Genomic DNA, 115,343 nt, shown 5'->3' on the forward strand with positions numbered 1-115,343 from the left:
TATGGTAAAAAGTGGTGGAGTTTTCCCAACTTTCTCAAAAATGGTTTCAGACCACCCATTGAAAAGCTCTACAAGGACTACCTGCCTCTTACCTTCGAAGCCTGGAAAACAGCCCACCCCCAGCGTTCGGCGTATGTACCCGAGGCGCTCAAGCAAACCGTCAAAGCCAACTGGGACAGGCTCGAAAAAGACATTCTTGCTGAAGCAAATGCCCTGAGGCAGCCCTGTATCGATTGCCTGCGTAACGGCGAGCGGCCGCCAGAGTACACTCTGTTGTCGCCGTTGAATCACCGTGCCAGCGTAAGCCTGCAGGTGGCGAAGGATTATGTTTTACGTTTGAAGAGACTTGCGGTGAATGGTTGGTTTCCGGGGCAGTCGCCCAGACCGGCGCTGGGGTATGCGGGGTTTGAGGACGTAGTGGACAGTGAATCACGCGACTTTGATCAATTTATCAACAGTCTTATCGAAAAAGATAAGGTTGAACAGGTTGACCAATCAACATGGCTTTTTAGTCATTCCGGGATGCGGATTCCCACCCAAGAATTGTTCGAAGAAATCTACCAGCGAGAAATCATGCAGAGCCAGTTACTAGTAAATTCAATGTTTGGACGTTACTGATGAGCAAATTCAATCTACGGGCACTTTTTCTGTTTGGTGTTGCTTTAGCTGCAGGATTCAGCTTGTGGGCATTTTATAACTCACCCGGGCCGGTCATGAGTGCTTCTGTTTCCTCAAACGGGGCGTTTGCCATCACCGCCCACAGGGATCAGAAGTTGATTCTGTGGGATTTGAAAGCACATAGCCGGAAAATCATTAGCCGCGACGCTAACATCTATAGTGCCTATTTCGTTAAAAATCGGGATATTTTTCTCTGGCAGGATCTCGATAATGTCGTCACCGCTCAATCGACAAACGGGGTGACCCAGACGGTTTTTGAACTAGACAAGCCGACCTATGGTCACCTTATAACACCGGATCTCAGCACCTATTATTATTCCGACATTGGTTGGGGCATATTTCAAAGGACAGAGGACGGATCTACAGAGGTTATAAAAGCAACCGATGGCAGGGCTTTTCTTGGCTATCACAAGCTCTTCAACCTCTCGATGGACGATTCTGAGCGCTGGATAGTCTCTGCAGGGAGCGGAGAGCCTAAAGGATTTGAACCGCCCTATTACCGGTCGATACAAGAAGTCCTTGACCAGGGGGAAGACTTCCAACACATGTATGGTGTTGCTTTATGGAATCTCGAGACCCGACAACCAGCCGCCAAACTGGACGGTAATTCATCCAAAACCCACGCCGTCATTAGCCCAGATGGGCAATGGGTGGTCAGCGCGGACGAAAACGGCAAAAGCTTTGCTTGGAACACATCTAACCCCGAAAAACGAATGCGTAACGCAGGGTACTCGGGCCTATTCATCGAAGGCCTCTCGGACGATCTTCCAACTTCTGAATATTATGATAACAGTGAGCTTATAGATCTTCCCAAAGGCACAAATATTTTCACCATCGCCGTTGCCTTCATCCACAACAGCGAATACTACCTCCGCTTTGGCAACAACAGTCATATGGCGGCCCTATTCAAAACCGGCAGTCCCTGGCCCGTGAAGTACTTTGACCTTGGTGAATCACCCAGGTTGGTTACCTACGGCAGCAACTACGACCGCAACACCGCCATCGCCACCTCTCCCGAAGCGGGTATTCTGGCGATGGGGCATCAGTCTAGCGGTGGAATCAGCGTGTACCATTTTGACGCGGACCAGCTAACTCTCGAGCGGATCTGGGTGGTGGAGTAACGCTTGAATTAACCCTCTATGGGTCGCGTTTCGTCTTCCAGGGCATCAATCATGAACTGGGGCATGGCCAGCGCGCCGTGGTGGATGCCGCTGTTGTAATAGCGGGTTACAAAAGGCCGGTTGTTTGCGTCATCCTCGCGGAAATATCTCACTGGATTGTCTTTGCTGGCCATGGTGCAGCTCCACCAGCCGGTGGGGTAAACAGGCTGAGGGAACGGCAGCGTTTGCACATGGTCGAAGCCGGCTTTACGCATGTCGTCGTGCATGTCTTTTATGATGGTGTTGGTGTGCAGCAGTGGTGATTCACTTTGCTGCACAATAATGCCACCCTCACCCAGTGCCAGCATGGCATCCCGGTAGAAATCCAGAGCAAACAGGCCTTCGGCAGGGCCCACCGGGTCGGTGCTGTCGATAATGAGAACGTCAATGCTGCCGGGATCTACTTCCCGCATCCACTGTACGCCATCGCCGAAGAAAAAATTGGCCCGTGGATCGTCGTTGGATTCGCACAATTCCGGGAAGTATTCTTCAGACAAGCGGGTTACACGCTCGTCGATTTCAACCTGCCAGGCTTCTTCCACAACGGGGTGTTTCAGCACTTCTTTCAGGGTCCCGCAATCTCCACCACCCACAATCACCACTTTTTTCGGATTTTTATGGGTGAAGAGCGCCGGGTGGGTCATCATCTCGTGGTAGAGAAAATTGTCCCGGGTGGTCAGCATAACGCAGCCATCCAGCACCATCAGGTTGCCAAAAGTTTCGGTTTCGTAGATTTCCAGCTTCTGAAACGGTGTCTGCTCTTCGTGCAGCTTCTGTTTTACCTGCAAAGAGAAGGCGGTTCCCTGATCCTGGAATACTTCGGTGAACCAATCGTTATTCAGCGTTGTCATGGTGCTCTCCTGCAAAACCCTGGTGCAATGGTCAAAACGTGTATTGTAGGGGCGCGCGCCGGCCAGCCATAGTGTTTGTTGCCGATTATTACCGGTTGGCCGTGTCACGATATGACCAACAGCAACGGGTACTTTCAGCTGCAAGGGCTAATCCCTACAATACCAGCCATTGCGCCGGCCTGCCCGGCCCCGGTTTTTTTCCAGAAGGACAGCAGCCATGAGCAACACCAGCGCCTCCCCGGCTCACAAGGTTTACAACATAGCCCAATGGAGCGAGGGCTATATCGGTGTTAACCCGGAAGGAGAGGTTGTGATCCGGCCCAATCGTGGCAAAAGCGAGGCGGAGATCAACCTGCCGGAACTCACTCGCTCGTTGCTGGACTCAGGGCTCCAGCTGCCGGTGCTGATCCGCTTTACCGACATCCTTCACGACCGGGTGAACAAGCTGTGCAACGCGTTCAACAACGTGGCCATGGAGCAAAACTATAAAGGGCAGTACACAGCGGTCTACCCCATCAAGGTAAACCAGCAGCGCCGGGTGGTTGAAGAACTGATTGCCGCAGAGCCGGCGGCCAGCAACGGGCAAATCGGTCTGGAGGCAGGCAGCAAGCCGGAACTGATGGCAGTGCTTGCGCTGGCCAGACACTCCGGTTCGGTTATCGTATGCAACGGCTACAAGGACAGGGAGTACATCCGGCTGGCGCTGATCGGCCAGAAGCTGGGCCACCGCGTGTTTATCGTGGTAGAGAAACAATCGGAGTTGCCACTGATTCTGGAGGAAGCCAAAAAACTGGAGGTCTCCCCGCTTATCGGCGTCCGTGTTCGCCTCGCCACCATTGGCAAAGGCAACTGGCAGAACACGGGCGGAGAGAAATCCAAGTTCGGTTTGTCCGCCAGCCAGGTTCTGGATGTGGTGACTACCCTGCGCCAGGCCGGCGCTTTGGACACCCTTCAGCTGTTGCACTTTCATCTGGGGTCCCAGATTGCCAATATCCGCGATATCCAGACCGGGTTGCGGGAGTGCGCACGCTTCTACAGTGAGCTGAGGCACATGGGCGCGCCGGTGAACACCGTGGACATCGGCGGCGGCCTGGGTGTCGACTACGAGGGCACGCGTTCCCGCAGCGCCTGCTCGATGAACTACAGTATGCATGAATACGCCTACAACGTGGTGCACGTGCTGCAGGCAGAATGTGATCGCCATGACCTTCCCCATCCGGACCTGATCAGCGAATCGGGCCGGGCGCTGACCGCACACCATTCGGTGCTGGTGACCAATGTCATTGACCGTGAGGAGCCGGAGGACCGCCAGGCCAGAAACCCCGGGCCGGATGCACCTTCCCCCCTGCAGGATCTCTGGCGCGATCTGGAAAGCCTGCAGGACCCGGCCTCCCCACGCTCACTGGCGGAAATCTATCACGATGTATTGCACGCCATGGCGGATGTTCACGGCCAGTTTGCACACGGCACGCTGTCCCTGCAGGAACGTGCAGATTCAGAAACCCTCTATATCCGCTGCTGCCGGCTGCTGCAGGGCCAGTTGGACAAAAACAGCCGGGCCCATCGCGAAATCATTGACGAACTGAACGAAAAGCTTGCTGCGAAGCTGTTCGTCAACTTCTCGTTATTTCAGTCCCTGCCCGATGTGTGGGGCATAGACCAGATATTTCCGGTCATGCCGGTGAGCGGCCTGAACCGCCCGCTCACCCGGCGCGCGGTGATTCAGGATATCACCTGCGATTCGGATGGTCGCATTGACCGCTATGTGGACGGCCAGGGCACAGAAACCACGCTGCCCCTGCCGGAGGACAAACCCGGCGAGGCGCTGCTGATGGGTTTTTTCATGACCGGTGCCTATCAGGAAATACTGGGGGATATGCACAACCTGTTCGGTGACACGCACTCGGTGGATGTTCGCCTGAACGATTCCGGAGGCTTCGATACCAGCGAACCCATTATCGGCGATACGGTTGCCCATGTGCTCAGGTATGTGAACTTTGAACCCGAAAAACTATTGCAAACCTACCGCGACAAATTTGCCGCAAGCGATTTGCCGGAAGAGACCCAGGCCAGGCTACTGGAAGAGCTGAGCGCCGGCCTTGAGGGTTACACCTACCTCGAAGACTGATAGTTTCTTTGGCACAAGACAGATCCGCACTGAGACATTGCCCGTAGATAACAAGACTGACAAACCCGGGACGAGTGCATAGAATGAGCAAGGTAACGAACATAAATCATGCGACTGTCAAGGAGCGTCCGGTGACCACACTGGATCAGCAGCCAACACGTGCCGAGGGCCGGAAAGACCCCTGGAGTCAATTGTTGGTGAAGGTGGGGAAAAGCCAGGACCGCCAAGCCTATCATTCTCTGTTTGAGCACTTCGCCCCGCAACTGAAGTACTACGCCATGGCAAACGGCATGGCCAGCCACGCGGAAGAACTGGTGCAGGAAGTGTTCGTGTCTATCTGGCGCCGCGCCAGCCTGTATGACTGGCAAAAGGCAGCAGCCTCTACCTGGATTTTCACCATTGCCCGTAACCAGCGGATTGACATGTTACGCAAGCTGCGGCGCACCAGTGCAGAAATGCCGGTCGAAACAGAAGATCTCTGGCAAATTCCCGGCGAGAATGAAGATGAGCCGGTAACCTCCCTGCACCGCCTGATGTCTGAGCGCCGGGTGCGTGAGTCCCTGAGTCATTTGCCGGAAGACCAGATTACGGTAATCGCAAAGGTGTATATGGAGCAAAAATCCCACCAGATGGTAGCGGATGAACTGAACATTCCTCTTGGTACCGTAAAAAGCCGGGTGCGCCTGGCACTGAGCAAGCTGAAAGTGATTTTGCAGGACCAGAACGTATGACACGGCACCATCCCGACGGCCTGAGTTTAATGGAGTACAGCGCGGGCAACCTGAGTGAGCCGCATGCGCTGTGCATCAGGCTGCACCTCGACAAGTGCTCCCATTGCCGCAGCCGGGTAGATACGCTCGACAGCCTGGGCGCCGTGATGATGGAACAACAACCGAAGGTCAGTGTTTCCGAGACTGTTTTTGACGATATTCTCGCCCGAATCGACGATTTGCCCTCAGTTCAACAACCTGCAGAGAAAGCTGCACCTAAAGTCAGTATTCTTCAGAAGCTGTTGGGGGAGGACATCAATAAACTGCCCTGGAAGCGGCAACTGGGCGATGTCAGCGTACTGGATATCACGGAGAAATTTCCTGGCCAGAAGGAGCAGGTTGTATTGCAGAAGCTGGTAGCAGGAGGCAAAGCGCCAGCCCACACCCATCGTGGCACCGAAACCACTATTGTGTTGCAAGGGGCCTTTGCCGATCAGAAAGGCGTATTCAACCAGTGGGATTTCGTTGTTCTTACCGAAGAAGACGAGCACAAGCCAGTCGCCGTTGGATGTGAGGATTGCATTACACTTTCTGTGCTAAGCGCCCCGGTTAAGCTGACCGGCACCTTTACCCGGCTGCTCAACCCGTTTATCCGCTGATATTCTTTCGGACGGTGGCGGCTTTGAGAGTGTTCATGCAATAACAGGCTCCAGCAAGTGATCTTCGCTTTCTGCTGTTTGACGTACTGGGTGTCAACCGGCTTCACGAGTTCGAGAAGTACACGGATGCCACGCCGGACCTGATTTCCGCAGTTATTGACGAGGCCGGCAAACTGTCGGCTGAAGTTATTCAGCCAACCAACCAGAACGGTGACCGTGAAGGTTGCCATTACGACCCGGAAACCCACGATGTAAAAACCCCGGAGGGGTTCAAGGAAGCCTACAGAAAGTTTGTGGAAGGGGGTTGGACGGCCCTGGATGCGCCCCTGGAATTTGGCGGACAAGGCCTGCCCCATACCCTGAAATTTGTAGTGGATGAAATGGTATGCTCCACCAACCTCTCGCTGGGCATGTATCCGGGGCTCACCCACGGTGCCATCAGTGCGCTGCATGCTGATGCGTCAGAAAGTGCTTAACGAAGGTATGCGGGCGCTGGCGCTGTTTACCGGCCACCAGTTGAATCTTTCCGTTGCCCACCCTGACAAATCCACACGTGCATCGGCGGATGATCTGGTACAACTGCTCACGCCTGTGGTCAAAGCCTTCCTCACCGACGAAGGCTACAACAACGCCAACTGGGGCCAGCAGGTGCTGGGCGGCTCCGGCTTCACCCAGGACTGGCCACTGGAGCAACTTGTCTTTAATAGCCTGTAATCTCCTGGATACCAGGGACACGGTTGTACAAAAGCGAACTCTGTGCAGAGTTCGCTTTCCCGTTTCCCCATAGCTCCTTTATCACCCCTGCGTTACAATTTGCGATTTCCCGCACTTTGCCATCACACTACCAGCATGAGCCATTAATGAACGCAGCTCCTCCCGCTTCAGACTACACCTTCCGCTTTGGCGGTATTGAACGGCTATACGGCCGGAAGGCCCTGCACGCCTTCCGCGATGCCCACATTGCGGTTGTCGGCCTGGGCGGCGTTGGTTCATGGGCGGCGGAGGCTCTGGCACGCAGCGGCATTGGTACCATCACCCTGATCGACATGGATGATATCTGCGTGTCCAACACCAACCGCCAGATTCATGCTCTGGAAGGCCAGTACGGACGCACCAAGACCGACGCCATGGCCGAGCGGTTGAAAGCCATTAACCCCCATGCCGAAATCCGTGTGCACTTTGGCTTTCTCACGCTGAAAAATGTTAGCGAGCTGATCACACCGGATATAACGGCAGTGGTGGATGCCATAGACAGCGTAAAACCAAAAGCTGCGCTGATTGCCCATTGCCAGCGCGGGAAGATCCCCGTCGTCTGTGCCGGGGGCGCGGGAGGCCAGATGGACCCCACGAAAATTCTGGTGGCCGACCTCAGCAAAACAACCCAGGACCCCTTGCTGGCCAAGGTTCGCAATCTTCTGCGCCGGGAATACGGCTTCTCCAGAAATTCCAGGCGACGCTTCGGCATTGAGGCCGTATACTCAACGGAACAGCTCACGTATCCTGCCGCAGATGGCGAAGTTTGCCTGCAAAAGCCGGCAACCTCTGGCCCTTCGCGGCTGGATTGTGCCTCAGGCTTCGGCGCCGCCTGCCCGGTGACCGCCAGTTTTGGTCTGTTCGCAGCCTCCCGGCTTTTAAATCGCATTGCAAAACGCACTAACCAATAACCACACGGATTCCAGACCTCTATGCCAGCCAGCACAGTCCTGATTCTTGCCAGCATTGGCGTTCTCTCACTGACTTTTCAGTGGCTGGCCTGGCGCGTGCGCGTGCCCGCCATTCTTTTCCTGCTCGCAGGCGGCATTCTGGTAGGCCCGGTGCTGGGTTTTCTCAAACCGGATGAGGTGTTCGGCGACCTGCTGTTTCCCATGGTTTCCCTTGCCGTTGCCATTATCCTGTTTGAAGGCAGCCTGACCCTGCGCTTCAACGAAATCCGCGGGCACGGCAAAATGGCCCGCAATCTCATCCCCGTTGGCTCCATTGTCACCGGAATTATCGGCACCCTGGCCGCCCGCTGGGTTCTGGACATTTCCTGGGCCGTCGCCCTGCTCTTTGGCGCCATTTCCATTGTCACCGGCCCAACGGTTATTGCACCGCTACTGCGCTCGGTGCGCCCCAGCGCCAAACTTGCCAACATTCTGCGCTGGGAAGGCATCATCATCGACCCCGTGGGCGCCCTGCTGGCAGTGCTGGTGTTCGAGGGCATTGTTTCCTGGGGCCAGGGCAATGTGTTTGGCCACTCCCTGTATATATTCGGCAAAACACTGCTGATCGGGTTTGTCATCGGGGCTCTTGCCGGCTACCTGAACGGCCTGGTGCTGCGCAAACATCTGATGCCGCAATACCTCCACAACGCCGCCACTCTTACCTTCATGTTGGGCGTTTATGCATTCTCCAATGAAATGGCCCACGAGTCCGGTCTGCTCACGGTAACGGTTATGGGCATCTGGATGGCCAACATGAAACAGGTCTCTGTCGACAGCATTCTTGAGTTCAAGGAATCCCTGAGTGTTCTGCTGATTTCTGCGCTGTTTATCATCCTCGCGGCGCGGGTGGAGTTCGCGGCAATTACCGATCTGGGATGGGGTCTGGCGATTGTTCTGGCGTTGCTGATGCTGGTTGCCAGGCCGCTGAGCGTGTTCTTATCGGCCATAGGAACCGATCTGAACTGGCGGGAAAAACTGTTTCTGAGCTGGATTGCCCCCAGGGGCATCGTAGCCGCAGCTGTGTCAGCGCTGTTCGCTTTCCAGCTACAGAATCTCGGTTACGAAAGCGCCGCCGCCCTGGTGCCTATGGTGTTTGTATTGATTATTGCCACCGTTACCCTGCAAAGCCTGACCGCGCGGCCCATAGCCCGGTTGCTGAAAGTCACTGAACCTGCCGAATACGGTTTCCTGATTCTCGGTGCCAACCCGGTGGCCCGCATGATCGCACAGGCGCTCAAGAAGCATGAGGTACCGGTTGCCCTGGCCGACACCAACTGGGAGAACGTGCGCCAGGCAAGAATGGACAACCTGAAGGTTTACTTCGGCAACCCGATTTCCGAGCATGCCTCAACCCATCTGGACCTCACAGGGATCGGTAACCTGCTGGTTATCTCCCCCTACAAGCACATGAACTCGCTGGCCACTTACCATTTTCTGGACTGGTTCGGTGACCACAGCGTTTTCAGCCTTTCGGAAGGCGACCAGGACCAGAAGGCACGGCACCAGACAGCTGAGAAAATCCAGATGACCCGCGGTCTGTTCGACGGCGTAAGCTATGCCAAACTGGCCAGCCTGGCCAGCCAGGGTTACTCGATCAAAACCACCCAACTCAGCGAAGAGTATGGCTACAACGATTTTCTGGCGAAATACAAGGGCAAGGCCATTGTGCTGTTTGTATTCGACAGCAAGGACCGCATTAGCCCGGTACGCAGCATGGACGACCTGCAGCCCGATGATGACTGGATACTGATCAGCCTTGTCCCCCCCCGGAAACCCAAAGAACGGAAGCCCAGGGAAAGCGACGGGGAGGGTGCAGAGCCTTCAGCTATGGGTGGGGAGCCGTCAGCGAAGGATGAAGAGCCGTCACCGAAGGATGAAAAGCCTTCAACCATGGAAAAAGAGCCTTCTGTCCCCGGAGGCAAGCCCCCGGCAGAAAGCTCGTCTCCGAAAAACTAGTCTGTCAGCTGGCTGCAGTCCAGAACCAGCTTGCCCCGCACATGCCCACCTTCAAGAAGCTGGTGGGCTTGTGCCACCTGATCCAGCGCAAAAGCCTGTTCAATGTGAACCTTCACGTCGCCGTCCTCAATCAGTTCGGCAATTTCATCCAGGTGAAAAACATCCGGGCGCACAGTCATGCCGTGGGCTCTCAACCCCTGGGCTTCCGCAGCACTGACAACCTCATCAGCGGTAACTGTGGGAATGGTTACCAGCGTGCCGTTATCACCCAATGTGCGCAGGGATCGTTTACCCGTATCACCGCCAACCAGATCCAGCACAACATCCAGCCCGAAGCATTCATCAGCGAAATCGGTGGAGTGGTAATCGATGACTTCGTGCACTCCGAGCTCCGCTAGAAAATCACGGTTACCGGAAGAGGCGGTTGCAATCACATGGGCGCCCCGGGCCAGCGCGAACTGCACAGCCAAATGCCCTACACCGCCAGCACCCGCGTGCACCAGAATCTTCTGGCCAGGCTCAAGCTCGGCCACTTCAAACAGCGCCTGCCAGGCCGTGAGCGCAGCCAGTGGCAGGGCCCCGGCGGTGACCAGGTCAAGTTCCTCGGGCACCATGGCCAGTTCGTCTGCCCGCGCCAGGGCATACTCAGAGTAGGCCCCGCCACCCAGCGGGAAGCCAACCATCCCCATAACCCGGTCTCCGGGTGCCAGAGTGGTTACACCGCTCCCGATGGCAACCACCTCGCCGGCCACATCGTACCCGGGTGTCCAGGGCAACGAGCTTTCAATCTGCTGTGCCACAAACCCGAACCCCTTGCGGGTTTTCCAGTCAATAGGGTTAAGCCCGGCGCCGTGAACACGAATCAGTACCTCACCATCCTGTGGTGACGGAATATCCGAGCTGACAACCTGCAGAACATCAGACTCTCCAAACTGGTGGTAGACCACCGTTTTCATGGACGTTTCAGGCTGCTGATCAATGGGGGTATCCATGGGTATCTCCGGAAAAGGCGATGATAGTGGCTTTTGAAAATGGCTATCGATATTGGTTACTGATAGTGGCTGGTCGGGACGGGATGTCAGATTTCCTGTTTCAGGTTACCAGAAGTTGCCGGCAATAGTGACTCCGGCAGTCTAAAGGCCTTTCCCCCCCGCGACACACGCTGCTTGCATGATATCCGCAAACTCCTTCGGCGCCCGCGAAGGCCGCTGGGTTTTCAGGTCCACACAGGCATGGGTCGATACAGCCCGCACCAGGGTCTTGCCATCCGCCGGCCGCACCAGCTGGAACTGTCGGGCGGAACGGAAGCGACCATCAAAGCCGGTCAGCCAGGTGCCCATAACCAGCCGGTCACCGGGATTGGCAGCGGCAAGATAGTCAATTTCCGTGCGGGTAATCGCCATGGCTTTGCCGGTAGCTTCATGCAGCTCCCAGGTCATCCCCAGGCTCTTGACGTGGGCCCAGCTGATGTCTTCCAGCCAGCGCACGTAAACCACATTGTTGGCGTGCCCGAGCTCATCGGTATCCTCTTCAACCACCAGGATTTCAAGGGTGAAGGGATCAGGAAGATCCCATTGGATTGGCTTCTGTTCTGTCATTACGGCCCTCCAGAGTCCAGAGCGGACTGCAGCGACATGCGTCCTATACGGTCGTTGTGAAGCGAACCAAAATACAGGTAACCACCGTGGGGATTCACCGATGTGATTTCCTGAAGATGCTTACCTTCAGTGTCGTGCAGGCTGGTGATCACCTTACCATCGCCATCAAAGGCCGCAACCAGACCGTACTCCTGGGGGGCCGGCTGCAGGCTTTCGGGTAGTTTGGCGACCAGTTCCTTGAGCCAGGGCCTGGGATGCAAGGCATCAATGGAGGCGTTTCGAAGTGTGGGGAAAGCGACCCAGAACCGTCCTTGCTCATCCACCGCCAGGTTATCGGGAAAGCCTGGCAGGTTGTCCGCAAAAATCTCCGCCTGACCGGCTTTCGGGCCCTGCAGCCAGTAGCGGTGAATGCGGTATTTCCAGGTTTCATTGACCAGCACATACGCGCCGCCCGGAGCCACCGCAACGCCGTTGGCAAAATGCAGATCACCCAGCAACACCTCGGTTTTGCCGGTTTCGGGGGAGTAACGCATAAGCCGGCCATGGGGGCGCATTTCCAGAAGATCGAGCTGGTAATCCGGCTGCTGGAAACGGGAGCTGGCATCGGTGAAATAAATCCGGCCGTCTTCTGCAATATCAACATCGTCAGTAAACCGGAACGGAGTGCCTTCTGCCTCACGGCTGAGCACGGTGATATCGCCGCCCAGTGTAATGGAGATCAGGCCTTTCCAGGCATCGGCTACAATCAGGTTTCCCTGCCTGTCAAACACCATCCCCAACGGGCGTCCGCCGGTGGACAGCCAGTTATCAACCTGGCCGTCAGGGTATACGCGCACAATGTAGCCGTCCTGGGTGCCTGTAAAAATGACACCCTCGGAGTTGATCGCAGTATCTTCGGGCCCGTAAACCTTTCCTTTTGCCAGCAGTTCTGCCTGGCGCAGGCGCTCGTTGGGGGCCAGTAAGCCGCTCATGGCTTCCGGCGCCGGCGGTTGCCAGGCTTTGGCATCAACAGGAGACGGCATCAGCTGAAAGCCTGCCAGCAAAAGCAATACAACAAACAACACCGCCATCAGCCACTTCATACCTTCAACCCTTATCCCTTCATCCCTGCCTGTTTATTGTTTTTTAGCAGCCTGGTCGCCCGTCTGGGCACTCAAAAACTGCTTGCACAACCCCACGACTACGTCGGTTTTTTCAGCATGCAACCAATGGCCGGTGCCTTCAATAACCTGTAGCTGGCTTTCAGGAAACAGCCGGCGTATCTCATCCTGGTGCTTGTCCTGAATGTAAGCCGAATCAGCGCCCTTCAGGAACAGAACCGGGCCATGATAGGGGGCATCACCTTCGGGTGCGGCTGCAAGGTTGGCGTAACAGGCATCAATGGCTTCCAGATTCAGACGCCAACGGTACACTGGCCCCCCTCTGGTCTGTTCCTGTTGTGGAATCCGTTCAAGGTTCATCAACAGAAACTGTCGGACCCAGGGTATCTCGACAAACTCCGCCAGTTGCCTGTCGGCATCCCGGCGCGAGCGCACGCTGGCAAGATCAATCTGCTTCAGGCCTTCAAGCACTGCATCATGCCGTGCTTTGTAGGTAACCGGCGCTATGTCGGCAACAATCAGCTTCTCAACCCGCTCCGGTGCCTGCAAGGCAAGCTGCATTGCAACCTTGCCTCCCATTGAGTGTCCCAGAAGGCTGGCCTTTCCGATACCCTGTTCGTCCATGTAGGCCAGTACATCCCCGGCCATGGTGGGATAATCCATGATATCGCTATGAAAGGAGCTGCCATGATTGCGCTGATCCAGGGCATGAACCTGGTAGTCGGCCTGGAGTTGCCGGGCAACCGCACCCAGATTTTCCGATGCGCCGAAAAGGCCGTGTAGCAGAATCAGGGGCTCCCCGTCTCCGGTAATTCTGTGGTTCAGTATGGCAGTCATAGGCAAGGTGTCTCCGTCAGGCATGACAATGTTCAAATGCCGTTACATTAACACTGCCAGCCTGCTGAACAAGAGGGGGATTCGGATAGCGTACTTCCTGAAACAAAAAAACCGGGCAAAGCCCGGCTTGAAAGTCATAAACGTGAACTTTTCAATTCAGCAGTAATACATATCGCTCAGATACTCTGCAAGTGCCGCGACATTTTTGCGCTCTTGCTCGGTACGGGGTACAAAAATCTCATGTTCCATAAACACCTCCTGTTTGGCCTTTCCATTTCTTCAACCTGATGGGTAAATGCTATCGTTAATAGAGGAGAGGGCCGTTGACAGACTGTCCCAATCGTTTGACATTTTGTACCAGCATCCATGACAACCCGTTAATGAGCCGGCTAATGTGACTTCTGAACCTGCAAGTACCGAAATGACACCCCTTGTTGCGGCTTCCAGCACGCTGGCGCTGGTGCATTACCTGCACCGTCGTGGTGTTCTGGACAACCAGCGGGTTCAGCAGCTTACGGGCCTGGATATGGCAGCACTTGAAGACCCGGACCGGCGCGTGCCTGCCAAAGCACATTACCGGCTGTGGGATTACGCCGAACGGGTCACCGGCGACCCGGCAGTGGGTCTCAAGGCGGGGCAGGTTATTGATCCGGAACGCATGGGGCTGGTGGGGCATGTGTTCTTTAACTGCGATACCCTGGGCGAGGCGGTCATCCAGTATGTGCGTCTGCACAGGCTGATCAACGAATCGGTCATTCTGAGCTTCGAGCAAACCGGCGATCTGGCTATTCTGTGCTGGCAGGCAGACTCGCCGGAACACTACTGTCGCCAGGACATGGATCGAACTCTCGCGGCTGCGTTGAGCAGAACCCGGCACTTTATTCACCCCGGATTACAGGCCGAGTGGGCGGAAATTGCGCATCCACGCCCGCAATACGCCGATCAGTACGAAAAACTGGTGGGTGGCCCCGTGACCTTTGGTGCCTCGACAACACGGCTCGCGTTCAACAGCCGCCACCTTGACCACCCGATTCCAAACCGTAACCCCTATGTCTATTCAGCAGTCCTGCGGCAGGTCAACGGGCTGTTGGCACGCCTGCAGACGCGGCGATCGTTCAGCCGCAAAATCCGCAGGTTGATATCGCGTCAGATGTCGACCGACAGGATAGACGCCGATACTCTGGCAAAGCAGTGCCACATGAGCCGCCAGACGCTGTACCGGAGACTGAAAAAAGAAGGCCTGGGTTTCCATGAACTTGTGGAACAGGTACGCAAGGATAAAGCCTTGCGTTATGTGGCTTCGGATCACTATGCCCTGGGGGAAATAGCCTTTCTGCTGGGCTTCTCTGAACTGAGTGCCTTCAGCCGGGCTTTCAAGCGCTGGACCGGCATGGCTCCGGCCCAATACCGTGCACAGCACCTAACCCGGGAAACGGATAAATAATGCCTGACACCTCACTACTGGCCATCGCCCTCGGCCTGCTGTACCTGGGCTCGGCTGCCTGCATTTACCGCATATTGCTGACTTACCGCACGACGCAAGGGGCCATCGCCTGGATTATCAGCCTGCTCGGCCTGCCCTACCTTGCTGTACCCCTGTTCCTTGTGTTCGGCCGTTCCCGCTTCGGGGGTTATGTCAAAGCCCGGCGCATGGGAGACAAGACTCTCACCGCCCTGCTTAACCGTTTTGAGCGCAAGTCCACATCCCTCTCCTTGCCGGATCAGCAACAGCTGGATAATCAGCTCCAGGTTCTTTGCAAGCTCGGGCGTCAACCCTTCACTGAAGGCAACCGGTGTACATTGCTGCGCGACGGGGAGGCAACCTTTGAAGCCCTGATCAAGGCCATGGAGCAGGCAACGTCCTATATCCTTCTTGAATTCTACATTGTACGTTCAGACAAAATTGGCCAACGCATCAAAAGCATTCTTGAGCACAAGCTGTCCGAAGGCGTGCAGGTATGGTTTCTGTACGATGATATCGGCAGTTTCGGGCTGTCCCGCATTTACCTCAGGGAGCTGGAAAAAGCCGGCGCCCGGGTTGCCTCTTTTGGGGATGGCGACATCCGCCGCCTCCGGTTCCAGATAAATTTCCGCAACCACCGGAAACTGCTGGTCTGCGATGGCAAAATCGGATTCGTTGGAGGCATCAACCTGGGCGATGAGTACCTGGGCACCGCAATGGACCAGGAGCCCTGGCGGGATACCCATTGCCGGATAGAGGGTCCGGCCGTGACCGGGCTGCAACTGGCCTGGCTGGAAAACTGGAACTGGGCCAGCAACGAATTCCCCGTTCTGGACTGGTCCCCGGAACACCGGCTACCGGGTGATGAGCGGGTTCTGGTGCTCCCCACCGGCCCCGCCGACACCTGGGAAACCTGCACGCTGTTTTTCCTGAACTGTATCAATAACGCGCGAACCCGGCTCTGGATTGCTTCGCCGTATTTTGTTCCGGACGTGCAGATTGTGAATGCGCTGCAGTTGGCTTCGCTCCGCGGGGTGGATGTGCGAATCATCATCCCGGAAAAATCCGACAGCCGGCTTGTGCGGCTTGCGGCGTACTCCTACCTCATTCAAGCCAGCCATGCGGGGATCGGCATTTATCGTTACCAGCCCGGGTTTATGCACCAGAAGGTTGTCCTGGTAGACAATCATTACGCCGCAGTGGGTACTGCGAATCTGGATAACCGCTCCATGCGCCTGAACTTCGAGATTACCGCGATCAACACGTCAGAACGTTTTGTTTCCGAAGTGGACGCCATGCTCCGGGAAGACCTCGCCCATTGCCGCAGAATGACGGAGCAGGACTACCAGGGTCGCTCCATTGTGTTCCGGCTGACCTGCCGGGCAGTGCGCCTGCTGGCACCCTTATTGTAGACAGCCCGCGGCGCTGGCTCTGCAGCCGGTGAATATGCGACTATTCCTCTCTCATTTAACTAACCCTGCGAGCCCGACAAAACCATCCATGAAGGCCTTCAAACCCAAAGCGACACTGACCGAGCAGGTCGCCCGCCATCTCGAGAACATGATTGTATTCGGCCAGCTTGAGTCCGGGGAGCGCATTTACGAAGCCGCCATGGCCAAGCAGATGGAGGTCAGTCACGGCTCCATGCGGGAGGGCCTTTTACTCCTTGAAAAGCGTCACCTGGTCACCAATGTTCCCCGTAAAGGCGCCTTTGTCACGGCCCTCGACGATTATTTTGTGCGCAGCCTGTACGAAATACTGCAACTGTACCTGACACACACGGGCCGCAAACTCGCGCTGCAGTGGCAGCCGGCAGATCTGCAACGGCTGGAACAGCTTTATCAGCAGATGGAAGATCATTTCCACAACAACAACCTGATGGCGTTCCTGGATCTTGGCGTGGAATACACCAAGGCTTCCCTTGCCTACGCAGATAATTATTTTATTGTCGCAGCCATTGATGATCTGTGGCCTTCGGCCAGGCGCTGCGCCTTTGTTGCCTTCAAGCGTGGCGGCAACCGCGTACTGGAAGATAACCTCGTTCACATGCGCGAATCCATCAGTGCAATACGGGACAGGGATGACGAGAGGCTGGCGACCATTCTTCACCGCTACGCCCTGCAGCAGTGCCAGCAGGTGTGTGAGGCGATAGCTACAGGAAGCCCTAATAAAACAGCTGGGTGAACGAGAACCCAATATTCAGGTAGGCGGCCCAGTTATCCTGGTTGTTGTAGGCGGTGGCTATCTGTACCGGCCCCAGGAATGTATCCACGCCGGCAAAAATACTCCAGGATTTGAGCGCGCTGTTCCATCCGGCGTCGCTGAGGGAGGGCCAGGCATTTCCGGTTTCCAGACCCAACCCCGCAAACCAGGGCGTAATGGGTCCGCCAAAGGCCTGGCTGGCGTATACCGATACCATCGCGGCACTGTCGCCCGTAATCTGGCCCGGTGCATAGGCCGACAGACGCCGGAAACCTCCGAGCCGTACAGCATTTTCAATGCCCGGGTTTCCCCGGGTCACCGTATGTGCATAAAGCAGGCCGGTGAGATTGAAACCTTTCCAGGTATCTGTTCCCAGGGCCATACCGGTTACTGAGTCGAAATGCCGTTCGGAACCGAGACCTTCACGCTCCACCCGGCCCCGGATTCCCGCAAAAGCGCCCTCTCGCGGAAAAAAGGCATCGTCCAGGGAATCGTGCACCAGTTGCAGGCTGACGTTACCCTGGTGGACAGCCCCTTCTGGCGCCACCGGCGCCCCTACCTGTTTGTCGACCGTAGCGTAACCGCGGGCGTAGGTTAATCGAACCTCGGCATTGCCGCCAAGCTCCATACCCAGGCCCAGATCTGCCTGCCGGAAGGTTACATCCAGCTCGGCAATGCGCTGGCCGCTGGCGTCATATACACTGACCGCATCCCGGGAATACTCGGCCCCGGCTACCAGAAATCGCTCATAGCCATAATCCAGGGGTTGGTACCATTGGGTTCGAATGCTCGGCTCTGTACCCAGCTGCATGCCTGTCTGCCATTCGCCTCCAAGCCTGTTCAACTCGGTCACACGCAGAGACGACGCAAGATTGAAGCGGGTATCGCCGTCAAAATTATCCTCATAATTCAGGCCAAACGACAGATAATTGGGGCCCCAGCTTTTTTCCTGCACCTTGATTATGAGGCGTATTCCATCCGGTGATGACGACTGTGAGTAAGATACGATTTCGTAATAGCCCAGTCCGTATATCCGCTTCAGGTCGGCTTCCAGCATTTCAACATTCAACGGCTCACCGATTTTTTGCCGTATCCGCTCACGCAGGAAATCCCTGTCCAGACGGCGATCCTGCTCAATTTCAATTGCTGTGATCACACCCGCACTTTGGCTGGCGGAGGCCAGGCGTGACCTGTAGGCCTGCCAGGCTTCATTGGGCACGGCAAGCTGGTTCAGTTCTACTGCATGTTTCCGGGCTGCGCTGGCCCCGAGTTCAAACAGCACGGGTGCATTGTAGAAGTCTGCGGCGCCATGGCCTTCCAGGTCCGGCCGGATAAGCACATCCTGGTTACCCAGCAGGTCCAGCTGCTGGTCGGTATTGCGACGGGTCATGATGGTAGTCAGCTGGCCGAAAACGGAAAACGCTTCCCGCAGATCATCAGGCCCCATCAGCGTGTCCGTGATATCCACCGCAATAATGATGTCGGCGCCCATCTCCCGGGCGACACTGACCGGCAGATTATTCGCAATACCACCATCAACCAGCAAGCGGCCATCAAGCCTTGTCGGAGCGTAAACGCCCGGGATACTCATACTGGCGCGCACGGCCGTGGCAAGGTTGCCGTGACCAATCACCACCTGATCACCGGTTTCCAGGTCTGTGGCAACGGCGCGGAAGGGAATGGGCAGACGGTCAAAATCTTCAACCAGAGCCACACTGTGAGTCAGTTCGTTGAGGATAAACCCGAGATTCTGGCCGGCAATAATACCCGCACCAAGATGCAGGCCTTCAAGGCTGACGCCAAGGCCCGGCGTAACGGGAAATCGCCATTCTGTCTCCTTACGGCGGACGGGCTTGTATACACGGCCCGGGTCATCCCGGAAGCTGGACAACCAGTCCATATCGATAAAGCGCTGTTCAATTTCGGCCACCGACATGCCGGAAGCATAGAGCGCGCCCACTGCGGAACCGGCGCTGGTACCAACCACCACGTCCACCGGGATCCTCATTTCTTCCAGTACCCGAAGTACACCCACGTGGGCCATGCCTTTTGCCCCGCCGCCACTGAGCACAAGGCCAACCAGGGGCCGTTCGGTCGCAGCATCACTGGCTAGCGCCGGAAGCGATATGAACAGAGCGAAAACGAGAAAATTAAGGGACAACGCTGGCGATCGCATTAAAATCCGGCGGGCCCCGTTAACCCTGTTTTCACTTATTGTCCTGCTTGTCGTCAACCAGCGACAGGTGTGAGACATCCGGCACCACCGGTGGCGGCAAATCCCTCTCTGTGCCTATATCACTGCCGACCGGGGCAAGGGTCCAGTCCTCCAGGTGCTGAAACATGGGAGGCTCGGCCTCTTTCGGCTGCACCAGAGTGACACCAACCGGGTCGAGCCCGAGTGCTGAACCTGCGAGGATATCGTCCACCTTGTCGCCTGCTACCGGCAAACGATCACCCGGTTCAACCTCCGGCGCACGCTTGCCGGGTTGCGGGCTGGCCGGGCGGGGCGCCGGCCTCGCGGCTTCAGGCGTAGCGGGAGCTGGCGCCGGTTTTTCCTGGCTACCAGGCATTGGCTGAACGTAGGCCACCATGCCATGTTTGTTCAGCACGGCACGATACTTTTCCGCCTGTTCCTCATCCAGCTTGTTGCGGATAACAACCGGGCTGCCACTGAACATGCGCTCTATCTGCTCAACGCTGGCCTTGAACAACGCCCGGGCATTGCGCCGGGCCGTTGCCGTATCGGTGCCGGGGGTACACTCACCCTTGAATACGAGTTGGAACATGGGGCAACCCTCCTGCCTTCGGTTTTTCATTTCATGATAGTTGATACATCGGCCACGGGGGAGGCCCTCAAGCCCGTAACTCCCCGGGCAATACCTGCAAACTGCAAACAATTGAAAAAAACACGCCAGACCCCGCGCAATAAACGACAGTCTTTGCAATAATCAACCGTAACCAACCATTACATTCTGTTACACTCTGATCCGGAAACCGCACAGGAAGCCGAAACCATGAACATCCAGAATCTGATTCACGCTGCAGCCCTGGCAACACTGCTGGGAACACCAGTCGCCCAGGCGGAGAATCTGGATGTTGTAATGAGCCAGGTGTTTCCCCGGGATCACGCAACCTACATCGGCTATGAAAGCGTTGAGCGGGAAGATATCCCGGCTTCTTCAGCCATTGACCGCAAGTACCTCATTGTCGATTTCCGTCTTGCAGCCAGTCACCCCGCATCGGAGCAACTCCAGGCCAGCGTGCACAAGGTCTGTATGGCCTTACTCAAAGACCGCGAACTGATCCGGACGCTTTCCGACTCCGGCTACGACATGGTTTCTGTGGCCTTTGATCGCCGCACACAGTTCGACTGCCTGTAAAGGCCCCCGCCCGGTTCAGACCCCGCGCCCCAAAAGCCTCGGAAATGCTTCCAGTGAAGCGTTAACCGCATCCAGATTGAATGCGTCCACGTCCGTCAGCAGTTTTTCGCCATAGCGGGTCACCGACCGGGAACGATAACGCTGACCCCACTCCAATACCCGCTGGGCAAAGTCTTTCATTTCTTCCGGATCACCGCTTTCACGAACGGCCCGCCATTCATCACCAAAGTCTGCCGTCAACTGCTCCCTGAGCCAGCCCCGCTCCTGTATGCTCAGTGTCTGTGCCAGCAGCCGCTCAGACTCTTTGGTCTCACCTTCGTCTTCCGCCTGCTCACCGGTGACTTCAACCCGCGGCAAAGTGAGCGTGAACACAGATCCTTTGCCGGGTTCACTCTCCACCTCCAGATCCCCCCCCATCATCCGCGCCAGCTTGCGGCTGATGGCAAGCCCAAGGCCGGTTCCACCATAGCGACGGGCATTCTGGCCTTCCTGCTGTTCGAAGGCGTCAAAGATGTGCTCAAGCTGGTCAGGCTGTATTCCAATACCGGAATCCTGAACCCTGACCGTGAGCTTATACACCGGATGCTCGGAGCCCTTCCCGGTTTCGTCCCTGACCGGTTCAACCTCTGCCCGCACCGTAACCCCACCTTCATGGGTGAATTTTATGGCGTTGCCTACAAGGTTGAACAGCACCTGCCGAAAACGGGTCTCGTCCAGCACCATGGCCACCGGCATATCCGAGCCAACACTCACTTCGAGCGTAATGCCCTGCTCCCGCGCCCGCAGATCAAAAATGTGGCGCACGTCATCCAGTAGCCGGCGCACGGACACAGGCGAATAATCCAGCCGCATTTTTCCTGCTTCGATACGGGACAGATCAAGTATGTCGTTGATCAGCATGAGCAGGCTGCGACTGCCGGCCCGGATGGCATCCAGGTAATTGCGCTGCTGGGGGTCGGTAACACTGTTGCTGAGCAGATCGCTGTATCCGATCACGGCGTTCATGGGTGTCCGGATCTCATGGGACATGTTGGCCAGAAACTCACTCTTGGCACGGTTGGCCGCCTCTGCTTCACGGGCCAGGCGTTCCGCTTCCAGTTTCGCCGCACGCAGTTCATCTTCACTCCGGCGCAGCGCATTTTCTGAACGGATGCGCTCATCCACCTCCCGCGACAGTTTCCGGTTCCAGTACAGGAAGATGAGTACAACCACAATGGCGATCAGCACAACCCGTCGAACCACCGTGTAATCCGCTTCCTGCTCGATATCCAGGTGGATCCAGCGGTTGTAAATGGCTTCGGTTTCTGCCGGCTCCAGGCTCCCAAGCGCCTTGTTCAATATGCGGTGCAGCTCAGGGCTGTCTTTGCGAACCGCAAGCCGGAGATCGTATTGATAGGGTGTGATACTGGTGATCCTCAGGTTGGAAAGACCCAGCCGGGCAACGGTATAACTCACCGCCGGAATATGGGTCACCATTACGTCAAGATCGCCATTGGACAGCGCCAGCAGCCCCTCCTCTACCGTTGCCATGGGGTAGAGATCCAGGTTCGGATGGTTAATAAGCAGATAGTCGTGCGCAGCATGGCGGTTGACCACACCAACGCGCTCGCTCCGCAGCTCCCGCAAATCCCCGATAAACCGGCCGTCATCCCGGATAGCCAGGGCAATGGGTACGTTTATGTAGGCCCGGGTAAACAGAAACGACTCCTCGGTTCGCGGTGTACGCGACAAACCGGGCAGGATGTCCACCTCCCCGGAGATGAGCGCCTGTTCCGCAAGTACACGATTTTCAACAATCTTTCGCTCAAAGCGTGCACCCAGCTGCTTTTCCAGCCGCGCAACCAGATCCGGTACCAGACCGGTAGCCCGGCCGTCCTGGGCATACTCAAACGGCGGCCAGTCAGAGCGATAGGCAACCTTGAGCGAAGGATGACGCTTGAGCCAGTCAACATCCGACGCCGAGAGTTCAACGCCGTTCTGCTCCAACGCAGAGAGATCTGCCTGCAACCAGGATTGCCGGATAACCCGGTGCTCGTTGTGGCTGATAGCATCTACCGTCTGATCAAGAACCCGCAACAGAGTTGCATCCTGTTCGTCCACCTGGAAGACAACATCCACAGATTTCCGGTCAAGTAACGTTGACAGCCCAATGCCGTTGATCATGGCTGACTGCAGATAGTCCGAGACCACAGGAACCGGCCCGAGAAACGCATCGGCCTGGCCCGATAGCACGTGGCTGACCGCCTCTCCCAGGCCCTGTACTGGCACAGGCGTGAAGCTTTCAACAGACTCAAGCATGGCGTATTGATCGGGATCGCTTTCTACAACCGCTATGCGGCCATTCTCGAGGTCAGCCAGCGAACGGATAGCGGCGTCGCCTGCGCTGATAAACAGGCCGTAGGTGAGTGTCATCAACGGGCGGGTGAAGCGCTTGCCATCCGGCACAGGTGTGCCCGGAACCCTGGTTGTCAGCAGCGCGTCGATTTCCAGGCGTTCAGACACTGGCCCGGAATCCGCGCCCGCATTGACAACAACCGGTTCGATCAGAAGATCGAGTTTTTCGGACAACCTGGCCAGGTAGTCAATGTAGGTGCCGGCAAGCTCCCCGTTACCGGTATCAAAAACCAGAGGCACCTGGTCGGCACGCACACCGATCCGGAGGATTTGCTGCTCACTGACCCACTGCAAATCCTTGATGCCCAGCACCGGTGCCGGTGATGCCTGGGGCGGATCTGCCAGCACCGGAGATAGAAAAGCCGGCAACAGCCAGCATGACAGAAGCAAAAGGATGACCTTCACCGGATATCCTCAGGGGTTGCACTGGCTTGCAGAATGAGTAACCCGGACACAGTTCCGGCCTGCATCCTTGGCCACATAAAGCGCGCGGTCTGATCGTTCAAAAGCGGACTCTTCTGTATCGCCCGGGGCAAAAGCAGCCAGGCCCGCCGAGAAGGTAATGGTTACAGGTTCGCCCCCGAAATGAAATGGCAAAGCACTGATGTGAACCCGGAGTTTGTCCATCACAGCCTGTGCATCTTCTGGCGCAGTCTCCGGGAACAGCAACACAAACTCCTCGCCACCGAAGCGGGCCACAAAGTCTGTGTTGCGCAACCGGTTTTTGATTTCCCTGGCCACAAGCTGGAGTACCCTGTCGCCAGCCTTGTGCCCGTACGAATCGTTCACCCGCTTGAAAAGGTCGATATCCAGAACGCCAATGGTCAGGGGGTACTGGTAACGCTTCCAGCGATTGAATTCAAAGGATAAACGCTCCTGCCAGGCTTCCCGGTTGGGCAACTGTGTAAGCAGGTCTGTCATGGCTCGCTCACGCTCCTTGCGCACCTGTCCCTGCATCTGTTCAGAATGCGCCTCCATGACCGCGACCTTTTCCTGCATGGCCATCAGTTGCCCGGACAGTAGTTTTTCCCGCTCGGTTTCTTCAACCCGGAAACGACCAACCATTTGGCCAATAGACTCCAGATGACTGGTGACTGACTGCTTCAGCTCCTGGAGATCAGTGCTGGCTTCAATATGCCGGCCAACCTGCTGGATCTCTTCCTGAATATTGCGATCAAGCTTTTCGGCCGCAGCCTGGCGGCCAGACTGTGCAGAGGACTGCAGGGAAACATGCTCTTGCAGCATCTCAAGGCGTTCATCAAGACGCTTCAGAAAAGCTTCGAATTCCCTCTGGCTTCGGGTTACCGCAGCGATAACGAGATCTGCTACCTGGTCAAGCCCTTCACGCAGCTCATCCCAGTTATCACTGGTCAGGAGCGCTCTTTGAAGATTCCTGGCCGCCGTCTCAGCATCCGGTTCCAGCGAAACCTGCCCCAGTAACTGCCCCAGCAGATGCCCGACACGCCGGGCAATCCGAAGGCGCTGGCCTTCGCTTTCCACTGCCCGCTGGCGAATTGTAAAATCAACGTTATCCGCAGTTTCAGAATCAGATGTCTGTTCACAGGCGCTCGCCGCCGGGGGCCCGGGGCGTTTTTCTGTACTCCGGGCCGGCATGTCGTCCAACAATGCGACTTGCCGGTCGATCTGCTCCTGCAGCTTACGCCAACTGTCTACATCAACCCTGTTCTTGCGCAGATCTGACCGCACCCGTTCAAGCAGCCGGTCCAGTTCAGGTGCCAGTCCTGCGGACGCCAGGCTGGTTCGCACCAGCATGCGCTCCAGAGTGTTACGCTCAGCTTTCCAACGCTCTTCCCGCTGCTCTGCAGACTCAAGTTCCCGGAAATACTTGTCTTTCCAGGATTGATCTGATGACATCAACTGTTTCCTTCCTGATTGTCATGAGTGGCTGTATTGCGCCGGCGTGCCCTGGGGTGACTCTGGTCGTATACCCGGGCCAGATGCTGAAAATCAAGGTGAGTATAGACCTGTGTGGTGGCTATGTCCGCATGGCCCAGCAATTCCTGGACTGCGCGCAAATCACCACTGGATTCAAGCAGATGGCTGGCAAAGGAATGCCGAAGCATATGCGGGTGGAGCTTCTGATCCGCCCCTTTCACGATCCCCCAGCGACTCAGGCGAGCCTGGATGCTGCGGTGGCTCAAGCGGTCGCCCCGGCGGCTAACAAACAACGCCCGCTCAGACTCAGGTGCCAACTGCGACCGGACAGGCAACCACTGGGCGATGGCCTGTAACGCCTTGCGCCCAACCGGAAGCAATCGTGCCTTGCCGCCTTTACCCACAACCCGGGCCTCGCCAGCCTGGCGATCAACGGCGTCAATATCCAGGCTGGCCAGTTCCGCCAGGCGCAGGCCTGAGGAATACATCAGCTCGAACATGCAGCGGTCGCGTATTTCCAGCGGATCATCCGGCGCGGCGTCAAGAAGATAATTAAGCTGATCCACATCGGCCACGCCCGGAAGGCGCCGACGGCTTTTGGGGGCGCGAATATCCAGTGCCGGGTTATCCGAGGCCAACCGCTCCCGCAGCAAATACTGGTAAAAACGCCGGATTGCAGACAAGTGGCGTGCAATGCTGCGACCACTCAGCCCCTGGCGACTGAGGTGTGCCACGTAGCGGCGCAGATCGTGGCCGGAGACCCTGCCCCACCCGGGGCTGTCCTGCTCCATGAGCCAGGCTGCCAGGCGCTGCAGATCTCGCTGGTAGTTGGTGCAGGTCAGGGGTGAGAGGCGTTTTTCCGATGCCAGGTGCTGAATAAAATCCGCCAGCGGCCCGCCAAGCTCGCAGGATTGCCGGGCTGGCACCGGTGCCGACATCACCCTAGCGGGACTCCGTCGCAAGGTCAGCCACCGGCACTGCCGTGGTGTGGCGACGGAGCATCGGCGGCAGCAGCCTGCTGAGCGTGTCGCTTATGTAGCTGAGGAACAGCGACCCCATACCCTGATCAAAGTAGCCAGGCTGGCAACTGCCAACGGCGAACACTCCAACCAGTTCCTCGTGGCGCAGCGGCACCAGGGCAACCGAGGCAATAGGCTCATCCCGGTCGGGGAACAGGAACTCCCTTTCGCTCTCGCGAAACTGACCACAAACCGCTTTGCTGCCTTCCAGAAGACTGCCCAGGCGTTCCCTGGCTTCTGCCGGGCGCACAACATGCAGCGCTCCCTGGGAGCTGCCCGGCACTTCGGCGTCGGTAAACAGGATCACCGATGCAGCATCAAGACCGAAATCGCCACGAATACTGTCATCAATGGTGGACGCCATGTCCATGAGGTTCCGGGCTTCAATCACCTGCATGAGCAGGCGCTTGCTCTTTTCAAACAGGCGGTCATTATGGCGGGCGATGGAAACCAGCTCCATCAGTTCGTGGCGCAGGGTATCCCGTTGTTCGCGGAACAGGTGCACCTGGCGCTCTACCAGCGAGATCGCGCGGCCACTGTCATGGGGCAGTGTCAGGCTGCGCAAAAGCTCATTCTGATCGACAAAAAAATCAGGATTGTTTCGCAGGTAGTCTGCCACTTGTTCCCGGGTGAGCTCTCCGGCCTTCTGGCGGGCCGTTTGGTCTGTCATCGTGCGCTCCTGGCTGTCAGTGTCGTTGTTTGTTGTGTGGGCGACCGGGCTTCCTGCGCCGGCTGCCGGCTGCATCACCAGGCAGTCTCAACTGCCCTTCAAACACGCTTGTGGCGGGCCCTTCCATCATAACAGGCGACCCTTCCCCCTGCCATTCAATGGTCAGCCGCCCCCCGCGCAGTTCCACCTCTACGCGGTTATCCAGCAGGCCCCGCAGGCATCCGGCAACCACCGCAGCGCAGGCACCGCTGCCACAGGCCAGGGTTTCGCCCGAACCACGTTCGTACACTCTCAGGCGCACACGACTCCTGCTCAGTATCTGTAAAAAGCCGATGTTGGCACGTGACGGAAATCGCGGGTGGTTTTCAAGGCGAGGCCCCAGCTCTGAAACCGGTGCGGTATCCACATTGTCCACCAGGATAACCGCATGAGGATTACCCATGGAGACGGCACTAAGCTCTATGGTTTGCGAACCCACTTCCACCGAGTAAACCGTCTTCCTGCGTTCAGCAGCAAAGGGTATGGCAGGCGGATTCAGCTCAGGCACGCCCATATTCACCATGACCACGCCATCCCGGATCACCCGCAGTTCAATCACCCCACGGGCGGTCTGGACGCGAATAACCTTTTTGTTGGTAAGGCGCTGATCACGGACAAACTTCGCAAAGCAGCGGGCACCATTGCCACATTGCTCAACTTCGGAACCATCGGCATTGAATATCCGGTAACGAAAGTCCACGTCGGGCAGCCCGGGGGGCTCCACAACCAGCAACTGGTCAAACCCGACACCAAAATTCCGGTCCGCCAGTTCCCGGATCATTTCCGGGCGCAGACGGAAGGGCTGGCTGATGGCATCAACTACCATAAAGTCATTGCCCAGCCCATGCATTTTGGTGAACCGGAGCAGGGGGCCCTGATTACGACGTTGTGGGCTCATCGTCTCTGCGCCATTCATTCCGGCAAGCAGCTTTCGGGGGCGAGCTGATCCTCTATGGTTTCCCGACGCCGCACAACATGTACCTGATCGCCATCAACCATCAACTCTGGCGGGCGGTTGCGCGTGTTGTAGTTGGAGCTCATGACAAAGCCATAGGCTCCCGCCGAGCGCACGGCCAGCAGATCCCCGGCCTTGAGCCGGAGTGCCCGGTCCTTGCCAAGAAAATCACCGGTTTCACACACCGGCCCCACCAGGTCCCACACCTTTTCTTCCGCATCCTGATGCGGCTGCACCGGCACAATGGCCTGCCAGGCACTGTAGAGCGCGGGGCGAATAAGATCGTTCATACCGGCATCAATGATGGCAAAGTTGCGGTGCTCCGTGCATTTCAGCAGTTCAACACGGGTAAGCAGTAGCCCGGCATTGGCCGCAATGGAACGGCCCGGCTCGAGAATCAGCTCCAGCTTGCGGTCGCCGATACGCTCATCCAGGGCCCTGACATATTCGGCTGGCTGCGGCGGGGTTTCATCGTTATAGGTGACGCCCAGGCCCCCGCCCATATCCAGATGCCGGATGTGAATACCCTGTCCTGCAAGCGTGTCGATCAGCTCAAGTACCCGATCGAGAGCGTCCAGAAACGGAGCAACCGAAGTGAGTTGCGAACCAATATGGCAATCCACACCCTGGATATCCAGATTCGGCAAGGTGGCAGCCCGAGCATAAATCGCGGGAGCCTCCAGGATATCGATACCGAACTTGTTTTCTTTCAGCCCCGTGGAGATGTAGGGGTGGGTACCGGCATCAACGTCCGGGTTTACCCGCAGGGAAACCGGGGCTTTGACGCCCAGTTCACCGGCCACGGCATTGAGGCGATCCAGCTCGGTATCAGATTCCACGTTGAAGCAACGAACACCGGCTTCAAGAGCCCGGCGCATTTCCCACTCCTGTTTGCCAACACCCGAGAACACCACTTTGCCCGCATCCCCACCGGCACGCAGGACCCGTTCCAGTTCTCCGGCAGAAACAATGTCAAAACCGGCACCAAGACGCGCAAGCACATTCAGCACGGCAAGGTTACTGTTGGCTTTGACGGCGTAGCACACCAGAAGTCTGCGCTCGCTCAAGGCCCCGGTGTAAGCCTTGTAATGGCGCTCAAGGGTGGCCCGGGAATACACATAAGCAGGCGTACCAAAGCGTTCGGCAATACTGGCGACAGGCACATCTTCGGCGTACAGCTCGCCGTCTCGGTAGTTGAAATGGTCCATTTGTTTCCTGATTCGTTTAGCGGTGCGAGTAAGCGCGGGACTACTCTGTGTCTGTGCGCGGGTTACGCTCGTCGGGATGCTCGTTTTGTACCCGAAGGCTGTCCGATTCCCCGGCAGATCCGGATACTGCTTCCGGAGTGTCCCGGTACAAGGGGCCTTTCTGGCCGCAGCCAGCAAGTGCAGCCACCGCAACCAGAATCGCGACCGGCAATGTTATTGTGCGCATACTTGCCACCCTGAGTTGATATTGACTGAAGTATACCTGACCCGCGCCCTGCCCGGCGAGGCCCGCAGGCTATGGAAACGCCTCCAGTTCGCGGTTAAGGGCATCCTCCAGTACGGAGCGATAATAAAGGTACTGGGTGGTCTGTATATCCTGCTGATACACCCTCGGATCCAGATCGTGGGGCAGATGTACGTCGGTGAGGTAAACCGGGTAGCGATCGCGGCTCTGGCGCAGGGAATGAATGTAATGGGCAACCGCCGGGATCAACTGGTCCCCGTATTGCATCACTGTGAACTCCTGCTCACCACAGTAAAGGTCAAAACGTACCCGGCTCTCGCCTTCCTGAACGCCAATGGCCTGCACCTCGAGCCCTGGCAAAGATAAACCGGCATCCGCTTGCGGCCGGTATTCCGGACGCCAGAACCCGTTGCTGGCAACCAGTTCATAGCACTTCACACCGGCCATGGCCAAAGGCACGTCACTGTTGCGCAGGCTGCGCCGCTCCACCAGATTTTCCAGAAAACGCAGCAAAGGTGTCAGAACATGGCGGCGGCTGGTGACCGGCTGCTCCCAACCGAAGACCGAGCCTCGCTCATCAATCACCCAGATGCGTGCCCGCTCGCCCCTGTGTGCATAGAAAACCTGAATGCTGTCCGACTCACTGGCCTGGCAGGCGGCACGCAACCCCGGGTCTTCCAGCAACGCATGACGGTCGAAAACAACGGGCAGGTAGCAGTCCCTGGGTTGCGCCAGACACTCCATCAGGGCAGCCCGGCTCTCCAGCACAATGAATCCCGGCTCTTTGCCAATGAACTCCAGCAGGAAATACCGGCGATCCATTTCGATAACGTAGCGCAGGGGGTGAGGCCCGGCGCCTCCGGCAAAAAACTGGCGCAATACATCTGCAAACAGCTCCTGTACCCGGCGGGCAATCGCACTGCCGTGGCCCCGGTTGTGACTGTGTACCGTAATGCCGGGAATAACACGGGGGTCGAGAGCAACCGAAGCAAGCACATTCTTCAGGCACTGGATCAGGGTGTCTCCGGAGGCGTAGTGCTGAAGGCTGACCTCATGCCAGCTGTTCAGCGTGATCTGGTCAATAGTCACCACCAGATTCTCGCGCCCGCCGCTGAAACCCAGGGAGTCATGCCGTGCGCTGAGTTTGTGCAGGCCGCGCTCGGTCAGATGGGCCTGGGGGTCCACACCCACGTTAATCAGAAGAAGGTTACGCAGGGGGCGAACGCCACGGGCCAGGGCTTCCCGGCCTGCCGGCTCTACCGGAAAGGGCACAAAAGCCGCAAGGGCATCCAGCATTTCGCGCAACTCGTTGACGGAAGCAATGCCCTGCCCCGAGCGCAGGTTAAGACGGGTCGAGCGGGTGAGAAGACCGTTGCAATAACACCAGAGCACCAGTTCAGTGAGATTTCCGGAGCGTCGGATAACCGGCTGCCAGGACGCATCCGAGGGATCTTCCAGGTCGCGGTACAGCAACCAGCCATTGCCCGTTTCGCCCTGTTCTGACTGGTGATGGAATGACAGGTTTTCCTCCGCCAGCGAAGGTGCCAGCCCCGGATTGATCTGCTCGATCTTGCCCGCCTTGCGTTGAAAGGCCGCATAAAGCTTACGCCCGAGCAGATTGATATCATTGGCACTAATGGCTGCCTGCCTGCCGTGTTCGCGGGCCATCTTCGAGAGCAAACGGTAACTGTGGGTCAGTTCCGACACGACTGTGCGCCGCACGGAAGAGACCTCCTCCGCACGCCAGCGCTGGCGATTGTCCAGAACCTCAATCTGTTTCTTCTGCCAGCCCCATCCGGCAACCAGATTTCGCAGCAGCTTTGCCCGCCAGGGTTCTGCACCCTGGCCCTCGACCGTTCCGGTACGAGACAGCGGCAGCCCCGCCTTGATGTACAGGCTGCGCCTGACCAGATCCAGCCTTGAACCGGACTCTGCCGCACTCAGCCAATGCTCAAGGCGCTGGTACAGCATGACATAGGGATCCAGGATATCGGCATCGGTAACGCCACTGTATACGGCCTGTTTGAACACCCGGGACAGTACCGGCTGACCCTGCGTCTGGGCATAACATTCGATAAGCAAAAGCTTCAGGAGCGACTTCCATGGCGCACCGATGCCTTTGTAAAGCTGCCAAACGCCGGCCCCGAGAAACTCACTGGCGGGTATGGCCGGCACAGCACCAAAATCGATGTATTCATCACTGCGGATAAAACGGTAATCCACCAACCGGTTTACACATTCGCGATAGCACTCTTCCTGTTCCGATGGAATGAGCCACCACAGTGGATAACAGCCTCCCAGATGGATTCCTGTGCGGTAGAACTCATCCAGCAGCAAATAGTGCTGGGCGCTGCCGCAGTTTTCGCCGCTTACTTCGGCGCGCTGCCGCCCTTTACGCCAGTCGGCGGCGGAAAACACAAACACGTGCAACTCAATACCAAACGAGCGGGCCCAGGCCGACAGTTTCTCTGCCTTGCGCTCAAGGCACCGGATGCCCGGTTCCTCAAGATCCTCCCGGTGGCACAGCCAGACATCCAGATCGCTGGCGACGGAATGCCCCAGGGTACCGGGGCTGCCCATCAGAAACAGCGCTTCCAGATCGGCCCGGCGCTTGCCTTCGTCCCGCAGGCTGAAGGTACGAGCCAGGCGCCGCGCCGCGTTCACCGCACCCGGGCCTGGCTGATAATGGCTGAGGCCATAAGGACAATCAGCATCCAGGTAGCCGGGCAAGGCCGGGTGATTGGTGTGGAACACCAGTGGCAGGATTTCCAGCACAACCTGCTGCCGGTAGGTAAGTGAGGAGAGCGCTCGCTGCCAGCGCTGGCGATTAACCATGAGAAACCTGTCCCGCAGGCGGCGCAGGGTTTTGCGGTCAATGCCCTCATCAAAATCCAGGGCAATCGGCAGGGCGTGAGCAGTCAAGGCAGCTCCGGGGGAGAGGTTCTTTCCGGGTTGATTATCAGTATGATAAGTCCATCGTGGCAAAACCATCAGAAAAATAAAAGCAGAATAGATTTCCGTAAACCCGAGGTCCAGCCAGTGAAAGAGTTTGTCATACAGCGTTATCGTGCTGATGCACCCGCCAGCAACGGTCGCCAGACCCTGCTGCGTATTGACGACGAGGGCAAGGTGCTGTTTGCCGACCACAATGCCGAGGCTGTGCTGGGATACGATGCCAGCGAGCTGGAAGGTGTAATGGTGCAGAGGGTTCTGGCGTCAAGAGAGGACGACCCTTTCGCACCGGTGAACCGGCACCGTATTGAGAGCGGCCAGAACGTGCTGGTGACCTTCCGCCACAAGGAAGGTTTTTTCTACACCGCAAGCCTTTCGCTGCGCATCAGCATGCGCGATTCAGACGAAGCTGCCAGGGCCAGCATTACCCAGCAGGAGATCACTGCCATGGACCCCCGCTTGCTGCGCTTCGGGGAGAGCGCTGCAGGCTTTGGTATTTGGGAGCTGGATATCGCCAGCAACCGGATTACCTGGACGGAAGGACTGTACCGGCTGCTGGAACTGCAGCCCGGCACCAACATAACACCGGAACAGGCACTGTTTTACTGTCAGAGCAACCAGGGGCGCATTCGGGCGTTGTTCCGCAAATGCGCGCGAACCGGCGCCTCCTTCACAATCGACCTGGACCTTCTGACAGCCCGGCAAAAACCGGTTCGTGCAACCCTGAATGGCCGCGCACTCAAAGCCGGCGGCAGAGTGCGCAAGCTCGGTGGCACCCTGGTCGACCGAACCGGAGAAATGCAGCGTGATGTTTCCCGCGCACGGGTGGAACGGATTCTGAGCGCCACGACTGCTGCGAGCCCCGGGCTGATAGCAGCCGTCGACACGCATCTCAACCTGCTGCATGTTAATGCGCCCTATGCCAACCTGTTTGCCAGCATTTTCGGCAGGACACCGCGTGTCGGGGACAACCTCAGCCAGTTACTGGACAAATACCCGAACGAACGCCACCTGACTGAGCAGCTGTGGCAGCGTGCCTTCGAGCAGGACAGTTTTGTTCTGGACATGCCCATTACCCAGCAAAGTGGTGAGTGGCCAGTCTACGAGTTCCATTACCGGCGCCTGACCGACAACCGGAATAACACCACAGGGGCCGTCGTTGTAGCCAGTGATACCAGCAGTCGCGCCAGCACTGACGGTGACAGTGAATACAGGTACCGGCACGACCCGGTAACCGGCCTGACCAACCGACGGGAATTCACAACCCGCCTGCGCGCGAGTGTGGAAAACAGAAACAGCAGCCCAGACCATTGCAGCCTGCTGTACCTGAACCTCGATGCATTCGGGCACTTCAATCATCTTGCCGGTAACGGCGCGTGCGACCGTTACCTGAGAGAACTGGCCAGCTGCCTCGATGTTCGCAGCCGGCCTCAGGACACCCTGTCGCGGCATTCCGGGGATACCTTCGCCCTGCTCATTGAAAACAGCACCGAGCCGGCTGCCAGGAAAATTGCCGACGACACCCTGAATCTCATTCGCAACTTTGTGTTCGAATGGAATGGGCATCAGCTGCAGACCACGGCCAGTGGCGGCCTGCTGATCATGGGAAAAGACACGCCCGCAGACCCGGAGCAACTGCTGGGCCAGGCTGCAGACCTCTGCCACGATGCGAAGACTTCCGGGCGCAATCGGGTACATACCGCTCATGCTTACCGCCCGAAAGCTGACAACAACGACAGCAACCAGTACGTTGACCAGATTCGCAAGGCCCTGGACCAGCAGGCCCTGATCCTCGAATTCCAGCGGCTGAAGCCGTTAGCCAGCATCACCTGGGGCGACCACGTAGAAATCCTGTGCCGGGTTCCCGGGCACGACAGGCAGGAACAGCCGTTGCAGCCGGATCAGTTTCTGCCGGCGGCGGAGAGATTTGACCTTGCCAAGCGGCTCGACCGACAGGTGATCATGCAGACTCTCGCCTGGCTGGATGATCACCGACTGCTGGAACCAAGGCTCAAGTACTGTGGCTTCAACCTGTCCCTGGCCAGCGTTCTGGACGATACCTTCGCGGATTTCATGGAGTCTGTGCTCCGGGTTTCAGACTACCCTGCGCAGTGCTTCTGCCTCGAAATACGCGAAGCCCATGCCAGTCAGCACCCGGACGAGGTTGCGGTACTGTGCGATGCCCTGCACCGGATTGGTTGTCGCATCGCCCTGGAAGGCGCGGGGGCGTCCGTAGAGAGCTACAACCTGGCTGCAAGGCTGCCGGTGGACATGATCAAGCTGGATCGCAGCCTCATGCTCCGGCTGGGGGAGGATCCGGTCCAGCAGATCATGGCAGAAGCACTGCACCGCATTGCGCAGGACGCGGGAAAAACCACGGTCGCCACGTTTATCGAGAATGACGACATTCTGCGCAAGGTCAGAACCCTTGGCATTCACTATGGTCAGGGGCACAGGCTGTCACCCCCCAGACCCCTGGCGGAACTCACGCCGGTGGCGGTCGACCTGGCCACCGGGCGTCTCGGCGGCTGAGCCCCTCACCGGAGCGGGGTCTCAGCCCAGCAATTTGCGCGCCCGCGCTACGGCCGCACGCACCTGAGCAGGTGCGGTGCCGCCGAGGTGATCACGGGCCTGAACCGAGCCTTCCAGCGTAAGCACATCAAATACATCTTCATCGATGGTGTCAGAGAAGCGCTTCAGCTCTTCCAGCGTCATGTCCGACAGATCCCGCTCTTCGGCAACACCAAAAGCTACCGCCTTGCCGACCACTTCGTGGGCATCGCGGAAGGGCATGCCTTTTTTGACCAGATAATCCGCCAGATCCGTCGCCGTAGAGAAACCGCGCTTGGCCGCCACACGCATGTTGCCGGCCTTGGCACGGATTGCCGGAACCATATCGGCGTAGGCTTTCAGGCACCCTTTAACAGTATCCACGGTATCGAACAGGGGTTCCTTGTCTTCCTGATTATCCTTGTTATACGCCAGCGGCTGGCTTTTCATCAGCATGAGCAAGGACATCAGATGGCCGGTCACCCGCCCGGATTTGCCGCGAACCAGCTCCGGCACATCGGGGTTCTTTTTCTGCGGCATGATGGAGGAGCCGGTGCAGAAGCGGTCCGGCAGATCAATAAAATCAAACTGCGCTGAGGTCCACAGCACCAGCTCTTCACTGAAGCGCGAGAGATGCGTCATCAGCAGGGCTGCAAAGCTGCAGAACTCAATGGCAAAATCGCGATCACTGACAGAATCCAGCGAGTTTTCAGAGGGCCGGTCAAAGCCCAGCAGGCGAGCCGTTATGGAGCGGTCAATCGGGTAAGTGGTGCCGGCCAGCGCCGCTGCACCCAGTGGCATCACGTTCACCCGCTTGCGGCAATCCTGCAGGCGCTCGGCATCCCGTACCAGCATTTCATACCAGGCCAGCAGGTGATGACCGAAAGTCACCGGCTGCGCGGTCTGCAGATGGGTGAAGCCGGGCATGATGGTATCGGCTTCGCGCTCGGCCAGATCCAGCAGGCCGGCTTGCAGGCGCCGGAGCTCCTCGGCAATCACGTCAATTTCATCACGCAGGTACAGGCGAATATCGGTCGCCACCTGATCGTTCCGGCTGCGGCCTGTATGCAGCTTTTTGCCTGTAATACCTATACGATCCGTTAACCGGGCTTCGATGTTCATGTGAACATCTTCGAGGCTTACGGACCATTCAAAGCGCCCTGCCTCAATGTCTTCTTTGACGCCGTTAAGGCCGGCAATAATGCGGTCGCATTCTTCGGTTGTCAGCACACCAACTTCTGCGAGCATGGTCGCATGTGCAATGGAGCCGGTGATATCGTGATGGTACAGCCGCTGATCAAACCCGACGGATGCGGTAAAACGCTCCACGAAGGCATCAGTGGGTTCGCTGAAGCGTCCGCCCCAGGGTTTTTCGGAGGTTGTGGCCTGGTCAGGTTTTTTCTGATCCGTCATGGTCTATCTTTCCTGCTGGCAGCCCGGCATTATCTGGCGGGAACTGGGTACATTGAACGTGGCGGGAGTATAGCATTCTGACCCGTAGAAAAGAGACTCCTCTGGGCAGAGACAAGGCAGCCGTGCTGCCGGATTTTTTCGTACCGGACCTGTGCCGGGTGCGGTCTGTATTCATGCTGCTGATTACCAGCGAACTGCTGGTACTGGTGCTGGCCATTGTTCAGGCCAGCGACGGCTGGATTGACTGGAATTATTTTGCGCTGCTGTCGCTGTTCGTACAATGGACCACACTCACCAGCGCCGCCCTGATCTGCCTGTTGCGGGCGCGCCTGGCCAGAATGTCCACACCCAGGGCCACACTGGCCATATCAGCCATCGTACTGCTGGACGTGCTGGCTTTCAGCCTGTTTGCCGACAGCGTTCTGCATCCGCAGCCGGGCATTCTGGACTGGCAGGCCATTGCCAAAAAATTACTGCTGGCCCTGCTGATTGTGCTTATGGTGTTGCGCTATTTCTATCTGCAGCACCAGTGGCAGCAGCAGCGGGAAGCGGAGATGCTGGCGCATCTGGCAGCACTGCAGGCGCGTATACAGCCGCACTTCCTGTTTAACAGCATGAACACCATTGCCAGCCTGATAGCCACTGACCCGGAGCAGGCCGAGGAAGCCGTTCTGGATCTTTCCGAGCTTTTCCGTGCCAGCCTGCGCACCGGTGACCAGCTTATTCCCCTGGCCAGGGAGCTGGATCTGTGCAAGCGCTATCTTGCCATTGAGTCCCTGCGTCTCGGCCCGCGCCTGCAGCTGGAGTGGCACATCGCCGAAGGGCTCGAGGGCCAGGCCATTCCGCCGCTGACACTGCAACCGCTGGTAGAGAACGCGGTTTATCATGGTATACAGCCCCGTCAGCAAGGCGGCACTGTGCGTATCGAGGCCGAGGTGCGCGGCAACTTTGTGTATCTGCTGGTGCAGAATCCAAAGCCTGAAGGCACTGAGAACCTGCACAAGGGCAACCGCATGGCACTGAGTAATATACAGGCCCGGCTGCAGGCATTATTCGGCGAGGCGGCCGTTCTCAAACACAGCCACCAGGGAAATGTTTACACTGTGACCATGAGACTACCCAGAATCACTCATTGACCATGACAAAACAGAAAATCCTGATTGCGGATGATGAGCCCCTGGCTCGCGAACGATTGAAGCGGCTGGCAGAGAGCCTGCCAGAATACCGGGTATGCGGTGAAGCTGGTGATGGCGATACGGCTCTTGCCCGGGTTGCAGAGCTGCACCCGGACATTCTTCTGCTGGACATTCGCATGCCGGGCCTGGACGGCATGGAGGTTGCCGCACGCCTGAGCCAGATCAACAATCCTCCGGCCATCATTTTCTGCACCGCCTATGACAGCTATGCGATCCGGGCTTTCGATGTGCAGGCCATTGCCTACCTGCTCAAGCCTGTGCGCAAAGACGCCCTGGCCGAGGCACTGGCCCGGGCCGGGCGGGTAAACCGGGTCCAATTACAGGCACTATCCAGCCAGGCGTTCGCCACCGGGGAATTCCCCGGCAGCCCCGCTGGCAACCCCGCAAACATGAATCCCGGCGACGACGAACAGCTGCCTGTGCGCACCCACCGGGGTACCGAGCTGATTGATATAGCCGGCATCCGCTATTGTCAGGCGGATCAGAAATACGTGACCATCCACCACACCCGTGGCGAAACCGTTTCCGACTACACCTTGAAAGAGCTGGAAAATGCCTATCCGCGCCAGCTACTCCGGATTCACCGCAATACACTGGTCGGTGTGCGCTTTATCCAGGCTTTGAAGCGCACCCCGGAGGGCCACAATCTGGTTGTGCTCAGGGATGATCTGGGCGAGCTTCAGGCCAGCCGCCGGCACACCAGCAACGTGCGCCATTGGCTGCAGGGGCAACAGCCCGGGGGCTGAATGCAGCCTGAAAGCAGAACCGGAACTGCGCGCGCTGCGAGGCCACCGGCATCCACGGGACTTTTTCGGCGCCAGAGGGTAACCTTGGCAAACACTTTCACAACCGACAGTGAGTATCATGTCCAAACGAACTCTTCGTGTTGCAACCCGCAGCAGCGCCCTGGCGTTATGGCAGGCAGAATTTATCAAGGCCGAACTGGAACGCCTCCACGACAACGTGGTTGTGGAGCTGGTCAAGATCAAAACCCAGGGAGACAAGATTCTCGATGTTCCCCTGGCCAAGATTGGCGGTAAGGGCCTGTTCGTAAAAGAGCTGGAAGAAGCCATGCTCGACGGCCGCGCGGACCTTGCCGTGCACTCCATGAAGGATGTCCCCATGGCTTTTCCTGAGGGCCTTGGGCTGGTGGCGATCTGTGAACGGGATGATCCAACCGACGCCTTTGTGAGCAATGACTACGAAAACGTTGACGCCCTGCCCCACGGTGCCGTGGTAGGCACGGCCAGCCTGCGCCGGGAATCCCAGCTGCGCGCCTACCGCCCGGACCTGGAAATCCGGGTTCTGCGCGGCAACGTGAATACCCGCCTGGCCAAGCTTGACGCCGGCGAATACAAAGCCATTGTTCTGGCCAGCTCGGGCCTGAAGCGCCTGGGCTTCCATGACCGTATTCGCTACTCCATGCCTGACACTGTTTCTCTGCCGGCTGTTGGCCAGGGCGCTCTGGGAATCGAGTGCCGCCTCAATGACCACGAATTGCGGGCGATGCTGGAGCCATTGAACCATCCGGACACAGCTGACCGGGTGAAAGCCGAACGCGCGCTCAATCGCCGCCTGGAAGGTGGCTGCCAGGTGCCCATTGCCGCTTACGCCCTGCTGGAAGACAAAGACACGCTATGGTTACGCGGGCTGGTAGGCGCGGTGGATGGAACACAGATCCTCCGGGTTGAAGGCCGGGCTCCGCGAGCCGAAGGCGAACGTCTTGGCCGTGAACTGGCAGAGGACCTTCTGGCACTTGGGGCAGACAAGATTCTGGCTGAAATTTATGGCCACACTCCGCACTGATTCTTCCAGCCTGGCCGGTCGGCGTGTTCTCATCTGCCGGCCTGAACCGGAAGCTTCCCGCCTGGCCCGGCAGTTTCAGGCTGCCGGCGCTCAGACCCGTGTTTTTCCGCTGGTTCAGAGAGAGCCACTGGCAGAGACTCCGGAGCGGCGCGCAACCCTGCTCAGCCTTGACGAGTTTTCTCACGTTATTGCGGTCAGCCCCTATGCCGCCAGGTTGTTGCTGGAAGAACTCGACACCTGGTGGCCGCAACTTCCCGTTGGCATCAACTGGTACGGCGTGGGGGCCGGCACCGCCAGGGTCCTGGCTGAATACGGGCTCAAGCCCCACATACCCGATGAAGGCTGGACCAGTGAAGCCCTGCTGAAGCTACCCTCACTGGCGCATTTCGATGGCGAGCGGGTGCTGGTTGCCCGCGGCGAAGAGGGGCGGGAACTTACCCGGCAAACGCTGGAAGCCCGTGGCGCCCGGGTTACAATCATGCCTCTGTATCGAAGATTTTGCCCGGACTACAGCAAAAAACAGATCAGCACAGCATTGCATGATTTCTCAGCCGATGCAGTCATTGCACTGTCGGGGGAAACCCTGAACAATCTGATCGCACTATGTGCCAATTGCAGCCATAATCTATACGATAAACTCGTTATTGTTCCCGCCCGGCGTATAGCTGACCAGGCTGTAGCCGCGGGTTTCAATGCTCCGTGTATACCAGGAAGCCTTGCCGATAATGACATCGTGGCCGCCGTCGCAGAACACCTGACAGGCCGGGACGGTGGCTCCGGAAAAGCCAAGTAAGGACGCCCGTGACTGAAACAACAAAACAACTGCCCGCCCCGATCGCCAAGGAACAGCCCGCCCGCCAGAAAGTCTGGCCGGCCTGGACTATCGCCATACTCGCCCTGATCAGCGTTGCCGCACTGGCACTCTGGAACTGGCAGCAATGGAACGGCCATCAGGCCACGATGCAGACCCTGAAAAACCTGCAGCAGGATACCGCTCAACTGGAAAGCCTGTACGGCGACAGGGGTAGCGAGCAGAATCAGCGACTGCAGTCTCTGGAAGACAAGATCTCCTCCCAGCGTGAGTTGATTGCCACTCAGCAGCGGCAGATTGATCATAATGCCCGGGAACTGCTGGAAGCCGGGAACCGGACCCGCACGGACTGGTTACTGGCAGAGGCTGAATACCTGCTGCGCATTGCCAACCAGCGGCTGTTGATCGAGAAGGATATTGGCGGCGCCATGTCTGCCCTACAGGCCGCTGACGAGGTACTGGCAGAATCCGACGATATCGGTGTATATCCGGTACGTCAGCAACTTGCCCGGGAAATCCTCGCCCTCAAGGGCATTGCCGGTGTTGACAGGACGGGCCTCTATCTGACCCTGGAAGCTGCCATTGACAGTGTTCACCAGCTCACGGACCAGGCCCTTATCAGTGAGCAGGCACCCGGATTTATCAGCGATGCACGCGGCGACCCGGGCCAGGAAGAAGGCGGCGAGCCAGGCATGCTGGCCCGGGCCTGGGAAAAGTTCAAATCCACACTGATGCAGGTGGTTGTGGTTCGGCGCCTGGATGAATCCGTCAAACCCCTGTTGTCACCGGATCAAAGCGCCTACGCCCGGCTCAATCTGCAGTTGATGCTCGAAGAGGCCGAAATGGCCGTACTCAGGGGCAACCAGCCACTGTATGAGCGGGCCCTTGCCAAAGCACAGGCCACAGTGAACGACTGGTACGACAACAGCAATCCCCGGGTAAGCGCACTTGCTACGACCCTTGCCGAGCTGGCCACCCGTAACGTTGCGCCGGATCTGCCGGATATCAGCAAGTCACTGGACCTGCTCAAGCAGCGTCTCGCGGGCAGGCTCAACAACGGTAACGGAGAAACCGCAACCCGGGGAGGCGATGATTCATGATTCGCCTGCTTCTGATCATTCTGTTCGCCCTGCTCATCGGCACTGCACTTTCCCTTGGGCTACAGTACGACCTGGGCTACATTCGCATCAGTCTTGGCAACTATCTGGTCGAAACCAACTTCTGGGTTGGTCTGGCACTGCTGGTTGCTGTGGTTGCGCTGATCGTACTGGCCATCGGCCTGTTACGCCGCATGCGGCAGAGCACCGGGCTGATGGCGGGCTGGATTTCCAGAGGCAAGGAGCGCCGGGCACGGCGGCGTACAACCAAAGGCCTGCTGGCACTGGCGGAAGGTAACTGGCCCAGGGCCCGCAAAATGCTGACATCGGCCGCCAGCCACGCCGATACCCCACTGATCAACTATCTGGCAGCAGCACAGGCCGCTTTTGAGTGTGGCGACCATGAGGCTGTGGATGAATTACTGCGCAAGGCTTTTGAAAGCACACCTGGCTCGGATATGGCGGTGGGTATAACCCAGGCCCAGTTGCAGCTTGCCGGTGGCCGCCTGGAACAGGCACTGGCAACGCTGGTGCGCCTGCGCAAGGAATCTCCGCACCATCCTTTTGTTCTCAAACTGCTGAAAAATACCTACCTTCGACTTGAGGACTGGCGCGAGCTTTCAAAGCTGCTGCCAGAGCTGCGCAAGCGCAGTGTTCTGCCGGAATCCGACCTGGGGGAACTGGAGCGCCTGGTATGGCATAACCTTCTTGAACGGGCAGCGGAAGATTGCCGGCGCCGGCAAAAAGAAGACCCTGACGCCTCACTGGAACCGCTTACCCGCCTATGGGACGAGCTGCCGGGATTCCTGCGCCGGGATGAGAAAACCATCGGGGACTATGCGCGCCTGCTGGCTGATCTGGGTGACGAAGCCCAGACAGAAACCCTGCTTCGCAAGGTTCTGCAAAACCACTGGAGCGATAGTCTGGCCAATCTCTATGGCCGGGTAGAAGGGCGCAAGCCGGACGAACAACTGCTTACAGCGGAACAGTGGCTGAAAGACCGGCCTAATAACGCTGAGCTGCTACTGGCGCTGGGGCGCCTGAGCCTGCGCAATGAACTGTGGGGCAAAGCCCGGGAATATTTCGAAACCAGCCTGAGGTTACAGCGCAGCCGGGAAGCGCTGGCAGAGCTGAGCCGCCTGAACGCCCACATGGGCGAAGAAGAAATGAGCATCAAGCTCATGATGCAGGGGCTTGCCAAGGATAACGGATTGCCCGAGCTTCCCATGCCCAAGGCCTGACACGCCGAAAACCGTCACGGCCCGAACCGAACCGGCGGCAGCGCCATCAGCTCCGGGGCGCATACTCCAGCACATCGGAAAAAAATGCGTCCTGGGGCAGCCCGGCGTCCATCAGGGCATCCATCAGCGTATAAACCATGGCTGGCGAGCCGCTGGCGTGCACTTCCACGTTGCTCCAGTCCATGCCTGAGGCCAGCACTGCGCGCACCAGCTGGTCGTGGTGCCCGCTCCAGTCGTTGTCTTCATCGTCGCCAATGACCGGCTGAAATGTAAACTCCGGCCAGTCCTGCTGCCATTGCCGGGCCAGGGACCTCAGGTACATATCTTCATGGCGGCGCACTCCCCAGAACAGCTTTACCGGCTGCGAGTAGTCTGTTCCGCGCAAATAATCCACCAGGCTTTTCATCTGTGCGAAACCGGTGCCGGCCGCCACCAGCAACAAGGGCTTTTCCGGGGCGCTGGCAAGGCAGGCTTTACCATGGGGCAGCTCAAGATTGACGGCCTCCCCGGAGGTTAAGGCACTGATCACCTTTTGCGCAGATACCCACTGTGGCGATGCCTGAATGTGCAGTTCAATGTTCTGCTCGGACGGGCTGCTGGCGATGGAAAAATAACAGGGCTCAGCATCCGGCAGATTCACCGACAGATACTGGCCAGCGTGAAAGGACAGCTCCCGCCGCCGTGGCAACTGGAGCTCCACCCGATACACATCGTGGCTGATCCGGCGCACGTCCACGACGTTCGCCTGAAACTTTCGGGGCTGGTTGTTTCCTGCTGCCATAACGGCGCCATTCTCCAGTTCAAGATGATCGAGCGCTGCAGTCCTGCACATCATCAACCGCGCACCGACCGGTATCGTTTGTTGGTTTCGGGTGTTCAAAGCGGAACCCCTGAGAAGCCGGGCTTCACAAAGTTCGCACACGCCATTTCTGCACGCGGACGGAACCGCAACCCCGGCACGGGCAGCAGCACTCAGCAAATCCGAGTCCGCTGCTGCGGTGTAGCAGATTCCTGATGGTTTCAGGCGCACACGCCACTGCTTGATGTCCATATCACTCGGGGCGGGCGGGCAGGGTTTCAATGCCCAGGCTGTCCCAGAGCTCGTCCACTCGCTGCTTTACTGCATCGGTCATGGCGATGGGCTCGCCCCACTCCCGATCTGTTTCGCCGGGCCATTTATTGGTGGCGTCCATCCCCATCTTGGAGCCCAGACCGGAAACCGGTGAGGCAAAGTCCAGATAGTCTATGGGGGTGTTCTCCACCAGCATGGTGTCACGGGCGGGATCCATCCGGGTGGTAATGGCCCAGATTACATCCTCCCAGTTGCGGGCGTTCACGTCGTCGTCGGTCACGATGACAAACTTGGTATACATGAACTGTCGTAGAAACGACCATACGCCCATCATTACCCGTTTGGCATGGCCGGGATACTGCTTTTTCATGGTCACCACTGCAAGGCGATAGGAACAGCCTTCGGGAGGCAGGTAGAAATCCACAATTTCCGGGAACTGTTTCTGCAGAATGGGAATGAACACTTCGTTCAGCGCAACACCCAGTATGGCCGGTTCATCCGGCGGCCTGCCGGTATAGGTGCTGTGATAAATCGGATTTTTACGGTGGGTAATGCGCTCAACGGTGAACACAGGGAACTCGTCCACTTCGTTGTAGTAACCGGTGTGATCGCCAAAGGGGCCTTCCGGCGCTTTGTCGTCGGGGTAAATAAAACCCTCCAGAACAATCTCGGCGCTGGCCGGCACCTGCAGATCACTGAGGGCACACTGCACCAGTTCGGTACGGCTGCCCCGCAGCAAGCCGGCAAAGGCGTACTCGGAAAGCGAATCAGGCACGGGGGTTACGGCACCCAGAATCGTAGCCGGGTCCGCGCCCAGAGCCACGGCTACCGGGTAGGGTTTACCGGGGTTCTGTTTCTGGAACTCCTGAAAATCCAGCGCCCCACCGCGATGGCTTAACCAGCGCATGATCAGCCGGTTCCGGCCAATCACCTGCTGCCGGTATATCCCGAGATTCTGCCTTTCTTTATGGGGCCCGCGGGTAATCACCAGCGGCCAGGTCACCAAAGGCCCGGCATCCCCTGGCCAGCAGTGCTGCACGGGTATCTGGTACAGATCGACCTGGTCTTTTTCGATGGTCACTTCCTGGCACGGCGCCGACCGGAGCACTTTCGGGCTCATGCGCATCACTTGCCGGAACAGCGGCAGTTTTTCGATGGCGTCCCTGAAACCCTTGGGAGGATCCGGTTCCTTGAGAAACGCCAGCAGCTTGCCAATGTCCCGGAGTGCGGTTACGTCCTCATGCCCCATGCCCAGCGCAACTCTTCGGGTTGTGCCAAAGAGGTTGGCAAGCACGGGCATGTCGTAGCCTTTGGGGTTTTCAAACAACAACGCAGGGCCGCCTGCCCGCAGTGTGCGGTCGCAGATTTCGGTCATTTCCAGATGGGGGTCTACTTCCACTGAGATGCGTTTCAGCTCGCCCAGCTTTTCCAACTGGTCAATGAAGTCCCGCAGATCGTTGTATTTCATCGTTGGCTCCGGTCAGTTCCGGCAATGTACGTGGGTTCGAATAGATTGGTTCTGAATTGAGTGCAAGAACAGGATGGGGGACGCCTTGCCCAGACACGCCGTAAACCCATCCCTGGGGGCTCGGCATTGCCATCCCTGGCAATGCACGGTCTGGGCAAGGCGTCCCCCACCCTGTTCATCTGATCACCAGTTAACTCAAAGCCAAAACCAACAAAGCTAAACTGAAATCAGTATAAGTGCGCGCACCAAATTTGATCGGCAGTACCGGGGGCACCCTCCCCGGACTGTGTCTTGCCAGGGATGGCAAGACCAAGCCTACATGGACGTATTCACGGCGTGTCCGGGGAGGGTGTCCCCGGTACTGCCAGCCCCACAACCCCCGAGGCGCAAAACCAGAGCGCCGGCAATTACCGGCGCTTCATCGACTGGAAGAACTCGTCGTTGGTCTTGGTGTCTTTGAGCTTGTCCAGCAGGAACTCGATGGCGGCGGTGTCGTCGTCCATGGAGTGCAGCAGCTTGCGCAGAATCCATATACGCTGGATATCCGCCTCGCTCATCAGCAGATCTTCACGGCGTGTGCCGGAGCTGCGGATGTTGATGGCCGGATAAACACGCTTCTCGGCAATCTTGCGGTCCAGGTGAATTTCCATGTTACCTGTGCCCTTGAACTCCTCGTAGATCACTTCATCCATTTTGGAACCCGTGTTCACCAGGGCCGTTGCAAGGATTGTCAGGCTGCCGCCCTCTTCCACATTACGGGCCGCGCCGAAGAAACGCTTGGGTTTTTCCAGTGCGTGGGCGTCCACACCACCGGTCAGTACCTTGCCGGATGACGGAATCACCGTGTTATAGGCCCGGGCCAGGCGGGTGATGGAATCCAGCAGTATAACCACATCTTTTTTGTGCTCAACCAGGCGCTTGGCTTTTTCGATGACCATTTCCGCAACCTGCACGTGGCGCGCAGGTGGCTCATCAAAGGTGGAGGCAATCACTTCGCCGCGCACGGTGCGCTGCATTTCCGTGACTTCTTCCGGGCGCTCGTCGATCAGCAACACCATTACGTAGCATTCAGGGTTGTTGCGGGTGATCGACTGGGCAATGCTCTGCATCAACAGGGTTTTACCAGCCTTGGGTGGCGATACAATCAGGCCGCGCTGGCCCTTGCCGATAGGTGCAACCAGGTCCAGCACCCGGGAAGACAGGTCTTCGGTACTGCCATTGCCGGCTTCCAGCTGCAGGCGCTCATCCGGGAACAGTGGTGTCAGGTTTTCAAACAGGATTTTGTTACGGGCGTTGTCCGGCTTGTCGAAGTTGATCTCGGAAACTTTCAGCAAGGCAAAATAGCGCTCCCCGTCTTTGGGTGGGCGGATTTTGCCGGCAACGGTATCGCCGGTGCGCAGGTTGAAGCGGCGGATCTGGCTGGGGGAGACGTAAATATCGTCCGGGCCGGCCAGGTAGGAAGCGTCGGCAGAGCGGAGGAAGCCGAAACCATCCTGCAGAATCTCCAATACACCATCGCCGTAGATGTCTTCGCCACTTTTTGCATGCTTCTTCAGAATGGTGAAGATGACATCCTGTTTGCGCGAGCGTGCAAGGTTATCGAGGCCCATCTCTTGCGCGATTTCGAGCAATTCGGGCATGGAATTCTGCTTGAGTTCAGTAAGATTCATAAGTTATTAGATTTTCAGGAATGGAAGTAAACGGATATTGGAGTGACAGGGTAGTCCCTGAACCTTTTTTCAAATCGTTGTCAAAACAGATGCTGGCCAGATGGAGCAACCGGTGCGGATAAAATCCGGAATAAATAACTGAAGCCAGTAGAGTGGGCACACCCGTTTGCAGGGCAGGACTGATAATCTGCTACCTTGCCGGCCTATGTCAAGCCCGGAGACCAAATTAACGTCAAATTTTGAACTCAACAGCGTTCACACGGGTGTTCAGGCTCCCCCTGATGGGTTACTCCCTTCCATTCCCTGCCACTGAAAGGGATACTGGTAGCCAAAATTTTTCCTGTGATTTTCGGAGCGGATTCCCATGAGCAGTGAACTCACCAGCAAACTCAAACCCCTCAACGTCGCGATTCTTACGGTCTCCGATACCCGCGGGTTTGATGAAGATTCTTCCGGTCAGTTTCTTGAAGACAGTGTTGTTGAAGCCGGGCACAAACTGATTTCAAGGCGCATACTGCCAGATGACATTTATCTGGTGCGGGCGGCCATGTCGTACTGGATCGCGGATCCGGACGTTCATGTGGTGCTCATTACCGGCGGCACCGGCTTTTACGAGCGCGACAGTACCCCGGAAGCGGTTGCCCCGCTGCTGGATAAACGTATCGAAGGATTTGGCGAGGAATTCCGGCGTCTTTCGGCATCTGAAATCGGCTCCTCCACGATTCAGTCCAGAGCTTTTGGCGGCCTTGCCAATCATACGGCTATTTTCTGCCTGCCGGGTTCCACCGGGGCCTGCCGCACCGGCTGGAATGGTATTCTGAGCAGCCAGCTAGACAGTCGTCACGGCCCCTGCAACTTTTCAGGCCTGGTCGGCCGCAAGCCGGAGCGGGCTATGGAGCGCCTTCAGCAGGTTATTGGCAAACGCGCCACACGCTAATTCTGAATAGGGAGAGTAAACCATGGCAGCCAATCTGACGCCGGTTGATGAGGCTATCGCTCACCTTTTGAGCAAAGCGCCGGTGATTACAGAAACCGAGCCTTTACCCCTTACAGAAAGCCTGGGCCGGATACTGGCACGGGATTATCAGGTGCCGGCGGATGTACCGCCGGCGGATAACAGTGCGGTAGATGGCTACGCCCTGCGGGCTGAAGATTATGTGCAAGGCCAAGCGCTTTCGATATCTGACCGAATCCCGGCTGGCTCTGCGCCGAGCCCGCTGCAATCGGGCACAGCTGTGCGCATCTTCACCGGTTCCGAGATTCCGGCCGGTGCTGACACGGTTATCATGCAGGAGCGCGTGGAGGTTACAGATAACGGCATCCTCATCAACGGCGAAGTAAAGGCTGGCCAGAACATACGCAGGCGCGGCCAGGATCTTGCTGAAGGCAGCCTGGCCCTGCCAAAGGGCACAAAAATACGGCCCCAGGAAATGGGCCTTCTGGCGTCTATTGGTGTATCCGAAGTTGCTGTGGTGAAAAAACTGAGGGTGGCCATTCTGTCAACGGGTGACGAGCTGGTGGAGCCTGGCGTTCCGCTGGGGCCAGGCCAGATCTACAACTCCAACCGGTTCACCCTGCTGGGTCTGCTGGCAGAGGCAGGCTGCGAGGCAGTGCTGTGTGAGACTCTGAAGGATACGCGATCTGCCACCCGGGAAACCTTTGAACGCGCAGCTGAGGTGGCAGATCTTGTTATCACCAGCGGCGGTGTTTCTGTGGGTGAAGAAGACCACGTACGAGCCGTGCTGGAAGAGTCCGGCCAGCTGTCGCTGTGGCGCATGGCAATCAAACCCGGCAAACCGCTGGCTTTTGGCGCAATCAAGGGTACACCGGTATTCGGCCTGCCAGGCAATCCGGCTTCCGTATTGGTGACCTTTATGGTTGTGGTGATGCCTTACATCCGTACTCGCCAGGGGCGACTGCGTATTCATCCTGTGGGCCAGCAAGTGCCTGCCGCTCTTAATGTTACGTCACCTTCGACACGCAGGGAATTCCTGCGTGCACGCACGGAATCGGTTGACGGCAAAATTCAGGTGACCGCTTATACAAACCAGAGCTCTGGCGTATTGAGTTCTGCCTGCTGGTCCGACGGACTTGCTGTGGTTCCGGAAAACGCGATGATTGCAGAGGGAGATCTGCTGACTTATTACCCATTCACTGAACTGTTGAGCTGACATGACTGACCAGACCCTGACTGTTCGTTTTTTTGCCCGCCTCCGGGAAGAGCTGGGCACGGAAGAACTCACACTGCCGGCAGACAAGGATCAGACCGCTGGCGACCTGCTTGCAGCGCTGGCCAGCCGCGGCGGCCCCTGGGCACAACTGCAAGGCAACCAGCCGGTGATGATTGCGATCAATCAGGCTATGGCAAAGCCCGGGGCACCAGTGAAGGCAGGGGATGAAGTGGCATTTTTCCCCCCGGTAACAGGAGGCTAGGATGATCAGCATTCAGACTGAAGATTTTGATTGCGCTGCCGAGTATGCCGCTCTGCGGGACAGCGGTGCCGGTACCGGCGCTATTGCCACATTCACAGGCCTGGTTCGCGATAGCGGCGATAAGCAGGATGTGTCGGGCCTGTTTCTCGAGCATTATCCGGGCATGACAGAGCAGGTGATTGCCGGGTTGATCGAGGAGGCGTCGCAGCGCTGGGATGTGCGTAAAGCGCGGGTGATTCATCGGATTGGCCGATTACAATTGCAGGAGCAAATCGTATTCGTGGGTGTGTGCAGCGCCCATCGTGGAGATGCATTTGCAGCTTGCGAATTTATTATGGACGCTTTGAAGACGTCCGCGCCCTTCTGGAAGAAAGAGCTCTCTGAGGCCGGGGAGCATTGGGTAGAGCAGAAGGCTTCAGATGTTGCCCGGGGCGAGGCCTGGGGCAAGTAGCCCCAAACGCCACGTTTAGGCCAGGCGGATACCGTAGCGCATAACGCCCTCGCCTTCTTCCCGGACCCATTCAATCCTGTGCCCGGCTATTTCACACAGCGCCTGCAAATCCTTACGGGCCGTGGGATCATCCGCCAGGAATTCAACCTGTGCCCCGCCGGGCAGACCCTGAATGCGCTTTTTAAACCGCAAAACCGGGAGGGGGCACACCAAACCGATCGCATCGATTTGATGTGCTTCTGAGTGCTCAGTCAAGGCGCACGCTCGTTGCGCTGCTGCCTTGTTCGGCTGATGACCATCCGAACTGACCCAGAATCACCGGGGCGGCGGTGGCAATCAGCAGGGCAGCGACAAATGCAGAAATCATAACTTTCACGAAACGTCTCCTTTGCCTTGCCTGGCCTCCACCTCGGCAACCCACAGATCGTGGTGCTGGCGCGCCCATTCCACATCAACCTGGCCGCTACCCATGGCATCAAACGCGCCTTCCATACCAACGGTACCAATATAAATGTGGGCAATAATGGCAAGCATCATGACAAACGCCACAATCGAGTGCCAGATGTTGGCATACTGCATCTCTTCATGGGGTGTCAGAGCCGTAGCCAGTTCGGTTCCAAAAACACTGTTTATGACGCTGAATGTCTCGGCAAACATGGGCATTTGAAACGGGAACAGCAGCGACAAACCGGACAGAGAGACCGAGAAACCCAACACCATAACGGTCCAGAAAACGATCTTCTGGCCGGCATTGAATTTCTTTGCGGAAGGATGGGAATTGGTAAAAATACCGCCCCCTGCCTTGAGCCACTGCCAATCCAGTTTGTCAGGAATGTTGTGTGCTACCCACATAAAAAACGTCATCACCAGGCCGAGCATAAAAGACCAGGAAATGTTGTTGTGAACCCACTTGGAGCCGGCTGCCAGAGTTGCAAAGGCATCGGGCCCCATCACGGGGATCAGGAAACTTCGCCCCATCAGGGTAATAAGTCCGGTTATACCCAGCGCAATAAACGAGCCGGCCAACAGCCAGTGGCCAAATCGTTCGATGGCTTTGAATCGCTGAATCGTGGTGCCTGAAGGGCCGCCATCGATCATGATTTTGCCGCGAATAAGGTAAAACACCACCAGCAGGGCGATGAAACCCAAAAGCGCACCACCGCCATAGGTGATGATCGGCCCCTCGCGCAGCTTATACCAGCTCATGCCTCCATCCTGGATCAGAACGTCGGCCGCAGGCCCGCGAGCCTGGGTGTTGGCATCAAACTCGTTATAGCGAATGGAGCGGTAGGTGTCGGAGAGAGAGACTCCGCCGCGCGTACCCAGGTGATCGGTGATCGGCGCCGCATTGGCCGGATCACCCAGATTTTCAGACCGGAACGCGTCGTCAACCTTCAGCTTCTGCTGACGAGCCATAATGTCTTCCAGGGTTTGAGCGCCCCCGGTAGCCGAGCGGTCAACCCCCGGGCTCTCTTGTGCCCAGGCATGATTGAGCGAGAGCGTCACCAGTACCAGAAAGGCGGCGCCCAATAATTTTTTATTCATCAGAGCACTCCAGCGGAATCCACAAGAAGAAGTTCGTTGCCTCAAGGCGGTACAGGGCCCCGAGGGGCCCTGAACACTCAGGTCAGTTTATGCACCCTTTTTAAGCACCCTTCTTCTCATAAGCTGTGCCCCACCCCCAGGCGCCGGAACCGAAACCACGGCTCACCACACGCTGGCGATAGATGTCCGCCACCTCGTTGCCGTCACCAGCCAGCAAGGCTTTGGTCGAGCACATTTCCGCGCAGAGGGGAAGTTTACCCTCGGCAATACGGTTGCTTCCGTACTTGGCGAACTCGGCTGCCGAGTTATCTTCTTCAGGGCCACCTGCACAGAAGGTGCATTTGTCCATCTTGCCCCGGCTGCCAAAATTGCCCGCTTGCGGGAATTGCGGCGCACCGAACGGGCAAGCGTAGAAGCAGTACCCACAACCGATACACAGGTCCTTGGAGTGCAGAACGATTCCGTCTTTGGTCTGGTAGAAGCAGTCGACCGGGCAGACGGCCATACAAGGCGCGTCTGAGCAGTGCATGCAGGCTACCGAGATCGACCGCTCGCCCGGTTTACCATCTTCGATGGTCACCACACGGCGACGGTTAATACCCCAGGGGACTTCGTTCTCATTCTTACAGGCCGTCACGCAAGCATTGCATTCGATGCAGCGTTCGGCATCGCAAAGGAATTTTGCGCGTGCTTGTCCTTCAAGTGCCATGGTCTACACCTCTTGTTATGCCGGCATGATCGAACACAGGGTGGCTTTGGTCTCTTGCATCTGCGTGACCGAGTCATACCCGTATGTTTGAACAACGTTTGTAGATTCACCCAGAACGTAAGGATCAGAGCCTTTGGGATACTTATCCCTCAGGGATTTACCCTCCAGGTGTCCGCCGAAGTGAAACGGCATGAAAGCTACGCCTTCGCCGACACGTTCGGTCACCATTGCCTTGACCTTGATACGACCGCCTTCCGGTCCGGTTACCCAGACGTCCTTGCCGTCCCGAATGTTCAGGTTATTCGCATCACGCGGATTCACCTCAATGAACATGTCCTGCTGCAATTCGGCCAGCCAGGGATTAGAGCGCGTCTCGTCGCCGCCACCCTCGTACTCCACCAGACGACCGGAGGTCAGAATAATGGGGAAGTCCTTGCTGAAATCCTTCTTCTGAATGGACTCGTACAAGGTCGGAACGCGCCAAAACGTCTTGTCTTCATAGGTCGGATAATCAGCCACCAGGTCACGGCGGTTGGTGTAGAGCGGCTCGCGGTGAACCGGCACCGGATCAGGGAAGTTCCAGACCACGGTACGGGCTTTGGCATTTCCGAAAGGTGCGCATTCGTGCTTGATTGCGACACGCTGGATACCCCCTGAAAGATCCGTCTTCCAGTTGGTCTCGGGACCGGCCACGGCTTCAATGCTGGCGCGTTCCTCGGCGGTCAGGTCACCGTCCCAGCCCAGATCCATCAACATCTGCATGGTGAACTCGGGATAGCCGTCCTTGATATCCGAGTTTTTCGAGTAAACGCCTTCTGCCAGCAGGTTTTCACCGTTGCGCTCGACACCAAACCGGGCACGGAAAGTGAGACCGCCCTTGGACACCGGCAGGGACATATCGTAAAGATTCGGTGTGCCCGGGTGGTTCATTTCTGCCGTGCCCCAACAAGGCCAGGGCAAACCATAGATGTCCCCATCGCAGGGCCCGCCATTTGCACGAAGGGTGGTCCTGTCGAAGTGATGCTGATACTTCATGTGCTTCTTGAGACGCTCAGGCGATTGCCCCGTGTAGCCGATGGTCCACATGCCACGGTTGAATTCACGGGTGATGTCCTCGATTACCGGCTCGTCACCTTCAATGGCAATGTTACGGAACATGCGATCGGTGAACCCGAACTTGTCCGCAAACAGTTTCATGATTTCGTGATCAACCTTCGAATCAAACAGTGGTTCAACCACCTTTTCACGCCACTGGAGCGACCGGTTGGATGCGGTTACCGAGCCACGGGTCTCGAACTGGGTGGTCGTTGGCAGCAGGTAGGCGCCGTCTTTGCGATCGTGCAGCACGGCTGAAACGGTCGGGAACGGATCCACTACAACCAACAGATCCAGTTTTTCCATAGCCTCCTTCATTTCAAGCATACGGGTCTGGGAGTTTGGCGCGTGGCCCCAGAGCACCATGGCCCGGGTGTTGTCCGGCTGCTCGAGGTTTTCCTTGGCTTCCAGAACACCGTCGATCCAGCGCGACACCGGGATGCCCTTCTCGTTCATCATGGCTCTGGATTTGCCGTTTTTGTCCCACACGGCAAACCGGCCCTTCATCCATTCCGGATCTTCCTCCCAGACTCGCATCCAGTGGGCCCAGGCACCAGCGCTCAGGCCGTAATAGCCAGGCAGGGTGTCGGCCAGTACACCAACATCGGTGGCGCCCTGAACGTTATCGTGACCACGGAAAATGTTGGTGCCGCCGCCAGAAACGCCCATGTTGCCCAGTGCCAGTTGCAGAATGCAGTAGGCGCGCGTGTTGTTGTTGCCGTTGCTGTGCTGGGTACCACCCATACACCAGATCACCGTACCAGGGCGGTTATTCGCCAGGGTGCGGGCAACACGCTCAAGCTGAGCGCCCGGCGTACCGGTTACGCGCTCGACCTCTTCCGGATTCCAGCGTTTTACTTCTTTACGGATTTCATCCATACCCCACACACGGGTGCGGATAAATTCCCTGTCTTCCCATTTGTTCTCGAAGATGTGCCAGAGAAGGCCCCACACCAGCGCAACGTCTGTGCCCGGGCGGAAACGAACGAACTCATCGGCGTGGGCTGCGGTGCGCGTGAAACGCGGATCACAGACGATCAGTGGTGCGTTGTTTTCTTCTTTGGCTTTCAGAATATGCAGGAGCGACACCGGGTGCGCTTCGGCGGGGTTGCCTCCGATCAGGAAGATCGCCCTGGACTTGTGGATGTCGTTGTAGGAGTTGGTCATCGCACCGTAGCCCCAGGTGTTGGCTACGCCGGCGACTGTTGTCGAGTGGCAGATCCGGGCCTGGTGATCGACGTTATTGGTACCCCAGTACGCCGCGAACTTGCGGAAAAGATAAGCCTGCTCATTGTTGAACTTGGCACTGCCCAGCCAATAGACTGAATCAGGTCCGCTTTCCTCGCGGATCTGGAGCATCTTGTCGCCAATTTCGTTGATGGCCTGATCCCAGGGAATCTTCTGCCACTGGCCGTTGACCATTTTCATGGGCGACTTGAGACGACGTTCGCCGTGGGCATGCTCGCGCACTGAAGCACCCTTGGCGCAGTGAGCACCCAAATTGAAAGGGCTGTCCCAGCCCGGCTCCTGGCCAATCCATACGCCATTCTGAACTTCGGCTTCGACGGTACAGCCTACCGAGCAATGCGTACATACCGATTTTTTGCGGACGACTTCGCCGCCACCAGTTGACGGGACCGCAGCTTCGACCCGCCCCGATGTCAGCGATAAAGCCGCCATGCCACCCACTGCAACACCGGAAGCCGTCAAAAATTGACGGCGATCCATGGTTTTCGCAGCGAGAGATGAAAGCAAAGAGCCTGCACGGGGGCCTTTCGCTACCCCGTTGGTCTTCTTCCTTAACATGTCTCTTACCTCTCTCGTTATTATTCTCGTTTTTTCCGGAGGTGTGGTCACCCAAGAGCATCACGCAACCTTGAATGATTCACGCTTCCCTCAAAAGCGAGCCGACTCGAAATACTTACGTGTGTGTTCAGTGTCACGCAGGCCGCGGCTTTTCGGTACGTTTTGTGTGACGACCTCGGCTGCGGCGTTCGGTGCAACCGCCATTGCAACAGCAGCCGGAGCTGCCGCTACTGCCATTTGCAAGAAACGGCGACGGCTGTTTTCACGCTTCGGGTTGTCCATAGGACACCTCCCCATGGGTTAAGGAATCATTCAGATCCCGGTTACTGAATTGCAAAGGCATCTGCCTCTACAGCCATGAAAGCCCGCCCCAGCGAGCCCACCGGGCCATAGAAGATGGCGCTTTGCGCTTCTTCCAAATCGGTAAAAAACAATGCCGCCCACTTTGCCAGATGCGCATCAAAAAAGGCTTTTTGCGACGACAGGTCATTGCTACAGGGAAATTCCCCGGTAATGATGCCAGCCATGATTTCACACAGGGTGCCGATGTGGTCCTCCGGTTCTTTGACATCGCTGCGGGCCTTTATGCCCCTGGCCATAAGATCGTTGCGCAGCTCCGCAAGTGGCTTCTCGTTCAAAAAACCGGTGAGGTAATAGCTGGTGTACGGCAGCAGCTCGCCACGACCGAGGCCAACAAACAAGTTGTTGTACTCGCGCTCGGCCTCATGGGGATTGGTGCGTTCCGCTAGCACTGCCAGGTTTTTGGAGGCCGCGCCCAGAGGGGTGTCGTCACCCTGCAAAGATGCCAGGCCTTTCAACAGTTCGCTCGACGGCGGGCCGGAAAGCAGGACGCCCAGAAGCTGATAGATCTGGGCCCGGGCGCGATCTTCTTCGGTGACCGAACGCGGGCACTGAATTTCCGCAGTGGTATTCAAATCGTATTCCTTTAATTATTATTTACAGTCTTGCCTACCATTCTAGTACACACACAGAAATAGTGGAGAAACTTTGCTATCCGCCGATAATAGCCAAAACGCATTCGGCTAATCGTCAAAACGCATCCGGGGTCGGAAGCGGGGTGTTTGGTCCTCATCCGATTGATTCAGTTCGCTTTCCACATGGCGTGTTACCTGTCGTGTTACAGAAAGCTCCGATTGATCCGATGCATCACCCGCTGCAAGGGAAGCGCCTGATCGGGGGGGTTCGGCGACCTCCGGAGGCCTGACATGCTCCACAATGTTGCCAGGTTCTTCGGTCTGGCCCTCAATCTGCCCTTCGGCCTTTTTGGCTCTGTCAAGGAAACCCTGCCCGACCTTGTAAAGAGTCTTTGCGCCTTTTACCGTGGTGCCGGCGTCCGTGAAATCCTCATCGTAGTCATTAAGGCCATCCAGCACCGCAAGCACAGGGTTGGATTTCCATAGCGCCCGGAGAGCCTTGCGTCGCAGGAGGTCGGGAATCTCTTTTCGCATGAACCCGGTGATGTCGGTGCCCAGCTCAATGGTATCCGGATCGGGCAACCCGTACTTCTCAAGCACTTCATGCTCCGGCAAGGTCTCATTGACCGCGAGTTCCTGCGCTTCTGGCGATGACTCGGATTCAACAGCCGGAGGAGTCGGGGACTCCTGTTTCCTGGCAGCTTCTGCCTTTTGACGCGCCCAACGCTGTAGACGTGACTCGGCCATCACTGAAGCCTCGGTTTTTTGATGTTGGCGGGAGCGCGGTAGACATCACTGTCCTGGCGGATGCGCGGATCGCCTTTCGCGTCTTCGGTGCCATCAACACGGATCTCGTCTCGACGGCGTTTCTTGAACGGCTCTTCTATATAGTGCATGTCGATAAACTCCTTGATCCAGGCCGCAAGGGATTCTGGAATGGGAACCGCCTCAACAAGACTTTCACCGCTATCGAGCGCATCCAGTGCCTCATGGGCGCTGGCGGTAACGGTGCTGACCACCCACCCGGATGGTGACTGGCTCGTGACATCTCTGTCCATGATGACCCAGACCGAAGGCGCCGCCATATTCAGGGATACCAGGTAGCCCTCGACATCCGCGCGGAACAACTCCATCGTGACCGTGCCCGCGTGATAGTCGATCACCTCTCCCTCGCGAACCATTTCTTTCCAGAAGGCTTCCGGCGCCCCCGGTATCACAGCCACCGGTTTCCAGATATCCCGTACCCAACGAGTCACTCCAGGTGACCGGCGAACAACGGCGCCTACCTGTAATTCGCGTCTCCAATGATCTGTCCGGCTACTCATGGCAATTCTCATTGTTATCTTATAGCCTCAAAATAGCAGGGCTCCAACGATTATCCAACTGTCCAAAAGTAAATGGCTGTGGCATGCTCGATTGATGAACCTGCTGCATGCACGTACAAAAACAACGAAAGAGTCGAACTCCTGATGACGGCATACAAGACCCTACTTTTGTGTAGTTGTGACAAAACACAGTCTTTCGACCCGAAGGCGCTGCAGAAAGCCGCCGCAGCTGCACAGGTGATCGCAGTGGATCAACTGTGCGGCACGGAACTGAGCGTCGCCGCTGAACATCTGGGCGCAGACAATGAAGTGCTTATTGCGTGCAGCCAGCAGTCGGCTTTGTTCGAACGCTTGTCCGAGGACCTATACGCCGAGAACAGGCACGCTGCGCCTTTCCATACTATTGATATTCGGGACAGGGCTGGCTGGAGCGCTCCCGATGCCAGGCCGGAGCGCCAGCATGCCAAGCAGGCCGCGCTGATTGCTGCTGCCCAGTTGCCGGCCCCCATGGCACCGACGAAAACCATTCAATCCAGCGGCGTCTGCTGTATTGTCGGCCCCACCGAGCAGGCCATCAGAATGGCCGAACTGGTTCAGGATGAGTTGGGCGTCACCTGTATTGTTAATGATGCCGGCCCGATTCAACTGCCCTCTGCTGCTTACGATGTTGCCAAGGGGCAGCTGACGAGTGCCTACGGCGCGCTTGGCAACTTCAAGCTGGAATTTGCCAACCTGCAAACCCTGAATCCGGCCGGACGGGGTGAGCTGGGTTATGGCGCAGCAAAGCCCACCGCCCGCAGCGAATGCGATGTGTTTATCGACCTGCGAGGAGGCGCCCCGGCATTTCCGAGCCACGAGAAACGCAACGGCTATTTCTGGGCTGACCCGAAGAAGACCGGCGAACTGGAGCGTATTGCTTTGACGGCCCGGGAACGGGTGGGTGAATTCGAGAAAACCGTCTATTTCAGGCTGGAAGAATCCCTGTGTGCCCACTCCCGTGCCAGCAAGCCCGGTTGTACACGCTGCCTGGATGTCTGCTGCACCGAGGCCATTTTTTCTGCCGGGGATCATATCCAGATCGATTCGGATATTTGCGCCGGCTGCGGAGCTTGTACGGCCGTATGCCCCACATCCGCGATCACTATGAACGAAACCTCGTTCGAAGCAATCACCAAAGTGGCGGAGGTGATGGCCAGGGTCTATCGGGAACATACCAGCGAATCTCCGCGCCTGGTGTTCCACACCCTGGGTGCGGGTGCCGAAGCCATAGCCTACCTGGCGCGATACGATGACGGATTGGCGGACGATCTGCTTCCGATTGGGCTGGAGCACATTGACCGGGTTGGCCATGCTGAAATAATGGCGGCATTCGGCGCCGGCTATGCCGAGGTTCTGATTCTGGCAGACAACAAGCTGGATGAACGCATGGTGGCTGCGGAAGTTGAACTGGCCCAGGCCCTGCTTCAGGGCACCCACAACTCGCCGAGCCGGGTGCGGGTTATTTCCGCCATTGAGCTCTGTAATCCGGGCGACAATACCGGGCGCGTGAGCGAACCGGTGCTGCTGGTCGGTGGTCGCCGTGACATCACACGGGTAACCGTTGCCGCCATGTCCGACACAATCGACGAGCCGATTCCGCTCCCTGCCGGCGCCCCTTATGGTGCGATAGAGATTGATTCCGATAAATGCACGCTTTGCCTGGCCTGCGTATCACTGTGCCCGACCGGCGCCCTTGGCGATCACGGAGGCCGGCCGGAGGTTCAGTTTACGGAAAATGCCTGCGTTCAGTGCGGCATCTGTGACAGCACCTGCCCCGAAACGGCCATCACCCTGAAACCTCAGCTGGATGTGTCCAAAGCTGCGCTAAGCCCCCGGGTTCTGCATGGCGAGGAGCCTTTCGAGTGCATTACATGTGGCACTCCGTTTGGTGTTGCCAGCACCATTAACCGAATCATCGAGAAGCTGGAAAACCAGCACTGGATGTACAAGAATTCTGACAATGTTCAGCTCATCAAGATGTGTGACGACTGCCGGGTCAAGGCCCAGTTCCACGGGGAAAGCGCGCCTATGGCGGGCGGCGACAGGCCTCGGGTCCGCACCAGTGATGACTATCTGGACAGCTGAAAACAACGGGACACACCATGGTCGAGTACACCGAAGTTGGTAAAAAACCGAATCTGATTGGAACGGACGCCCCCCGGCCTCAGGACAAAAATCCCAGAGGCGTTGATCGCATCATCGCCATTGCTTCAGGCAAGGGTGGCGTTGGCAAATCCACAGTGTCGTCCAATCTGGCCGTTGCGCTGGCCTCGAAAGGTCTCAAGGTTGGTTTGCTGGACGCCGACGTTTACGGCCCCAGCCAGCCCCGCATGCTGGGTGTGTCCGGCCGCCCTTCCAGCCCGGATGGAAGTACCATTCTGCCGCTGAGAAACCATGGGGTTACGTTGATGTCCCTGGGGCTTATGGCGCCGGAAGATGAAGCCATTGTCTGGCGCGGGCCCATGTTGATGGGTGCGCTGCAACAGATGATGAACCAAGTGGAGTGGGGGCGGCTCGATGTGCTGCTGGTGGATCTGCCGCCGGGTACCGGCGATGTTCAGATGACCCTGAGCCAGAAATTTTTCGTTGCCGGTGCGGTTGTGGTCTCAACACCCCAGGACATAGCGTTGATGGACGCCCGTAAGGGTATTGATATGTTCAAGCGTATGGACGTGCCACTGTTTGGTTTGATCGAAAACATGGCCTCCTTCATCTGCGATGGTTGCGGTAAAGAGCACCATCCGTTCGGACATGGTGGTGCGCGGGCGGAAGCCGAAAAACTGGGTGCGCCTTTCCTCGGGGAGATTCCGCTGGATCTCGATATCCGAATCGGTTCGGACGGTGGCGTCCCGATTGTGGTATCCAAGCCTGACAGCCCTCAGGCGCAGGCTTTCCAGCGTATCGCCGATGAAATCGTTGCCTCCGACGTATACGCCCGGGCTGTCCAATGATCGAGTCACCCCTGTTTCCACCATTACTGACCGGAGAAGTGGTGCCGAGGCATACCGACCCTTTTGACAAGGCGGTCAGCCGGGCCATCGCGGGTGTTGATTCAGGCACGGTGTTCTACTCCGAGGCGGACGACGCCTTGCGCGCAGCTCTGGTGCTGGCGCCGGAAACGCCTCTGGAAGAGGCCGTTCAGGCGGTATACGTTGCCCAGATAGGCCTTGCCGAGAGTCTGGGCGCCCTGGCTCCACCCGAAGTGCCGGTGCACTTTCAATGGCCGGATCGAATCAAGGTCAATGGTGCTCTGTGCGGCAGCGTTCGGTTCGCAGCGGATGTTTCGGACCCCAAGGCGCACCCAAACTGGCTGGTCATCGGCATCAGCGTGCCTTTCTGCCAGGACGTCAACGAGCCTGGAGAGAATCCGAATGAGACCTGTCTGTACGAGGAAGGCTGCGTTGATATTACGCCCATGGCCTTGCTGGAGAGCTGGTCCAAGCACACGCTCCTGTGGCTGACCTATTTTATGGACAGTGGCTTTGAGCGGGTGCACAACGACTGGCGGCCACGCTGCGACACGCTGGGCAAGATGGTCGAGCGCCCCCGGCCGGGCATCTTTGTTGGCCTGGATGAAAAAGGCCGGATGCTGTTGCGTCAGGATGTCATGACCGAAACAGTGAGCCTGATTGAATTCGCGGAGCACGTATGAAGCTGGCCAGAACCTTGCAACTGGATATATCGGACGAAAATGTATTCGAAAAGCCTGCGCCCAGCGGCGAATGGGCGATCTCCGGCGGCTTCGAGTTTTCCAACTGGACCGAAGCGGACCTGAAAGGGAAAGCCCGCCAGGCGTTCAGTAATGGCTGGTATAGCATTGAGTCTGGCGGTCGTGCCAGTTTCGTTGGCGTATGCAATATCACCCACGCGGAACTGGAGCAGTTACGTAGAACCCTCGCACAAACGTTTGTCGACCACTATGGCGCGCCGGATTTCGAAGCTGCTTACCCGGTTGCCTGTGAGGAGATCGACCAGATGCGCAGCATGTGTGAGGACTTCGAGGACAACACACTGCTGATGGTCAGCCGCACGCTGACCGAGCTGGGCGTTGAGGAAACCTACCGCTCCCAGGCGCCGCAGGATGCCTCACTCGAGGCATTTGCGGTCCATGGCAGCGTAGATTGATTACAACCCGAAACTGCCGTAGGGAATAAACCTTACAGGGGTTCCCGGCTCGATTTGCATGGCGGCCTCATCCAGCTCCACCAGACCATCGGACCAGGCCAGGCCGGTCACCCGCCCGGAGCCTTCGGAACCGAATACCTCAACCTGCCCTTCCCGGATCCGGGCCCGCAGCATCTCGCTGCGCCCCGGTTTTTTGTTCTTCGAAAAGTTTGCCGGCACAAGATAACCCTGGGGCTCGAACCACTCACCCCCGGCCAATAACGCCATTGCCGGTGCGCCAAACCGCAGGGCACAAACCCAGGCGGCCACCGGGTTGCCCGGCAAGCCCACTACCGGCGTTCCATGGAACATGGCCAGAGCGAGAGGCCGCCCCGGCTTGATAGCAATACGCCAGTTACTGATCTCCCCGTGCTCTTTCAACGTTTCAGAAACACGGTCTTCGTCACCGGCAGACACGCCACCGCTGGTCAGGATAAGATCGCACTCTTCCGCTCCTCGCAGCAGCGCGGCTTTCACCTCTTCCGGGCGGTCAAGCACATGGCCAAGGTCAACCAACTCATAGCCAAGCTGTGTGACCAGAGCACCCAGCATTGGGCGATTGGCGTCGTAGATCTGCCAATCGGTAACCGGAGCACCAACCGGCTTTACCTCATCACCGGTAGAAAGAACCCCGACCCGCAGCCGCTTATACACATCGACTGACTCGACCCCCACACTGGCGAGCACTGAAATCTGGGTCGGGCTCAGACAGGTTCCTGCAGTAAGAATCCTGTCCTGCACCTTGATGTCTTCACCGGCTTTACGGGCATTGGCGCCGGCTTTCAAGGTGCCGTTCAGGTGCAACTGGCCATCCTTGACTTCGCAGTCTTCCTCCAGGACGACCGTATCCGTGCCGGCCGGAATGACCGCGCCGGTCAGAATCCGTATGGCATGGCCCTCCGGCACCCGCCCCATATACGGTTCCCCGGCGGCGCTGCGGCCATCCACCAGAGGCAGGATGCTGGGCACGACCGTCAGAGGCCCGGCAAAAGCATAGCCATCGACCGCGGAATTATCACTTGGGGGATGGGCTCGCGGCGCATGGACGTCACTCGCCAGAATGCGGCCATTGACCTGGGCCAGAGGAACGGAGCGCTGCACATCAACGACTGGGTGCAAGCGCGAGCGCAGCCGCTCCAGCGCCTCTTCGACCGGTGTCCAGTTAACTCCGGGGGGGAGTGCAAAACAGTCGTTGCGAAGCATACTCATAGTTCTTTCGCTCCCGGTGCTGTCGTCGATGATTTTTCACGGTTCAGAATAAAGTCTGCAATGGCGGGCACATCGTTTACGTCAAGGACGGGGCCCTGAAAATCGGCAGCGTAATCCGCGGCGACAGCCACAATGCTGGCGTCTTCTTTAAAAAGGGGCGTACCCGGGCTTTCCCGGCGGTGTACCTCGATTTTGGGGTGCGAGTGTGTCTTGAATCCCTCCACCACAACCCAGTCACAGGGGCCCAGCCGGTCCAGCAGTGCATCCAGCGTCGGCTCTTTGTCGCCCCTGAGCTCATGCATAATTGCGAAACGCTGACCGCCCGCCAGTATGACCTCACGGGCGCCGGCATCACGGTGTTTGTAGCTGTCGGTGCCGGGCTGATCCACATCGACCATGTGATGGGCATGCTTGATTGAATTGACCGTAAACCCTCTGCTGGATAACTCGCGAATCACTGCACAGGCCAGAGTCGTTTTTCCCGAATTCTTCCAGCCTACAATGCCTATAACGTTCACTTGAGATGCCGCTCCGCCCAGGCCAGATCCTCTGGCGTATTGATGTTGAAAAAATCGCCTTCGTCGAACACCACCAGTGTTTCGCCCTGGGCTTGCGTCCACTGCCGGATTTTGCGTACACCATCGTTCAGGGCGGCCCGAAGATCATCCCGCAACGCCACCTGCCATCGGCCAAAGGTGGGTTGAGGTAACCGACCACGGACGGGGTCCGGCGTGGCCGCCAGGACTACCGGGGTATCATGCCTGGCCAGGCGCTCCGCCAGGTCCAGGGGAAAAAACGGGGTGTCGGCGGCGACACTGATCAGCCATTCGTAACCCTGTTCGGCGGCCCAGTCCATTCCCGCCAGAACACCCGCCAGCGGGCCCGGAAAGTCACCGATCGAGTCGGCGACCACGGGCAGCCTCAGATCATCAAAACGACTCATATCCCCGTTAGCATTCAAAACCAGCGCGTCTACCTGTGGCGTGATCCGCTCAATCACTCTCTGGATCAGCGACTGATCGCCCAGCACTAACCGCCCCTTGTCGCCTCCGCCCATCCGGTTTGCCTGGCCACCGGCCAGAATAACGGCGCATTCAGCCATGTTCCGCCCCCTTTCGCCGCATTTTCTTGTCTTCATCCGGTACCTGCGACAAGTCCTGATCAAACACCAGACGATGCTGGCCGCTCAGGCAGGTGAATTTTTTACCTCGCATCCGCCCGATCAGTGTCAACCCCACCTGACGGGCAATATCGACACCCCAGGCGGTAAAGCCTGACCGGCTGATCAGGGTCGGAATACCCATTAGCGAGGTTTTGATGACCATTTCGGAGGTCAGGCGCCCGGTGGTATAGAGAACCTTGTCGGCCGCGGGAATGCCATTAAGATGCATCCAGCCTGCGATTTTGTCCACCGCGTTGTGACGCCCCACATCTTCCATATAGGCCAGGATCTGTCGGCCCTGGCACAGGGCCGTGCCGTGAATGGCGCCGGTTTCCATATACAGGCTGGGTGTGTGGTTGATCTGGTAGGAGAGATCGTAAAAAGTACTGGTGTGCACCGGGGTGTCCGGCAGCGACAACCCTTCGAGCCCCGCCATCATGTCGCCAAAGACCGTGCCCACGGCGCAGCCCGACGTGCGGGTTTTCTTTTCCAGCTTGTCCTCCACATCGGTAACGCCCGCCGTGCGCACCACGGCGACCTCAAGCTCTTCATCAAAATCGATCCCGGTAATCCGATCGCTCTCTTTCAGCATGCCCTGGTTCAGCAAAAAGCCGAGCGCCAGATACTCCGGGTGATCGCCGATGGTCATGGCCGTGACAATTTCCTGGCTGTTCAGGTAGATGGTCAGAGGGCGTTCTTCGATCACGCTGGTTGATTTGCCCTGGCCGTTTTCATCAACACCCTCCACCACACGGGACAGACGCGGGTCTTTGGGATCTGGAAGTATGAGATCAATCGTCATTTTTGTTATAGCCGTCTCAGGGACGGCGCCGAATGGAATGTATACCGATAATGCCAGAGATTAGCCTATTTGGCATTCGGGAAAAACAGCTGCTGTCCGTTCACCTTGAAGTCCGCAATCGCCTGCTGGCCATCTTCGGAGAGCAGCCAGTTGTGCCACTTCCGGGCCAGATCATGCTTGAGGTGCGGATGCTTCTCTTCAGACATCAGCAAGCTGCCATACTGGTTGAATAACACTTCGTCACCTTCGAAAAGCAGAGTCAGGTTCTGACGGTTTCCAAAGGCCACCCAGGTGGCGCGGTCCGACATGACGTAGGCATCCATGGCTGCGGCAGTGTTGAGCGTTGGCCCCATGCCGCTGCCGAGTTCGCGGTACCAGTCGCCATCGGGGTCATCAACGCCCGCGTTCTTCCAGAGTCGCAGCTCAGCGCGGTTGGTGCCGCTGTCATCGCCACGTGACGCGAACGGCGCCTCGGCATCGGCGATCGCCGCGAAGGCTTCAGCGGCGCTCTGCGCTTCACGGATGTTGGCAGGGTCATCAGCGGGGCCAATCAACACGAAGTCGTTGTACATGACATCGGCCCGCTCGGTGGCGAAGCCGTTCTCGACAAAACGCTTTTCGCCGGCAGTGTCGTGTACCAGAAGGCTGTCAGCGTCACCGCGGCGGGCGATTTCAAATGCCTGGCCCGTGCCCACGGCCACCACTCGAACCTGGATACCTGTGGTGTCTTTGAACTTCGGCAAAATGGATGCGAATAACCCCGAATTCTCGGTCGATGTGGTGGATGCCAGGGTAATGTAGTCCTCGGCACACGCGGCGAATGCCATGCCCATGCTGACCACACCCGCGAGTAACAGATTTAGCGCCTTTTTCATCTTGTTTTCTCCTTTTTTATAGAAAAGCCGAATTATTCGACCAGTTCTCCTGCGATATACGCCTGCGCCTCCCGCGAGACGGGCCTGTCAAAGAAAATTTCAGCTGGAGTGTGTTCACGCACCTTACCGCCCGACAGGAAAAGTATATCCCCTGCCAGCCGCTTTGCCTGATGCAGATCGTGAGTGGTCATCACAATGCGGGTTCCCCGCTGATGAAACTCTTGCACCGCCGCCTCCACAGCTTTAATCGCCGCCGGGTCCAGCGCGGAGGTGGGCTCATCCAGAAACAGCACCTGCGGCGAGAGCACCCAGGCCCGGGCCAGAGCCAGGCGCTGTTGCTCACCGCCAGAAAGTACCCGCGCAGGTGTATTACAGCAGGCGGTGAGACCGAAACGCTCCAGCGCATCGTGAGCCAGCTTTACGCGCGCTCTGCGCGGCACGTTATTGACCGCCAGGGCGTGAATAAGGTTGGCAACGGCCGAGCGGCGCAAGAGCACGGGGTGCTGAAATACCATTGCCTGGCGGGGGCAAACCTCACCTGACCAGGTTATGCGCCCCTGTGTCGGGAACAGCAGGCCGTGGGACAGCCGCAACAGAAGACTCTTACCGGCGCCGTTAGGCCCCATCACAAGCGTGGGACCGGGGCCCTGCAGGGTGAACGAGCACGGCCCCAGCAGCACCTTGTCCTCGTGGCTGAAGGTGACATCAGCAAAGCACAGCTCCGGTGGCGGAGACAGGATGAACGACGCGAGCTGTGGAACGTGGAAGGAAGTCACCCTACCCGCCTCCTGGTCAATTCACCCACCAGGTACGCACCGGCGTTAATCAGCATCACCAGTGTGAGCAGTACAATGCCCAGACCCAGTGCAAGAGGCAGGTTCCCCTTGCCGGTTTCCAGTACGATGGATGTGGTCATTACCCGCGTAACCCCATCAATGTTGCCGCCTACCATCATCACAGCACCCACCTCGGCACTGGCGCGGCCAAAGCCGGCAAGCAGAACGGTTAACAGCGCAAAGCGCGCATCCCACAACAGGGTGGGCATCATGCGTGAGCTTGACATGCCCAGTGAAACAAACTGTTCCCGGTATTCACCCAGAAGCTCCTCTACCTTCTGCCGCGACAGTGCGGCCAGAATCGGCAATACCAGCACCACCTGCGCAAGTATCATGGCGCCGGGTGTAAACAACAGCCCCCACTCTCCCAGCGGGCCCGCGCGCGAAAGCAGCAAATACACCACAAGCCCCGCCACCACCGGAGGCAGGCCCATCAGGGCGTTGAGCACGACAGTCATTCCGCCGCGCCCGGGGAAGCGCCATATCGCCACCGCCGCACCCAAAGGGAAACCCAGCAACGCCGCAATCAGTACCGCGAGAAGCGAAACCTGGAGTGAGAGTGCCACGATCTGAAACAGCGAAGCGTCGAGATTTAACAGTAGCGTCAACGCCACGTAAAACGCATTATTTTCCACAGCTGCGTCTCCTTGATATTGAGCATCCTCGCGTTTATGGCTACGCTTTGCACAATCTGTTGAAAAATATGCAGCTCAGAACAGTCTTGTGCTTTATTCGCCCTGCAGGAGAGATTGATGCCCCTTCCCGCCTACCTCACCACGGCTGAAGCTGCCCAGTACCTGCGCCTGAAAGAACGCAAGGTCTACGACCTGGTCAGTCAGGGCGTTATTCCCTGTGTGCGGGTAACAGGGAAGCTCTTGTTTCCACGCCAGCGTATTGATTTGTGGCTGATGAATCATCTGGAAGGTGACGATGCGGTGAGCTCGCCCATTCCCCCGGTTCTGGCAGGCAGCCAGGATCCGTTGCTGGAATGGGCGTTAAAGGAAAGCGGCGCTGAGCTGGCTTTGTTGTGTCAGGGAAGTGGGGATGGCGTACAAAGGCTGGTGGACGGCCGGGCCATGCTCGCAGGCATGCATATCTGGCATGCTGAAAGCCAGAGCTACAACGACCCAGATACGCTGGGCCTGAGCGGGATGCGCGACCTGGTGCTGATTCGCTGGGCAAAGCGCCAGCAGGGGCTCCTGTTGGCGGCCGGTAATCCACATGGGATTGAACGGCTTGAGGATATCGCACGCCCCGGCATACGTGTTGCCCATCGCCAGCCGGACGCGGGCGTCAGCCATTTACTGCAAAGCTTGCTGGCTCGCCATCGCATTGATGCCCAACAACTTACATGGGCACCTCACCCATCACTCAGTGAGGACGATCTGGCTTTGGCCATCCGCCAGGGCGAGGCGGACATCGGTGTAGGGATCGAAGCTGCCGCGCGGCGCCAGGGGTTGGCTTTTATTCCCCTGCAACAGGAGCACTTTGATCTTGCGATGCGCCGGCGTCATTATTTTGAATCGGCGATGCAACGTTTGCTGGCATTTGCCCGTAGCGAGCGCTTTATACAGCGCGCCGAAGCGCTCAGTGGTTACGACATCAGTGAGCTGGGGAAAGTCGTCTATAATGCTTGAACAGCACCAATAACAACAAACAGGCGGATAAATCATGCCTTCCGTGCAAAAAAAACTGATGAGGGATGCCAGCGGCGCCCTGGGTGATCTTGGCACCCTGATTCCGCTGGGTCTCGGGGCTGTCGGGCTGGCGGGCCTGGCACCGCTACCGGTGCTGCTGGGGTTTGCCATATTCTACATTGCAACGGGGCTGTATTACCGCCTGCCGGTACCGGTGCAGCCCATGAAAGCGGTTGCGGCATTGTTGCTGACCACCCAGGTGAGCTCCCAGAGCCTGGTCGCCAGTGGTGTTCTGATCGGGGGCATATTGTTGCTTCTGGGCCTGACCGGATGGATTAACGGGGCAGCCCGTCTGATACCTCGCTCCGTGTTAAGTGGCCTTCAGCTGGGTCTGGGGCTGATGCTGGCACAGATGAGCATCGGCCTGATGGCCACGGCCCTGCCCCTGGGTATTGTCACTCTGGCGTTACTGGGTATTACCCTGAAGCTGTTTCCGCATTGGCCGGCAGCGTTGATCGGCCTTATCGGCTCTGTTGCACTGGGTAGTTTTCTGGGGGCTCAGGGGCTCGTGCTTCCCGCTGCCGACTCGCTTGCAGTTTTATTGCCTGAATTACCAGGTTTTGAAGATTGGCAGCAAGGGCTCTCAACGCTGGTCTTACCCCAGCTGGCTCTGACACTTACCAACGCCATCGTTCTGACGGCACTGGTGGTAGGGGATTACTTCGGCGAGCAATCCCAACGCGTTACGCCCGCCCGGTTATCGGTGTCCACCGGCCTGGCCAATCTTTTTCTGGTTCCCCTCGGCGCTTTGCCCATGTGCCATGGCGCAGGTGGCGTCGCGGCACATCACCGCTTTGGCGCCCGTACCGGTATGGCGCCGATTCTGCTGGGAACAGGTTTGCTCCTGATTGCTTTCGTGCCAGGCGGGCTTGCAATGATTGCGGCAATTCCGATGGCAGGCCTCGGGGCGCTGTTGTTCGTGGCGGCAGCCGAACTTGCCTTGTCCAGGCGCCTGTGGACGGCGAAACCCTCCTGTTGGCCTGTTATCGCCATAACAGCCGTGGTAACCGTGTGGGCTGACCCGTTTTTCGGGCTTCTGGCCGGAGTGGCGTCAGAGACAGTTCGGGCGGCCTGGTTGCGCAGACGAAAGTTTGCTTAGACAAAAAAACCGCCCAGGAGCATGGCCCCGGGGCGGTTTTCAGGCAATCAGGATGCAGTCAGAGGTTGCTGTCCAGGAATGCCGCAAGCTGGGATTTGGACAGGGCGCCCACCTTGGTGGCGTCGACGTTGCCGTTTTTGAACAGCATCAGCGTCGGGATGCCACGGATGTTGAACTTGGGCGGGGTCTGCTCGTTTTCGTCAATGTTGAGTTTGCAGACTTTCAGTTTGCCTTCGTATTCGTCAGCGATTTCTTCCAGTACGGGCGCAATCATTTTGCAGGGGCCGCACCACTCCGCCCAGTAATCCACCAGTACCGGAACGTCCGACTGAAGTACATCCTGTTCGAAGGATGCGTCCGTTACATTTACGATATTTCCACTCATTTCATTTTCCTGGTTCATGCACGACAGCAGGCCTGCGGCAGTTACACCGGTGCCTGCATGTGCAGTTGACTGTTGCTGAAGGCCGCTCTTGTCTGGGAGGCAGCCGTTCACCCCCATCACGCTAGCGCCTACTTTACGCGATTGGTCCCGCGTATGTGAAGCAGTAGATACACCAGCTTGAAACCGCAATCTTCTGACCCCGGTCAATTCGGCCACCTATCTGTTATTGTCAAAGTCGGGCATTGACTGACATACCCCGGGGTTATCGCTTATAGTACGCGCACGCTCTCAGCACAGGATTCTGATCAACGTGACGGCCACCTCTTCTGCCGACAATACTGCCGCTGCACCGGATATGCTTGCAGCCATCGATATGGGCTCAAACAGCTTTCATATGGTTGTGGCCCGGCTGGTGCAGGGTGAAATCCGCACCATGGAAAAGATGGGCGAGAAGGTTCAGCTGGGCGACGGCCTTGATGCAGAGAACTACCTTACCGAAGAGGCCCAGCAGCGCGGCCTTGACTGCCTGCGGCGATTTGCCCAGCGCCTTAACGGTACACCGCCTGAAGGCGTACAGATCGTAGGCACCAATGCGCTCAGGGTGGCTCGTAATGCCAATGAGTTTATCGCGCGGGCGGAGGAGGTGCTTGGCTATCCCGTGGAGGTCATTGCCGGGCGGGAGGAAGCGCGTCTGATCTATCTGGGGGTTTCCCACACGCTTTCTGATGATGCCGGGCGGCGCCTGGTGATTGATATTGGTGGTGGCAGCACGGAGCTGATTATCGGCGAGCGGTTTGAGCCACAGGAGCTGGAAAGCCTGCACATGGGCTGCGTGTCTTTCCGTAACCGGTATTTTGCCGATGGCCGCATTACCCGCAAACAGATGGACAAGGCGATTATTCATGCCGAACAGGAGCTTCTGAGCCTCCAGCGGCGCTTCCGCTCCGTGGGCTGGCACAGCGCTGTGGGGGCGTCAGGCTCTATCAAGGCCGTCAGTAATCTGCTGGCAACCCTCAAGATTACCGATGGCACGATCACCTGGAGTGCCATGGATGAACTGCGCCGACGCCTTATCGCCATGGGGAGCGTGGAAAAACTGGCGGAACTGGGTTTGCGCCCGGATCGGCAGACCATCTTCCCTGCCGGTTTCGCCATTCTGATGGGGGCGTTCCAGTCTCTGAACATCCAGGATATGACCTTTACCGAAGGCGCACTCAGGGAAGGTCTTTTGTACGGTATTGTCGGGCGGATTCAGCATGAGGATGTGCGGGAACGCAGCATATCGGCTTTGCAAGAACGCTATCACGTGGATCAAAGCCAGGGCGCAGCGGTGGAGGCTACTGCGATTGCCGCCTGGGAACAGATTGCCGGCCCCTGGGACCTGGACACGGTTGCCGATGAGGAAGTTTTACGCTGGGCCTGCCGGCTGCACGAAATCGGTCTCACCATATCCCACAGCCAGTATCATAAGCACGGCGCCTACTTGCTCCGGTACTCCGATATGGCGGGCTTTACGCAGCAGGCGCAACAGGAACTGGCCGCCCTGGTGCGGGGCCACAGGCGCAAATTCACGCCTTCTATCTTTGACGGCATTCACTCCGGTGATGTGGAGCGCGTGCGGCGCCTCTGCGTTCTGGTGCGCCTTGCGGTACTGATCCAGCATTCCAGGAACCTTGAGCCACCACCGGCATTTACCCTGGAGCCAAGAGAAAATGGTCTTTTGCTGACGTTTCCCGAAGGCTGGTTTGATGAGCGCCCGTTGACTCTTGCCGATCTGATCAACGAGCAGGACTACCTTGCGAGGCAGAACATTGTGCTCGAGCTGGCCGGGGGCTAACGTGCCAGCCAAAGACTAAAGACACTAGTCCGCCAGCTCTGCTTCCATGGCCTCTACTGTTTCACTGACATCCAGCCATTCCGCTTCTGCATCCTCCAGCCTGGCTTTTGCCTCAGACTGCCTGCCCAGCAGTTCTTTTAACCGGTTTTTCGATTCATCGTTGTACAAGCCGGGGTCGGCAAGCTCGGCTTCCAGGCCGCTCAGAGTTTCATGCAAGGACTCCATCTGTTTTTCCAGGGTCGCCTGTTTCTTGCGGTACGGACTCAGCTTCTGCCTCAGAGCAGCTTCCGCCCGTTTGCGTGCCTTCCTGTCTTCAGCACTCTCCCCCACCGCAGCCTCTGATTCCAGCGCTGCTGTGTTAACGCCGTTTCTGGCGCCGGTCGGCTGGCGCCTTGGTGCCTCGGTATCGTCTTTTCGACGATCTGCCAGCCAGCGCTCGTAATCCTCAAGGTCGCCCTGGTATTCGGTAACGCCACCATCATTGACCAGCCAGAACTCATCCACAGTATTCCTCAGCAGGTGCCTGTCGTGGGAGACCACCACAATAGCACCCTCGAAGTTCTGTAGTGCCATGGTCAAAGCCTGGCGCATTTCCAGATCTAGATGGTTGGTCGGTTCGTCCAGCAACAGAAGATTGGGCTTTTGCCAGGCAATGACAGCCAGGGCTACCCGGGCCTTTTCGCCTCCCGAAAACGAGCGGATGGCGCTTAAAGCCTCGTCGCCATGAAAATCGAAACCGCCCAGGAAATTGCGAATGCTCTGCTCCGAAGCCCGGGGGGCCAAACGCTGCAGGTGCAGGAAAGGGCTGGCATCGAGATCCAGGGATTCCAGCTGGTGCTGGGCAAAGTAACCGATTGCCAGGTTCTCGCCACAGGTTCGCTCACCTGCAATAAGCGTGCTTGCTTCACCGTGCTCACCAGGCCCAAGCAGCGCATCCATAAGGGTGGATTTGCCCGCACCGTTTGGCCCCAGCAGGCCTACACGGCTGCCCGGCAAAAGTGTCAGATTGATGTTGTCGAGAATAACCGTGTCACCATGCCCGGCCCGGCCATGGCGGATGGACAGCAACGGGCTGGACACTTTGTCGGCCATGGGAAATTCGAAGCTGAACGGTGAATCAATATGGGCAGGGGCAATCTTTTCCATCCGTTCCAGCGCTTTCACCCGGCTCTGGGCCTGACGGGCTTTCGTGGCCTTTGCCTTGAAACGATCTATAAAACGCTGGATTTCCGCGATTCTTGCCTGCTGACGCTCGAAGCCTGCCTGCTGCTGTGCCAGCCGTTCGCTGCGCTGGCCTTCAAAGGCGGAGTAGTTGCCCGTGTAAAGCTCCAGTTTACGGTTATCAAAGTGCACCACATGGGTGGCCACCCGATCCATAAAGTCCCGGTCATGGGATATAAACAGCAGAGTACCCCCGTAGCGGCGCAACCAGTTTTCCAGCCACAGGCAGGCATCAAGATCCAGGTGGTTGGTGGGCTCATCCAGAAGCAGCAGGTCTGAAGGTCGCATCAATGCCTGCGCAAGGTTCAGCCGGATGCGCCAGCCACCGGAAAACGCCGATACAGGCCGGTCTGCGTCGCTGTCCTGAAAACCCAGCCCGCGGAGCAGGGATTCGGCTCGCCGCGGCGCGGACCAGGCTTCGTGTACATCCAGTTCGCCGTGTATGTGTGCCACCGCGTTATCATCACCCCGGCTCTCGGCTTTCTGCAGTTCCTGCTCAAGCCGCCGCAGATCAGGATCGCCATCAAGAACAAAATCACGGGCGCTTCGCCCTGTTGCCTCGACTTCCTGGGCCATGTGGGCAATGCGGCAACCACCAGGGAGTGACACACTGCCCTGCTCCGGCGCCAGCTGACCCAGCAATAGCTGGAACAGGCTGGATTTGCCGGCACCATTGGCGCCCACGATTGCCACGCGCTGGCCCGTTTGCACAGTAAGAGTGACGGAATCTAGTAACCAGACGCCACCCCGTTGTAAACTGAGATCGGTTATCGTTAACATGCTGTTATATAATCATGGTGAAATTGTCAGGAACGGTTCAGCATTTATGCCATCCAACCCGGAAACCATTCCTGCTTTGGCGTTGGAATCCATGGTGTTGCCGGAAAATCTGGAGCCCGACAACCCGCTCTGGCGGTTCGCGCTGATATTCTGGCAGGACTCGCTGGCGCAGGAAACCTGTCTGGCCCTCCAGAACGAGGGCTGGAGCGTAACACGAATCCTGTGCGCCGGCTGGCTTGCGCTGAACGGCAGGATCTATTCCGGGTTTGAAGACGCTACGGTAACAGAGTGGCGCGATCGTGTAACCGGCAGTCTCCGCACGATTCGCCTGGCGATACCAAAGGCGCAGGCAGCATACAAAGCCCTGCGCTCCACCCTGGCCAGCCTGGAGCTGGAAGCAGAGCGCATAGAGCTGGCTCTGGCTTGGAGAAATCTGATGTCGCGCAACCCGGAGCACAGCAACATGGATGCAGGAGACACTTTGATACTGTCCAACCTTGCAGCTGCAGCACCAGCCGTTCATTCGGGCAAGGACACCACGCCGCTCCTGAACACCCTGGGCGACATTTTTTCCGCCCTTGATCCGGGAGACCAACCGGCATGATGATCAAATGGCTTGTCCGGCTCTCGTTTCCTGCTCTCGGTCTGCTGTTGTTGCTGATGTTTTTTGGCCTGAATGTTCCGGCCCCGGTCTCTGAACCGGTTGCCGAAGAAACCGAGCCGGAAATACCCGCGTTTGAGGGCCTGGTTCCCTCCCCGATTCCCACCGAAGGGCCGGAGATTGTTTTCAAATGGCAAGACACTGACGGCAACTGGCATTATGCGGACCAGCCGCCGGAACACGGCCCCTGGAACACTCTTGCCATTGAAAGGCCGGATAAAAACCAGTCACCTGCCAGGCTCAGCAACCCGGAAACCGACTGGCAGTCGCCCTACAGGGCGCCCTTTTCCCTCGGCCCAAGCGCCGGGCGTAACGGGAGTTGACCAGGTGTTTGCTACAGCAGGCCGATCTTTGCCGTCTTAACAGATGTTCAGTGGAATCTGCGCCCTGAACCCGTTACCTTTTGCCCCTGACAAACACATTACGTGGGCTGGGGCCCATTCCCTACTGACTCAAAAGGATGATGTAATGAAAAAAACGCTGCTTGCACTGGCGATCACCGGTTTGGTTGCCGGCTGCTCGACCCCCCCTGAAACCCCTGCGGATCCGGAACTGGACTCTACCAACCAGAAGGTCAGCTACGGCATGGGGCTGGTGCTGGGTGAGCGCATGGGCAACGACCTGCCAGACCTGCAAATGGATCAGTTTCTGCAAGGTATTCAGCACGGCCATGCCGGCGACGAGGCAAACCGTCGCATGAGCCGGGAAGAAATCCAGCAGGCCCTGATGGATTACCAGAAGACACTCCAGGAGGAGCAAGGCAAACAGATGGAAGAGCTGGCACAGAAAAACCTGGACGCCGGCGAAGCCTTCCTTGCCGAGAACGCCGAGCGCGACGGTGTTGAAACAACCGAATCCGGGCTCCAGTACGAAATCCTGGAAAAAGGCAATGGTGAGCAGCCTGACGCGACCGACACGGTGCAGGTGCACTACACCGGCGAACTTCTTTCCGGTGAGGTATTCGACAGCTCCCGCGAGCGCGGCGAGCCGGTAACCTTTGCCCTGAACCAGGTGATCCCCGGCTGGACCGAAGGCCTGCAGCTGATGAGTGAAGGTGCCCGCTACAAACTGTTCATTCCTTCAGACCTGGCCTATGGCCCCGGCGGTAACCGCGCGATCGGCCCGAACGAGACGCTGGTTTTTGATGTGGAGCTGCTGGCCATCAACCCGGGCAAAAATGAAAGTGAAGAAAACTCTGATTCCGAGTAAGGCCGTCAATCCATTTCAGCCCGCCTGAAATCGAAAAAGCCTCATCAGCGGTAACGCTGGATGAGGCTTTTTTTGTTTTATGCCAGCCTCAGATCAGGCTGATGCCACCTTGTCTGCATGCACATTGTGCAAATGCTCAATCAGGAAATCTTCCATCTCGAAGCGGCTTTCCAGAGTTTCACCCAAGCGGGAGAGCTGTTCAAAAAGTGCTTTCACATCATCTTCGGACAACTCGCTTCCATCCAGCTGATCATTGAAATTCAGGGCGACTTCTGTGGTTTGCTCAATCCGGGGATACAGCTTCGCCGCCAACTCCAGCCCGCCATCGTTGAATTCCCGGGCTTCCCGTACCAACTGCTCGTATATTTCAAAATGCCCGGTAGAAACGTAGTCCACCAGTGCTTCACACAGCCGCACGAATTTCTGCTTCAGGGCTTCGGTCTGGGAGAAGTCGCTTTCTCCGGATAAATCGCAGTAATGAACCAGCAACTCCTGACGATCCCTGAGCCAGCGATCAATGAGTTCGCTCACGCCACCCCAACGCTCCCTGGCATTTCGGCAATTTTCCAACATGACGCCTGTTCTCCACTTGATAATCCGGCTATTGAGCCCCGATGCTGATACTTATTAATTCCAGATCAAGTTACCCCAAGCCGACTGCCTGTCGCAACCGTTTCAGCCCGCTATCCAGCTTTTCGGCCTGCCCCGGTGGAAAAGCATGGTGAGCCCAAGAACAACCAGGACAGCGAAAAAGACAGCACTCCAGCCCGGGATACTCAAACCAAGAAAGCGCCAGACCACCGCCGCACAGTCCCCGGTGCCTTTGAGCGCAGTCGCCAGCACTTCGGATAAAGGCAACACCTCGAGCATATAATCCACCGAGGGGCCGCAGGCAGGCACCTGGTCAGCCGGCAGGCTCTGTAGCCAGAGCTGGCGACCCGCCATGCCCAGCCCGGCCCCCGCCGTGACCATCAGCAGCAAACCGTAAAGCCGTAACCCCAGGTCTCCCGGGCCATGCAAAGCCGCCAGAAGACTGATAAGGCCTACGCCCATAAAGCCAAAGCGCTGAAGCCAGCACAAAGGGCAGGGTTCAAGCCCCATTACATGCTCCATATAAAAAGCCACACCCAGCAAAGCCGCGCAGACCACAAATATGCAGGCAAAAATTACTCTTGCTTTCACAAAGTTACCTCGGTTTTCCCCAAATGCGTTGCCGGGCCTGCTATTCTCGTTTTATTCGGCAGGCACGCTGCTGATTTCGTCACTAAACCCTAAACCATCACTAACTGCAAGCATATGACACATCAGCCAAAATTTGCTTTGTTCGGTCTTATACTGCTGTTTGCACTGGCCCCTGCCGGCTGGGCGGAAGAAGCTCCCGATGAGGAAGTAACAGAGAAATCCGGGTTCACGGACTACATCGCCATGGATCCGGCATTCGTGACCCATGTGGGCGGCCCTGGTGGCAAACTTACCTATCTGAAAGCTTCAGTCAGCCTTCGTGCCTCGCAGAAGTCCACACGAGCCGCCGTGGATGCCCACATGCCAAGGCTGCGCCACGAACTTGTAATGCTGTTTGGTGAGCAGACAGATACAGACAAGCTGACCACTATGGATGGCCAGCAGGCGCTTCGGGAGGAAGCGAAATCAAGAATAAACGGGGTGCTGGAAGAACAGCACACCGGCGAAGCCATTACCGGCGTGCTGTTTACGGAGTTCGTGGTACAAAAGTAACGAAAAGCGGCTCAGAGACCGGAGACTTCAGGCAATCCGGGAAAACAGGTCATCACCCCGGTCATTCCGCGCGGCGGCTTCTTCCCGGACAGCTTCCTCTGCATCATCCCAGCCCGCTTCCCAGGCTGCCACGACCACCTCACCACGATAGGGGCAACGGGTTTTATCCATACCCATGGAAGCCGCCATATAACCCTGGCGATAGGCTTTGTTCAGCGTTTCAACGTCCCAGCCGAGTTTCATATCCCTGGCCATGTCACCTCTCCTTTCCCGATGTAACAGAAGTTAACACCGGCATCAGAAAGTAACAAATTTTTGTTCACCTTCTGTGAAGCAGGCCCGCAACGATTGTTAACTGAACAAGCCGGTGCAGCAAGCGGACAGACCTGCGCTCTTCAGGAACGCAGGTATCGTTCGAGAAAATCACTGAATGCCAGGGTGTCCGAGGCCTCAATCCGTTCCTGTTCTGCCAGAGATTCCCTGCTCGCCGCGGCAAAGGCTGCCTGCACCTCCGGGGCCAGACCCTCATAGCGGAGCACATTCTGGTGCTGCAGCGCCATCTCCATGCCCCAGTCCCGATGCCCCTGCCCGGAAGCCTGCATGGCCTGGATCACCCGCGCCGAGGGCACCTGGCTGTCTCCGGAAAGCACGCTTTGCTGCACGGACAGGGCGTTACGGTAAACCTCACCCCCATTAAAACCATCCAACACTTCTGCCAGCGGCTCAAGGCGGTCCAGTATTGCCCTGGCGGCGTCTGCAACGGGCGTACGCTTGCCGCCCTGGCAAAGTTCAAGCTCGCGATTGCGCCCCCTGGCGACAACATCCTTGTAGTTGTCATCCAGCATACTGCACTCCGCATCGTCGATTCGTGGCGACTCTGACAGCAAACAATCCAGCAGGAAGAGATCAAGGAAGTCCACCTGGGCTTCGCTGACACCGACCGGGGAGAAAGGATCCAGATCCAGGCAGCGCACCTCGATGTATTCCACACCACGGGATTCCAGCGCGTGAATCGGCTTCTCGCCGATCTGGGTGGTGCGTTTGGGACGGATTGCGCTGTAATACTCGTTTTCTATCTGCAGCACGTTGGTGTTGATCTGGATAAACTCGCCATTACGCTTCGTGCCAATAGCCTCATACGCGGGCCAGTTGGTATGAATGGCGCGGTCCAGCGTCTGGGTGTAGGTACTGAGTTTGTTGAAACAGATATTCAACGAGGACTGGGCATTGTTGTGATAACCCAGATCACCCATGCGCAACGAGGTGGCATGCTCACCAAACCAGCTACGCGCATCAAAACGGGTAAGTTCGTGACGCACACCCTCAACAAAACTCGCATCCAGGGCCGGCGAGGCGCCGAACAGCAGCATCAGCAACCAGCTTCTGCGACGGAAGTTGCGAATCAGCCAGAAATACTGGTCCGACTTGAAATCCTTCATGCTCTGCTGGTCGCCGAGCGCGCTTTTCCAGATTTCCCAGAAACTGTCCGGTAGCGACAGGTTGTAGTGAGTGCCGGCTATGCTTTGCATCATGCGGCCATATCGCACCGCCAGCCCCTGGCGGTACACATGCTTTAGCCGCCCGGTGTTGGAGGTGCCGTATTGGGCGATGGGGATACTGGCGTCGCCATCCAGCTCACAAGGCATGCTCGCCGGCCAGAAAACCTCGTCGCCCAGGTTCTGCTGCACGAAGCGATGGATGTTGCGCAGAGACTCAAGCATCTCCGCTGTGCTGCTGCACACTGGGGTTATCAGCTCGAGCAAAGCCTCGGAATAGTCCGTTGTGATTGACGGATGCGTAAGTGCGGAGCCCAGGGCCTCCGGATGCGGCGTTTGTGCAATAAAGCCGTTACGGTCAACGCGCAAACCTTCTTTCTCGACTCCTTTGAGAAACCCGCCCCAGTCGCTGGCGGCGAACTGACGAAAAACAGAATGCCGGGATTCGGCCATGATTGACTCCTGCTGCAACCGGCTGCGCCTTGTGGGCCTGCGCCGGTTGTTGGAAATAGTTGAAAGCGCTTAACGCTTGTCCTTACGGGCCGATGCGAACGCCTGTGCCAGCGCTCCTGCCATGGCGCCCTGATCCGCGCCCTTGCTCTGGCGCCGGGATGAGGGTTTGTCCGCCCCCTGCCCACTGCTGCGGCTGCCGGCATTCGAGCCTCCCGCCGCACGCCCCGAGCCCGGGCGCCTGGAATCGCTTTTCCCGCCAGGCTGATCATCCAGCCGCATCGACAGTGCAATTCGTTTGCGGGGGATATCCACCTCCATCACTTTTACCTTTACAATATCCCCGGCTTTTACCACCTCGCGCGGGTCTTTCACAAAGGTATGGGACAGCGCGGAAATATGCACCAGCCCGTCCTGGTGCACGCCGATGTCCACAAACGCCCCGAAATTGGTGACATTGGTCACAGAGCCCTCCAGAGTCATACCAGGCTCCAGGTCACTGAGGGTTTCCACACCTTCCTCAAAACTCGCAAACCGGAACTCGGGGCGCGGATCACGACCAGGCTTCTCCAGCTCCGAGAGGATATCCCTGATGGTTGGCACACCGAACTGTTCTGTTACGTAATCCTGGGGATTCAGACCACGCAGGAACGTCGCATCACCGATAATATCGTCAACCTTGCGATTGTTCCTGGCAGCAATGGCTTCCACCACGCCGTACGCTTCCGGATGCACAGATGACCGGTCCAGGGCATTTTCACCACCGGCAATGCGCAGGAAGCCCGCCGCCTGTTCAAAGGTGCGCTCGCCCAGCCGGGACACTTTCAACAGCTGTTTGCGATTACGGAACATGCCGTTCTGGTTGCGGAATTCGACGATGTTCTGGGCAATGCTCTGGTTCAGGCCAGACACTCTTGATAAAAGAGGCGCTGACGCCGTATTCAGGTCTACACCGACACCGTTAACACAATCTTCCACCACCGCATCCAGGCTGCGGGAGAGCTGAACCTGGGATACGTCGTGCTGGTACTGACCAACACCAATGGATTTTGGCTCAATCTTCACCAGCTCGGCCAGTGGATCCTGTAACCGGCGGGCAATAGACACAGCACCGCGAATGGTCACGTCCAGATCCGGTAACTCTTTGGAGGCAAATTCGGACGCGGAATAGATGGATGCGCCGGACTCGTTCACAACAATCCGGGCCAGCTTGAGCTCCGGATAACGTTTGCAGAGATCTCCTACCAGCTTTTCGGTCTCACGGGATGCTGTTCCATTACCTATGGCAATCAATTCAATCCGGTGTTCACGGCACCAGGCCGCAAGCTGTTCAATAGAGCGGTCCCACTGGTTTTTGGGCGCGTGGGGGTAAATAGCCCCATGCCCGACCACCTGCCCGGTTCCGTCAATAACCGCGACTTTTACACCCGTACGCAAACCGGGGTCCAGCCCGAGAGTCGGGCGCGGCCCGGCGGGTGCCAGCAACAGCAGATCCTTGAGGTTGGCCGCAAACACGTTTATGGCTTCGGCTTCGGCAGCTTCACGCACCTGCGCCATCAGATCGGTTTCAATCTGGGTGGAAAGCTTTACCCGCCAGGTCCAGCGCACCACTTCTGACAGCCACTTGTCCGCGGCACGACCCTTGTCACGGATATGAAAGCGTGCGGCAATGCGCTGTTCTGCGGGGTGAGGCTGGCGACGGTCATCATCCGCATCCCCCACAACCAGTGTGTAGGCAAGAATGCCTTCATTGCGACCGCGAAGAATGGCCAGGGCCCGATGGGAAGGCACTTTCTTCAGGGGCTCTGTGTGCTCAAAGTAATCCCGGAACTTGGCGCCTTCGTTCTCCTTGCCCTCAATCACGCTGACCTTCAACTGCCCTTGCTGCCAGATGAAGTCGCGCAGCTCACCCAGAAGTTCTGCATCTTCCGCGAAGCGTTCCATCAGGATATAACGGGCACCCTCAAGCGCAGCTTTGGTGTCAGCAACACCGGCATCCGCGTTTACGTAGGTTTGTGCCGTAGCCTCCGGCTCCAGGGTCGGGTCGCCATACAAGGCGTCAGCCAATGGCTCCAGGCCCGCTTCCCGGGCAATCTGGGCTTTGGTGCGGCGCTTGGGCTTGTAGGGGAGGTAAAGATCTTCCAGGCGGTTCTTGGTTTCGGCGTCGGCAATACTGGCTCGCAGTTCGTCCGTCAGCTTGCCCTGCTCCTCAATGCTTTTGAGGATGGTACTGCGGCGATCCTCCAGCTCCCGGAGATAACGCAGGCGCTCCTCAAGGGTGCGCAGCTGGCTGTCGTCCAGGGAGCCGGTCACCTCTTTCCGGTACCGGGCAATAAATGGAACGGTGGAACCTTCGTCCAGCAGGGCGATGGTGGCATTAACCTGTTGCTCGCGTACGCCGAGTTCGTCGGCGATGCGCCTGGAGATACTGTTCATGCAACCTCTGTGATGCGTTTCTGATAAAGCAGCAAAGGTACAGTGGCTTAAAGTTGCAGGCAAGCGGACTGGTCACGCTCGTTCAGGAATTGCACAAGATCGGCCCAGGGCATGGGGCGGGCATAATAGTAGCCCTGGATTTCATCACAGTGCTGCTGGCGCAGAAATTCCAGCTGGCCCTCGGTTTCTACACCCTCGGCCACCACGCTGATCTGGAGGCTGTGGGCGAGGCTGATAATCGCCCGGATAATATGCTCCGCATCTGCGGATTGCCCCAGATCCTGCACAAACGATTTGTCGATTTTAACCAGCGAGATCGGCAGGTGCTGAAGATTGCTGAGGGAGGAAAAACCGGTGCCAAAATCATCCAGTGCAAAACTGATACCCAGTTGATTCAGTTCCCGCAGACAGCGCTGGGCGTATTCCGGGTCGTGCATCATGGCGCTTTCGGTCAGCTCCAGCTCCAGCAGGCTGGTGTCCACATTGGCGTTGAAGATAATGCGAAAGATGGTTTCGGTCATTTTACGGTCGTGGAACTGCCGGAACGACAGGTTGACCGCAAATACCAGCCCGGGGAACCCGAGCTCGGCCGCTTCCTTAAGGCGTTTGCAGGCTTGCTCTATTACCCAGTAGCCGATGGGCACAATCAGGCCGCTGCGCTCGGCTACCGGTATGAACTCGTCCGGCCCCACCAGGCCACGCTTCGGGTGATTCCAGCGTAACAGGCATTCCACACCACGCACTTCATTACTGGCAAGATCAATCCTTGGCTGGTAATACAGCTCAAGCTCCCGACCCCTGAGCGCGTTTCGCAGGTCTCCCTCCAGCCTGAGCTGGTAACCGGCAGAAATGTGCAGTTGCCGATCGTAGAAACGATAACTGGTGCCCGGGTCCCGCTTGGCCTCAAACATTGCCCGGTTGGCACGACGCATCAGATTTTCCGGGCAGTCTCCGGCCTCCGGATACGTGGCCACGCCAAGGCTGGCACTGACAACCACGCTCTGGCCATCCATGATAACCGGCTCGTCCAGTGCGTTGACAACCTTGCGAATGACCTGGGTGATATCCAGAGAGTCTTCGATTTTCTCAACGATAATCGCCAGCTCGTCTCCGCCGATTCGCATCAGAGAATCCACCCGGCGCAGGCCTTGCCGCACCCGGGAGGCCACCTTGATCATCAGCTGGTCACTTTTCTGGTAACCAAAGGACTCATTGATGCTGCGAAAGTCATCGATGTTCAGGTGCAGCAGGGCCAGGCGGTGGCCGCCTCGTTGTGCCCTAAGCAATGCCTGTTGCAGCCTGTCGAAAAACAGATCCCGGTTGATAAAGCCACTTGCCACGCCACGGCCCAGCTGGCGGTGTGCAGAGTTGGCCAACTGCTCACGGTACCAGAGACCCTTCACTGCCCGACAAAACTGCCAGTGATCAAGCTCCTGCCGGCTCAGATAATCTGCCGCACCACTGGAAAGCAACTCCGGTGCGCGTTCATCAGGCGCTTCAGCACTGAGTGCCAGTACCGGACGGCCATCGCCGGCAACCGCCAGATACTGCAGGAACGCGGATTCTGAACCGCCGTGGAACACGCAATCCCAGATAATAATATCGAAAGTCGCGTTCCGTACAAGGTCGTCGCAATCCACCAGGTCCGGGCACCATGTGGCATCCGGACTGATCTCCGGGTCAACTGCCAGCAGCGCATTGAGCCAGAGAAAATCGGCGTAATCCGGCGTCAGAACCAGAAGACGAAGCTGGTCGTGTGCGGCAGTTTCCAGGGGCAAAGTCATTAAGTTGAATCCATGGGTACGTGAACAACAAATCCATTCTGGTTAAAGGATAGCTGATAGATGGACAAGGTACAGAAAGTCCGGCTGGTGTAGACTACTGTCTTACCGGAAAAACCCGTATCCATCCATTCTGGCCCTGTATTTGTGAACAAGCTCAACCCGCGACAAAATGAAGCAGTCCGCTACACCGATGGCCCTCTGCTGGTGCTCGCCGGTGCGGGCAGCGGTAAAACCAGCGTTATCACCCGGAAAATAGCCTATCTGATTGAACAGGTTGGCATTCCCGGCCGCCATATTGCCGCCGTCACCTTTACCAACAAAGCCGCCCGCGAAATGAAAGAGCGGGTGGGCCGCATTGTCGACCGCAAGCTCACCCGCGGGCTTATCGTTTCCACCTTTCACAACCTCGGGCTGAACATAATCCGGGAAGAACACCCCCATCTGGGCTACCACCCCGGTTTTTCCATTTTTGACGCAGAGGATGCGAAAGCCCTGTTACGGGACCTGATGCTTCGGGAAGCCAGCGCCGATGCCGGCGATGAACTCAACGATGTGCAAATGACCATCTCGTCGTGGAAGAATGCCATGCGCGGGCCGGCTGAAGCATACAGCAAAGCCCGGGATGAACGTGAACAACGGATTGCCTTGGTATACAAACATTACAGCGAGTACCTGAAGGCCTACAACGCGGTGGACTTTGACGACCTGATTCTGCTGCCGGTGCAACTGTTCCGCAACAATCCGGAGGTGCTGGCAAAATGGCGCAGGAAAATCCGCTACATGCTGGTGGACGAGTATCAGGATACCAATATTTCCCAGTACGAGCTCGTACGAATGCTGGTTGCCGAACGTGCCGCCTTTACCGTTGTTGGCGACGACGACCAGTCGATATACGCCTGGCGGGGGGCGCGACCGGAAAATCTGGCCCAGCTCAAGGAAGACTTCCCGAGCCTGAAGATTGTGAAGCTGGAACAGAATTACCGCTCCACATCGCGCATTCTGCGCAGCGCCAATACGGTGATCGCCAACAACCCTCACGTGTTTGAAAAAGCCCTGTGGAGCGACCACACCATAGGCGATGAGATCCGCATTGTGCGGTGCCGTAATGAAGACGCAGAAACCGAGCGGGTGGCCACGGAGATTCTCGATCAGAAACTGAAACAGGGGCTGGATTTCCGGGATTTTGCCGTGCTTTACCGGGGTAATCACCAGGCTCGCCTGCTGGAGATGAAGCTGCAGGCATTCCAGATTCCCTACCGCATCTCCGGCGGCCAGTCGTTTTTCTCAAAAAACGAGATCAAGGACGCCATGTCCTACCTGCGTCTGCTGATTAACCCGGATGACGATGCCGCGTTCCTGCGTGTTGTGAATGTGCCGCGGCGAGAAATCGGCCCGCGCACTCTTGAACAACTCAGCCACTACGCCCGCGCCCGTAATGTGAGCCTGTTCAAAGCGCTGGGTGACATGGGGGCGGAAACCCACGTCGCCGAAAAGGGCCTGGATCGGCTCAGGCGCTTTGCTCACTGGGTGGACCTTACCTGTGAGCGCCTGCACAGTGAAAACCCGGTGCCCGTGATTAAACAACTGTTCACGGACATCGAGTATGAAGAGTGGTTACTTCAACACTCGGGTACGCCCAGGCAGGCGGAGCGGCGCATGGAAAACATCTGGTATCTGGTGGATTCGATTCAGCGAATGCTCGACGACGGCAAGGGCACTGCTGATGAGCTGAGCATTGAAGACGCCATCAGCAAACTGATTCTGCGGGACATGATGGAGCAGCGCGAAGAAGAGGACGACAGCGACAAGGTCCAACTGCTGACCCTTCATGCCTCCAAGGGGCTGGAGTTCCCTCACGTGTTCATTCTTGGCCTGGAGGAAGAAATCCTGCCGCACCGCTCCAGCATTGAGGAGGGTAACATTGAGGAGGAGCGGCGCCTGATGTACGTGGGAATTACCCGGGCAAAAGAGACGCTGACACTGACCTACGCAGCCCAGCGCCGGCAGTATGGCGAGAAAATCGAGACCATTCCCAGCCGCTTTCTGGATGAACTTCCGGAAGGCGACATACGCTGGGAGGGCACAGGCGACCTTGACGTTGAGGCCAACCAGAAGAAAGGCAAGGCGACACTAAGTGCTCTGCTGGGTGATTTAGGGCTCTGAAGAAAGCAAAAACCCCGCAGGCGCGGGGTTTTTGACAGCAAGAGCTTTGGCTTTATTTGCTCTCTGCCACAATATGCTCTACCGCAGCTTCGATTTCTTCGTCTGGGCAGCTGGCACAGCCACCTTTCGCAGGCATGGCGTTGAAGCCATTGAGTGCATGGTTCATCAGGGTTTCCATGCCCTGATCAATACGAGGTGCCCAGGCGCCCGCATCACCGATTACCGGTGCACCGGCAGCGCCTGTGGTGTGGCAGGCCATGCACACGGCATCATAAACTTCGCTACCCGAACGGGCCCCGGAGGAGCTGGCTGTTTCGGTGGCAGCAGCAGCTTCGCCGCACTGTTCACCCTGCAGGCATACTTCGCCGACCGGCTGGATACGCGCACGGATTTCGTCTTCAACACTTGCCATAACGGAACCGGCAGTAATGCCGAGACCGAGCAGTACGACAGCCAGGACTCTCTTCATCTTCACAATGCACCTCGCATTTAGGTAGGCGTTATAATCGTTGGTGGCCGCATTATAGCGACTGAACCCCGGCAAAAAAACCGGATAGCAAAATCATAAATTGATTTCCACCATGTTTATTGCAATTTCGTAAGCGTGGAGACTCTTTAGCGCCATCCGGTTACCATGTTGCAGCTTATCCCAGAACTCCCAGGATCCGTTTCATGAATAGCCCGGCAAAACCCTCTCCTCATCCACTGCGCAAAACTCTTCTGATTATCGAGTTCAGCTCGCTGGCAGTGTTGCTGGCGTCCATGGGATGGTTTTCAAGCCGAACAGACACCGGCCATAGTATCAACCCGGCGTGGCTGCTGATACCTGCTGTTGCCAGCCTCGGGGTTTTCGCCAGTTTTATTGGCCTTATGTACCTGCGCTGGGTTATCGCAGCAAGTGCGTCCAACCGGCTTCGGCATAAACTTGTTTTTTCACTGCTGGCCCTCACCCTTGGCGGGGTTTGGCTGTACGGCATGGTCAGCACATGGATTAGCCTCCATGCAGCCTGAAGGAATACAGAACATGCAGAAAATTTTTAGGGCACGGCTGCCCAGGGCGTGCCTGATTGCACTCATGTGGCCTGCTTTGACGGTAGCACAGGAATCTGTGCCAGATACAGGGCGACGCATGGCTGAAGCCATTGAAGACTGCGCTCTTGTGCGGGAGGGAGTGGCCCGCCTTGCCTGCTACGATTCGTTCAATAATCCCGCGAAAGCCAGGGACAAGGCGTCAGACCAGCAGTTGCAGGAAGCCGGCAAAATGGCTGACGGGCTGGCACCGGATCCGGAGAGCGGGCAACAGGCGGCAGAGCGTGCCGGAGACGGCAGCGCTGATGAAAACGTGATGATGAAAATGGTGGACCGCTCGCTAAAGGCGGAGAAAGCACTGTTTTCGTTTTCGGGTAGCTTCATCGGTTATCGCCCGACTTATCTCATGCCGATAACCTGGACTGACGACCCGAACACCGCCCCCACAAGCCCGAGGCTGGGCACCACCGGTTATGATTACGATCTGGAGAAAGAGGAGGCGAAGTACCAGATCAGTTTCAAGGTGCCTTTGTTGACCGGCATGCTGGATGACCGCACAACTCTCTGGTTTGGTTACACGCAGCGTTCTTTCTGGCAGGTATACAATCAGGACGAATCGGCACCCTTTCGGGAGACAAACTATGAACCGGAGATTTTTCTCCGGCATCGGGCCGACTGGAATCTGGGCGCTGTGTCTCTGACGGCTTTGAAGTTTGGCGTTAATCACCAGTCCAATGGCCAGTCAGAGCCACGCTCGCGCAGCTGGAACCGGGTTATGGCCAGTGCCGGCTTTACGCACGGTCGCTGGTTGTTTGTGGTGGAGCCCTGGTATCGGATTCCGGAGACCAGTGAGGATGATAACGCGGACATTGAGCGGTATCTGGGGCATGGCAGTCTCAATGTGGTCTACAAGCGTGCCGAGGACCGGACGTTTTCGCTGAAGCTTATGAACAATTTGCGTTCGGATAATCATACTTCGCTGGAGTTTGGTTACAGCTTTCCGATCGGGGATACGATCAAGGGGTTTTTCCAGTATTACAACGGGTATGGGGAGAGTCTGATTGATTACAATCGGCGGATTGAGCGGTTCGGGCTCGGGATTATGCTGAACGACTGGCTCTGAGTTATGTCGGCTTCGGTGCAAGCCGGCGTGGCGGTACGAGTTGCGAAAACACGCTCCTTGCAGCACATCCATGTGACGCTTGGGCTCCGCCATCCATGGCTCCGCACAGTTTTCGCAACTCGTACCGCCACACCAGCCCCAACTGCGAGATAGCCTGACAAAAGGGTTCAGGTTATACCTTCAGGTTGTTCAACCGCTCCATTTCCGCGAGCAATTCTTCGGTTTTCGCTTTCATCAAGGGTATGTCAGCACGGGACTCCACGTTCAGGCGAACGACGGGTTCAGTGTTGGACATGCGCAGGTTGAAGCGCCAGTTGTCGAACTCCACGCTGAGGCCGTCCACGTAGGTGACGCTTTTTGCCGCGGCGCCGTATTTTTCTTCAATCGCCGCGATCACCTTTGGCGGGTTGTGGATAGTGCGGTTGATTTCGCCGCTGGCCGGGTAGGCTTCGATGCGGGCGTCGATCAGGGATGAGAAGGGTTTTCCGGTCTGGCACAGGCGTTCGGCGATCAGTAACCAGGGGATCATGCCGCTGTCGCAGTAGGCGAAGTCCCGGAAGTAGTGGTGGGCGCTCATTTCACCGCCGTATACAGCGTTTTCGTCGCGCATGCGCTGTTTGATGAAGGCGTGGCCGGTTTTGCTTTCGATGGCTTCGCCACCGGCGGCTTTGACCAGTTCCTGGGTGTTCCAGATAAGCCTCGGGTCGTGAATGACTTTGCCGGGGCCGGTCTTGCGCAGGAACTGGTCAGCCAGCAGGCCGACGATGTAGTAGCCTTCGATAAAGCGCCCGTTTTCGTCAAAGAAGAAGCAGCGGTCGTAGTCTCCATCCCACGCGATGCCCATGGCGGCACCGTGTTCAATAACGGCGTCGGCTGTAGCAGCGCGGTTTTCTTCCAGGATAGGGTTGGGCACGCCGTTGGGGAAGTTGCCATCCGGCTGGTGGTGTACTTTGATAAATTCAAAAGGCAGGTGCTTTTCGAGCTCATCAATCACCAGGCCCGCGCCGCCGTTGCCGGCGTTGACCACTATTTTCATGGGGCTCAGCGCGGCTGCATCTACGTATCCCAACAGGTGGTCTATGTAGGCACCCGTCACTTCCAAAGGCTCGTACCTGCCCTGTACAGGTGCGTCTGCAAACGGTTCCCGCACCCTGTCACGGATGTCGTTCAGGCCATTATCAGAACTGATCGGGCGGGATTCCGGGCCGACCATTTTCATGCCGTTGTGGTCTCTTGGGTTATGGCTGGCAGTCACCATGATGCCACCGTCCATTTTATAATGGCTGGTGGCGAAGTAGACATACTCCGTGCCGCACAGGCCGATATCAAAAACATCGGCACCTGCGGCCATAAGACCGGAGCTCAGGGCTTCGGTAATTTCCGGGCTGGTGAGACGGATGTCGTATCCGACAACGACTTTTTTAGCGCCGGTGATTTCCACATAGGCGCGCCCGATGCGCTCGGCAAGGGCCGGGTTTAACTGCTCCGGCACCTTGCCACGCAGGTCGTACGCTTTAAAGCAAGACAGATCCATTGTCGGGGTCACTCCGCAGCGGAAGATTGCAGTTGTATGTAGTTCTGGATGCCCATCTGGTTAATCATATCCAGCTGGGTTTCGAGCCAGTCGATATGCTCTTCTTCGCTATCCAGGATACTGCGGAAAAGCTGGCGGCTGGTGTAATCCTGAACTTCTTCGCAGTAAGCGATCGCTTCTTTCAGGTCGACATGGGCGAGGTGTTCGATTTTGAGGTCGCAGGCAATCATTTCCTCAACGTTTTCGCCGATCATCAGTTTGTTCAGGTCTTGCAGGTTGGGCAGGCCTTCCAGAAACAGGATGCGTTCGATCAATTGATCGGCGTGTTTCATCTCGTCGATGGATTCTTCGTATTCCTTGGCCGCAAGTTTGGTAATACCCCAATCCTTGTACATGCGTGAATGCAGGAAATACTGGTTGATGGCCGTCAGTTCGTTGGCAAGGACCTTGTTCAGATACTGGATGACTTTTTTGTCGCCTTTCATTGCAGCACTCCTTGATCCCAGCCGGCTGCTCGATCCTCTATGAGGAAAGCCTGACCGGCTGATGGGTTCGGGTTCAGTAAGCTGTCAAAGCTTTCGAAATGTTTCTCTCGTCACCCTTCAAGGATAGCGCGTTAGGGCGCATTACAAAATTGCGGAAAGGAAATAAACGCGGAATGCCTCAGGCCGGGGTGGCCAGCAGGTTCGCAAGGGCCAGGTAATCCGGCGAGCGGCTTTCGCGCAGAATGCTGCGCGCCATGGAGGCACAGCGCCCGCACTGGGTTCCTACACCCAGTTCTTTACCGAGCTGGCGCATGGAAGAGACTCCGTTTTCCGAGGCTTCGCGGATGTCCCTGTCTGTGACTCCGTGGCAAAGGCATACATACATAATGCAATCTCACCGACGACAATTAACGTTACTGATAATTATTGTCATTAGCGTCCATAATTGCAAGCGTATTGTGTTAATTTTGTGCAACGGGATGTGTCAGACCTCGGCCTCCCGGGTCAGGTTTCGATGCCCCGAATCTGTTACCACCACGTTGTCTTCTATGCGTATGCCGCCGCATCCCTGCAACTCGTCAATCCGTGAACGGTTTATGTGTCGCTCAAGAGGGCCGGACAACACCGGCTCCAGCAGCGACGGAATGAAGTACAGCCCGGGTTCGATGGTCACCACCATGCCAGGCTCCAGCGTTCGCATCAGGCGCAGGAAAGGTGCATCGGCAGGCGCGGGCACCGGTTTGCCTGCAACATCATGAACCTGCACACCAAGGAAGTGCCCGATGCCGTGGGGGAAGAAGGCCCGGGTTACGCCCTCCGTTACCATGTCCTCGTCGCTCAGGCCGTTAACAAGCCCCGCCGAGCCCAGCAACGCTGCAATGCCCAGATGGGTTTTGCGATGGATATCCAGGTAATCAACGCCCGGAGCTACCATGTCGCAGAGGCGGAACTGCCATTGCTCCAGCCCCTGCACCAGCGCAGCAAAGCGCCCTTCCCCAACGCCCGCTGTGGTGCGGGTAACATCGGAGCAATAGCCCCGGTAACGCACGCCGGCATCAATCAGCAAACTGCGCGATTTGGCCGGTGCTGCCGTATCGTAGTACTGGTAGTGCAAGGTGCCGGCGTGCTCGTTTACGCCGATAATGCTGTGATAAGGCGCGTCGGCCTCACGCTGTTGTGTTGCACGCTGATAGGCGAGACTGACTTCAAACTCACTGGCACCGGCCAGGAATGCATCGCGAGCCGCGCGGTGACCTGCTACTGCCACCTTGTTGGCCTGAGCCAGGCAGGCTATTTCATAGGCCGTTTTGTGCACTCGCGTCTCATCCAGTGCAGCGCAAAGCGCGCCGGGATTATGCTCACCGGGCACCCCTGCCAATAACCGTGGATCACCAATAACCGCCAGCCGCCCCGCACCGGGCACCTCAGGCGTTGACTGGCTTTCGCTGAAACGAACCTCAAGCTCTGCCAGCCAGGGCTCCTGTGCCAGTTCAAGGCTCGCATGCCAGAAATCCACAGGCTGATGCAACGATAAAACGGGCTTATGTCCTTTGCGGATCAGCAGCCAGGCGTGCTCGAAACCCGTCAACCCCGTCCAGTGCAGAAACGGCCCGTAACCCTGGAAGTGCCAGGCCTGGTCATCGCCATATCGCAGGGGCGCGGCGCCGGAACTGATCAGCAGGCTGTCGTAACCCTGCTCTTCCAGAACCTGCTCATAGCGGCGCTGCAGAATGCCCATGTGATCAACTTGAAGAGTCAAAAGGTCGGTATCAGGCATGTTGTGTTTCCAGTGTTTTCCAGAGTGTCAGAAGATCGTCCGAACGCGGTTCCCGCAAGCGGATCAGGCGAATGTCCAGAGGAACATCCCAGCGCTCGTCGCCAGCCCGCGTGAGACGGCCGAAGTGTTCGCTTTTTTCAGTCATACGGCTGGGCAACCAGCCCATGCCAAAGCCCTGCTTCACCAGTGCCTTGATGCTCGCCGACTGGGTGTTTTCGTTCAGTGGCAAAAGATTTACGGATTCTTTGCAGCGGGCCAGATGCGCTTCAACAGCCGACTGCAAGAACCCCCGTGAATGATAGGCAATCAGCGGCACAGACTGGTCTTTGGCCCCGGGCAGCGGAAACCGGGGCTCGCCGTTTTCTGCCGCCACACTCACCGGCACCAGCCTCTCCCGGGCGAGTGTTATAAATTCGTACTCGCCGCGGGTCAGCCGCTCACCCCAGGGTAAATCCTGGTGCCAGTAACACAGCACCAGATCGCACTCGCCTCTATCAAGAGCATCCAGAAACTGTTCACCCACCCAACTGGTGGCCTTCAGATTCAGCTGCAGGCGGTCAGCAATACCTGCCTCGCTGGCCCAGCCCTGGTAGAAGTGGGAAAACAACCCCTGGGTTGAGCCCACACTGATACGTGCTGACTCTTCCGCTTCCATATCGGCAATCTGGCTTTTTACGTCCCGGACATCCCGGGTCACCCGCTGGCACAGGTCAAAAAACCGTTCACCGGCAGGTGTCAGGGACAAAGGCAGGGTCTGCCGGTTAATCAGCGTGGCGCCCATGGCCTCTTCAAGCAGTTTGATGCGGCGGCTGAACGTGGGCTGACTTACATGCTGCAGTTCAGCAGCACGGGAAAAATGCCGCGTGCGGGCCAGCGCCATAAAATCTTCCAGCCAGCGTATTTCCATGTGCTCCTCAGCCAACAGGCAATAAATTCAGGCGTAGATCGACCGAGAAGCCCCTGACCGGATTGCAGCAGTGGTGCTTATGCCTCACACCACAGATTGTTTCAGCGGCTTCTCTCTGAGCGCATCATAGCCTATTGCAGCCGCCTTCTTACAACCGCCCCTCTTCCACCGCATGGCAGGCCACCTGGTTACCGCCATCGGTGGCAATCAGCCGGGGAATTTCCTGGCGGCAACGCTCATTGGCATAGGGGCATCGGCCATGGAATACGCAACCGGAGGGCAGATTCACCGGCGTTGGTACCTCGCCCTGCAGGCGAATGTAGTTGGGGCGATCATCCTCCAGCCTGGGGATGGCGGAGAGCAAGGCCTGGGTATAGGGATGGCGCGGCTCGGAAAACAGCGTTGCGGTCTGCGCCAGTTCGCACACCCGCCCGAGATACATTACCGCCACCCGGGTCCCGAAATGCTCAACCACCGCCAGATCGTGGGTAATGAACAGGTACGTCAGGTTGCGGGTTTCCTGCGCATCCATCAGCAGGTTCAGCACCTGCGCCTGAATGGAGACGTCCAGTGCCGAGATGGGTTCATCTGCCACAATAAACTCGGGATCGACCGCCAGGGCACGGGCGATGGCAATGCGCTGGCGCTGGCCGCCGGAAAATTCGTGACCAAAGCGGCTGCCCCAGTCCGCATCTATGCCCACGGATTCCATGACTTCCCGAACCTTGCTGCGTACCTCGTTGCGGGACAGCTCGGGGCGATGGAAATGAATCGGCTCCTCCAGAGTTTGTTGAATTGTCATGCGCGGGTTCAGGGACGCGTAAGGGTTCTGGAAGATCATCTGCATTTTTCGGCGGTAGGGCAGCACCTGCTGGCCTTTCAGATCGTCTATGCGCTGGCCATCGTAATGCACTTCTCCTGCGCTGGGTGACAACAAACCCATCACGGTACGGGCAACCGTTGACTTGCCACAGCCGGATTCGCCCACAACGCACAGCGCTTCGCCTTTGTACACCTGAAGGTCCACACCGTTGATGGCGTGAACCGCCTCCTGGCGACGCTGGAAGCGACCATTTTTAAAGGTGATCTGTTCCAGCAGGCTGCCGGACAGATCAAACCGTTTCTCCAGACCGCGAATGTCTACCAGTGGGGAGGTCATGACCCGGCCTCCTGCATGCGCTTCTCCTGTTCAATCAGGTTGCTGACCTCGTAACACGCCACATCCACGTTGCCGGAGCGCACATACTCCGGCATGGTTTGCCGGCACTGATCGGTGGCAAATTTGCAGCGCGGGTGGAAAGGACAGCCGGTGGGTACGTTTTTAAGGGACGGCATGGAACCGGGAATCTGGAACAACCTTGCCCCGGGCTCGCCCATCTGTGGCAATGCGTTGATCAACCCCTGGGTATAGGGATGCTGTGCGTCATTGATGATCTCCCGGGTAGGCCCCTGCTCGATAATGCGGCCGGAATACATCACCAGCATGCGCTGGGTGACCTGGGAAACCACACCAAGATCGTGGGTAATCAGCATCAACGCGACATGCTCCTGCTCACACAGATCCAGCAACAGCGCCATGATTTCCGCCTGAATCGTCACATCCAGCGCCGTTGTGGGCTCGTCGGCGACAATAATTTCCGGGTCCAGCAACAGGGCAATAGCAATAATCACCCGCTGGCGCATACCGCCCGACAACTCGTGCGGGTACTGGTCAAGCCGTTTTTCCGGCGAGGGGATCTGTACCTTGCGCAGCTTGCTCAGGGCTATTTCCCGCGCCGCTTTGGTGCTGATCCGCCGGTGCGCCTTGAGGGCTTCTACCATCTGGGTGCCAATACTCAGCACCGGGTTCAGTGTCATCATCGGGTCCTGGAAGATCATGGCAATGCGGTTACCCCGGATCCTGCGCAGTTCGCGCTCGCCCATGGCAGCCAGATCGCGACCTTCAAACAGAATCTGCCCGCCGGCGATATAGCCCGGGCGCGCAATCAGGTTAAGAATGGAGAAAGCCGCCACGGATTTGCCGGCGCCAGACTCCCCTACCAGACCCAATCGTTCACCCTTGTCTAGGCTGAAGCTGATACCGCGCAGGGCTGTAAGATCGCCGCCGCGCACGGCAAACCGTACATCCAGATTCTTTACTTCCAGTAGTGGCGTGTCGTTTTTCATGTTTAGCCCTTGTACAGCCGTGGGTTCATGACATCCCGCAACCAGTCACCCAACAGGTTGATGACCAGCACGAGCACGACCAGCACCAGGCCGGGAATCAGGGTTATCCACCAGGAACCGCTCTGAATGTAGTCAAAACCGGACTTGATCAGAGAACCCAGCGACGGCTGGGTTTCCGGCATGCCAAGCCCCAGGAACGACAGGGCCGCTTCCGAAATGATTGCGTTGGCAATCTGCACAGTGGCGATAACAAAAATCGGCGACAACGTGTTGGGCAGAATGTGGCGGAACATGATGCGATTGGTGCGAAAGCCCATTACCTTGGCTGCATCCACATATTCCTTCTTTTTCTCCGCCAGCACCGAGGCCCGCACGGTACGGGCAATCTGCGGCCATTCTGCAACGCCAATAATGAAAATCAGCATGTAAATGGCGATCTCACCAAACATCAGATTGCCAAAACTGGCCTTGAAGACGGCACCTACAATGATGGCCACCATCAGGGTGGAGAAGGAGAGCTGAACATCGGCAATGCGCATCAGAATGGAATCCACCCTGCCACCCAGGTAACCCGCAAGCAGCCCGAACAGAATGCCGAGGGCAGCCTGCAGCACCACGGCGCCGAAGCCGATCAGCAGGGACACGCGGGTGCCGTAAAGAATGGTGGAGAGCATATCCCGGCCCTGGGCATCTGTGCCCAGCGGAAAGGCCGGATCCGCGCCCTGCATGCCCACCGGGGGCAGCTCCGAATTCATGATATTGATTTGTGCCAGATCGTACGGGTTCGTCGGGGCCAGTAAAGGCGCAAAAATTGCCGCCAGCACCATCAGAACCAGCACAACAAAGCTTGCAATTGCAACCTTGTCGCGTTTGAAACTGTACCAGAGGAAGGATTCGCGAAAGCGATCCCAGCGTGAAAGTGTCGCTGTTGTCATGCTTTCTTACCTGTCAGTTTAACCGTGGGGTTTACCAGCCCGTAAATCAGGTCTACCAGGGTGTTGGTCACCACAAAAATCAGACCCACAACCATCAGGTACGCGACGATCAGGGGAATATCGCTGCGGGTGATGGCTTCCAGAAACATTAACCCCACACCGGGCCACTGGAACACGGTTTCCGTAAGAATCGTATACGCCACCATAATGCCAATCTGCACCCCGCCAACGGTAATCACCGGCAACATGGTGTTCTTCAGTGCGTGCAGGAAGTTAATGCGGGCCGCACTCAGGCCTTTGGCCCGGGCGTAACGGATGTAATCACTCTGCAACACCTCCATCATCTCGGCACGGATAAGGCGGATAAACAGTGGCAGCATGATGGATGCCAGAGAGATACAGGGCAGCACCAGATGCATCAACCCGCGCTCTGTGAAAAACCCCGAATTCCATGTACCGAAAAGATATGTAAGGTCTTCCCCACGACCGTATGACGGCATACCGCCTTCGGTACTCAAGGCTCCGTTCAGCCATTGCCCCCAGCCGGTATCCTCCGGGAACCACTCAACGGTGACACCTATGGAATATATCTGGATAAGAACAATGGCCGTGAGGAATACCGGAATGGAGATCCCCACCGTGCTCACACCCATGAAAAACTTGGCCAACCACTCCTGTGGCCGGATGGCGGCATAGACACCGATGGGGACCGACAGAAACATGATAATCAGGCTGGCACCGATCACCAGCTCCAGGGTAGCTGGCAGGTGTTCAGCAATCACGGTCAAAGTTGGCTTGCCATAAAAGTAGGATTTGCCCAGATCGCCCTGAATGGCCTTACCGGCAAAACGCAGGTACTGAACCACCATGGGGTCATTCAGCCCCAGTTCTTCCCGCAGGGCTTCCCTCTCTTCCTGGGAGACGGACATGCCCACCATTTCCTGGAGCGGATCACCAAGACCATCCTGAATGGCAAAGGCGATCACACTGATCACGAACATGACCAGAGCAGCCTGGGATATGCGCTGAACCAAAAACGCTAACATGAAGGATGTACCACCAGTGAGTCATATAAAGCCTCTCTCCCTTTGCGGGAGAGAGGTTGGAGAAAGGGGCAACCCCCTCGTTACTCTACGACCAGATCACCCAGGTAAGGGAAGTTCATAACGTTCAGAATGGGTTCAATCTTCACGTTCTTCTTGCTGGCCCAGGCCAGATCCTGCCAGTGCAGCGGCACGAAAGCGGCATCGTCATACAGGCGCTTCTCTACGTCCTGCAGAATGTCGGCACGCTTGTCCATATCGGTTTCAACACTGGCTTTTTCAACCAGCGCGTCAATTTCCGGGTTGCAGTAGTTACCGGCGTTGTACTGGCCAGCGCCACTGTCGGCTTCCGGGCAGAAGGTCAGGAACTCATAGAAGTTGGCTGAATCCTCGGTATCTGCGTGCCAGCCAATCAGCATCATGTCGGCAGCACGGTTGTCGTACTCAGGCCAGTACTGGGCCTTGGGCAGTGTTTTCAGATCCACCTTGATGTTGATGCGGGCCAGCATGGCGGCGGCAGCCTGGGCGATCTTGTCATCGTTCACATAGCGATTGTTCGGCGCCATCATGGTGATGGTAAAGCCATCCTCGTAACCCGCTTCTTTCATCAGTTCCTGAGCTTTTTTCACATCATAACGGGGTTTCAGGGATTCGTTGTGGCCCTGGTAACCCGCCGGCGACAACTGAGCTGCCGGTGTGGCAAAGCCTTTCATGATCTTGGCGGCAATACCTTCCTGGTTGATGGCGTAGGCTATGGCCTGACGAACCTTCGGGTTCTTGAAGGCCTCAACACGGTCCTGGTTCATGTGAAACAGGATGATACGGGTACCGCTCATGGTTACCAGTTGCGAATCCTTGTCGCGCTTGATGCGGTCCAGATCCGTTGGCGGCACCGGCGCAATAAAATCCACACCGCCAGAGAGCAGCGCTGAAACACGGGTATTGTTTTCCTTGATTGGCGTCAGCACGATTTTCTTCACATTACCCGGGGATTCTTCATCCCAGTAATCTGCAAAACGTTCAAACTCCATGCGTACGCCCTGCTGACGCGACTTGACCAGGTAAGGGCCAGTGCCCGAAAGGTTGTCAGAAGCAAACGAGTTGCCGTGCTTCAGAATCGCGTCCTTTTTCTTACCGTCGGCGGTTTCACCGGAATAAAACTCACTGTCCAGCGGGAAGATATAGGTCGCGGTATTGAGCAGCAGCGGGAAGGGCTCACTGGTTACCAGCTCAAAGGTGTAATCATCAATGACATTAATGCCGCTGAAGGGCTTGAAGATGGCCTTGAAGTCCTGGCTTCGTTTCAGGCGCTCGAAGGTGAACTTCACATCCTTGGTGGTGAGCTCGTTACCGGAATGGAACTTCACCCCCTCGCGGAGTTTGAAGCGCATGGTTTTGTCGTCTACACGCTCCCAGCTTTCCGCCAGACGGGGCTCGAATCCGAGGTCTTTTGTCCAACGTACCAGGGGATCAAAAGACATGTGGGACAACTGCAGAATGCCACCGGATAGCTGTTCATGAATATCGAGGGTGACCGGATCGGCGTCATACGCCATTTTAAGCTCTTTTGTTGCCTCAGCAGACATTGCAACAGGCGCCATGGCCAGTGCCACGGTGCCAACTAAAGCGGCAAGTAGATTTTTCATTGCGTTTTCCGTCGTTGTTTTAGGGGATTTTTACGGCGCTTTTACAGTACTTTTACAGCACTTTTCAGAGCATATCGAAGCTCCGGCGCACCAGACGTCTGCCCTAGAAATTAGTCCGTGAAACTACATACGGCAATCGAAATTACAACTTGCGGCTATTCGTGAACTGAATGATGGTTTACAAAGGCTCCTTATAGATGAAAGACCACCGGCAGGATAAGCGCGGTAAAAACGCCGGTCAGCCCCATACCCAGAGAGGCAAAAGCCCCCGCTGTGTGGCTGATTTCAAATGCTCTGGCTGTACCAATCGCGTGCCCGTTCAAACCCAGTGCAAAACCGAGAATGCGCTCGTCCTCAACCGGCAGCCACTTTGCCAGCACATCAACAAACAGGGTTGCCACCACACCGGTTATTAACAGGCCACCCATCATCAGGGGCACAGACCCGCCCAACTGTTCGGTTATGCCTATTGCAATGGGTGCAGTCACAGACTTTGGCGCCAGGGATGCCAGCACCTCCGGCGTAGCGCCCATTGCCCAGGCGATTACCACCGCATAAACGGCCGCCAGAGTGGCCGCCAAAGGCAAGGTGACCACAATTGGAACCCACATGGCGCGAATATGATGGATCTGCTGATACAGGGGAATCCCCAAGGCTACGGTCGCAGGCCCCAGCAATACCGTGATCCAGAGAGCACCTTCCTGGTAGCGGGCATAATCCACCGAAAAAAGCGCAATCACCGCCGATAACAAAACAGCCGAGAGCACAACCGGTGGCATCCACAGGGGCTTGCCTATGCGTGCAAACAGCCAGTTGCCCGCAAAAAATGCACTCAAAGTAAGCCCGATCGCAAATATCGGGCTGGCAGACAGGGCATCGGGTACCGCGAGAAAACGTTCGACAAGCTCAATCATTCGCGCGGCCCCGTGCACTCAGGCGAACCAGGCCTTGCATTAAAAGAAGGGTGCTGAGAACACTGAGAAAGGTACCCACAAGCAGCGCTGCCGCCACCGCCAGCCATTGCCCGGAGAACTGCGAAGCCATGAAAAACACTCCCACCACCCCCGGCATGATCAGCAGCACCAGCACAGAGATCAGCCCCTGGCTGGCCGACGCCAGGGCGTTGCTCACTCTGCCCCTCAGCATCAGCGTAAATGTCATCAGAATCATGCCCAGCACACCGCCGCTGACGGGTATCAGAAACACCAGGCGCAAAGCTTCGCCAAACAGAAAAAACAGAACCAGAACCAGAAAACCGCGCAACATCGGCATGCCGTCATGCTCATCACTGAAGGAATTGCATTACACTAACGCAAACCAACATCCCGATACCAATGCAGGACAGCCATGGCGCTCAAGGCAACCGTTTTCAAAGCAACACTCAATATTGCTGACATGGACAGGCATTACTATGCAGATCACCACCTCACCATCGCGCAACACCCGTCAGAAAATGACGAGCGCATGATGATTCGCCTGCTGGCATTTGCCCTGAATGCAAATGAAAACCTGGAATTCACCAAGGGCCTGAGCACAGATGACGAGCCCGAACTCTGGCAAAAAAGCCTGAGTGACGAAATCGAACTGTGGATTGAACTCGGCCTGCCCGATGAAAGCCGCCTGCGCAAAGCCTGCAACCGCGCCCGCCAGGTTATTCTGTACGCCTACGGAGGCCGTGCCGTGCCCCTGTGGCTGGAGAAGAATCAGACTAAACTGACCCGTTTCGATAACCTCACCATTATCAACCTGCCGGCAGAATCAACCGAGCGCCTCGCCGGACTGGCAGAGCGCAATATGAACTACCAGGTAACGATTCAGGATGGCGAAGTGTCGTTCAGTAACGAAGACACATTGGCCAGCATTACCCCTGAGCCCCTTTTTCCATAAAAAAGGCCGCTCCGACAACAAATGCGGGGCTGGACACTGCACGCTCTCACACGTAAGATTGCGCACTCGAAATTGACGCATAGCCGTCGCATTCGAATGCGCCCGTAGCTCAGCTGGATAGAGTACCGCCCTCCGAAGGCGGTGGTCACAGGTTCGAATCCTGTCGGGCGCGCCATATTTTCAGGGCCTTACGTGAGAGCGTAGGGCCTTTTTATTTGGCTGTGTCCATGGTGTACCCAAGAATGCAAACCGCTTTGTCTCAGCCATCGCACTTTGATACAGATCGTTGAGCGCGCTCTCTTCAACCTGTTCTACAACCTCTGAAATCTTGAATATGACGACAGGGACGACTTTGAGAAGGACAATCTTCAAAACCAGGCTGAACCCGATGCTTAGACGGACGCGTTTTTCACCCCGTATGCGTCGGTATCCTGCATTTCGCTGATCAACCATTCCTTGAACGCCTTCATTCCCACGGTTAATGGACGGTGCTTCTGGTAAACCAGATAGAAGGCTTTGTGGGTATCAAGCGGAATATCGAACGGCACGACCAGATTACCGGAACTGATTTCACGGGAAGTCAGGGTTGGGTCCGCGAGAGCAACCCCCAGGTTTTCCTGCGCTGCCGCCGTTGTCAGCTGGCTGCTGGACAACTGAAGGCTGTCTTTGGGCGTAATGAACTCCGCGCCGGCGAGTTGCAACCAGTTCTCCCATTCCCACTTTCGTGAGCCTACGTAAATCAAAGTGTGATGGCGCAGGTCATTCGGAACCCGCAAAGGGTGTTTTCCCTCCAACAGCTTCGGGCTGCATACAGGCACAAGCCTTACCTTTTGCAGGAAATAAACCTCAATGTCATCCCATTCACCATTTCCATAGTAAACCGCCATATCCGTGTTCGATTGATTGAAATCGAGCAGACCTACCGAGGCGTTTATTTGCAGTTCGATGTCCGGGTATAACTCCCTGAAACGAGACATACGAGGCATCAGCCACCGAGTCAGAAAGTTGGGCGCCACGCTGATTCGAACCACATTCGATTGCGGATTGTCTGCCAGCCTGTGAGTCGCCATTTCGATTTCATCCAGCGCGTGCCTGATCGACACCAGGTACTGCTCTCCGGAGGGGGTCAGCTCAACCTTTCGTTTGCTCCGGCTAAACAGTTTTACTCCCAAATATTCTTCAAGCGTCTTGATCTGGTGGCTCACAGCAGATGCTGTTACGGCCAACTCATCGCCAGCCGCCGCAAAACTGCCTTTCCTGGCAGATGCCTCAAACACTCTCAATGCGTTCAAAGGGGGTAAACGGCGCATAAGGGTTACCACTAATAATGAGATTTTTTCATCATTTTGCTTAGAAAGGATCGCTTTTCCACCAATGACGATCCCGCTAACATAAACCACATAGTAATTAAAGGTGCAACCAAGGAGATTTCACCCATGGCTAAAGAATTTTCATCCACACCCAGCATTGCCGAAATTAACGAAATTGTGGAACTTGCCAAAAAAGAGCGTAACCAGTACATCGCGGAAGGCATTAGCTCACTGATTTCAAAGCTTGGCGCTGCATTTCGCTCTTTGTTTGAGACTGCGCCCTCCAAGCCGTCCCCGAGCCACTGATCAAAAGCCTGGCGCCTCCTCCAGTTCCTTTTCTTTTGGCCTTATGCGCAAGCATAGGGCCTTTTTTTAATTTTGCTCCGGCTCTGCCCTTTCCAACCCCGCCTTGATATAAAAGCTGAAATAATGTAACATATTGTTTTCGCTAATTATTTATAAATATGGACATTACCTGAAACAAGGAGAGCATCATCACTATCAATAAAGGTGACCGCATTTATCATCCGGGCTATGGCATCGGCATAGTCAAATACATTCGCAAAAAGAGCTTCTTTGGCGAGAACGAAGCCAAGTTTGTCAAACTCCATTTCGAACGGGACGACCTCACATGGCTGGTGCGCGCCAACGATATACCGAGCACTATCCGCGTTCCCATGAGCGCCAAAGAGGCAAAGAAGATCATTAATCACTTAAAAAGCTGGCAGGGCAAGTTGAGTGAGCAATGGAAAGTTCGTGCAACGGCTAACCAGGCAGCGATCGACAAAGGTGATCCGTTTGGTTACGCGGAAGTCGTGAAGGGCCTGAGCGTTATGCAAGAACAGGGCAGACTAAGCGCGACAGACCGCAAACATTTGAACCTTGGCATGGAGTTTCTTTGTGAAGAGCTGGCCAATGCCTTGGGCAAAACCCACGACAGAGTGCGCCAGATCATTGAGAAAGCGGCGTCTTCCGGCGACCCTGCCCCGCAATCAGGTACAGCGACGGCGATCGCTGCAACCTGAGGTAAGCTGTCCCGGCCGCGCCCGGCCGGGATCAAGTAAGCCCCCCTTGAGAAACGATCAGTCAGGGAAGCAACACCGAATGTTGTGTGCCGATAAATTGACGCATTAAGCAACAAAACCACGCCATATTTTACACCATTTAACAGCCTCCATGGCTAGCATTGCATCATCCGTTTTCTCTGGAGATGCATCATGTTCTTCCCCTCAAGTATGCGACTAAGCGTCCTTGCCGTAGTGCTTGGTTCGCTGCTTACTGCATGTGGTGGCGATTCATCAACAACAGGGCCTGATACCTCAGCGACAACCCCCGGTGACAGCGAAACACCGGAAATTAAGCTGTGGGTAGAAGGCTATGCCGTAAAGGGAGCCATTGATGGAGGCCTGGCATCCATCTGGCACCACAAATCGGAAACTCCCCAAAAAGGCTGGGAACAGATAGGTACTACTGCCAGAACTGACAAGAACGGTGGTTTCCGAATTGCAGTACCGGAGCGCTACTCGTCGCAGCCACTTCAAGTGGTACTGGAGTCAGACACCCGGACTCGCATGCGCTGTGACGCCCAGCCAACCTGCAAAACTCCTGACGGCAACGATGTGGGCTTCGGTGAGTGGTTCTGGCCGGGCGGCAATCTGGTTTTGAAGTCTATCGTAAACCCATCCGATACCACCTCGAGTGTAACTCTTACACCTCTGGTGACTCTTGCCGCTGAGACGTTCCTCGAAGCCCCGGATGGTGGGCTGCAACAGTTTATGGACCTGCTCGCAAATCAGGAGAAGCGTTTCGGACTTGCCGCCGGGGCACTGTCCAGAAAACCGGTTGACCTCAGCGCAGCAGATCTGAGCAGCGTTGAGGTTTCTACCCTGAAGACGGCCATGCTGAACATTGCATTTCTGAGCCTGGTGGACGGCCAGCATTGGCGTACACTCGGTGATGTTCTGGAAAACGCACTGGCAAGCTCCAGGCAGAACGGGCAGTTGCCGCTGAGCATCGGCGACGACCTCAATGTCAGCGTTGAGCTATTGGCGCTCGCAGCCATGGTCCAGGCCGATGACTTGCTGGAGTACCTGATAGAAGCAGGGGTGCGGGACGAGGTTGTAACCGACGCAATGGCTGGCCTTGAAGAGACACTGGGCTCGACCGGCTATGTTCCGCCAATTCTGCCAGACCCCGTTCCTGAGCCGGGGCCACAGCCTGCACCCGATCGACAGCCTACACCTGAGCCGACACAGGAACCAACGCCCGAGCCGACACCGAAACCCGATTCAGTTCCTACTCCGCAGTCAACACCTGAGCCTGAACCGGAACCACAGCCGGAGCCTGTGATTGGCAGCGCCAAAATGAGCTGGAACGCACCTGCAACCCGCGTGAACGGCGAGTCACTGGCGATGGGTGAGATTGGACATTACATCGTTCGATATGGCACCGAACAGAATGTTGACGATAGACCCAATGAAGTGATCGTGGAAGATGGCCAGGCAATGGAATATGAAGTTGCCGGGCTTACCGAGGGGACCTGGTATTTCGCAATCAAAACTGTAGACATCAACGGCCTTGAGAGCGACTGGTCCGCGTCTGTAAGCAAGACGATTTCCCGTTAATCCCGGGAAATCGCTTGCACAGGCACTACCCCCCGAGGAAGCCCGCCAGGCGATCACGCACGATAAGGCGGGTCTGCAGTTCATCCGCCTTGAATGATCGGGTGGCGAATGCCAAACATCTCGGTAATTCGGGTTTTCATATCAGGGCTCCATCACAATTACGCCACGGGCATTCTTGCCCGCTATCATGTCGTCAAATGCCTGCGCAGCTTCTTCAATGGGGTAGGTGCGTGTAACCAGTTCGTCCAGCTTCAGCTTGCCGGCTTTGTACAATCCGATAATCCGGGGGAAGTCGTGTTGGGGGCGGGCCGAACCCAGCCAGCTTCCTTTCAGAGTGCGTTCGTCTGCCGGTAGGGTCAGCGTGGTGACCGAGGTCTTGTCTTTCGGGTCGGCAACGCCTACCACCACAGCAGTGCCGCCACGACCGAGACATTTATAGGCCTGCTCTACCACGGCACCTGCGCCGACACACTCAAAGGCGTAGTCAACACCACCGGTCAGTTTTTTAACGGCCCTGGCGGCATCCTCTACGTCGCTGAGGTTAACGGTGTGGGTGGCGCCAAACTCTCTCGCCATCTCGAGCTTTTTGGGGTTGCTGTCTACAGCCACGATCATCTCTGCCCCGGCGGTAGCACAACCCTGAATGGCGTTAAGGCCAACACCACCAATGCCAAAGACAGCGGCGCGGGAGCCCGGCTCCAGTTGCGCGGTGTTAAACACCGCACCAACGCCGGTCATCACCGCACAACCCACAAGCGCTGCATTCTGCATGGGCACGGATTTATCTATTTTTATGCAGTTATCCACGTGCATGGTGGCGTATTCCGCCATTACACCGCAGGCTCCGAATACGTTCAGGGGCTCGCCGTTGGCGTCTCTGGTTCTCACTGTGCCATCAGGCAATGTGAACATGGCCTTGCGGGCGTTCTCGCAGAGTACCGGGCGGCCACGCACGCACTGGCGGCATTTGCCGCACATGGAAATAAACGAGCTGACTACGTGGTCGCCTTCCTGGAATTCGGTTACACCCTCACCGACTTCAACAACCACACCAGCGGCTTCGTGGCCGAGCACAAGAGGTGGCGGGTACTGGATTTTGCCAGTGGTGGCAGAGAAGTCGCTATGGCAGACACCGCAGGCGGCAATTTTGAGGGTAATTTCACCGCGCTTGGGGCTTTCAACAGTGATGGTCTCTACCTGAACGGGCTGGCCCCATTCGCGGCAGATTACGGCTTTGGCTTTTCTGTCCATTTTGGGTGCTTCCTGTTAGTAATCTGGAGGGGCTGGAACTTTGGGGGCTGATCCCAGGTTATACAACTTCAAACAGTCCGGCTGCGCCCTGGCCACCGCCTATGCACATGGTGACGACAACATATTTGGCACCGCGGCGCTTGCCTTCAATCAGGGCGTGGCCAGCAAGACGGGAGCCGGTAACGCCGTAAGGGTGGCCGATGGAAATGGAGCCGCCGTACGCTGTTGCGAGATCAGAGCATATTCATCCTGGGACTCACGGCTTACGTTATAACGCTGAGCCACAATGTCCGCCGTTTCAATCATCGAAAGGTAGAGCTCAGGCTTGTTCTTCATCAGCCAGTCATTGGTCGCGTGAAAGCTGTTGAGCTTGTCGTTCTGTACCAGAGAAATAGACTCCACTCCGCCCGCCACCATGGCCGGCACCTTCTCGGAAACCACCCGCTGGGCGGCAATGGCAATGGACTACAATCCGGAACTGCAAAACCGGTTAATCGACAACCCGGCGGTTGTTACCGGCAGGCCCGCGCGAATCGCCGCCAAGCGAGCCATGTTCTTGCCCTGAGCCCCTTCATGGAACGTCGCCCCGAGAATCACATCCTCAACAATTGCCGGATCAATCCCCGCACGGGCCACCGCGTGCTCAATCACATGCCCGGCAAGATCCATACTGTGGGTGTTGTTCAAAGCGCCCCGGTAGGATTTCCCAAGACCGGTGCGAGCGGTAGAAACAATAACGGCGTCTGACATAAAAGTTACCTCAACATGAATTCAGCGCTTGCCCCACAGACGAGATAAGGCAGGGATAAAAGTATGGTGTTCAATCGGCCCGGCGCAGGGGGTTTTTCTGCCGGAAAAAAGATGTCTGAGCGAAGCGAGTTGTTTTTTCCAGAAGAAAAGCCCCCTGTGCCGGGCCAGCCCCCGATACTGGATCAACCAGGGGCAGCCCATAACCGGAAGCGTTTACAGGTCCCCAAACTTCTTCCCGTCAGCAACCAGCTGCTTGAGCAAGGGTGCAGGCTCCCAATAATCAGCACCAACCTCACGATGGTACTTCTCCACCGCTGCCAGAATCACATCCAGCCCGATCTGGTCCGCCCAGAACATAGGCCCACCAAGGTAAGCCGGGAATCCATAGCCGTAAATCCAGACCACATCAATATCCAGTGCCCGGTCGGCAATGCCCTCCTCCAGGATCTTCGCCGCCTCATTAACCATCACATACATGCAGCGCTCAAGAATCTCCTGATCGGTGATTTCCCGGGGGGTAATACCCTGCTCCTTGCGGAAATCCCCGATAAGCCGTTCCACCTCCGGATCCGGAATCGGCTTGCGGCTGCCTTCTTCGTATTTGTAGACACCCGCCATGGTTTTCTGGCCCAGGCGATTCTGTTCGGCAAGCTTGTCCATCCAGCTGGGTGCTACGTCCTCACCGGCGTTACGCATTTCTTCACGAATGCGATAACCCACATCAATACCCGCCAGATCTGCCATGGCAAACTGGCCCATGGGGTAGCCCAGGTCCGTCAATACCTTATCCACCTGCTGGGGTGTGGCACCTTCATTAACCAGAGCCATGGCCTCGGCACCGCGCTTGTGCAGCATCCGGTTACCCACAAACCCATGGCAGTTGCCCACCATCACGCCAACCTTTTTGATCTTCTTGGCAACGGCCATGACCGTTGCTTTTACTTCGTCTGAAGTCTTGCTGCCGCGAACGTTTTCCAGCAACTTCATCACGTTGGCGGGACTGAAAAAGTGCATGCCCACCACGTCTTCCGGGCGGTTGGTTGCAGAGGCAATCTCGTCAATATCCAGAGTCGACGTGTTGGTGGCCAGAATGGCTCCGGGCTTGCACACCGAATCCAGCTTGGCGAAGATCTCTTTCTTCACCGCCATGTTTTCGAACACAGCCTCAATAACCAGATCCACGTTTTTGAACTCGTCATAGTTCAGGCTGCCGGTAATCAGCGCCATCCGGTCTTCCACCTGTTTCTGGGTGATGCGGCCTTTTTTCGCGGAGTTTTCATAATTCTTGCGGATAATGCCGAGCCCTTTATCCAGAGCTTCCTGTTTCATTTCCACAATGGTGACGGGGATACCAACATTGGCGAAGTTCATGGCGATGCCGCCACCCATGGTTCCGGCACCAATCACACCAACGCTGCTTACGTCGCGTACCGGCGTGTCCTTGGGCAAGCCCTTCACCTTGGAAACCTGGCGCTCCGCGAAAAAGGCATGAACCAGCCCGGCGCGCTGGGGGGAATCCATGCATTCCATGAACAGTTCGCGCTCACGCTTCATGCCTTCAGCGAACGGGAGATTGAACGCCGCTTCAACGGCATCCACACACTTGAAGGGAGACAACTGGCCACGGGCCTTTTTCTGCAGGGCCGAGCGGAACTGGTCGAACACATCGCTGCCCTTATCTGCTTCAATCCTGTCGGTCAGGTCACGAACCCGACGTACCGGCTTGCCTTCATCTGCAAGCTTCTGTGCATAGGCTATACCGGCCGCTTTAACGTCATTACTTTCATCAACAGCATCCACAATGCCGAAAGCCAGCGCGTCTTTGGCGGCAACAAACTCGCCGGTGGTGATCATCTCCAGTGCTTTCTGTGCACCGGCCAGGCGAGGCAAGCGCTGGGTTCCGCCGGCACCGGGCAGCAGGCCGAGTTTTACTTCCGGCAGGCCCACCTTGGCACTGCTCAGCGCAATCCGGTAGTGACAACCCAGAGCCGTTTCGAGCCCGCCACCCAGGGCGGTGCCGTGGATGGCAGCAACTACGGGTTTGTCGCTGTTTTCAAACTGTTCAACCACCGCCGGCAACCCCGGCTCCTGCATGGGCTTGCCAAATTCGCGGATATCGGCACCGGCAATGAAAGTGCGGCCTTCACATACCAGTAGCAGAACTTTGGCCTCTGCATCCTTCTGCCCATGCTCAAGCGCGGCAACCAGGCCTGAACGTACCGCTTGGCTCAGGGCGTTGACCGGCGGGTAATTCACGGTAATAACGCCAATATTGCCTTCACGGGTGTAATTAACGACTTCAGACATAATCTTTTCCTTAAAATATAGGAGGTTTGTTTTAGCCTGCTGGAAACAGGCTCAACTGATTATCCATTCGCTCAAAGTTTAAACGCCGAGAGACTCAATATCGCTTGCCAGCACCGCCAGTTGGCAAGCGATGGAATTACGAAGCTTTTCGGCAGGAACCAAATAAGAAGGCGCCGCACAGGTCAGGGCCATCGTAGTGCCATCCTGTAAATGAACGGGGACACCTGCAGAGTTGATATTGCGATCCCATTCGCCTAGCGACAGGCAAAAGCCATGCTTTTTGTATTCTTCCATTGCGCGATCCAACCCTTCCTTTTTTTCTGGCCAGGATTTCGGGCCGTATTTTTCCGCCATTGAGTCTTCTATGGTTTTGCGCCCTCTTTCTGCAATTGAGCAGTAGTAAGCACGGCCTGCAGATGTTGTTGCCATGGGCAGCTTATGGCCGATATCCATTCGCAGCAGCGAAGCTTTCGGCGGCAAACAGTTTTCCACATAAATCATGTAGAGGCGATCGCGACAAGTCAGGCCCACAGACATATTGGTCTGGCGGGCAAACTCATCCATGTAGGGTTTTGCGAGTTGGCGAACTTTCAGATTGGAAACATAAGCATAACCCAGTGCCAGCACACCGGAGCTCAGCTGATACTTCTCAAGCTGCTTGTTGTAGCTCAGGTACTCCAACCGGGTCAGAGTATAGGTCATGCGTGATACCGTCGGCTTGGGCAGGCCGGTTAGCCGGGCAATCTCCTGGTTACCAAGTATCGTTGACCCTTGAGTGAAGGCTCGCAACACATTGAGCCCACGGGACAACGCCTCCACAAATTTTCGATCCTTTTCCGGCTCAACACGACCACCGGCCCCGGAGGCAGCCATCAGCTCCGATAACATGTTTTCCGCTTCAGACATACTGCAACACCCCTTACCAACGCTACCAAAGCTGCTGCCTTGGGCAAATGCCCTTTCTTGCATTTACCACATACTCAGATTAATCTTTTTGGACAAAATGCAAAACTAAGTTTCGCATAGCGAAACATTGTAGCGTTTACTACTACAAGGTCAAACTAATGACTTTCATTCCCCGGCCGCACCCCGGTTGCAGGGGGCATGGCCGCTGTCATTGAACACGCCAACCAGCAAATTCACTGAGGAGAAACAACATGGCTTCCGCACCCTGGGACGACCTGCTGCAGCTGGACAAGCAACTGGATGAAACCGAACGACAGGTAAGGGACAGCATCCGCAGTTTCTGCGACCAGCGTTTGATGCCCGGCATCATTGAGGCCAACCGCCACGAAAAATTCGACCGCAGCATTTTCACCGACATGGGGGAACTGGGCATGCTGGGGGCCACCCTGCCGGAAGAATACGGAGGCCCGGGTCTTAACCACGTGTGTTACGGGCTGATCGCCCGCGAAGTCGAACGCGTGGATTCTGCCTATCGCTCGGCACTGAGCGTTCAATCCTCTCTGGTGATTCACCCGATTCATGCCTTTGGCCAGGAGGCGCTGAAAAAGCGCATTCTGCCCAAGCTGGCCTCCGGAGAGCTGGTTGGCTGCTTCGGCCTGACCGAGCCCAATCACGGATCTGACCCCGGCAGCATGGAAACCCGCGCCAAGAAAGCAGACGGCGGCTACCTGCTGAGCGGTTCCAAAACCTGGATCACCAACTCCCCTATTGCAGATATTTTCGTGGTCTGGGCCAAGCTGGATGGCAAGGTAAATGGCTTTGTTATCGAGCGTGAGGGCGCCAAAGGCCTGGAAACGCCCAAAATCCCCGGCAAATTCTCGCTGCGCGCGTCCGACACCGGATCCATTTTCATGGATGAGGTGTTTGTACCGGAAGAAAACAAACTGGACGTGGACGGCCTGAAAGGCCCCTTCAGTTGCCTGAACAAAGCCCGCTATGGCATCAGCTGGGGTTCGCTGGGTGCCGCGGAATTCTGCTGGCACGCCGCCCGCAGCTACACCCTGGAGCGCACCCAGTTTGGCCGCCCGCTGGCAGCTAACCAGCTGATTCAGAAAAAGCTGGTAGACATGCAAACCGAGATCACCCTGGGCCTGCAGGGCGCACTGCGCCTGGGCCGGATGATGGATGCCGGTGACGCCACCCCCGATGCCATTTCCCTGCTCAAGCGCAACAACTGCGGCAAGGCTCTGGACATTGCCCGGGTTGCCCGCGATATGCACGGCGGCAACGGCATTGCCGACGAATACCATGTGATCCGCCACGTAATGAATCTGGAAGCTGTCAACACCTACGAAGGCACCCACGATGTACATGCCCTGATTCTTGGCCGCGGCCAGACGGGCATTGCAGCGTTCAGCTGAAACCAGACAGCGCAACACGACGAGGCCACGCAATGAATATGAACTACACCGCCGAGGAGCTCGCTTTTCGTGACGAAGTGCGGGCATTCCTGGACAAGAAACTGCCGGCAGACATCGCCGCCAAAGTTAAGGGGTTCCGCCGCCTTTCCAGAGAAGATTACCAACGCTGGCAGAAGATCCTCAGCGAACAGGGCTGGTACGCCACCCACTGGCCGAAAGAGTATGGCGGTGCCGAGTGGTCGCCGGTTCAGAAACACATCTGGGATGAGGAGTCCGGCCGATACGGCGTCCCCCGTTCCATTCCCTTCGGCGTGAACATGGTGGCGCCGGTGATCATCCGGTTTGGCAATGAAGAGCAGAAGCAAACCTATCTGCCGCGCATTCTCAGCGGCGAGGACTGGTGGTGCCAGGGTTATTCGGAACCTGGGGCCGGTTCCGATCTGGCGTCGCTGAAAACCCGTGCCGTGCGCCAGGGCGACCACTACGTAGTGAATGGCCAGAAGACCTGGACCACTCTTGGCCAGTACGCCAACATGATCTTTTGCCTGGTACGCACCAACACCGAGGTAAAAGCCCAGGAAGGCATCTCCTTCCTGCTTATCGACATGAATACGCCGGGTATCAGCGTGCGCCCGATCATCACTCTGGATGGCGAGCATGAGGTGAATGAAGTCTTCTTTGAGGATGTAAAGGTGCCGGTGGAAAACCTGGTGGGCGAGGAAGACAAAGGCTGGACTTACGCCAAGTACCTGCTCACCTACGAGCGCACCGGGCTGGCCGGTATCGGCCTGTCCAAAGCCGCGCTGGCTCACCTGAAAGAGCTGGCCTCCCGCCGTATCAAGAATGGTCGCCCGCTGATTGAAGACACCGTATTCAGCCAGCGCATTGCAGAAGTTGAAATTGACCTCACCGCTGCGGCTATCAGCAATTTACGCATTGTTGCTTCCGTTGAAGGCGGCGGCATGCCCGGTGCCGAAAGTTCCATGCTGAAGGTGAAAGGCACCGAAATCCGTCAGGCCATTAATGATCTGGCGCGCCGGGCCATAGGGCCCTATGCCATTCCGTTTGTGGAGGAGGAGCTGAACTTTGAGTACGAAGGCGAGTTCCTGTCCGACGAAAATGCGGCGCCCTTGTCAGCCCAGTACTTCAACAACCGCAAGCTCTCGATCTTTGGCGGGTCCAACGAGATCCAGAAAAACATTGTTTCAAAAATGATTCTCGGGCTTTAAGGAGACGACCATGGATTTCCGACTCAACGAAGAGCAACAAATGCTGCAGGACACCGTGGCCCGTCTGGTGCGCGGTGAATACAGTTTTGAAAAACGTCTGGAGTACAGCGAAAGCGACGCAGGATTCAGCGTGGACTTCTGGAAACAGCTCGGCGAGCTGGGGCTGACGGCTGTGCCCTTCCCGGAAGAGCTGGGTGGCTTCGGCGGTGGTGGTGTGGAAGTGCAATCTGTGATGACCGAACTGGGCCGGGGGCTGTGCCTGGAGCCTTACCTGCAATCGGTTATTCTCGGCGGCGGACTCATCAGCCAGGCGGGCAACGACAGCCAGAAAGCAGCATGGCTAGGCGGTATTGCCAGCGGTGAACTGCAAGCTGCGGTGGCGCTTCAGGAACCCCAGAGTTTCTACAATCTGAACGATGTGGAAACCCGCGCTGAAAAAGCCGACGGCGGCTATGTGCTCAATGGCCGTAAAGCCGTGGTCATCGGCGGGCACTGTGCCGACGTTATTCTGGTGTCTGCCCGCACCTCCGGTGATAGTCGCGATGCCAGCGGCATCAGCCTGTTTGCCCTCCAGGCAGACACGGCGGGCATCGAACGCCGCACTTACCCGACGATCGACGGTTTCAAAGGCTGCGACCTGACGCTCAACCGCGTCAAGGTGAGTGACGATGCCCTGCTGGGAGAGGAAGGCAGTGCCGGCGGGGTTATCGAGTACCAGTCCGGCCGGGGCATCGCTGCCCTGTGCGCTGAGGCGGTCGGCGTTATGGAGGTGGCCAGCGAGCTGACCCTGGACTACCTCAAGCAGCGCAGGCAGTTCGGGGTGCCCATCGGCAAATTCCAGGTATTGCAACATCGCATGGTTGATATGATGTCAGAACTGGAACAGGCCCGCTCCATGGCCATTCTGGCGGCCAGTGTGGCCGATGAGGAACAGAATGACGAACGCCGCCGGATACTGGCCGCTGCCAAAAACGTGATTGGCCGCAGCGGGCAGTTTATTTCCGAGCAGGGCATACAATCCCATGGCGGCATAGGCATGACCTGGGAGTATAACTTTGCCCATTATGCCAAGCGCCTGATCATGATTAACCACCAGCTGGGCGACGACGACTTCCACCTGGAGCGCTATGCTTCCCTGCTGCAGGCGAGCTGACCTCCTGAACGGGAAACCCGGGGCGGGAACTGCTAATCCCGCCCTTCAAGTGCTGCCCGCATTTTCAGCGTAACCAGCATGGTATTCAGGTGCGGCACCGGAATGCCATGACGCCTTGCTATGGCCACCACGTTGCCCAGCACCGCTTCCCGCTCAATGGGGCGACCGTTCAGGTAATCCAGCGCCATGCTGTTCTTGTAGGCGGGCATTCGGCGGGTGCCTTCAATGTTCTTGTCAATCAGCGACTCGTCCATGGGGTAACCGTCCGCCGCTGCCACCTCCATCACCTCACGGATCATGGCCCGTACCAGTTCCTCACCGCCTTCAGTTTCCAGAATGGTTTGTGTATCCGCGCCGTTGGCAATAACCGACAGGGGGTTGAACGGAGTGTTCCAGAGGCACTTGCGCCAGCGCTCACCCACCACATGCTCAGTGAGATCGATATTGATACCGCCATTTTTGAACAGTCGGGCAAGCTGCCGGCAATGGTCATCAATACCTTGCGGATAAAGCCCCATCACCAGCCTGCCATAGGCCTTGTGTTCAACCACACCGGAGTCCTTCCGGCTCACGGCAATAAATGCCAGGCAGCTTATGAGCGGATTGTGGGGGTAGGCATCCGCCAGTTCCTTCTCTATATCCAGACCGTTTTCAATCAATACCAGACGGGTTTTCTCGCCCATCCAGGGAGCCACCATCGCCACCCTGTTGACACCGGGAAGCACTTTCACGCAGAGGATCAGAAAATCGGGTACAGCCTCAGGCACATCGCCATCGCGGTAGACGCGGTCCGGCTCGAACGACAGGTCGCCGAGCGGGCTTTTGATACGAATACCATGGGCTTTGACGGCGTCATAATCTGAACGCAGAACAACGCTCACGGAGCAACCGGCTTGCTTGAGAATGGCGCCGTAAAAACTACCAATCGCTCCGGCGCCAACAATCAGAATGCTCGGGTTATCGCTCATGGTTTTTCCACTCTTGCTCTTGCAGCGTTCGCCACATCAACTTACCGGTTGGCGACGTGGGCAAGGCGTTTACAAATTCTACAATCGCCGGGACTTTATAAGCCGCCATCTGTTCTTTGCACCACCGTGTAATGTTCTCAACGCTGGTATTTTCTTCGGTTTCCGGCTTGAGCACGATGTAAGCCTTAACCGTTTCACCCCGCTTTATCATGGTGTTCCCGGAAATAGCCACCTGGTTACCGGGCCTGTTTTTCTGAGATTTTTACCCAGGTGCCCCGAAAAGGCGGTCAGTAAACTTCACATACCAGGCTGCCGCCTGCACCTGAACAATGTAGGCCATCGCAATCAACAACGCAGCATCCGCGCCCTCGGTACCAAAAACCCCCATGGCGATAGCCAGCGCTATGGACAGATTCCGCATGACCGTGCCGTACACCAGGGCAATCGCATCACCCCGGGGGAACAGCGCCTTGCCAACGAGCGTGCTGATAACAAAGTTCAGTGCGTAAATAAGCACCAGGGGTACAAGGTACGCAAGCAGCGACTCCGGATCATTCAGAATATCCTGCGACTTCAATGCCATGGAGACAAACACTACACCGAGAACGCCAAGTGTGGAGAACGGCGGAAATTTCGGCTTGATGTTCTTCTGAAAAACTTCCTGGCCGTGCTTTGATATGAGCGCCCTCTGAGTGAAGTAGCCCAGCACCAGCGGCAGAAAAACAATCAGCGCGATCTGCATGAACACCTGGGAAACCGGAATTTCAATCACTGCTCCCAGCAGCCCTTTGAGATAAAGCGGGGCGAGCAGGGATCCCGCAATCAGGCCCACCACGGTCATCCGCACCGCTGCTGGCACGTTGCCTTTTGCAAAGCCTGTCCAGGAGATGGTCATGCCGGATGTGGGAAGCAGCGATGTTAATAAAAGCGCCAGCCTGGCAAACGGCTCATCGGGGAAAAAGAGCAGGCCCGCGCCGTACCCGATTGCCGGTATCAGAATAAAGTTGAGCAACTGGGTTACCCACATCAGCTTGCCACCGCCTGGCTGCAGCAGCTGGCGCAGGTTCATGGTGACCATCATGGGGTAAACCATCAGGAAGGTAAGCGGGAGTATCGCCCAGCGCAATGGATCCGGGTCTGCAATCTGCCCCGCCAGGAAGCCGGCAATCATGGCTAACGGGATGCTCCAAACCAGATGCTTCTGCATCCAGAACAGCAATGGCCACATAAGTCTTCCTCCCCGCACGGGTTAACTGTTACGAAGCGCCAGTGCCCAGGCGCGCATGGCTTCGTTGGCCGGCGCCTGTGGGGCATCCATAAAACTCACCACGAAATGATCCCCCATATCGGCAATCCCGATCGAACGGGGCCTTACCGACAACACATGCGGGTTCGGAAGCGCGCGCCCAAAACAGAACACCACGTTAATTGCTGCCTGGATGTCGGGAGAGACGTCTCCTCCAATCTCCCGGCTATGGGCCAGGTGATCAAAGGTGGTGATATAGGAAACTTTCGGGGTTTCTTCGATGCAGCGTTTGAAGTAGTCCGCAATCTGCTCGGCAGATTCATACGGGGTTTCGGACTTGCTGATATCAAAAACGGTGATGGGGTACTTTTCCTGGAAATGCAGTTGCTTCATGTCTGCCTCAATAACCTGTCAGCGAAATGCGGATTCCAACCGCATTGCAGAGCGGCCCTGGCTTGATCTGCCTCCAGGGCCTCCCAGCATTGACACTAAGGCTATGACAGACATGCACGAAGCACAGTGACAAAGTCACCAAGCAAAGTGCCAGTGTCCCGCCTGCAAGCGCTGGTAACTATTACGCCTGATCAGTATCGAAAACAAACAGGATCAAATAATCCATGATTTGTGTGAGCACCGAGCGGTAACAGTTTATTCCGTGCCATCCCCTCTGACACCCAACCGGTCGAGATAAACATGCAACTCGGCCTCACTCATATCAACATATTCCAGCACCCTGCCATACAGCATAACGGTGGGAACATTACGCCCGTTCCGCTCTTTCTGGATGTCATGTATCAGATACAGAACAAGCCGCTCTGTGCGGGTGAGGCCATCGCGTGCGTCCGGGAGGGCATTATTCATCTTTCAGATCATGCTCGCCAATCTGCAGTTTTGGCCTGTCGGCATCCACTTCCGCCAGGGGTGAGCACTCCCGCATGTTCTCCAGGCACCGCCGTGTCAAAGCCTGGTACTCCCGGGTGCCACGTTGTTTCCAGCTGACCTCTTTGTCGCTGAGCTGGCGCAGCACCTTGGCCGGTGAGCCTACGATCAGAGATGCCGGCTCACAGGTGAAGCCGCTTTTCACAAATGCAGCAGCCCCCACGATGGATTTTGTCGCGATAACCGCTTCATCCATAACCACGGCATTCATTCCCACCATGGCATCTTCTTCTATTACACAACC

General features: G+C 57.2%; 110 protein-coding genes, 1 tRNA gene and 3 pseudogenes (1 of these 114 running past the window's edge). 46 read left to right on the forward strand and 68 right to left on the reverse strand.

From position 1 onward, the window contains the following. Positions 1-618 (forward strand): hypothetical protein (locus CDH48_RS02815; protein WP_157807791.1); only part of this gene is annotated, 618 nt, incomplete at its 5' end. Next, entirely contained in the window at positions 618-1,799 is a 1,182-nt protein-coding gene (locus CDH48_RS02820; RefSeq protein WP_100687220.1) for a WD40 repeat domain-containing protein, read from the forward strand. The genes CDH48_RS02815 and CDH48_RS02820, both read left to right, overlap by 1 nt. An 8-nt stretch (positions 1,800-1,807) precedes the next feature. On the opposite strand, the gene speE is transcribed toward CDH48_RS02820, so the two are convergent. Then, the gene (gene speE / locus CDH48_RS02825; RefSeq protein WP_100687221.1) at positions 1,808-2,689 is read right to left on the reverse strand and encodes a polyamine aminopropyltransferase; all 882 of its coding nucleotides are present in this window, start codon (positions 2,687-2,689) and stop codon (positions 1,808-1,810) included. A gap of 217 nt (positions 2,690-2,906) precedes the next feature. On the opposite strand from speE, the gene speA reads away from it, so the two are divergent. From speA to CDH48_RS02855, 7 genes are all read left to right on the forward strand, one after another. Further along, positions 2,907-4,817 (forward strand): biosynthetic arginine decarboxylase, encoded by a 1,911-nt coding sequence (gene speA / locus CDH48_RS02830; RefSeq protein WP_100687222.1) that lies wholly within the window; start codon positions 2,907-2,909, stop codon positions 4,815-4,817. Positions 4,818-4,948: 131 nt separating this feature from the next. Then, positions 4,949-5,548, forward strand: coding sequence for a sigma-70 family RNA polymerase sigma factor (locus tag CDH48_RS02835; protein ID WP_100687223.1), 600 nt, complete (start codon positions 4,949-4,951; stop codon positions 5,546-5,548). Then, on the forward strand, positions 5,545-6,186 hold the full coding sequence (locus CDH48_RS02840) for a ChrR family anti-sigma-E factor (protein ID WP_100687224.1): 642 nt from the start codon (positions 5,545-5,547) through the stop codon (positions 6,184-6,186). The genes CDH48_RS02835 and CDH48_RS02840 overlap by 4 nt, the downstream gene beginning before the upstream one ends. 293 nt (positions 6,187-6,479) lie before the next feature. Next, the gene (locus tag CDH48_RS19770) at positions 6,480-6,662 is read left to right on the forward strand and encodes a hypothetical protein (RefSeq protein ID WP_379923427.1); all 183 of its coding nucleotides are present in this window, start codon (positions 6,480-6,482) and stop codon (positions 6,660-6,662) included. Next, positions 6,628-6,900, forward strand: coding sequence for an acyl-CoA dehydrogenase family protein (locus tag CDH48_RS19775; RefSeq protein WP_227520915.1), 273 nt, complete (start codon positions 6,628-6,630; stop codon positions 6,898-6,900). The genes CDH48_RS19770 and CDH48_RS19775 overlap by 35 nt, the downstream gene beginning before the upstream one ends. 146 nt (positions 6,901-7,046) lie before the next feature. Continuing rightward, a complete protein-coding gene (gene tcdA, locus CDH48_RS02850) occupies positions 7,047-7,850 on the forward strand; it encodes a tRNA cyclic N6-threonylcarbamoyladenosine(37) synthase TcdA (protein WP_100687225.1) in 804 nt (267 codons plus the stop codon). A 21-nt stretch (positions 7,851-7,871) separates the two neighbouring features. Next, a complete protein-coding gene (locus tag CDH48_RS02855) occupies positions 7,872-9,845 on the forward strand; it encodes a cation:proton antiporter (protein ID WP_100687226.1) in 1,974 nt (657 codons plus the stop codon). Here the strand turns inward: CDH48_RS02855 and CDH48_RS02860 are convergent. From CDH48_RS02860 to CDH48_RS02875, 4 genes are all read right to left on the reverse strand, one after another. Continuing rightward, complete coding sequence (locus CDH48_RS02860) at positions 9,842-10,837, reverse strand: NADP-dependent oxidoreductase (RefSeq protein WP_100687227.1); 996 nt, start codon at positions 10,835-10,837, stop codon at positions 9,842-9,844. The two genes, CDH48_RS02855 and CDH48_RS02860, sit on opposite strands and share 4 nt — an antisense overlap. A 141-nt stretch (positions 10,838-10,978) precedes the next feature. Beyond that, a complete protein-coding gene (locus CDH48_RS02865) occupies positions 10,979-11,443 on the reverse strand; it encodes an acyl-CoA thioesterase (RefSeq protein WP_100687228.1) in 465 nt (154 codons plus the stop codon). After that, on the reverse strand, positions 11,443-12,525 hold the full coding sequence (locus CDH48_RS02870) for an SMP-30/gluconolactonase/LRE family protein (RefSeq protein WP_100687229.1): 1,083 nt from the start codon (positions 12,523-12,525) through the stop codon (positions 11,443-11,445). The genes CDH48_RS02865 and CDH48_RS02870 overlap by 1 nt, the downstream gene beginning before the upstream one ends. Positions 12,526-12,558: 33 nt before the next feature. After that, positions 12,559-13,380 (reverse strand): alpha/beta fold hydrolase, encoded by an 822-nt coding sequence (locus tag CDH48_RS02875; protein WP_100687230.1) that lies wholly within the window; start codon positions 13,378-13,380, stop codon positions 12,559-12,561. 421 nt (positions 13,381-13,801) lie between these two features. Here CDH48_RS02875 and CDH48_RS02880 point away from each other — a divergent pair, with 421 nt between their 5' ends. From CDH48_RS02880 to CDH48_RS02890, 3 genes are all read left to right on the forward strand, one after another. Beyond that, positions 13,802-14,824, forward strand: a complete 1,023-nt coding sequence (locus CDH48_RS02880) for an AraC family transcriptional regulator (RefSeq protein ID WP_100687231.1) — start codon at positions 13,802-13,804, stop codon at positions 14,822-14,824. Further along, on the forward strand, positions 14,824-16,254 hold the full coding sequence (gene cls / locus CDH48_RS02885) for a cardiolipin synthase (protein ID WP_100687232.1): 1,431 nt from the start codon (positions 14,824-14,826) through the stop codon (positions 16,252-16,254). The genes CDH48_RS02880 and cls overlap by 1 nt, the downstream gene beginning before the upstream one ends. Before the next feature lie 88 nt (positions 16,255-16,342). After that, positions 16,343-17,026 (forward strand): GntR family transcriptional regulator, encoded by a 684-nt coding sequence (locus CDH48_RS02890; protein ID WP_100687233.1) that lies wholly within the window; start codon positions 16,343-16,345, stop codon positions 17,024-17,026. On the opposite strand, the gene CDH48_RS02895 is transcribed toward CDH48_RS02890, so the two are convergent. Together CDH48_RS02895 and CDH48_RS02900 are read right to left on the reverse strand one after the other, a co-directional pair. Beyond that, positions 17,007-19,220: a patatin-like phospholipase family protein gene (locus CDH48_RS02895; RefSeq protein ID WP_100687234.1), complete on the reverse strand. Its 2,214-nt coding sequence runs from the start codon at positions 19,218-19,220 to the stop codon at positions 17,007-17,009. The genes CDH48_RS02890 and CDH48_RS02895 overlap by 20 nt on opposite strands. 31 nt (positions 19,221-19,251) lie before the next feature. Then, positions 19,252-19,830: a hypothetical protein gene (locus CDH48_RS02900; RefSeq protein ID WP_100687235.1), complete on the reverse strand. Its 579-nt coding sequence runs from the start codon at positions 19,828-19,830 to the stop codon at positions 19,252-19,254. A gap of 228 nt (positions 19,831-20,058) precedes the next feature. On the opposite strand from CDH48_RS02900, the gene CDH48_RS02905 reads away from it, so the two are divergent. Then, positions 20,059-20,424, forward strand: coding sequence for a hypothetical protein (locus tag CDH48_RS02905; RefSeq protein WP_100687236.1), 366 nt, complete (start codon positions 20,059-20,061; stop codon positions 20,422-20,424). A gap of 15 nt (positions 20,425-20,439) precedes the next feature. Here CDH48_RS02905 and CDH48_RS02910 read toward each other — a convergent pair whose 3' ends face one another. The 8 genes and pseudogenes from CDH48_RS02910 to CDH48_RS02945 all read right to left on the reverse strand — a co-directional run bounded on the left by CDH48_RS02910 (position 20,440) and on the right by CDH48_RS02945 (position 31,771). Beyond that, positions 20,440-23,223: an ATP-binding protein gene (locus tag CDH48_RS02910; protein ID WP_100687237.1), complete on the reverse strand. Its 2,784-nt coding sequence runs from the start codon at positions 23,221-23,223 to the stop codon at positions 20,440-20,442. A 9-nt stretch (positions 23,224-23,232) separates the two neighbouring features. Continuing rightward, positions 23,233-24,693 (reverse strand): GGDEF domain-containing protein, encoded by a 1,461-nt coding sequence (locus CDH48_RS02915; RefSeq protein ID WP_100687238.1) that lies wholly within the window; start codon positions 24,691-24,693, stop codon positions 23,233-23,235. Continuing rightward, positions 24,693-25,652 (reverse strand): tyrosine recombinase XerC, encoded by a 960-nt coding sequence (xerC, locus tag CDH48_RS02920; RefSeq protein ID WP_100687643.1) that lies wholly within the window; start codon positions 25,650-25,652, stop codon positions 24,693-24,695. The genes CDH48_RS02915 and xerC overlap by 1 nt, the downstream gene beginning before the upstream one ends. A gap of 4 nt (positions 25,653-25,656) precedes the next feature. Then, positions 25,657-26,403, reverse strand: coding sequence for a DUF484 family protein (locus tag CDH48_RS02925; RefSeq protein ID WP_100687239.1), 747 nt, complete (start codon positions 26,401-26,403; stop codon positions 25,657-25,659). 16 nt (positions 26,404-26,419) lie between these two features. Beyond that, on the reverse strand, positions 26,420-27,340 hold the full coding sequence (gene dapF / locus CDH48_RS02930) for a diaminopimelate epimerase (protein WP_100687240.1): 921 nt from the start codon (positions 27,338-27,340) through the stop codon (positions 26,420-26,422). A 14-nt stretch (positions 27,341-27,354) separates the two neighbouring features. After that, positions 27,355-28,605: a diaminopimelate decarboxylase gene (lysA, locus tag CDH48_RS02935; protein ID WP_100687241.1), complete on the reverse strand. Its 1,251-nt coding sequence runs from the start codon at positions 28,603-28,605 to the stop codon at positions 27,355-27,357. A 145-nt stretch (positions 28,606-28,750) separates the two neighbouring features. Continuing rightward, positions 28,751-28,831: pseudogene (gene lptM / locus CDH48_RS19690) on the reverse strand (LPS translocon maturation chaperone LptM); the annotation flags it as partial. A 69-nt stretch (positions 28,832-28,900) separates the two neighbouring features. Then, the gene (locus tag CDH48_RS02945) at positions 28,901-31,771 is read right to left on the reverse strand and encodes a class I adenylate cyclase (protein ID WP_100687243.1); all 2,871 of its coding nucleotides are present in this window, start codon (positions 31,769-31,771) and stop codon (positions 28,901-28,903) included. A 117-nt stretch (positions 31,772-31,888) separates the two neighbouring features. Here CDH48_RS02945 and CDH48_RS02950 point away from each other — a divergent pair, with 117 nt between their 5' ends. Then, positions 31,889-34,333 (forward strand): EAL domain-containing protein, encoded by a 2,445-nt coding sequence (locus tag CDH48_RS02950; RefSeq protein WP_100687644.1) that lies wholly within the window; start codon positions 31,889-31,891, stop codon positions 34,331-34,333. Between the two features lie 21 nt (positions 34,334-34,354). Here CDH48_RS02950 and argH read toward each other — a convergent pair whose 3' ends face one another. After that, on the reverse strand, positions 34,355-35,764 hold the full coding sequence (gene argH, locus CDH48_RS02955; RefSeq protein WP_100687244.1) for an argininosuccinate lyase: 1,410 nt from the start codon (positions 35,762-35,764) through the stop codon (positions 34,355-34,357). A gap of 173 nt (positions 35,765-35,937) precedes the next feature. On the opposite strand from argH, the gene CDH48_RS02960 reads away from it, so the two are divergent. From CDH48_RS02960 to CDH48_RS02985, 6 genes are all read left to right on the forward strand, one after another. Beyond that, positions 35,938-36,900, forward strand: coding sequence for a sensor histidine kinase (locus tag CDH48_RS02960; protein ID WP_100687645.1), 963 nt, complete (start codon positions 35,938-35,940; stop codon positions 36,898-36,900). Positions 36,901-36,902: 2 nt separating this feature from the next. Beyond that, positions 36,903-37,706, forward strand: a complete 804-nt coding sequence (locus CDH48_RS02965; RefSeq protein WP_188437675.1) for a LytR/AlgR family response regulator transcription factor — start codon at positions 36,903-36,905, stop codon at positions 37,704-37,706. 118 nt (positions 37,707-37,824) lie between these two features. Then, positions 37,825-38,766, forward strand: coding sequence for a hydroxymethylbilane synthase (gene hemC, locus CDH48_RS02970; protein ID WP_100687246.1), 942 nt, complete (start codon positions 37,825-37,827; stop codon positions 38,764-38,766). Next, a complete protein-coding gene (locus CDH48_RS02975) occupies positions 38,747-39,559 on the forward strand; it encodes a uroporphyrinogen-III synthase (protein WP_100687247.1) in 813 nt (270 codons plus the stop codon). The genes hemC and CDH48_RS02975 overlap by 20 nt, the downstream gene beginning before the upstream one ends. An 8-nt stretch (positions 39,560-39,567) precedes the next feature. Beyond that, positions 39,568-40,677, forward strand: coding sequence for a uroporphyrinogen-III C-methyltransferase (locus tag CDH48_RS02980; protein ID WP_100687248.1), 1,110 nt, complete (start codon positions 39,568-39,570; stop codon positions 40,675-40,677). Next, positions 40,674-41,915 carry a heme biosynthesis HemY N-terminal domain-containing protein gene (locus CDH48_RS02985; RefSeq protein ID WP_100687249.1) on the forward strand — a complete coding sequence of 414 codons (1,242 nt, stop codon included), beginning with the start codon at positions 40,674-40,676 and terminating at the stop codon, positions 41,913-41,915. The genes CDH48_RS02980 and CDH48_RS02985 overlap by 4 nt, the downstream gene beginning before the upstream one ends. Positions 41,916-41,961: 46 nt before the next feature. Here the strand turns inward: CDH48_RS02985 and CDH48_RS02990 are convergent, their stop codons facing one another. The 3 genes from CDH48_RS02990 to rho form a co-directional block, all read right to left on the reverse strand. Continuing rightward, a complete protein-coding gene (locus tag CDH48_RS02990) occupies positions 41,962-42,966 on the reverse strand; it encodes a 2Fe-2S iron-sulfur cluster-binding protein (protein ID WP_100687250.1) in 1,005 nt (334 codons plus the stop codon). Between the two features lies 1 nt (position 42,967). Continuing rightward, positions 42,968-44,455 (reverse strand): 4-hydroxy-3-polyprenylbenzoate decarboxylase, encoded by a 1,488-nt coding sequence (gene ubiD, locus CDH48_RS02995; RefSeq protein WP_100687251.1) that lies wholly within the window; start codon positions 44,453-44,455, stop codon positions 42,968-42,970. A 407-nt stretch (positions 44,456-44,862) separates the two neighbouring features. Further along, on the reverse strand, positions 44,863-46,125 hold the full coding sequence (gene rho, locus CDH48_RS03000; RefSeq protein ID WP_100687252.1) for a transcription termination factor Rho: 1,263 nt from the start codon (positions 46,123-46,125) through the stop codon (positions 44,863-44,865). 364 nt (positions 46,126-46,489) lie between these two features. Between rho and moaB the strand changes: the two genes are divergently transcribed. The 4 genes from moaB to CDH48_RS03020 are packed head-to-tail and all read left to right on the forward strand — an operon-like array spanning position 46,490 to position 49,009. Further along, on the forward strand, positions 46,490-47,062 hold the full coding sequence (gene moaB / locus CDH48_RS03005) for a molybdenum cofactor biosynthesis protein B (protein WP_100687253.1): 573 nt from the start codon (positions 46,490-46,492) through the stop codon (positions 47,060-47,062). A gap of 22 nt (positions 47,063-47,084) precedes the next feature. Next, complete coding sequence (locus CDH48_RS03010; protein WP_100687254.1) at positions 47,085-48,296, forward strand: molybdopterin molybdotransferase MoeA; 1,212 nt, start codon at positions 47,085-47,087, stop codon at positions 48,294-48,296. 1 nt (position 48,297) lies between these two features. Further along, a complete protein-coding gene (gene moaD / locus CDH48_RS03015; RefSeq protein WP_100687255.1) occupies positions 48,298-48,558 on the forward strand; it encodes a molybdopterin converting factor subunit 1 in 261 nt (86 codons plus the stop codon). A gap of 1 nt (position 48,559) precedes the next feature. Then, complete coding sequence (locus tag CDH48_RS03020; RefSeq protein WP_100687256.1) at positions 48,560-49,009, forward strand: molybdenum cofactor biosynthesis protein MoaE; 450 nt, start codon at positions 48,560-48,562, stop codon at positions 49,007-49,009. A gap of 15 nt (positions 49,010-49,024) precedes the next feature. Here CDH48_RS03020 and CDH48_RS03025 read toward each other — a convergent pair whose 3' ends face one another. From CDH48_RS03025 to CDH48_RS03060, 9 genes are all read right to left on the reverse strand, one after another. After that, on the reverse strand, positions 49,025-49,264 hold the full coding sequence (locus CDH48_RS03025; RefSeq protein WP_100687257.1) for a sulfurtransferase TusA family protein: 240 nt from the start codon (positions 49,262-49,264) through the stop codon (positions 49,025-49,027). Further along, positions 49,257-49,385 (reverse strand): hypothetical protein, encoded by a 129-nt coding sequence (locus CDH48_RS19550; protein ID WP_264754759.1) that lies wholly within the window; start codon positions 49,383-49,385, stop codon positions 49,257-49,259. The genes CDH48_RS03025 and CDH48_RS19550 overlap by 8 nt, the downstream gene beginning before the upstream one ends. Then, complete coding sequence (locus CDH48_RS03030) at positions 49,382-50,554, reverse strand: formate dehydrogenase subunit gamma (protein ID WP_100687258.1); 1,173 nt, start codon at positions 50,552-50,554, stop codon at positions 49,382-49,384. Before CDH48_RS03030 ends, CDH48_RS19550 begins: the two co-directional genes overlap by 4 nt. 100 nt (positions 50,555-50,654) lie before the next feature. After that, positions 50,655-51,263 carry a formate dehydrogenase FDH3 subunit beta gene (gene fdh3B / locus CDH48_RS03035; protein WP_100687259.1) on the reverse strand — a complete coding sequence of 203 codons (609 nt, stop codon included), beginning with the start codon at positions 51,261-51,263 and terminating at the stop codon, positions 50,655-50,657. Positions 51,264-51,278: 15 nt separating this feature from the next. Continuing rightward, positions 51,279-54,164 carry a molybdopterin-dependent oxidoreductase gene (locus CDH48_RS03040; RefSeq protein WP_100687260.1) on the reverse strand — a complete coding sequence of 962 codons (2,886 nt, stop codon included), beginning with the start codon at positions 54,162-54,164 and terminating at the stop codon, positions 51,279-51,281. Positions 54,165-54,254: 90 nt separating this feature from the next. Continuing rightward, positions 54,255-54,446, reverse strand: coding sequence for a twin-arginine translocation signal domain-containing protein (locus CDH48_RS03045; protein ID WP_100687261.1), 192 nt, complete (start codon positions 54,444-54,446; stop codon positions 54,255-54,257). 41 nt (positions 54,447-54,487) lie between these two features. Beyond that, positions 54,488-55,099 carry a TorD/DmsD family molecular chaperone gene (locus CDH48_RS03050; RefSeq protein WP_100687262.1) on the reverse strand — a complete coding sequence of 204 codons (612 nt, stop codon included), beginning with the start codon at positions 55,097-55,099 and terminating at the stop codon, positions 54,488-54,490. 108 nt (positions 55,100-55,207) lie between these two features. Continuing rightward, positions 55,208-55,846 (reverse strand): DUF3306 domain-containing protein, encoded by a 639-nt coding sequence (locus tag CDH48_RS03055; protein ID WP_100687263.1) that lies wholly within the window; start codon positions 55,844-55,846, stop codon positions 55,208-55,210. After that, entirely contained in the window at positions 55,846-56,436 is a 591-nt protein-coding gene (locus CDH48_RS03060) for a DUF3305 domain-containing protein (RefSeq protein WP_264754751.1), read from the reverse strand. Before CDH48_RS03060 ends, CDH48_RS03055 begins: the two co-directional genes overlap by 1 nt. Before the next feature lie 234 nt (positions 56,437-56,670). Between CDH48_RS03060 and CDH48_RS03065 the strand changes: the two genes are divergently transcribed. From CDH48_RS03065 to CDH48_RS03080, 4 genes are read left to right on the forward strand one after another with little or no spacing between them, the layout of a single operon-like run. Further along, positions 56,671-58,548, forward strand: coding sequence for a 4Fe-4S binding protein (locus CDH48_RS03065; protein WP_227520918.1), 1,878 nt, complete (start codon positions 56,671-56,673; stop codon positions 58,546-58,548). A gap of 17 nt (positions 58,549-58,565) precedes the next feature. Next, on the forward strand, positions 58,566-59,414 hold the full coding sequence (locus CDH48_RS03070; protein ID WP_100687266.1) for an Mrp/NBP35 family ATP-binding protein: 849 nt from the start codon (positions 58,566-58,568) through the stop codon (positions 59,412-59,414). After that, a complete protein-coding gene (locus tag CDH48_RS03075; protein ID WP_100687267.1) occupies positions 59,411-60,115 on the forward strand; it encodes a biotin/lipoate--protein ligase family protein in 705 nt (234 codons plus the stop codon). The genes CDH48_RS03070 and CDH48_RS03075 overlap by 4 nt, the downstream gene beginning before the upstream one ends. Next, a complete protein-coding gene (locus tag CDH48_RS03080) occupies positions 60,112-60,588 on the forward strand; it encodes a DUF6505 family protein (protein ID WP_100687268.1) in 477 nt (158 codons plus the stop codon). Before CDH48_RS03075 ends, CDH48_RS03080 begins: the two co-directional genes overlap by 4 nt. Here CDH48_RS03080 and CDH48_RS03085 read toward each other — a convergent pair whose 3' ends face one another. From CDH48_RS03085 to CDH48_RS03115, 7 genes are all read right to left on the reverse strand, one after another. Then, complete coding sequence (locus CDH48_RS03085) at positions 60,589-61,836, reverse strand: molybdopterin-binding protein (RefSeq protein WP_100687269.1); 1,248 nt, start codon at positions 61,834-61,836, stop codon at positions 60,589-60,591. It abuts the gene before it with no gap. Continuing rightward, positions 61,833-62,354 (reverse strand): molybdopterin-guanine dinucleotide biosynthesis protein B, encoded by a 522-nt coding sequence (gene mobB / locus CDH48_RS03090; RefSeq protein WP_100687270.1) that lies wholly within the window; start codon positions 62,352-62,354, stop codon positions 61,833-61,835. The genes CDH48_RS03085 and mobB overlap by 4 nt, the downstream gene beginning before the upstream one ends. Next, positions 62,351-62,938 (reverse strand): molybdenum cofactor guanylyltransferase MobA, encoded by a 588-nt coding sequence (gene mobA, locus CDH48_RS03095; RefSeq protein WP_100687271.1) that lies wholly within the window; start codon positions 62,936-62,938, stop codon positions 62,351-62,353. The genes mobB and mobA overlap by 4 nt, the downstream gene beginning before the upstream one ends. Next, positions 62,931-63,800: a formate dehydrogenase accessory sulfurtransferase FdhD gene (locus CDH48_RS03100; protein WP_100687272.1), complete on the reverse strand. Its 870-nt coding sequence runs from the start codon at positions 63,798-63,800 to the stop codon at positions 62,931-62,933. Before CDH48_RS03100 ends, mobA begins: the two co-directional genes overlap by 8 nt. Positions 63,801-63,865: 65 nt before the next feature. After that, positions 63,866-64,675 (reverse strand): substrate-binding domain-containing protein, encoded by an 810-nt coding sequence (locus CDH48_RS03105; RefSeq protein WP_100687273.1) that lies wholly within the window; start codon positions 64,673-64,675, stop codon positions 63,866-63,868. Positions 64,676-64,707: 32 nt separating this feature from the next. Next, positions 64,708-65,451, reverse strand: coding sequence for an ATP-binding cassette domain-containing protein (locus CDH48_RS03110; RefSeq protein WP_100687274.1), 744 nt, complete (start codon positions 65,449-65,451; stop codon positions 64,708-64,710). Further along, positions 65,448-66,146, reverse strand: coding sequence for an ABC transporter permease (locus CDH48_RS03115; RefSeq protein ID WP_100687275.1), 699 nt, complete (start codon positions 66,144-66,146; stop codon positions 65,448-65,450). The genes CDH48_RS03110 and CDH48_RS03115 overlap by 4 nt, the downstream gene beginning before the upstream one ends. Before the next feature lie 117 nt (positions 66,147-66,263). Between CDH48_RS03115 and CDH48_RS03120 the strand changes: the two genes are divergently transcribed. Beyond that, complete coding sequence (locus tag CDH48_RS03120) at positions 66,264-67,148, forward strand: helix-turn-helix transcriptional regulator (protein WP_100687276.1); 885 nt, start codon at positions 66,264-66,266, stop codon at positions 67,146-67,148. 34 nt (positions 67,149-67,182) lie between these two features. Then, positions 67,183-68,307 (forward strand): putative sulfate/molybdate transporter, encoded by a 1,125-nt coding sequence (locus tag CDH48_RS03125; RefSeq protein ID WP_100687277.1) that lies wholly within the window; start codon positions 67,183-67,185, stop codon positions 68,305-68,307. Between the two features lie 58 nt (positions 68,308-68,365). Here CDH48_RS03125 and trxA read toward each other — a convergent pair whose 3' ends face one another. Further along, positions 68,366-68,692: a thioredoxin TrxA gene (trxA, locus tag CDH48_RS03130; RefSeq protein WP_100687646.1), complete on the reverse strand. Its 327-nt coding sequence runs from the start codon at positions 68,690-68,692 to the stop codon at positions 68,366-68,368. A 310-nt stretch (positions 68,693-69,002) separates the two neighbouring features. On the opposite strand from trxA, the gene ppx reads away from it, so the two are divergent. Next, the gene (ppx, locus tag CDH48_RS03135) at positions 69,003-70,529 is read left to right on the forward strand and encodes an exopolyphosphatase (RefSeq protein WP_100687278.1); all 1,527 of its coding nucleotides are present in this window, start codon (positions 69,003-69,005) and stop codon (positions 70,527-70,529) included. A 24-nt stretch (positions 70,530-70,553) separates the two neighbouring features. Here the strand turns inward: ppx and CDH48_RS03140 are convergent, their stop codons facing one another. Then, on the reverse strand, positions 70,554-72,530 hold the full coding sequence (locus CDH48_RS03140; protein WP_100687279.1) for an ATP-binding cassette domain-containing protein: 1,977 nt from the start codon (positions 72,528-72,530) through the stop codon (positions 70,554-70,556). A gap of 46 nt (positions 72,531-72,576) precedes the next feature. On the opposite strand from CDH48_RS03140, the gene CDH48_RS03145 reads away from it, so the two are divergent. The 3 genes from CDH48_RS03145 to CDH48_RS03155 all read left to right on the forward strand — a co-directional run bounded on the left by CDH48_RS03145 (position 72,577) and on the right by CDH48_RS03155 (position 74,400). Further along, entirely contained in the window at positions 72,577-73,134 is a 558-nt protein-coding gene (locus tag CDH48_RS03145; RefSeq protein WP_100687280.1) for a DUF2390 domain-containing protein, read from the forward strand. Then, positions 73,131-73,514 (forward strand): DUF4124 domain-containing protein, encoded by a 384-nt coding sequence (locus tag CDH48_RS03150; protein ID WP_100687281.1) that lies wholly within the window; start codon positions 73,131-73,133, stop codon positions 73,512-73,514. The genes CDH48_RS03145 and CDH48_RS03150 overlap by 4 nt, the downstream gene beginning before the upstream one ends. A gap of 145 nt (positions 73,515-73,659) precedes the next feature. Continuing rightward, a complete protein-coding gene (locus CDH48_RS03155) occupies positions 73,660-74,400 on the forward strand; it encodes an FKBP-type peptidyl-prolyl cis-trans isomerase (protein WP_100687282.1) in 741 nt (246 codons plus the stop codon). 93 nt (positions 74,401-74,493) lie between these two features. Here the strand turns inward: CDH48_RS03155 and rsd are convergent, their stop codons facing one another. Next, positions 74,494-74,973 carry a sigma D regulator gene (gene rsd, locus CDH48_RS03160; RefSeq protein ID WP_100687283.1) on the reverse strand — a complete coding sequence of 160 codons (480 nt, stop codon included), beginning with the start codon at positions 74,971-74,973 and terminating at the stop codon, positions 74,494-74,496. Positions 74,974-75,075: 102 nt separating this feature from the next. Then, on the reverse strand, positions 75,076-75,582 hold the full coding sequence (locus CDH48_RS03165; RefSeq protein WP_100687284.1) for a disulfide bond formation protein B: 507 nt from the start codon (positions 75,580-75,582) through the stop codon (positions 75,076-75,078). 114 nt (positions 75,583-75,696) lie between these two features. Here CDH48_RS03165 and CDH48_RS03170 point away from each other — a divergent pair, with 114 nt between their 5' ends. Further along, on the forward strand, positions 75,697-76,134 hold the full coding sequence (locus CDH48_RS03170; RefSeq protein ID WP_100687285.1) for a flagellar basal body-associated FliL family protein: 438 nt from the start codon (positions 75,697-75,699) through the stop codon (positions 76,132-76,134). Positions 76,135-76,161: 27 nt separating this feature from the next. Here CDH48_RS03170 and rmf read toward each other — a convergent pair whose 3' ends face one another. From rmf to CDH48_RS03190, 4 genes are all read right to left on the reverse strand, one after another. After that, positions 76,162-76,389, reverse strand: a complete 228-nt coding sequence (gene rmf / locus CDH48_RS03175) for a ribosome modulation factor (RefSeq protein ID WP_100687286.1) — start codon at positions 76,387-76,389, stop codon at positions 76,162-76,164. Positions 76,390-76,529: 140 nt separating this feature from the next. Further along, entirely contained in the window at positions 76,530-78,083 is a 1,554-nt protein-coding gene (gene gshA / locus CDH48_RS03180) for a glutamate--cysteine ligase (RefSeq protein WP_100687287.1), read from the reverse strand. A 69-nt stretch (positions 78,084-78,152) separates the two neighbouring features. Further along, positions 78,153-80,516: a Tex family protein gene (locus CDH48_RS03185; protein ID WP_100687288.1), complete on the reverse strand. Its 2,364-nt coding sequence runs from the start codon at positions 80,514-80,516 to the stop codon at positions 78,153-78,155. Between the two features lie 47 nt (positions 80,517-80,563). After that, complete coding sequence (locus CDH48_RS03190; protein ID WP_100687289.1) at positions 80,564-82,300, reverse strand: putative bifunctional diguanylate cyclase/phosphodiesterase; 1,737 nt, start codon at positions 82,298-82,300, stop codon at positions 80,564-80,566. 144 nt (positions 82,301-82,444) lie between these two features. Between CDH48_RS03190 and rep the strand changes: the two genes are divergently transcribed. After that, positions 82,445-84,463, forward strand: coding sequence for a DNA helicase Rep (gene rep / locus CDH48_RS03195; protein WP_100687290.1), 2,019 nt, complete (start codon positions 82,445-82,447; stop codon positions 84,461-84,463). Positions 84,464-84,515: 52 nt separating this feature from the next. Here rep and CDH48_RS03200 read toward each other — a convergent pair whose 3' ends face one another. After that, positions 84,516-84,932, reverse strand: coding sequence for a c-type cytochrome (locus CDH48_RS03200; RefSeq protein ID WP_100687291.1), 417 nt, complete (start codon positions 84,930-84,932; stop codon positions 84,516-84,518). A gap of 203 nt (positions 84,933-85,135) precedes the next feature. Here CDH48_RS03200 and CDH48_RS03205 point away from each other — a divergent pair, with 203 nt between their 5' ends. Continuing rightward, the gene (locus CDH48_RS03205; RefSeq protein ID WP_100687292.1) at positions 85,136-85,474 is read left to right on the forward strand and encodes a hypothetical protein; all 339 of its coding nucleotides are present in this window, start codon (positions 85,136-85,138) and stop codon (positions 85,472-85,474) included. 13 nt (positions 85,475-85,487) lie between these two features. Beyond that, positions 85,488-86,615, forward strand: coding sequence for a phospholipase A (locus CDH48_RS03210; RefSeq protein ID WP_188437673.1), 1,128 nt, complete (start codon positions 85,488-85,490; stop codon positions 86,613-86,615). 172 nt (positions 86,616-86,787) lie between these two features. Here the strand turns inward: CDH48_RS03210 and CDH48_RS03215 are convergent, their stop codons facing one another. The 12 genes from CDH48_RS03215 to CDH48_RS03270 form a co-directional block, all read right to left on the reverse strand. Next, complete coding sequence (locus CDH48_RS03215) at positions 86,788-88,149, reverse strand: phosphohexomutase domain-containing protein (protein ID WP_100687293.1); 1,362 nt, start codon at positions 88,147-88,149, stop codon at positions 86,788-86,790. Positions 88,150-88,157: 8 nt separating this feature from the next. Continuing rightward, positions 88,158-88,634 (reverse strand): bacterioferritin, encoded by a 477-nt coding sequence (bfr, locus tag CDH48_RS03220; RefSeq protein ID WP_100687294.1) that lies wholly within the window; start codon positions 88,632-88,634, stop codon positions 88,158-88,160. A gap of 178 nt (positions 88,635-88,812) precedes the next feature. Then, complete coding sequence (locus tag CDH48_RS03225; RefSeq protein WP_100687295.1) at positions 88,813-89,019, reverse strand: bacterioferritin-associated ferredoxin; 207 nt, start codon at positions 89,017-89,019, stop codon at positions 88,813-88,815. Between the two features lie 99 nt (positions 89,020-89,118). Beyond that, positions 89,119-90,411 (reverse strand): Xaa-Pro dipeptidase, encoded by a 1,293-nt coding sequence (gene pepQ / locus CDH48_RS03230; RefSeq protein WP_100687296.1) that lies wholly within the window; start codon positions 90,409-90,411, stop codon positions 89,119-89,121. Continuing rightward, positions 90,404-91,318, reverse strand: coding sequence for a LysR family transcriptional regulator (locus CDH48_RS03235; RefSeq protein WP_100687297.1), 915 nt, complete (start codon positions 91,316-91,318; stop codon positions 90,404-90,406). The genes pepQ and CDH48_RS03235 overlap by 8 nt, the downstream gene beginning before the upstream one ends. Before the next feature lie 148 nt (positions 91,319-91,466). Then, a complete protein-coding gene (locus CDH48_RS03240) occupies positions 91,467-92,477 on the reverse strand; it encodes an ABC transporter ATP-binding protein (RefSeq protein WP_100687298.1) in 1,011 nt (336 codons plus the stop codon). Beyond that, the gene (locus CDH48_RS03245) at positions 92,474-93,484 is read right to left on the reverse strand and encodes an ABC transporter ATP-binding protein (protein ID WP_100687299.1); all 1,011 of its coding nucleotides are present in this window, start codon (positions 93,482-93,484) and stop codon (positions 92,474-92,476) included. Before CDH48_RS03245 ends, CDH48_RS03240 begins: the two co-directional genes overlap by 4 nt. A 2-nt stretch (positions 93,485-93,486) precedes the next feature. Next, entirely contained in the window at positions 93,487-94,419 is a 933-nt protein-coding gene (locus CDH48_RS03250; protein ID WP_100687300.1) for an ABC transporter permease, read from the reverse strand. After that, on the reverse strand, positions 94,416-95,465 hold the full coding sequence (locus CDH48_RS03255) for an ABC transporter permease (RefSeq protein ID WP_100687301.1): 1,050 nt from the start codon (positions 95,463-95,465) through the stop codon (positions 94,416-94,418). The genes CDH48_RS03250 and CDH48_RS03255 overlap by 4 nt, the downstream gene beginning before the upstream one ends. Before the next feature lie 80 nt (positions 95,466-95,545). Further along, positions 95,546-97,108 carry an ABC transporter substrate-binding protein gene (locus tag CDH48_RS03260; RefSeq protein ID WP_100687302.1) on the reverse strand — a complete coding sequence of 521 codons (1,563 nt, stop codon included), beginning with the start codon at positions 97,106-97,108 and terminating at the stop codon, positions 95,546-95,548. A 191-nt stretch (positions 97,109-97,299) separates the two neighbouring features. Continuing rightward, positions 97,300-98,022: an LrgB family protein gene (locus CDH48_RS03265; protein WP_100687303.1), complete on the reverse strand. Its 723-nt coding sequence runs from the start codon at positions 98,020-98,022 to the stop codon at positions 97,300-97,302. Then, positions 98,015-98,380, reverse strand: coding sequence for a CidA/LrgA family protein (locus CDH48_RS03270; RefSeq protein WP_100687304.1), 366 nt, complete (start codon positions 98,378-98,380; stop codon positions 98,015-98,017). The genes CDH48_RS03265 and CDH48_RS03270 overlap by 8 nt, the downstream gene beginning before the upstream one ends. A 75-nt stretch (positions 98,381-98,455) precedes the next feature. Between CDH48_RS03270 and CDH48_RS03275 the strand changes: the two genes are divergently transcribed. Beyond that, entirely contained in the window at positions 98,456-98,995 is a 540-nt protein-coding gene (locus CDH48_RS03275) for a YaeQ family protein (protein ID WP_100687305.1), read from the forward strand. Between the two features lie 98 nt (positions 98,996-99,093). After that, a tRNA-Arg gene (locus CDH48_RS03280) sits at positions 99,094-99,170 on the forward strand. Between the two features lie 217 nt (positions 99,171-99,387). Here the strand turns inward: CDH48_RS03280 and gcvA are convergent. Then, positions 99,388-100,305, reverse strand: coding sequence for a transcriptional regulator GcvA (gcvA, locus tag CDH48_RS03285; RefSeq protein ID WP_100687306.1), 918 nt, complete (start codon positions 100,303-100,305; stop codon positions 99,388-99,390). Between the two features lie 126 nt (positions 100,306-100,431). Between gcvA and CDH48_RS03290 the strand changes: the two genes are divergently transcribed. Next, the gene (locus CDH48_RS03290) at positions 100,432-100,611 is read left to right on the forward strand and encodes an RSP_7527 family protein (RefSeq protein WP_100687307.1); all 180 of its coding nucleotides are present in this window, start codon (positions 100,432-100,434) and stop codon (positions 100,609-100,611) included. A gap of 146 nt (positions 100,612-100,757) precedes the next feature. Here CDH48_RS03290 and CDH48_RS19330 read toward each other — a convergent pair whose 3' ends face one another. Further along, the gene (locus tag CDH48_RS19330) at positions 100,758-100,916 is read right to left on the reverse strand and encodes a hypothetical protein (RefSeq protein WP_227520919.1); all 159 of its coding nucleotides are present in this window, start codon (positions 100,914-100,916) and stop codon (positions 100,758-100,760) included. Positions 100,917-100,982: 66 nt separating this feature from the next. Here CDH48_RS19330 and CDH48_RS03295 point away from each other — a divergent pair, with 66 nt between their 5' ends. Further along, positions 100,983-101,330, forward strand: a complete 348-nt coding sequence (locus CDH48_RS03295; protein WP_379923391.1) for a hypothetical protein — start codon at positions 100,983-100,985, stop codon at positions 101,328-101,330. 192 nt (positions 101,331-101,522) lie between these two features. Then, positions 101,523-102,929, forward strand: a complete 1,407-nt coding sequence (locus CDH48_RS19555; RefSeq protein ID WP_100687309.1) for a fibronectin type III domain-containing protein — start codon at positions 101,523-101,525, stop codon at positions 102,927-102,929. 141 nt (positions 102,930-103,070) lie between these two features. On the opposite strand, the gene CDH48_RS03305 is transcribed toward CDH48_RS19555, so the two are convergent. The 4 genes and pseudogenes from CDH48_RS03305 to CDH48_RS03320 form a co-directional block, all read right to left on the reverse strand. Then, positions 103,071-104,180, reverse strand: coding sequence for a zinc-binding dehydrogenase (locus tag CDH48_RS03305; RefSeq protein ID WP_100687310.1), 1,110 nt, complete (start codon positions 104,178-104,180; stop codon positions 103,071-103,073). 58 nt (positions 104,181-104,238) lie between these two features. Then, positions 104,239-104,930, reverse strand: a pseudogene (locus CDH48_RS03310) (thiolase family protein). 213 nt (positions 104,931-105,143) lie between these two features. Further along, a complete protein-coding gene (locus tag CDH48_RS03315; RefSeq protein WP_100687311.1) occupies positions 105,144-107,237 on the reverse strand; it encodes a 3-hydroxyacyl-CoA dehydrogenase NAD-binding domain-containing protein in 2,094 nt (697 codons plus the stop codon). 78 nt (positions 107,238-107,315) lie between these two features. Continuing rightward, on the reverse strand, positions 107,316-108,125 hold the full coding sequence (locus CDH48_RS03320; protein WP_264754755.1) for an IclR family transcriptional regulator: 810 nt from the start codon (positions 108,123-108,125) through the stop codon (positions 107,316-107,318). Positions 108,126-108,394: 269 nt separating this feature from the next. Here CDH48_RS03320 and CDH48_RS03325 point away from each other — a divergent pair, with 269 nt between their 5' ends. Genes CDH48_RS03325 through CDH48_RS03335 form a run of 3 tightly spaced genes read left to right on the forward strand, consistent with a single transcriptional unit; the run spans position 108,395 to position 111,946 of the window. Further along, the gene (locus tag CDH48_RS03325) at positions 108,395-109,564 is read left to right on the forward strand and encodes an acyl-CoA dehydrogenase (RefSeq protein ID WP_100687313.1); all 1,170 of its coding nucleotides are present in this window, start codon (positions 108,395-108,397) and stop codon (positions 109,562-109,564) included. A gap of 32 nt (positions 109,565-109,596) precedes the next feature. Next, entirely contained in the window at positions 109,597-110,793 is a 1,197-nt protein-coding gene (locus CDH48_RS03330; protein ID WP_100687314.1) for an acyl-CoA dehydrogenase family protein, read from the forward strand. Between the two features lie 10 nt (positions 110,794-110,803). Next, positions 110,804-111,946, forward strand: coding sequence for an acyl-CoA dehydrogenase family protein (locus CDH48_RS03335; RefSeq protein WP_100687315.1), 1,143 nt, complete (start codon positions 110,804-110,806; stop codon positions 111,944-111,946). Between the two features lie 32 nt (positions 111,947-111,978). Here the strand turns inward: CDH48_RS03335 and CDH48_RS03340 are convergent, their stop codons facing one another. The 6 genes and pseudogenes from CDH48_RS03340 to CDH48_RS03365 all read right to left on the reverse strand — a co-directional run. Continuing rightward, positions 111,979-112,914, reverse strand: a complete 936-nt coding sequence (locus tag CDH48_RS03340; RefSeq protein WP_100687316.1) for a ketopantoate reductase family protein — start codon at positions 112,912-112,914, stop codon at positions 111,979-111,981. Further along, positions 112,904-113,158 (reverse strand): annotated as a pseudogene (locus CDH48_RS03345) (AMP-binding enzyme); the annotation flags it as partial. The gene CDH48_RS03340 and the pseudogene CDH48_RS03345, both read right to left, overlap by 11 nt. Before the next feature lie 18 nt (positions 113,159-113,176). Continuing rightward, entirely contained in the window at positions 113,177-114,142 is a 966-nt protein-coding gene (locus tag CDH48_RS03350; protein ID WP_100687317.1) for an arsenic resistance protein, read from the reverse strand. Between the two features lie 21 nt (positions 114,143-114,163). Continuing rightward, positions 114,164-114,553, reverse strand: a complete 390-nt coding sequence (locus CDH48_RS03355) for a DUF6858 family protein (protein WP_100687318.1) — start codon at positions 114,551-114,553, stop codon at positions 114,164-114,166. A 255-nt stretch (positions 114,554-114,808) separates the two neighbouring features. Further along, entirely contained in the window at positions 114,809-115,021 is a 213-nt protein-coding gene (locus tag CDH48_RS03360) for a hypothetical protein (protein ID WP_100687319.1), read from the reverse strand. Continuing rightward, positions 115,014-115,343 carry the 3' portion of a transferase hexapeptide repeat family protein gene (locus tag CDH48_RS03365; RefSeq protein WP_100687320.1) on the reverse strand. The gene runs 261 nt beyond the window's last position, so only the last 330 of its 591 coding nucleotides appear in the window; its start codon lies beyond the right edge, outside the window; it ends in the stop codon at positions 115,014-115,016. Before CDH48_RS03365 ends, CDH48_RS03360 begins: the two co-directional genes overlap by 8 nt.

Source organism: Marinobacter aromaticivorans, from assembly GCF_002806975.1.
Classification (GTDB): domain Bacteria; phylum Pseudomonadota; class Gammaproteobacteria; order Pseudomonadales; family Oleiphilaceae; genus Marinobacter; species Marinobacter aromaticivorans.

Coding starts and splice junctions, on each gene's coding strand:
- CDH48_RS02820 (WP_100687220.1), top strand. CDS start 618: ATGAGCAAATTCAATCTACGGGCACTTTTTCTGTTTGGTGTTGCTTTA.
- speE (WP_100687221.1), bottom strand. CDS start 2,689: ATGACAACGCTGAATAACGATTGGTTCACCGAAGTATTCCAGGATCAG.
- speA (WP_100687222.1), top strand. CDS start 2,907: ATGAGCAACACCAGCGCCTCCCCGGCTCACAAGGTTTACAACATAGCC.
- CDH48_RS02840 (WP_100687224.1), top strand. CDS start 5,545: ATGACACGGCACCATCCCGACGGCCTGAGTTTAATGGAGTACAGCGCG.
- tcdA (WP_100687225.1), top strand. CDS start 7,047: ATGAACGCAGCTCCTCCCGCTTCAGACTACACCTTCCGCTTTGGCGGT.
- CDH48_RS02855 (WP_100687226.1), top strand. CDS start 7,872: ATGCCAGCCAGCACAGTCCTGATTCTTGCCAGCATTGGCGTTCTCTCA.
- CDH48_RS02860 (WP_100687227.1), bottom strand. CDS start 10,837: ATGGATACCCCCATTGATCAGCAGCCTGAAACGTCCATGAAAACGGTG.
- CDH48_RS02865 (WP_100687228.1), bottom strand. CDS start 11,443: ATGACAGAACAGAAGCCAATCCAATGGGATCTTCCTGATCCCTTCACC.
- CDH48_RS02870 (WP_100687229.1), bottom strand. CDS start 12,525: ATGAAGTGGCTGATGGCGGTGTTGTTTGTTGTATTGCTTTTGCTGGCA.
- CDH48_RS02875 (WP_100687230.1), bottom strand. CDS start 13,380: ATGACTGCCATACTGAACCACAGAATTACCGGAGACGGGGAGCCCCTG.
- CDH48_RS02880 (WP_100687231.1), top strand. CDS start 13,802: ATGACACCCCTTGTTGCGGCTTCCAGCACGCTGGCGCTGGTGCATTAC.
- cls (WP_100687232.1), top strand. CDS start 14,824: ATGCCTGACACCTCACTACTGGCCATCGCCCTCGGCCTGCTGTACCTG.
- CDH48_RS02890 (WP_100687233.1), top strand. CDS start 16,343: ATGAAGGCCTTCAAACCCAAAGCGACACTGACCGAGCAGGTCGCCCGC.
- CDH48_RS02895 (WP_100687234.1), bottom strand. CDS start 19,220: ATGCGATCGCCAGCGTTGTCCCTTAATTTTCTCGTTTTCGCTCTGTTC.
- CDH48_RS02900 (WP_100687235.1), bottom strand. CDS start 19,830: ATGTTCCAACTCGTATTCAAGGGTGAGTGTACCCCCGGCACCGATACG.
- CDH48_RS02905 (WP_100687236.1), top strand. CDS start 20,059: ATGAACATCCAGAATCTGATTCACGCTGCAGCCCTGGCAACACTGCTG.
- CDH48_RS02915 (WP_100687238.1), bottom strand. CDS start 24,693: ATGTCATCAGATCAATCCTGGAAAGACAAGTATTTCCGGGAACTTGAG.
- xerC (WP_100687643.1), bottom strand. CDS start 25,652: ATGTCGGCACCGGTGCCAGCCCGGCAATCCTGCGAGCTTGGCGGGCCG.
- CDH48_RS02925 (WP_100687239.1), bottom strand. CDS start 26,403: ATGACAGACCAAACGGCCCGCCAGAAGGCCGGAGAGCTCACCCGGGAA.
- dapF (WP_100687240.1), bottom strand. CDS start 27,340: ATGAGCCCACAACGTCGTAATCAGGGCCCCCTGCTCCGGTTCACCAAA.
- lysA (WP_100687241.1), bottom strand. CDS start 28,605: ATGGACCATTTCAACTACCGAGACGGCGAGCTGTACGCCGAAGATGTG.
- argH (WP_100687244.1), bottom strand. CDS start 35,764: ATGACGGATCAGAAAAAACCTGACCAGGCCACAACCTCCGAAAAACCC.
- CDH48_RS02960 (WP_100687645.1), top strand. CDS start 35,938: ATGCTGCTGATTACCAGCGAACTGCTGGTACTGGTGCTGGCCATTGTT.
- CDH48_RS02965 (WP_188437675.1), top strand. CDS start 36,903: ATGACAAAACAGAAAATCCTGATTGCGGATGATGAGCCCCTGGCTCGC.
- hemC (WP_100687246.1), top strand. CDS start 37,825: ATGTCCAAACGAACTCTTCGTGTTGCAACCCGCAGCAGCGCCCTGGCG.
- CDH48_RS02975 (WP_100687247.1), top strand. CDS start 38,747: ATGGCCACACTCCGCACTGATTCTTCCAGCCTGGCCGGTCGGCGTGTT.
- CDH48_RS02985 (WP_100687249.1), top strand. CDS start 40,674: ATGATTCGCCTGCTTCTGATCATTCTGTTCGCCCTGCTCATCGGCACT.
- CDH48_RS02990 (WP_100687250.1), bottom strand. CDS start 42,966: ATGGACATCAAGCAGTGGCGTGTGCGCCTGAAACCATCAGGAATCTGC.
- ubiD (WP_100687251.1), bottom strand. CDS start 44,455: ATGAAATACAACGATCTGCGGGACTTCATTGACCAGTTGGAAAAGCTG.
- rho (WP_100687252.1), bottom strand. CDS start 46,125: ATGAATCTTACTGAACTCAAGCAGAATTCCATGCCCGAATTGCTCGAA.
- moaB (WP_100687253.1), top strand. CDS start 46,490: ATGAGCAGTGAACTCACCAGCAAACTCAAACCCCTCAACGTCGCGATT.
- CDH48_RS03010 (WP_100687254.1), top strand. CDS start 47,085: ATGGCAGCCAATCTGACGCCGGTTGATGAGGCTATCGCTCACCTTTTG.
- moaD (WP_100687255.1), top strand. CDS start 48,298: ATGACTGACCAGACCCTGACTGTTCGTTTTTTTGCCCGCCTCCGGGAA.
- CDH48_RS03020 (WP_100687256.1), top strand. CDS start 48,560: ATGATCAGCATTCAGACTGAAGATTTTGATTGCGCTGCCGAGTATGCC.
- CDH48_RS03030 (WP_100687258.1), bottom strand. CDS start 50,554: ATGAATAAAAAATTATTGGGCGCCGCCTTTCTGGTACTGGTGACGCTC.
- fdh3B (WP_100687259.1), bottom strand. CDS start 51,263: ATGGCACTTGAAGGACAAGCACGCGCAAAATTCCTTTGCGATGCCGAA.
- CDH48_RS03040 (WP_100687260.1), bottom strand. CDS start 54,164: ATGTTAAGGAAGAAGACCAACGGGGTAGCGAAAGGCCCCCGTGCAGGC.
- CDH48_RS03045 (WP_100687261.1), bottom strand. CDS start 54,446: ATGGACAACCCGAAGCGTGAAAACAGCCGTCGCCGTTTCTTGCAAATG.
- CDH48_RS03055 (WP_100687263.1), bottom strand. CDS start 55,846: ATGGCCGAGTCACGTCTACAGCGTTGGGCGCGTCAAAAGGCAGAAGCT.
- CDH48_RS03060 (WP_264754751.1), bottom strand. CDS start 56,436: ATGAGAATTGCCATGAGTAGCCGGACAGATCATTGGAGACGCGAATTA.
- CDH48_RS03070 (WP_100687266.1), top strand. CDS start 58,566: ATGGTCGAGTACACCGAAGTTGGTAAAAAACCGAATCTGATTGGAACG.
- CDH48_RS03075 (WP_100687267.1), top strand. CDS start 59,411: ATGATCGAGTCACCCCTGTTTCCACCATTACTGACCGGAGAAGTGGTG.
- CDH48_RS03080 (WP_100687268.1), top strand. CDS start 60,112: ATGAAGCTGGCCAGAACCTTGCAACTGGATATATCGGACGAAAATGTA.
- CDH48_RS03085 (WP_100687269.1), bottom strand. CDS start 61,836: ATGAGTATGCTTCGCAACGACTGTTTTGCACTCCCCCCCGGAGTTAAC.
- mobA (WP_100687271.1), bottom strand. CDS start 62,938: ATGGCTGAATGCGCCGTTATTCTGGCCGGTGGCCAGGCAAACCGGATG.
- CDH48_RS03100 (WP_100687272.1), bottom strand. CDS start 63,800: ATGACGATTGATCTCATACTTCCAGATCCCAAAGACCCGCGTCTGTCC.
- CDH48_RS03105 (WP_100687273.1), bottom strand. CDS start 64,675: ATGAAAAAGGCGCTAAATCTGTTACTCGCGGGTGTGGTCAGCATGGGC.
- CDH48_RS03120 (WP_100687276.1), top strand. CDS start 66,264: ATGCCCCTTCCCGCCTACCTCACCACGGCTGAAGCTGCCCAGTACCTG.
- CDH48_RS03125 (WP_100687277.1), top strand. CDS start 67,183: ATGCCTTCCGTGCAAAAAAAACTGATGAGGGATGCCAGCGGCGCCCTG.
- trxA (WP_100687646.1), bottom strand. CDS start 68,692: ATGAGTGGAAATATCGTAAATGTAACGGACGCATCCTTCGAACAGGAT.
- CDH48_RS03140 (WP_100687279.1), bottom strand. CDS start 72,530: ATGTTAACGATAACCGATCTCAGTTTACAACGGGGTGGCGTCTGGTTA.
- CDH48_RS03145 (WP_100687280.1), top strand. CDS start 72,577: ATGCCATCCAACCCGGAAACCATTCCTGCTTTGGCGTTGGAATCCATG.
- CDH48_RS03150 (WP_100687281.1), top strand. CDS start 73,131: ATGATGATCAAATGGCTTGTCCGGCTCTCGTTTCCTGCTCTCGGTCTG.
- CDH48_RS03155 (WP_100687282.1), top strand. CDS start 73,660: ATGAAAAAAACGCTGCTTGCACTGGCGATCACCGGTTTGGTTGCCGGC.
- rsd (WP_100687283.1), bottom strand. CDS start 74,973: ATGTTGGAAAATTGCCGAAATGCCAGGGAGCGTTGGGGTGGCGTGAGC.
- CDH48_RS03170 (WP_100687285.1), top strand. CDS start 75,697: ATGACACATCAGCCAAAATTTGCTTTGTTCGGTCTTATACTGCTGTTT.
- rmf (WP_100687286.1), bottom strand. CDS start 76,389: ATGGCCAGGGATATGAAACTCGGCTGGGACGTTGAAACGCTGAACAAA.
- gshA (WP_100687287.1), bottom strand. CDS start 78,083: ATGGCCGAATCCCGGCATTCTGTTTTTCGTCAGTTCGCCGCCAGCGAC.
- CDH48_RS03185 (WP_100687288.1), bottom strand. CDS start 80,516: ATGAACAGTATCTCCAGGCGCATCGCCGACGAACTCGGCGTACGCGAG.
- CDH48_RS03190 (WP_100687289.1), bottom strand. CDS start 82,300: ATGACTTTGCCCCTGGAAACTGCCGCACACGACCAGCTTCGTCTTCTG.
- CDH48_RS03200 (WP_100687291.1), bottom strand. CDS start 84,932: ATGAAGAGAGTCCTGGCTGTCGTACTGCTCGGTCTCGGCATTACTGCC.
- CDH48_RS03205 (WP_100687292.1), top strand. CDS start 85,136: ATGAATAGCCCGGCAAAACCCTCTCCTCATCCACTGCGCAAAACTCTT.
- CDH48_RS03210 (WP_188437673.1), top strand. CDS start 85,488: ATGCAGAAAATTTTTAGGGCACGGCTGCCCAGGGCGTGCCTGATTGCA.
- CDH48_RS03215 (WP_100687293.1), bottom strand. CDS start 88,149: ATGGATCTGTCTTGCTTTAAAGCGTACGACCTGCGTGGCAAGGTGCCG.
- bfr (WP_100687294.1), bottom strand. CDS start 88,634: ATGAAAGGCGACAAAAAAGTCATCCAGTATCTGAACAAGGTCCTTGCC.
- CDH48_RS03225 (WP_100687295.1), bottom strand. CDS start 89,019: ATGTATGTATGCCTTTGCCACGGAGTCACAGACAGGGACATCCGCGAA.
- pepQ (WP_100687296.1), bottom strand. CDS start 90,411: ATGCCTGATACCGACCTTTTGACTCTTCAAGTTGATCACATGGGCATT.
- CDH48_RS03235 (WP_100687297.1), bottom strand. CDS start 91,318: ATGGAAATACGCTGGCTGGAAGATTTTATGGCGCTGGCCCGCACGCGG.
- CDH48_RS03240 (WP_100687298.1), bottom strand. CDS start 92,477: ATGACCTCCCCACTGGTAGACATTCGCGGTCTGGAGAAACGGTTTGAT.
- CDH48_RS03245 (WP_100687299.1), bottom strand. CDS start 93,484: ATGAAAAACGACACGCCACTACTGGAAGTAAAGAATCTGGATGTACGG.
- CDH48_RS03250 (WP_100687300.1), bottom strand. CDS start 94,419: ATGACAACAGCGACACTTTCACGCTGGGATCGCTTTCGCGAATCCTTC.
- CDH48_RS03255 (WP_100687301.1), bottom strand. CDS start 95,465: ATGTTAGCGTTTTTGGTTCAGCGCATATCCCAGGCTGCTCTGGTCATG.
- CDH48_RS03260 (WP_100687302.1), bottom strand. CDS start 97,108: ATGAAAAATCTACTTGCCGCTTTAGTTGGCACCGTGGCACTGGCCATG.
- CDH48_RS03265 (WP_100687303.1), bottom strand. CDS start 98,022: ATGATTGAGCTTGTCGAACGTTTTCTCGCGGTACCCGATGCCCTGTCT.
- CDH48_RS03270 (WP_100687304.1), bottom strand. CDS start 98,380: ATGCCGATGTTGCGCGGTTTTCTGGTTCTGGTTCTGTTTTTTCTGTTT.
- CDH48_RS03275 (WP_100687305.1), top strand. CDS start 98,456: ATGGCGCTCAAGGCAACCGTTTTCAAAGCAACACTCAATATTGCTGAC.
- gcvA (WP_100687306.1), bottom strand. CDS start 100,305: ATGCGCCGTTTACCCCCTTTGAACGCATTGAGAGTGTTTGAGGCATCT.
- CDH48_RS03290 (WP_100687307.1), top strand. CDS start 100,432: ATGGCTAAAGAATTTTCATCCACACCCAGCATTGCCGAAATTAACGAA.
- CDH48_RS19330 (WP_227520919.1), bottom strand. CDS start 100,916: ATGGAGTTTGACAAACTTGGCTTCGTTCTCGCCAAAGAAGCTCTTTTT.
- CDH48_RS03295 (WP_379923391.1), top strand. CDS start 100,983: ATGAGCGCCAAAGAGGCAAAGAAGATCATTAATCACTTAAAAAGCTGG.
- CDH48_RS19555 (WP_100687309.1), top strand. CDS start 101,523: ATGTTCTTCCCCTCAAGTATGCGACTAAGCGTCCTTGCCGTAGTGCTT.
- CDH48_RS03305 (WP_100687310.1), bottom strand. CDS start 104,180: ATGGACAGAAAAGCCAAAGCCGTAATCTGCCGCGAATGGGGCCAGCCC.
- CDH48_RS03315 (WP_100687311.1), bottom strand. CDS start 107,237: ATGTCTGAAGTCGTTAATTACACCCGTGAAGGCAATATTGGCGTTATT.
- CDH48_RS03320 (WP_264754755.1), bottom strand. CDS start 108,125: ATGTTATCGGAGCTGATGGCTGCCTCCGGGGCCGGTGGTCGTGTTGAG.
- CDH48_RS03325 (WP_100687313.1), top strand. CDS start 108,395: ATGGCTTCCGCACCCTGGGACGACCTGCTGCAGCTGGACAAGCAACTG.
- CDH48_RS03330 (WP_100687314.1), top strand. CDS start 109,597: ATGAATATGAACTACACCGCCGAGGAGCTCGCTTTTCGTGACGAAGTG.
- CDH48_RS03335 (WP_100687315.1), top strand. CDS start 110,804: ATGGATTTCCGACTCAACGAAGAGCAACAAATGCTGCAGGACACCGTG.
- CDH48_RS03340 (WP_100687316.1), bottom strand. CDS start 112,914: ATGAGCGATAACCCGAGCATTCTGATTGTTGGCGCCGGAGCGATTGGT.
- CDH48_RS03350 (WP_100687317.1), bottom strand. CDS start 114,142: ATGTGGCCATTGCTGTTCTGGATGCAGAAGCATCTGGTTTGGAGCATC.
- CDH48_RS03355 (WP_100687318.1), bottom strand. CDS start 114,553: ATGAAGCAACTGCATTTCCAGGAAAAGTACCCCATCACCGTTTTTGAT.
- CDH48_RS03360 (WP_100687319.1), bottom strand. CDS start 115,021: ATGAATAATGCCCTCCCGGACGCACGCGATGGCCTCACCCGCACAGAG.